The sequence below is a fragment of the Bacillus paralicheniformis genome, from assembly GCF_002993925.1.
GTDB lineage: Bacteria > Bacillota > Bacilli > Bacillales > Bacillaceae > Bacillus > Bacillus paralicheniformis.
On the sequence record NZ_CP023665.1, the window covers coordinates 2,966,074 to 3,081,416 of the forward strand.

The 115,343-nt window shown below is 46.7% G+C and carries 116 protein-coding genes, 1 tRNA gene, 1 riboswitch and 3 other annotated features (2 of these 121 only partly in view); of the genes, 19 read left to right on the forward strand and 98 right to left on the reverse strand.

What is annotated here, in order from left to right; all coding sequences use genetic code 11:
• Positions 1-352: the end of an N-acetylmuramoyl-L-alanine amidase family protein gene (locus CP943_RS15110; RefSeq protein WP_199792111.1), read on the forward strand. Its footprint begins 1,220 nt before the window's first position; only the last 352 of its 1,572 coding nucleotides appear in the window; the start codon falls outside the window, past its left edge; it ends in the stop codon at positions 350-352.
• A 27-nt stretch (positions 353-379) separates the two neighbouring features.
• Here the strand turns inward: CP943_RS15110 and dtd are convergent, their stop codons facing one another.
• From dtd to CP943_RS15145, 7 genes are all read right to left on the reverse strand, one after another.
• Entirely contained in the window at positions 380-823 is a 444-nt protein-coding gene (gene dtd, locus CP943_RS15115; protein WP_020452409.1) for a D-aminoacyl-tRNA deacylase, read from the reverse strand.
• 13 nt (positions 824-836) lie between these two features.
• Complete coding sequence (locus CP943_RS15120; RefSeq protein ID WP_023855390.1) at positions 837-3,038, reverse strand: RelA/SpoT family protein; 2,202 nt, start codon at positions 3,036-3,038, stop codon at positions 837-839.
• 169 nt (positions 3,039-3,207) lie between these two features.
• Positions 3,208-3,720, reverse strand: coding sequence for an adenine phosphoribosyltransferase (locus tag CP943_RS15125; RefSeq protein ID WP_023855391.1), 513 nt, complete (start codon positions 3,718-3,720; stop codon positions 3,208-3,210).
• Between the two features lie 17 nt (positions 3,721-3,737).
• Entirely contained in the window at positions 3,738-6,086 is a 2,349-nt protein-coding gene (gene recJ, locus CP943_RS15130) for a single-stranded-DNA-specific exonuclease RecJ (protein ID WP_105981116.1), read from the reverse strand.
• A gap of 71 nt (positions 6,087-6,157) precedes the next feature.
• Entirely contained in the window at positions 6,158-6,451 is a 294-nt protein-coding gene (locus tag CP943_RS15135) for a LapA family protein (RefSeq protein ID WP_023855393.1), read from the reverse strand.
• Positions 6,452-6,602: 151 nt separating this feature from the next.
• Entirely contained in the window at positions 6,603-8,828 is a 2,226-nt protein-coding gene (gene secDF, locus CP943_RS15140; RefSeq protein ID WP_026579145.1) for a protein translocase subunit SecDF, read from the reverse strand.
• Between the two features lie 36 nt (positions 8,829-8,864).
• Positions 8,865-9,161, reverse strand: a complete 297-nt coding sequence (locus tag CP943_RS15145; protein WP_023855396.1) for a post-transcriptional regulator — start codon at positions 9,159-9,161, stop codon at positions 8,865-8,867.
• Positions 9,162-9,278: 117 nt separating this feature from the next.
• Between CP943_RS15145 and spoVB the strand changes: the two genes are divergently transcribed.
• Positions 9,279-10,832 (forward strand): stage V sporulation protein B, encoded by a 1,554-nt coding sequence (spoVB, locus tag CP943_RS15150; protein ID WP_023855397.1) that lies wholly within the window; start codon positions 9,279-9,281, stop codon positions 10,830-10,832.
• Positions 10,833-10,841: 9 nt separating this feature from the next.
• On the opposite strand, the gene CP943_RS15155 is transcribed toward spoVB, so the two are convergent.
• Positions 10,842-11,492 (reverse strand): DUF421 domain-containing protein, encoded by a 651-nt coding sequence (locus CP943_RS15155; protein WP_020452417.1) that lies wholly within the window; start codon positions 11,490-11,492, stop codon positions 10,842-10,844.
• A gap of 155 nt (positions 11,493-11,647) precedes the next feature.
• Here CP943_RS15155 and CP943_RS15160 point away from each other — a divergent pair, with 155 nt between their 5' ends.
• Positions 11,648-12,031 (forward strand): TIGR04086 family membrane protein, encoded by a 384-nt coding sequence (locus CP943_RS15160; protein WP_020452418.1) that lies wholly within the window; start codon positions 11,648-11,650, stop codon positions 12,029-12,031.
• 175 nt (positions 12,032-12,206) lie between these two features.
• Here the strand turns inward: CP943_RS15160 and yajC are convergent, their stop codons facing one another.
• The 7 genes from yajC to CP943_RS15195 all read right to left on the reverse strand — a co-directional run bounded on the left by yajC (position 12,207) and on the right by CP943_RS15195 (position 17,217).
• Positions 12,207-12,470 carry a preprotein translocase subunit YajC gene (gene yajC / locus CP943_RS15165; RefSeq protein WP_085959518.1) on the reverse strand — a complete coding sequence of 88 codons (264 nt, stop codon included), beginning with the start codon at positions 12,468-12,470 and terminating at the stop codon, positions 12,207-12,209.
• A 46-nt stretch (positions 12,471-12,516) separates the two neighbouring features.
• Entirely contained in the window at positions 12,517-13,662 is a 1,146-nt protein-coding gene (tgt, locus tag CP943_RS15170) for a tRNA guanosine(34) transglycosylase Tgt (protein WP_020452419.1), read from the reverse strand.
• Between the two features lie 28 nt (positions 13,663-13,690).
• Positions 13,691-14,719: a tRNA preQ1(34) S-adenosylmethionine ribosyltransferase-isomerase QueA gene (gene queA / locus CP943_RS15175; RefSeq protein WP_026579143.1), complete on the reverse strand. Its 1,029-nt coding sequence runs from the start codon at positions 14,717-14,719 to the stop codon at positions 13,691-13,693.
• A 40-nt stretch (positions 14,720-14,759) separates the two neighbouring features.
• On the reverse strand, positions 14,760-14,960 hold the full coding sequence (locus CP943_RS15180) for a DUF2905 domain-containing protein (protein ID WP_003183984.1): 201 nt from the start codon (positions 14,958-14,960) through the stop codon (positions 14,760-14,762).
• A complete protein-coding gene (ruvB, locus tag CP943_RS15185) occupies positions 14,953-15,957 on the reverse strand; it encodes a Holliday junction branch migration DNA helicase RuvB (protein ID WP_023855398.1) in 1,005 nt (334 codons plus the stop codon). Before ruvB ends, CP943_RS15180 begins: the two co-directional genes overlap by 8 nt.
• Positions 15,958-15,966: 9 nt before the next feature.
• On the reverse strand, positions 15,967-16,572 hold the full coding sequence (gene ruvA, locus CP943_RS15190) for a Holliday junction branch migration protein RuvA (protein WP_023855399.1): 606 nt from the start codon (positions 16,570-16,572) through the stop codon (positions 15,967-15,969).
• Between the two features lie 123 nt (positions 16,573-16,695).
• A complete protein-coding gene (locus tag CP943_RS15195) occupies positions 16,696-17,217 on the reverse strand; it encodes an intercompartmental signaling factor BofC (RefSeq protein ID WP_023855400.1) in 522 nt (173 codons plus the stop codon).
• Between the two features lie 231 nt (positions 17,218-17,448).
• Here CP943_RS15195 and CP943_RS15200 point away from each other — a divergent pair, with 231 nt between their 5' ends.
• Together CP943_RS15200 and CP943_RS22845 are read left to right on the forward strand one after the other, a co-directional pair.
• Positions 17,449-18,096: a protein kinase family protein gene (locus tag CP943_RS15200; RefSeq protein ID WP_105981117.1), complete on the forward strand. Its 648-nt coding sequence runs from the start codon at positions 17,449-17,451 to the stop codon at positions 18,094-18,096.
• 70 nt (positions 18,097-18,166) lie between these two features.
• Complete coding sequence (locus tag CP943_RS22845; protein ID WP_261379695.1) at positions 18,167-18,289, forward strand: hypothetical protein; 123 nt, start codon at positions 18,167-18,169, stop codon at positions 18,287-18,289.
• A gap of 80 nt (positions 18,290-18,369) precedes the next feature.
• On the opposite strand, the gene CP943_RS15205 is transcribed toward CP943_RS22845, so the two are convergent.
• From CP943_RS15205 to CP943_RS15215, 3 genes are all read right to left on the reverse strand, one after another.
• On the reverse strand, positions 18,370-18,549 hold the full coding sequence (locus tag CP943_RS15205) for a small acid-soluble spore protein H (RefSeq protein ID WP_023855402.1): 180 nt from the start codon (positions 18,547-18,549) through the stop codon (positions 18,370-18,372).
• Between the two features lie 108 nt (positions 18,550-18,657).
• On the reverse strand, positions 18,658-19,122 hold the full coding sequence (locus CP943_RS15210; RefSeq protein ID WP_026579142.1) for a DinB family protein: 465 nt from the start codon (positions 19,120-19,122) through the stop codon (positions 18,658-18,660).
• A gap of 59 nt (positions 19,123-19,181) precedes the next feature.
• Positions 19,182-19,892, reverse strand: a complete 711-nt coding sequence (locus CP943_RS15215) for a poly-gamma-glutamate hydrolase family protein (RefSeq protein ID WP_023855404.1) — start codon at positions 19,890-19,892, stop codon at positions 19,182-19,184.
• Between the two features lie 394 nt (positions 19,893-20,286).
• Here CP943_RS15215 and CP943_RS15220 point away from each other — a divergent pair, with 394 nt between their 5' ends.
• Positions 20,287-20,466 (forward strand): DUF8096 family protein, encoded by a 180-nt coding sequence (locus CP943_RS15220; protein WP_003183993.1) that lies wholly within the window; start codon positions 20,287-20,289, stop codon positions 20,464-20,466.
• Positions 20,467-20,555: 89 nt separating this feature from the next.
• Here CP943_RS15220 and CP943_RS15225 read toward each other — a convergent pair whose 3' ends face one another.
• The 7 genes from CP943_RS15225 to nadB all read right to left on the reverse strand — a co-directional run bounded on the left by CP943_RS15225 (position 20,556) and on the right by nadB (position 27,369).
• Complete coding sequence (locus CP943_RS15225; protein WP_023855405.1) at positions 20,556-20,882, reverse strand: hypothetical protein; 327 nt, start codon at positions 20,880-20,882, stop codon at positions 20,556-20,558.
• A gap of 138 nt (positions 20,883-21,020) precedes the next feature.
• Entirely contained in the window at positions 21,021-21,743 is a 723-nt protein-coding gene (locus CP943_RS15230) for a YebC/PmpR family DNA-binding transcriptional regulator (RefSeq protein ID WP_023855406.1), read from the reverse strand.
• A gap of 124 nt (positions 21,744-21,867) precedes the next feature.
• On the reverse strand, positions 21,868-22,503 hold the full coding sequence (locus tag CP943_RS15235; protein ID WP_023855407.1) for a YhcN/YlaJ family sporulation lipoprotein: 636 nt from the start codon (positions 22,501-22,503) through the stop codon (positions 21,868-21,870).
• 172 nt (positions 22,504-22,675) lie between these two features.
• Entirely contained in the window at positions 22,676-23,728 is a 1,053-nt protein-coding gene (gene safA, locus CP943_RS15240; RefSeq protein ID WP_026579141.1) for a SafA/ExsA family spore coat assembly protein, read from the reverse strand.
• 115 nt (positions 23,729-23,843) lie between these two features.
• On the reverse strand, positions 23,844-24,953 hold the full coding sequence (gene nadA, locus CP943_RS15245) for a quinolinate synthase NadA (protein ID WP_105981118.1): 1,110 nt from the start codon (positions 24,951-24,953) through the stop codon (positions 23,844-23,846).
• A 21-nt stretch (positions 24,954-24,974) separates the two neighbouring features.
• Complete coding sequence (gene nadC / locus CP943_RS15250) at positions 24,975-25,814, reverse strand: carboxylating nicotinate-nucleotide diphosphorylase (RefSeq protein ID WP_105981119.1); 840 nt, start codon at positions 25,812-25,814, stop codon at positions 24,975-24,977.
• Positions 25,795-27,369: an L-aspartate oxidase gene (gene nadB / locus CP943_RS15255; protein ID WP_105981120.1), complete on the reverse strand. Its 1,575-nt coding sequence runs from the start codon at positions 27,367-27,369 to the stop codon at positions 25,795-25,797. Before nadB ends, nadC begins: the two co-directional genes overlap by 20 nt.
• Before the next feature lie 100 nt (positions 27,370-27,469).
• On the opposite strand from nadB, the gene CP943_RS15260 reads away from it, so the two are divergent.
• Together CP943_RS15260 and CP943_RS15265 are read left to right on the forward strand one after the other, a co-directional pair.
• The gene (locus CP943_RS15260; protein ID WP_105981121.1) at positions 27,470-28,648 is read left to right on the forward strand and encodes an IscS subfamily cysteine desulfurase; all 1,179 of its coding nucleotides are present in this window, start codon (positions 27,470-27,472) and stop codon (positions 28,646-28,648) included.
• Positions 28,617-29,159 carry a transcription repressor NadR gene (locus CP943_RS15265; RefSeq protein ID WP_020452437.1) on the forward strand — a complete coding sequence of 181 codons (543 nt, stop codon included), beginning with the start codon at positions 28,617-28,619 and terminating at the stop codon, positions 29,157-29,159. Before CP943_RS15260 ends, CP943_RS15265 begins: the two co-directional genes overlap by 32 nt.
• A gap of 41 nt (positions 29,160-29,200) precedes the next feature.
• Here the strand turns inward: CP943_RS15265 and pheA are convergent, their stop codons facing one another.
• The 9 genes from pheA to CP943_RS15310 all read right to left on the reverse strand — a co-directional run bounded on the left by pheA (position 29,201) and on the right by CP943_RS15310 (position 35,532).
• Positions 29,201-30,052, reverse strand: coding sequence for a prephenate dehydratase (gene pheA, locus CP943_RS15270; RefSeq protein WP_025811045.1), 852 nt, complete (start codon positions 30,050-30,052; stop codon positions 29,201-29,203).
• Positions 30,053-30,079: 27 nt separating this feature from the next.
• Positions 30,080-30,523, reverse strand: a complete 444-nt coding sequence (locus CP943_RS15275) for an ACT domain-containing protein (protein WP_023855415.1) — start codon at positions 30,521-30,523, stop codon at positions 30,080-30,082.
• 117 nt (positions 30,524-30,640) lie between these two features.
• Complete coding sequence (gene obgE / locus CP943_RS15280) at positions 30,641-31,927, reverse strand: GTPase ObgE (protein WP_020452440.1); 1,287 nt, start codon at positions 31,925-31,927, stop codon at positions 30,641-30,643.
• Positions 31,928-31,959: 32 nt separating this feature from the next.
• Positions 31,960-32,538 carry a sporulation initiation phosphotransferase B gene (locus CP943_RS15285; RefSeq protein ID WP_020452441.1) on the reverse strand — a complete coding sequence of 193 codons (579 nt, stop codon included), beginning with the start codon at positions 32,536-32,538 and terminating at the stop codon, positions 31,960-31,962.
• 226 nt (positions 32,539-32,764) lie between these two features.
• A complete protein-coding gene (rpmA, locus tag CP943_RS15290) occupies positions 32,765-33,046 on the reverse strand; it encodes a 50S ribosomal protein L27 (protein ID WP_003184023.1) in 282 nt (93 codons plus the stop codon).
• A gap of 12 nt (positions 33,047-33,058) precedes the next feature.
• On the reverse strand, positions 33,059-33,400 hold the full coding sequence (locus CP943_RS15295) for a ribosomal-processing cysteine protease Prp (RefSeq protein ID WP_020452442.1): 342 nt from the start codon (positions 33,398-33,400) through the stop codon (positions 33,059-33,061).
• Positions 33,401-33,412: 12 nt separating this feature from the next.
• Entirely contained in the window at positions 33,413-33,721 is a 309-nt protein-coding gene (gene rplU / locus CP943_RS15300; RefSeq protein ID WP_003184027.1) for a 50S ribosomal protein L21, read from the reverse strand.
• A gap of 12 nt (positions 33,722-33,733) precedes the next feature.
• Positions 33,734-33,808, reverse strand: a sequence feature (ribosomal protein L21 leader region).
• 73 nt (positions 33,809-33,881) lie between these two features.
• On the reverse strand, positions 33,882-34,748 hold the full coding sequence (locus CP943_RS15305) for a M50 family metallopeptidase (protein WP_020452443.1): 867 nt from the start codon (positions 34,746-34,748) through the stop codon (positions 33,882-33,884).
• Positions 34,741-35,532 (reverse strand): peptidoglycan DD-metalloendopeptidase family protein, encoded by a 792-nt coding sequence (locus tag CP943_RS15310; RefSeq protein WP_059231343.1) that lies wholly within the window; start codon positions 35,530-35,532, stop codon positions 34,741-34,743. The genes CP943_RS15305 and CP943_RS15310 overlap by 8 nt, the downstream gene beginning before the upstream one ends.
• A gap of 145 nt (positions 35,533-35,677) precedes the next feature.
• Between CP943_RS15310 and CP943_RS15315 the strand changes: the two genes are divergently transcribed.
• Complete coding sequence (locus tag CP943_RS15315) at positions 35,678-36,106, forward strand: SRPBCC family protein (protein WP_103749546.1); 429 nt, start codon at positions 35,678-35,680, stop codon at positions 36,104-36,106.
• A complete protein-coding gene (locus tag CP943_RS15320) occupies positions 36,106-36,429 on the forward strand; it encodes an ArsR/SmtB family transcription factor (protein WP_023855421.1) in 324 nt (107 codons plus the stop codon). Before CP943_RS15315 ends, CP943_RS15320 begins: the two co-directional genes overlap by 1 nt.
• A 45-nt stretch (positions 36,430-36,474) precedes the next feature.
• Here the strand turns inward: CP943_RS15320 and minD are convergent, their stop codons facing one another.
• From minD to CP943_RS15375, 11 genes are all read right to left on the reverse strand, one after another.
• Positions 36,475-37,281, reverse strand: a complete 807-nt coding sequence (gene minD, locus CP943_RS15325) for a septum site-determining protein MinD (RefSeq protein WP_020452447.1) — start codon at positions 37,279-37,281, stop codon at positions 36,475-36,477.
• A gap of 2 nt (positions 37,282-37,283) precedes the next feature.
• Positions 37,284-37,964 (reverse strand): septum site-determining protein MinC, encoded by a 681-nt coding sequence (gene minC, locus CP943_RS15330; RefSeq protein WP_023855422.1) that lies wholly within the window; start codon positions 37,962-37,964, stop codon positions 37,284-37,286.
• A 53-nt stretch (positions 37,965-38,017) separates the two neighbouring features.
• Entirely contained in the window at positions 38,018-38,536 is a 519-nt protein-coding gene (gene mreD / locus CP943_RS15335; RefSeq protein ID WP_020452449.1) for a rod shape-determining protein MreD, read from the reverse strand.
• Positions 38,533-39,441 carry a rod shape-determining protein MreC gene (gene mreC, locus CP943_RS15340; protein WP_020452450.1) on the reverse strand — a complete coding sequence of 303 codons (909 nt, stop codon included), beginning with the start codon at positions 39,439-39,441 and terminating at the stop codon, positions 38,533-38,535. The genes mreD and mreC overlap by 4 nt, the downstream gene beginning before the upstream one ends.
• 30 nt (positions 39,442-39,471) lie before the next feature.
• Positions 39,472-40,482, reverse strand: coding sequence for a rod shape-determining protein (locus CP943_RS15345; RefSeq protein ID WP_003184042.1), 1,011 nt, complete (start codon positions 40,480-40,482; stop codon positions 39,472-39,474).
• 87 nt (positions 40,483-40,569) lie between these two features.
• Entirely contained in the window at positions 40,570-41,244 is a 675-nt protein-coding gene (radC, locus tag CP943_RS15350) for a RadC family protein (RefSeq protein WP_020452451.1), read from the reverse strand.
• 54 nt (positions 41,245-41,298) lie between these two features.
• On the reverse strand, positions 41,299-41,871 hold the full coding sequence (locus CP943_RS15355; protein WP_020452452.1) for a Maf family protein: 573 nt from the start codon (positions 41,869-41,871) through the stop codon (positions 41,299-41,301).
• A gap of 150 nt (positions 41,872-42,021) precedes the next feature.
• Positions 42,022-43,056, reverse strand: a complete 1,035-nt coding sequence (locus CP943_RS15360) for an SPOR domain-containing protein (RefSeq protein ID WP_026579135.1) — start codon at positions 43,054-43,056, stop codon at positions 42,022-42,024.
• A 205-nt stretch (positions 43,057-43,261) separates the two neighbouring features.
• Entirely contained in the window at positions 43,262-44,011 is a 750-nt protein-coding gene (locus tag CP943_RS15365) for a prepilin peptidase (protein WP_105981122.1), read from the reverse strand.
• Between the two features lie 152 nt (positions 44,012-44,163).
• Complete coding sequence (locus CP943_RS15370; protein ID WP_187362334.1) at positions 44,164-45,462, reverse strand: bifunctional folylpolyglutamate synthase/dihydrofolate synthase; 1,299 nt, start codon at positions 45,460-45,462, stop codon at positions 44,164-44,166.
• A gap of 81 nt (positions 45,463-45,543) precedes the next feature.
• Entirely contained in the window at positions 45,544-48,186 is a 2,643-nt protein-coding gene (locus tag CP943_RS15375; protein WP_023855427.1) for a valine--tRNA ligase, read from the reverse strand.
• Positions 48,187-48,246: 60 nt separating this feature from the next.
• Positions 48,247-48,479, reverse strand: a binding site (T-box leader).
• Between the two features lie 166 nt (positions 48,480-48,645).
• Here CP943_RS15375 and CP943_RS15380 point away from each other — a divergent pair.
• On the forward strand, positions 48,646-48,837 hold the full coding sequence (locus CP943_RS15380) for a hypothetical protein (protein ID WP_020452457.1): 192 nt from the start codon (positions 48,646-48,648) through the stop codon (positions 48,835-48,837).
• Between the two features lie 18 nt (positions 48,838-48,855).
• Here CP943_RS15380 and ysxE read toward each other — a convergent pair whose 3' ends face one another.
• The 8 genes from ysxE to hemA all read right to left on the reverse strand — a co-directional run bounded on the left by ysxE (position 48,856) and on the right by hemA (position 57,863).
• Complete coding sequence (gene ysxE, locus CP943_RS15385) at positions 48,856-49,878, reverse strand: spore coat protein YsxE (RefSeq protein WP_105981123.1); 1,023 nt, start codon at positions 49,876-49,878, stop codon at positions 48,856-48,858.
• A gap of 27 nt (positions 49,879-49,905) precedes the next feature.
• The gene (locus CP943_RS15390; protein WP_105981124.1) at positions 49,906-51,456 is read right to left on the reverse strand and encodes a LysM peptidoglycan-binding domain-containing protein; all 1,551 of its coding nucleotides are present in this window, start codon (positions 51,454-51,456) and stop codon (positions 49,906-49,908) included.
• Between the two features lie 148 nt (positions 51,457-51,604).
• Positions 51,605-52,900, reverse strand: a complete 1,296-nt coding sequence (hemL, locus tag CP943_RS15395; RefSeq protein WP_020452460.1) for a glutamate-1-semialdehyde 2,1-aminomutase — start codon at positions 52,898-52,900, stop codon at positions 51,605-51,607.
• A gap of 25 nt (positions 52,901-52,925) precedes the next feature.
• Positions 52,926-53,900, reverse strand: coding sequence for a porphobilinogen synthase (gene hemB, locus CP943_RS15400; RefSeq protein ID WP_020452461.1), 975 nt, complete (start codon positions 53,898-53,900; stop codon positions 52,926-52,928).
• A 3-nt stretch (positions 53,901-53,903) separates the two neighbouring features.
• On the reverse strand, positions 53,904-54,695 hold the full coding sequence (locus CP943_RS15405) for a uroporphyrinogen-III synthase (protein ID WP_035338226.1): 792 nt from the start codon (positions 54,693-54,695) through the stop codon (positions 53,904-53,906).
• Positions 54,685-55,626, reverse strand: a complete 942-nt coding sequence (gene hemC, locus CP943_RS15410) for a hydroxymethylbilane synthase (RefSeq protein ID WP_020452463.1) — start codon at positions 55,624-55,626, stop codon at positions 54,685-54,687. Before hemC ends, CP943_RS15405 begins: the two co-directional genes overlap by 11 nt.
• Before the next feature lie 39 nt (positions 55,627-55,665).
• Positions 55,666-56,496 (reverse strand): cytochrome c biogenesis protein, encoded by an 831-nt coding sequence (locus tag CP943_RS15415; RefSeq protein ID WP_020452464.1) that lies wholly within the window; start codon positions 56,494-56,496, stop codon positions 55,666-55,668.
• A gap of 5 nt (positions 56,497-56,501) precedes the next feature.
• Positions 56,502-57,863 (reverse strand): glutamyl-tRNA reductase, encoded by a 1,362-nt coding sequence (hemA, locus tag CP943_RS15420; RefSeq protein WP_020452465.1) that lies wholly within the window; start codon positions 57,861-57,863, stop codon positions 56,502-56,504.
• Between the two features lie 188 nt (positions 57,864-58,051).
• Between hemA and CP943_RS15425 the strand changes: the two genes are divergently transcribed.
• Complete coding sequence (locus tag CP943_RS15425; RefSeq protein ID WP_035338224.1) at positions 58,052-58,537, forward strand: hypothetical protein; 486 nt, start codon at positions 58,052-58,054, stop codon at positions 58,535-58,537.
• Between the two features lie 48 nt (positions 58,538-58,585).
• On the opposite strand, the gene yihA is transcribed toward CP943_RS15425, so the two are convergent.
• The 14 genes from yihA to ilvE form a co-directional block, all read right to left on the reverse strand.
• Positions 58,586-59,173, reverse strand: coding sequence for a ribosome biogenesis GTP-binding protein YihA/YsxC (yihA, locus tag CP943_RS15430; RefSeq protein WP_025811037.1), 588 nt, complete (start codon positions 59,171-59,173; stop codon positions 58,586-58,588).
• A complete protein-coding gene (lon, locus tag CP943_RS15435; protein ID WP_020452468.1) occupies positions 59,170-61,494 on the reverse strand; it encodes an endopeptidase La in 2,325 nt (774 codons plus the stop codon). Before lon ends, yihA begins: the two co-directional genes overlap by 4 nt.
• Before the next feature lie 216 nt (positions 61,495-61,710).
• Positions 61,711-63,366, reverse strand: coding sequence for an ATP-dependent protease LonB (gene lonB / locus CP943_RS15440; RefSeq protein WP_026579128.1), 1,656 nt, complete (start codon positions 63,364-63,366; stop codon positions 61,711-61,713).
• A 182-nt stretch (positions 63,367-63,548) separates the two neighbouring features.
• Positions 63,549-64,814 carry an ATP-dependent protease ATP-binding subunit ClpX gene (clpX, locus tag CP943_RS15445; protein ID WP_003184083.1) on the reverse strand — a complete coding sequence of 422 codons (1,266 nt, stop codon included), beginning with the start codon at positions 64,812-64,814 and terminating at the stop codon, positions 63,549-63,551.
• 268 nt (positions 64,815-65,082) lie between these two features.
• Positions 65,083-66,357: a trigger factor gene (gene tig / locus CP943_RS15450; protein ID WP_020452470.1), complete on the reverse strand. Its 1,275-nt coding sequence runs from the start codon at positions 66,355-66,357 to the stop codon at positions 65,083-65,085.
• 226 nt (positions 66,358-66,583) lie between these two features.
• The gene (gene ddcA, locus CP943_RS15455) at positions 66,584-67,591 is read right to left on the reverse strand and encodes a DNA damage checkpoint antagonist DdcA (RefSeq protein WP_023855434.1); all 1,008 of its coding nucleotides are present in this window, start codon (positions 67,589-67,591) and stop codon (positions 66,584-66,586) included.
• A 129-nt stretch (positions 67,592-67,720) separates the two neighbouring features.
• Positions 67,721-68,320, reverse strand: coding sequence for a 3-isopropylmalate dehydratase small subunit (gene leuD / locus CP943_RS15460; RefSeq protein ID WP_026579127.1), 600 nt, complete (start codon positions 68,318-68,320; stop codon positions 67,721-67,723).
• A gap of 12 nt (positions 68,321-68,332) precedes the next feature.
• Positions 68,333-69,751, reverse strand: coding sequence for a 3-isopropylmalate dehydratase large subunit (gene leuC, locus CP943_RS15465; RefSeq protein WP_026579126.1), 1,419 nt, complete (start codon positions 69,749-69,751; stop codon positions 68,333-68,335).
• A gap of 33 nt (positions 69,752-69,784) precedes the next feature.
• On the reverse strand, positions 69,785-70,897 hold the full coding sequence (gene leuB / locus CP943_RS15470) for a 3-isopropylmalate dehydrogenase (protein WP_023855435.1): 1,113 nt from the start codon (positions 70,895-70,897) through the stop codon (positions 69,785-69,787).
• A 27-nt stretch (positions 70,898-70,924) separates the two neighbouring features.
• A complete protein-coding gene (locus CP943_RS15475; protein WP_026579125.1) occupies positions 70,925-72,481 on the reverse strand; it encodes a 2-isopropylmalate synthase in 1,557 nt (518 codons plus the stop codon).
• Positions 72,468-73,496, reverse strand: a complete 1,029-nt coding sequence (gene ilvC / locus CP943_RS15480; protein ID WP_020452476.1) for a ketol-acid reductoisomerase — start codon at positions 73,494-73,496, stop codon at positions 72,468-72,470. Before ilvC ends, CP943_RS15475 begins: the two co-directional genes overlap by 14 nt.
• Positions 73,497-73,519: 23 nt before the next feature.
• Positions 73,520-74,038, reverse strand: coding sequence for an acetolactate synthase small subunit (gene ilvN / locus CP943_RS15485; protein WP_020452477.1), 519 nt, complete (start codon positions 74,036-74,038; stop codon positions 73,520-73,522).
• A complete protein-coding gene (gene ilvB / locus CP943_RS15490) occupies positions 74,035-75,759 on the reverse strand; it encodes an acetolactate synthase large subunit (protein ID WP_079289276.1) in 1,725 nt (574 codons plus the stop codon). The genes ilvN and ilvB overlap by 4 nt, the downstream gene beginning before the upstream one ends.
• 157 nt (positions 75,760-75,916) lie before the next feature.
• Positions 75,917-76,178, reverse strand: a binding site (T-box leader).
• Between the two features lie 4 nt (positions 76,179-76,182).
• Complete coding sequence (gene ilvE, locus CP943_RS15495; protein WP_023855438.1) at positions 76,183-77,097, reverse strand: branched-chain-amino-acid transaminase; 915 nt, start codon at positions 77,095-77,097, stop codon at positions 76,183-76,185.
• A 455-nt stretch (positions 77,098-77,552) separates the two neighbouring features.
• Between ilvE and CP943_RS15500 the strand changes: the two genes are divergently transcribed.
• A complete protein-coding gene (locus CP943_RS15500; protein ID WP_228119622.1) occupies positions 77,553-77,780 on the forward strand; it encodes a hypothetical protein in 228 nt (75 codons plus the stop codon).
• A 44-nt stretch (positions 77,781-77,824) separates the two neighbouring features.
• Here the strand turns inward: CP943_RS15500 and gdhA are convergent, their stop codons facing one another.
• A complete protein-coding gene (gene gdhA / locus CP943_RS15505) occupies positions 77,825-79,207 on the reverse strand; it encodes an NADP-specific glutamate dehydrogenase (RefSeq protein WP_105981125.1) in 1,383 nt (460 codons plus the stop codon).
• Positions 79,208-79,605: 398 nt separating this feature from the next.
• On the opposite strand from gdhA, the gene CP943_RS15510 reads away from it, so the two are divergent.
• The gene (locus CP943_RS15510; RefSeq protein WP_020452482.1) at positions 79,606-79,860 is read left to right on the forward strand and encodes a hypothetical protein; all 255 of its coding nucleotides are present in this window, start codon (positions 79,606-79,608) and stop codon (positions 79,858-79,860) included.
• A 44-nt stretch (positions 79,861-79,904) separates the two neighbouring features.
• On the opposite strand, the gene CP943_RS15515 is transcribed toward CP943_RS15510, so the two are convergent.
• From CP943_RS15515 to CP943_RS15580, 14 genes are all read right to left on the reverse strand, one after another.
• Positions 79,905-80,396, reverse strand: coding sequence for a hypothetical protein (locus tag CP943_RS15515; protein WP_031304790.1), 492 nt, complete (start codon positions 80,394-80,396; stop codon positions 79,905-79,907).
• Positions 80,397-80,753: 357 nt separating this feature from the next.
• Positions 80,754-80,827: transfer RNA gene (locus CP943_RS15520), tRNA-Arg, on the reverse strand.
• A 119-nt stretch (positions 80,828-80,946) separates the two neighbouring features.
• A complete protein-coding gene (locus CP943_RS15525; protein WP_020452484.1) occupies positions 80,947-81,468 on the reverse strand; it encodes a YfcE family phosphodiesterase in 522 nt (173 codons plus the stop codon).
• A gap of 16 nt (positions 81,469-81,484) precedes the next feature.
• Positions 81,485-82,075 carry an XTP/dITP diphosphatase gene (locus CP943_RS15530; RefSeq protein ID WP_020452485.1) on the reverse strand — a complete coding sequence of 197 codons (591 nt, stop codon included), beginning with the start codon at positions 82,073-82,075 and terminating at the stop codon, positions 81,485-81,487.
• 22 nt (positions 82,076-82,097) lie between these two features.
• Positions 82,098-82,838: a ribonuclease PH gene (rph, locus tag CP943_RS15535; protein ID WP_020452486.1), complete on the reverse strand. Its 741-nt coding sequence runs from the start codon at positions 82,836-82,838 to the stop codon at positions 82,098-82,100.
• 125 nt (positions 82,839-82,963) lie between these two features.
• Positions 82,964-84,073: a GerMN domain-containing protein gene (locus CP943_RS15540; RefSeq protein ID WP_023855442.1), complete on the reverse strand. Its 1,110-nt coding sequence runs from the start codon at positions 84,071-84,073 to the stop codon at positions 82,964-82,966.
• Positions 84,074-84,225: 152 nt separating this feature from the next.
• The gene (racE, locus tag CP943_RS15545) at positions 84,226-85,044 is read right to left on the reverse strand and encodes a glutamate racemase (RefSeq protein ID WP_020452488.1); all 819 of its coding nucleotides are present in this window, start codon (positions 85,042-85,044) and stop codon (positions 84,226-84,228) included.
• Between the two features lie 7 nt (positions 85,045-85,051).
• Positions 85,052-85,495 (reverse strand): MarR family winged helix-turn-helix transcriptional regulator, encoded by a 444-nt coding sequence (locus CP943_RS15550; protein WP_003184148.1) that lies wholly within the window; start codon positions 85,493-85,495, stop codon positions 85,052-85,054.
• 161 nt (positions 85,496-85,656) lie between these two features.
• Complete coding sequence (gene gerE, locus CP943_RS15555; protein ID WP_003184172.1) at positions 85,657-85,881, reverse strand: spore germination transcription factor GerE; 225 nt, start codon at positions 85,879-85,881, stop codon at positions 85,657-85,659.
• A 175-nt stretch (positions 85,882-86,056) separates the two neighbouring features.
• Positions 86,057-86,755: an SDR family NAD(P)-dependent oxidoreductase gene (locus tag CP943_RS15560; protein WP_105981126.1), complete on the reverse strand. Its 699-nt coding sequence runs from the start codon at positions 86,753-86,755 to the stop codon at positions 86,057-86,059.
• A 17-nt stretch (positions 86,756-86,772) separates the two neighbouring features.
• On the reverse strand, positions 86,773-87,243 hold the full coding sequence (locus tag CP943_RS15565) for an acyl-CoA thioesterase (RefSeq protein WP_105981127.1): 471 nt from the start codon (positions 87,241-87,243) through the stop codon (positions 86,773-86,775).
• Between the two features lie 63 nt (positions 87,244-87,306).
• On the reverse strand, positions 87,307-88,071 hold the full coding sequence (sdhB, locus tag CP943_RS15570) for a succinate dehydrogenase iron-sulfur subunit (protein WP_020452491.1): 765 nt from the start codon (positions 88,069-88,071) through the stop codon (positions 87,307-87,309).
• Entirely contained in the window at positions 88,068-89,831 is a 1,764-nt protein-coding gene (sdhA, locus tag CP943_RS15575; protein WP_020452492.1) for a succinate dehydrogenase flavoprotein subunit, read from the reverse strand. Before sdhA ends, sdhB begins: the two co-directional genes overlap by 4 nt.
• 33 nt (positions 89,832-89,864) lie before the next feature.
• A complete protein-coding gene (locus tag CP943_RS15580) occupies positions 89,865-90,473 on the reverse strand; it encodes a succinate dehydrogenase cytochrome b558 subunit (RefSeq protein ID WP_026579115.1) in 609 nt (202 codons plus the stop codon).
• Between the two features lie 301 nt (positions 90,474-90,774).
• Between CP943_RS15580 and CP943_RS15585 the strand changes: the two genes are divergently transcribed.
• On the forward strand, positions 90,775-91,218 hold the full coding sequence (locus tag CP943_RS15585) for a YslB family protein (RefSeq protein ID WP_105981370.1): 444 nt from the start codon (positions 90,775-90,777) through the stop codon (positions 91,216-91,218).
• Between the two features lie 161 nt (positions 91,219-91,379).
• On the opposite strand, the gene CP943_RS15590 is transcribed toward CP943_RS15585, so the two are convergent.
• Positions 91,380-93,953 carry an FtsX-like permease family protein gene (locus CP943_RS15590; RefSeq protein WP_105981128.1) on the reverse strand — a complete coding sequence of 858 codons (2,574 nt, stop codon included), beginning with the start codon at positions 93,951-93,953 and terminating at the stop codon, positions 91,380-91,382.
• The gene (locus CP943_RS15595) at positions 93,950-94,699 is read right to left on the reverse strand and encodes an ABC transporter ATP-binding protein (RefSeq protein WP_105981129.1); all 750 of its coding nucleotides are present in this window, start codon (positions 94,697-94,699) and stop codon (positions 93,950-93,952) included. Before CP943_RS15595 ends, CP943_RS15590 begins: the two co-directional genes overlap by 4 nt.
• 164 nt (positions 94,700-94,863) lie before the next feature.
• Here CP943_RS15595 and CP943_RS15600 point away from each other — a divergent pair, with 164 nt between their 5' ends.
• The gene (locus tag CP943_RS15600; RefSeq protein ID WP_105980114.1) at positions 94,864-95,538 is read left to right on the forward strand and encodes a response regulator transcription factor; all 675 of its coding nucleotides are present in this window, start codon (positions 94,864-94,866) and stop codon (positions 95,536-95,538) included.
• A gap of 2 nt (positions 95,539-95,540) precedes the next feature.
• On the forward strand, positions 95,541-96,962 hold the full coding sequence (locus CP943_RS15605) for a sensor histidine kinase (RefSeq protein WP_105981130.1): 1,422 nt from the start codon (positions 95,541-95,543) through the stop codon (positions 96,960-96,962).
• Positions 96,963-97,524: 562 nt separating this feature from the next.
• Here the strand turns inward: CP943_RS15605 and CP943_RS15610 are convergent.
• From CP943_RS15610 to zapA, 13 genes are all read right to left on the reverse strand, one after another.
• Positions 97,525-98,757 carry an aspartate kinase gene (locus CP943_RS15610; RefSeq protein WP_105981371.1) on the reverse strand — a complete coding sequence of 411 codons (1,233 nt, stop codon included), beginning with the start codon at positions 98,755-98,757 and terminating at the stop codon, positions 97,525-97,527.
• A 147-nt stretch (positions 98,758-98,904) separates the two neighbouring features.
• Positions 98,905-99,085: riboswitch (Lysine riboswitch) on the reverse strand.
• Between the two features lie 64 nt (positions 99,086-99,149).
• Positions 99,150-100,922 carry an excinuclease ABC subunit UvrC gene (gene uvrC / locus CP943_RS15615; protein ID WP_023855450.1) on the reverse strand — a complete coding sequence of 591 codons (1,773 nt, stop codon included), beginning with the start codon at positions 100,920-100,922 and terminating at the stop codon, positions 99,150-99,152.
• Between the two features lie 145 nt (positions 100,923-101,067).
• The gene (trxA, locus tag CP943_RS15620) at positions 101,068-101,382 is read right to left on the reverse strand and encodes a thioredoxin (RefSeq protein ID WP_020452497.1); all 315 of its coding nucleotides are present in this window, start codon (positions 101,380-101,382) and stop codon (positions 101,068-101,070) included.
• Between the two features lie 212 nt (positions 101,383-101,594).
• Positions 101,595-102,572 carry an electron transfer flavoprotein subunit alpha/FixB family protein gene (locus CP943_RS15630; protein WP_105981131.1) on the reverse strand — a complete coding sequence of 326 codons (978 nt, stop codon included), beginning with the start codon at positions 102,570-102,572 and terminating at the stop codon, positions 101,595-101,597.
• A 49-nt stretch (positions 102,573-102,621) separates the two neighbouring features.
• Positions 102,622-103,395 (reverse strand): electron transfer flavoprotein subunit beta/FixA family protein, encoded by a 774-nt coding sequence (locus CP943_RS15635; protein ID WP_020452499.1) that lies wholly within the window; start codon positions 103,393-103,395, stop codon positions 102,622-102,624.
• 31 nt (positions 103,396-103,426) lie between these two features.
• Positions 103,427-104,203 (reverse strand): enoyl-CoA hydratase, encoded by a 777-nt coding sequence (locus tag CP943_RS15640; RefSeq protein WP_105981132.1) that lies wholly within the window; start codon positions 104,201-104,203, stop codon positions 103,427-103,429.
• 1 nt (position 104,204) lies between these two features.
• Positions 104,205-104,807 carry a fatty acid metabolism transcriptional regulator FadR gene (locus CP943_RS15645; RefSeq protein WP_020452501.1) on the reverse strand — a complete coding sequence of 201 codons (603 nt, stop codon included), beginning with the start codon at positions 104,805-104,807 and terminating at the stop codon, positions 104,205-104,207.
• A 141-nt stretch (positions 104,808-104,948) separates the two neighbouring features.
• Complete coding sequence (locus CP943_RS15650) at positions 104,949-106,628, reverse strand: AMP-binding protein (protein WP_023855453.1); 1,680 nt, start codon at positions 106,626-106,628, stop codon at positions 104,949-104,951.
• Between the two features lie 207 nt (positions 106,629-106,835).
• Positions 106,836-107,240, reverse strand: coding sequence for a DUF350 domain-containing protein (locus CP943_RS15655; protein WP_026579111.1), 405 nt, complete (start codon positions 107,238-107,240; stop codon positions 106,836-106,838).
• Positions 107,241-107,258: 18 nt separating this feature from the next.
• Positions 107,259-109,616: an endonuclease MutS2 gene (locus CP943_RS15660; protein WP_023855454.1), complete on the reverse strand. Its 2,358-nt coding sequence runs from the start codon at positions 109,614-109,616 to the stop codon at positions 107,259-107,261.
• Between the two features lie 16 nt (positions 109,617-109,632).
• The gene (polX, locus tag CP943_RS15665; protein WP_020452504.1) at positions 109,633-111,348 is read right to left on the reverse strand and encodes a DNA polymerase/3'-5' exonuclease PolX; all 1,716 of its coding nucleotides are present in this window, start codon (positions 111,346-111,348) and stop codon (positions 109,633-109,635) included.
• Between the two features lie 143 nt (positions 111,349-111,491).
• A complete protein-coding gene (locus CP943_RS15670) occupies positions 111,492-112,028 on the reverse strand; it encodes a CvpA family protein (protein WP_023855455.1) in 537 nt (178 codons plus the stop codon).
• An 8-nt stretch (positions 112,029-112,036) separates the two neighbouring features.
• Positions 112,037-112,294, reverse strand: coding sequence for a cell division protein ZapA (gene zapA, locus CP943_RS15675; protein ID WP_020452506.1), 258 nt, complete (start codon positions 112,292-112,294; stop codon positions 112,037-112,039).
• 151 nt (positions 112,295-112,445) lie between these two features.
• Between zapA and rnhC the strand changes: the two genes are divergently transcribed.
• Positions 112,446-113,387 (forward strand): ribonuclease HIII, encoded by a 942-nt coding sequence (rnhC, locus tag CP943_RS15680; protein WP_020452507.1) that lies wholly within the window; start codon positions 112,446-112,448, stop codon positions 113,385-113,387.
• A gap of 537 nt (positions 113,388-113,924) precedes the next feature.
• Here the strand turns inward: rnhC and CP943_RS15685 are convergent.
• On the reverse strand, positions 113,925-114,152 hold the full coding sequence (locus CP943_RS15685) for a hypothetical protein (protein ID WP_020452508.1): 228 nt from the start codon (positions 114,150-114,152) through the stop codon (positions 113,925-113,927).
• 498 nt (positions 114,153-114,650) lie between these two features.
• Between CP943_RS15685 and CP943_RS15690 the strand changes: the two genes are divergently transcribed.
• Positions 114,651-115,343: the 5' portion of a zinc-dependent metalloprotease gene (locus tag CP943_RS15690; RefSeq protein WP_039072906.1), read on the forward strand. It continues 108 nt past the right edge of the window; the window shows 693 of its 801 coding nt (coding positions 1-693); it begins with the start codon at positions 114,651-114,653; the stop codon falls past the right edge of the window.

The following is a 115,343-nucleotide window of genomic DNA, read 5'->3' on the forward strand; positions in this document are numbered from 1 at the left end:
GTCGCGGGTCGCGACCTCTCATTATCGAAACGCCGACGCTTTTATCAGCATTCATTATGATAGTTTTCCAAACGCGTCCGTAAGGGGAAATACCGCCTATTACTACAGCCCGTCAAAAGACCGGAAGCTCGCAGCAGACGTGCAGTCCGAGATCGAAAAGCACTCGCCTCTGCCAAGCCGCGGCGTATTATTCGGGGACTACTTCGTATTAAGAGAAAATAAACAGGCCGCCGCATTGTTTGAACTCGGCTACTTGAGCCATCCTCAAGAAGAAGCGGTTGTCAGCACGAACGCTTATAGAGAAAGAGTGACAGACGGCATTAGAAGCGGCTTAGAAAACTATTTTAACTAATAAAAAAGCTCCCAAATGGGAGCTTTTTTATGCTTTCGAATCCATAATAAAGGTGACGGGACCCGAATTTGTCAGCTTGACATCCATCATTTCGCCAAATCTTCCCGTTTCGACAGCAACGCCTTTTGCGCGAAGCATGCTGTTCCACTCCTCGTATAATTGAAGCGCCTGATCGGGCTTTGCCGCTTTTGTAAAATTCGGCCGTCTTCCTTTTTTCGTGTCGCCGTACAAGGTAAACTGAGAAACCGATAAAACGGAGCCTCCGACATCTAAAAGCGACAGGTTCATCTTTTCGCCTTCATCTTCAAAAATCCGCAGATTGACTAGCTTTTCCGCCAAATATGCGGCATCTTCGCTCGTATCCTCATGCGTCACGCCGACAAGCACCATCAAGCCGAGGCCGATTTGACCGACAGTCTCGCCTCCTACCGAAACGCTTGCATCTGTGACGCGCTGAACAACTAATCTCATGACGCTTTTCCTCCTAATTCATCACCCTGCGCACGGAGTAGATATCTTTGATCTGTTTGATCCGTTCAACCACTTTATGCAAATGATTAATATTTTGAATGAAGATGGCCATATGGATCGTCGCCACTTTATTGCGGTCCGATTTACCTGACACAGATGAAATATTTGTTTTTGTCTCATTAACGGCCTGAAGAACTTCATTAAGAAGGCCGCGGCGGTCATAGCCGAGAATTTCGATTTCGACGTTATATTCTTTTCTCCGCTGCGTCTGCGGCTCATGCTCCCATTCTACTTGAATCAGCCGGTCGAGCGCTTCATTTGTTAAAACATTCGGGCAGTCCTCGCGATGGACGGATACACCACGGCCTTTTGTAATGAATCCGACGATCGGATCTCCCGGAACGGGGTTGCAGCATTTTGACAGTCTGATCAGAAGGTTGTCAACGCCTTTGACGCGAACACCCGCTTCGCGTTTTTTCCCTTGGTAAGGTTTCGGTTCAGGTGTTACATCTTGAACGCTTTTCACCTGTTCTTCCTGATCTCTGATTTTCCGTTCTTTTTCCGTCAGACGGTTTGCAACTTGAGCAGCTGTAATGCCGTTATAGCCGACTGCGGCATACATGTCTTCTTCATTGGCAAAATTGAACTTGTCGGCGACTTTCTGCAGATTCTCGACTGTTAAGACGTCCTTCACTTCAAAGTCCAGGTTTTTAATTTCTTTTTCAACCAGTTCTCTGCCTTTTTCGACATTTTCCTCTCTGCGCTGCTTTTTAAAGAACTGGCGGATTTTATGCTTAGCCTGAGATGTCTGCGCAAGGTTGATCCAGTCCTGGCTCGGACCGTACGAATGCTTGGATGTCAGAATTTCTACGATATCCCCTGTGCGCAGCTTGTAATCAAGCGTGACCATTTTTCCGTTTACTTTCGCCCCGATCGTTTTATTGCCTATTTCTGAATGGATCCGGTACGAAAAGTCGATCGGCACAGAGCCTGACGGCAATTCAATGACGTCCCCTTTCGGCGTAAAAACGAACACCATGTCGGAAAACAAATCGATTTTTAGAGATTCCATAAATTCTTCGGCATCGCTCGACTCATTTTGAAATTCCAAAATTTCGCGGAACCAGGAAAGCTTTTTATCAAAGCTTGAATCTTCATTGACATTTTTGCCTTCTTTGTAAGCCCAGTGGGCCGCGATTCCGTATTCCGCAATTTCGTGCATTTCAAACGTCCTGATCTGGACTTCCAGCGGATCCCCCTTCGGCCCGATGACGGTGGTGTGGAGGGACTGGTACATGTTCGGCTTCGGCATTGCGATATAGTCTTTAAATCTGCCCGGCATCGGCTTCCAGCATGTATGAATGATGCCTAGAACCGCGTAGCAGTCCTTGATGCTGTTGACGAGGATCCGGACTGCGAGCAAGTCGTAAATTTCATTGAATTGCTTGTTTTGCATCGCCATCTTTCTGTAGATGCTGTAAATATGCTTCGGCCGGCCGGAAAAGTCCGCTTTAATATTGACCTCTTCGACGCGGCTTTTCACTTCGTTTACGACCTCTTCGACGTACAATTCCCTTTCGGCCCGCTTTTTCTTCATCAAATTGACGATCCGGTAATATTGCTGTGGATTTAAATAGCGTAAAGCGGTATCCTCAAGCTCCCACTTTATTTTTGAAATCCCAAGGCGATGAGCCAGCGGAGCAAATATTTCAAGCGTCTCATTTGAAATTCTGCGCTGCTTTTCCTGCGGCAGGTGCTTCAAGGTTCTCATGTTGTGAAGACGGTCCGCCAGCTTGATCAAAATGACGCGGATGTCCTGAGCCATAGCCACAAACATTTTCCGATGATTTTCTGCCTGCTGTTCTTCCTGTGATTTATATTTAATTTTCCCAAGCTTCGTGACGCCGTCGACAAGCATCGCAACTTCTTCGTTGAATGCTTCCTTTAAATCTTCAAGCGTTACGCTCGTATCTTCCACCACATCATGGAGAAATCCTCCCGCTATTGTGGCGGGGTCCATTTCCAAATCGACGAGGATACCCGCGACCTGGATCGGATGGATAATATAAGGCTCGCCCGATTTGCGGTATTGTTCGCGATGTGCGTCTTCCGCGTACTGATAAGCCTTTTTTATAAAAGCAACATGTTCATCGGAAAGGTAACTTTTCGCCTTCTCAATGACTTGCTCAGCGGTTAATACTTGTTCGTTCGCCATGGAATCACCTTTTTTATAATTGAAAACTGTATTGTAATTATTATCAAGAAAAATGTCACAGATGTAAAGAGAAGAAATTCAAAAGGACTTTTGCCGGCCCCGGAATACTATATGAATAGGAAAAAAAGCACCCGCTTTTTATGAGTGCTTTTTATAGTATAAAATTTGTTTAGTATTGCATCAAGGTTAAAATATCATATCCGTCCAGTTTATTTCTTCCTTCAAGATATGTCAGTTCGATCAGGAAAGCGATTCCGGCTACGACGCCGCCGAGCTCTTCAACCAGCTTGATCGTTGCTTCGATCGTCCCGCCGGTTGCAAGCAGGTCGTCAGTGATCAAGACGCGCTGCCCCGGTTTAATGGCATCTTTATGGATGGTCAGGACATCTTTTCCATATTCCAATCCGTAGTCGACTTTGATGACTTCACGCGGCAGTTTGCCTTCTTTGCGGACAGGCGCAAATCCTACCCCAAGCGAATATGCGACAGGGCAGCCGATGATAAATCCTCTCGCTTCAGGTCCCACGACAAGATCGATCTCTTTTTCTTTCGCATACGTTACAATTTGATCTGTCGCGTAGCGATAGACGTCGCCTTTGTCCATCAATGTTGTAATATCTTTAAATTGTACGCCTTCCTTCGGGTAGTCCGGCACAATTGTCACATACTTCTTCAAATCCATCTGTCTTCATGTCCTCCTCATACTTTATAAGCGACGGCGTTTTCCGCCATCCACTTATCCAGCCACTGTTTAAGCTCATCCGCCGAAGAATAAATGAGCTTTTGCTCCAATTCAATCAGGCGCTGTTTTTCCCGGTAGGTTTCAGAATCTGTCAGATCGCGCTTTTCGGCATGATAAACAACAGATAAAACACCATTCTCTATTGTAACAAAACCGAGCTCAAAAAACACCTTTGTCATAAAATCAATTGTGTCTTTTGTCCAGCCTTTATGTCTGGCAAGCTCCCCGCCGTATTTCGGCAAGTCAAAAGAACCTCTTTTCAGGAGGAAAGCATAGTACCATTTAAAATATTCCCTAGTTGGAAATGTTGAGAAAAAATGTTCGTCTGATTGATAAAAAATCAGATAAATGCGCTCCAGTTTTTTGCCTTTTATCACTTGGTCAAAGATGTCGAGCGACGGCGGAATATCTATAAATACCGCATAGCGGCTCTCAAGGACGAGACGCTCTGCATCTTCAGAACCGCTGATGACGGTCAGCTCTTCTTCAAGGCCTGTCCCCGCAAGCTTCGCTTTGGTTTCCTCACGGAAGCAGATGCACGCCCGTTTCGCAGGATCCAGCTGCAATATTTTTTCTTCCCATGACCGTTTTCCCCGCAGATCAAACAGCTGCCATTCATTGACGGCCGCATCTTTGATCATCAGCTGCGGTTTTTTTCTGTTATTCCACTCGTTAATCGACAGTTCCCCGACAATCGAGATCTTTGCTCCAGGAACGATTCCGTCTTCGATGGCGCCTTTATAAAATCCGATGCAATCAAGCTTGTTCTCGCCGTCTGCCAGCACAAGCTTCAAGTGATTCTTGTTGGCGCCGATTTTCCTGGAATCATCAATTTTAACGTCGCTGACAAGGACGAAGGGCTTCGGATTTCCCGTGCCGAACGGCGCCAGCATGTTCATTTCGGCAATGCTGTCAACCGTGATATCTTCGAGCCGGCAGCACAAATCGACGTCTTGAACGGGAATAAAATCTTCCTCGGTCAGAACCGCTTCAGCCTGACGGTTGATTCTCTCCCTTAGTGCCGAAACATCTTCCAGGTTGAGCGTCATTCCGGCTGCCATCGGGTGCCCGCCGAAGTGCGGGAGAATATCCCGGCACTCCGAGAGATTTTGAAATAAATCAAATCCTTTGATGCTGCGCGCAGATCCTTTGGCAATGCCTTTTTCTTCATCGATACCGAGAACGATGGCGGGCCTGTAATACCGCTCGACAAGCTTTGAAGCCACGATTCCGACGACACCGGGATTCCAGCCCGGCCGCGCCGCGACGATCACCGGCCGGTCAAGCCCTTCCTCCTCGATCATCTGAACGGCTTCCTCTGTCATCTGATTGACGATTTTTTGGCGCTCCTTGTTCAAGGCGTTGATATCTTCGGCCAGCTCTTCCGCTTCTGTTTCGTCTTTTGTGTTCAGGAGGTAAACGGCCGGGTCAGCCTGTTCAATTCTGCCGACCGCGTTTAAGCGGGGCGCAATTTGAAAACCGATGGTCTCTTCATCCGCACTATGTATCTCCGCTCCGGCAATTTTGGTCAGCGCCTTTAATCCGGGGCGCTTCGTTCTCCTGAACTGTTCCATGCCGCGCTTGGCAATCTGCCTGTTTTCATCATGAAGCGGCACAAGGTCGGCAATCGTGCCGATCGCACAAAGGTCGAGCAAATCTTCCGGGAGCTCTCCGTTCAAAGCGTGGGCTAGCTTAAATGCGACACCGACGCCGGCAAGCTCTTTAAATGGATAGCCGCAGCCCGGCTGCTTCGGATGAATGATCGCATAGGCATCCGGCAAAACGGGTCCCGGCTCATGGTGATCCGTAATGATCAAATCGACGCCAAGCTCTTTAGCGACTTCAGCTTCATGAACGGCGGCAATGCCTGTATCAACTGTGATGATCAATGAATAGCCTGATTCTTTGATCCCGCGAAAGGCCGCTTCGTTCGGGCCGTACCCTTCTTTAAAGCGGTCAGGTATATAAAAATCGGCTTGTGCTGAACATTTTTTCAACATTTGCAAAAGGACAGTCGTGCTTGTCACACCGTCCGCATCATAATCGCCGTAAATCATAATCTTTTCTTGATCTGAAATTGCCTGTTTGATTCGCTGTACAGCTTTTTCCATATCTTTCAGCAGATAAGGATCGTGAAAAACTGCATCCTTGCCATTTAAAAATGAAGATGCTTTGTCGGCTGTATCGTAACCTCTCATGACAAGCAATGAGGCGGCAAGGGGAGTAATGCCTAATCTTCCGGCGAGCTGCTCCACCTTTTCTTTGTCGGGCGTTTGCACGTCCCAACGCATTTTTGACGCTAACATAAATTCACCCCTCAACCACACTATTATACTAGAGCAGCATGAGGGGATTCAATTTATTTCGTGCAATCTTTCTAGTCTTTCTGATTTTCAGGGGCCGCCGATTCGGCTTCAAGTTCAGGATACTTTACCCGTTCTTCTCTCTTGAGCGCCTTCAGCTCTTTTTTCAGCCGCATGATCTGGAAAGCGCCGGCCGAGCCGATAATGAGCGCCCCCATCAATACCGATACCAAAATGACCAGGATCAAAGGCCATTCTGCCGTTCCAAAAAGAAAATCAACCTTCACCGGTTCGACATTAATGACCGCGAAAACTGCAACAATTAATGTAAAAATAAGTGCAGAGATTAACGTCCATTGTTTGTTCATGAGATACTCTCTCCATTCGCGTCGTTTTCTAGCGTTATTTTCCCGCTCTGCTCCCATTTTAAACAAAAAGAAGATCGATAGAAAGCCGCCAAAACAACTTTTTTCTTTCAAACCAAAAAAGGACCACCCGGCAGTACGGGCAGTCCTCGATTTATTCTCCTGCAGGCTTGCGCTTCGGCTTTTTCAGGTCGCGCCCTTTCCAGACAAGCCATACTTGAGCTGCGATGTAGAGCGATGAATACACTCCACTCAACAGCCCGATTAACAGCGCGACAGAGAAGTTCGTAATCGATGCTGCGCCAAAAATGAGGAGCGCAATGACCACAATGACGACGGTCAGCACCGTATTAATTGAACGAGTGAACGTTTGCTGCAAGCTCAGATTCACAATATGTGATAAATCGCTGAAGCTCTTCGGCTTGCGCTTTTTCACCTGTTCCCTGATTCTGTCAAACGTTACGATCGTATCGTTGATCGAATAACCGATAATCGTCAGCACGGCTGCGATAAACGTAATATCCACCTCGAGCCTTGTAATGCTGAAGACCGCGATGATGAAGAATGCATCGTACAGCAAGGAAGCGATCGCCGCAATTGCCATCTTATATTCAAAGCGGATCGAAACATACAAGATGATCCCGAGAGCCGCGACGGCCACCGCATAGAGGGCGTTTCTCGCCAGCTCTTTTCCGACGGTCGGTGATACTGTGCTGACGTTCGGCTCCGAGCCGTATTTATCTTTAAAATAATCCTTCACTTCGGCAATTTTTTTCTGATCCGGAACGCCGACAAATCTGGCGACGCCGTGTTTTTGATCATCACCCGAAAGAACGATTGAATCGGCTGTCAACCCGACCTCTTCAAAGTCTTTTTTCAGCTCTTCGCTCGTCAGCTTGTGGTCGCTTTGCACTTCGATCCTTGATCCGCTGGAGAAATCGATGCCAAGGTTCAGCCTGAAAACAAGCAGAATGACAATTCCCGCAGCCAAAATAATCCCGGAAAATACGAAGAACCATTTACGCTTACCGACGAAATCCCATTTGGTAAACGGAGTCGGAGGCTCAGTATTTTCGTCTGTCTTGCTGATGTCCAGGATGTCTTTTTTGCGCACTCCAAACCAGCCTTTTTTCCGGTCAAGCCAGCGGCTTTCGACCAGCAGGCCGAGCAGGAAGCGCGACAGGAAGACAGCTGTAATAAAGCTTGTCAAAATGGATAGGATCAGCATGGTCGCGAAGCCTTTGACAGAGCTCGTACCAAATATGAAAAGCACGATTCCGGCAAGCATCGTCGTAATATTGGCATCAAAGATCGTTGCAAATGATCTTCTGTTTCCTGCTTTAAAAGCTGAGCGTACCGATTTGCCGAGCTTCAGCTCTTCTTTTATGCGTTCGTACGTAATGATGTTGGCGTCAACCGCCATCCCGACACCCAAAATAAGAGCCGCGATCCCCGGAAGGGTCAGAACCGCATTCATCCAGTCAAAGATCTGCAGTGTAATGTAGATATAGACAGAAAGCGTAATGACCGCGACAAAACCAGGCAAGCGATAATAAAGAAGCATAAATAAGAAAATAATAGCAATACCGACGATTCCCGCAAACACGGTATCATTCAAAGCCTGCTCCCCAAACTGCGCGCCGACGGATGTCGAATACTTTTCAACGAGTTTGACAGGAAGAGCGCCCGCATTTAAAATGCTCGCCATATCTTTTGCTTCCTGAATCGTAAAGTTTCCTTCAATCATTACGTCTGACGTGTTCAGCACCTGGCTGACATTCGGAGCGGAGATGTATTTATGATCCGCTTTTTGCGATTCTTTTTTAAAGGAGTCGCCTTTTTTGTAATCAAGCCAGATGACGAGCTGGTTGTTCGGCTTCATATCGAGCACTTTCTTTGTCACTTCGCCGAATTTATCGGCATCCTTCAGCTTGATCGTCACGATCGGCTCATTTGTGTCCTGCTTGAACGACTGTTTAGCACCGTTTTCGACAAGATCTGAACCGTTCAAAAGCTCTTTGTCATTCGTATCCCTGAACGTAAGCTGAGCCTGTGTGGATAAGATTTCCCGCGCCCTGTTCTGGTTGTCGACGCCGGCAAGCTGAACCCTGATCCGGTTGTTTCCTTCGATTTGAATGTTCGGTTCGCTGACGCCCAACACATTCGCCCGGCGGTTCAGTGCTTCAACCGTACTGATGAGGGCGTCCCTGTCAATTTTGTCGCCCTGTTTGGCAGGCTGGACTTCATACAGAACCTCAAAACCGCCCTGAAGGTCAAGGCCGAGGCTGATGCTGTCTGCAGCCGGCTTCGTGAACATTCCCAGTCCCGTACCGATCAAGAGAACGGTAAGGAAAAACGCAATCAAGCGTCCTTTTTTCATTATGTATTTCCTCCTTAAATCAACCAAAATCTACGGCTACCTCAGCAGCTCATCGAGCATATTCTGCCCTTCTTTGCTGTCGAGTAAATTAGACGTTTTAAACGATTCTACGGTTGCATAGTTCATAAATTCGCCAATTTTCACAGATAAAATATCACCGGCGAGCTGATGAATTTGAACATCCTTCTTTTTCTTCCATTTCTTATTCAATAAGTATGACCACAATTCCTCTATTTCAATATCGTCATAACCGAGTATCCTGAACTCTTCCGTCTTGCTGTGAAGAAAGGGTTTTAAATGATCCTTGTACAGATCAGCCGGATGTTTGCCCATGCCAAAGCCACGCTCCTTTCACATTTTTTCAGAGAGACTTGTCATGCTTGGACGATGTATGCGCATATCTTATTGTATATGATTAAAGGTTGTTTGAGAAGGCAGGGGACTCTAGAAATGACGAAGCAGACGTTTTTAAAAGGAACGCTCATTTTAATAGCGGCAGGTTTGATTACGAGAATGCTCGGCTTTATCAACCGGATTGTCATCGCAAGGTTCATCGGAGGTGAAGGTGTCGGGCTTTATATGATGGCGGCTCCGACTTTTTTTCTGGCGGTCACCCTCACCCAGTTCGGCCTACCTGTCGCCATCAGCAAGTTGGTCGCTGAAGCGGAAGCGCGCGGAGACTACAGAAAGACAAAGCAGATTTTAGTGATGTCTCTTGCAATTACCGGGACGCTCAGCGCCGTCATTACTCCGGTGTTTCTCATCTACGCCCCGCTGATGGCCGACACGCTGCTCACAGACAAAAGAACGCTTTATCCGCTTTTGGCGGTTACACCGGTCGTTCCGATCATTGCTGTTTCCAGCGTGCTGAGGGGCTATTTTCAAGGAAAGCAAAATATGAGGCCGCTTGCCGTGTCCCAGGTTCTCGAACAAATTGTCCGGATATCGCTTGTCGCCGTATGCACGACGGCATTCCTTCCGCTCGGCATCGAATATGCGGCTGCGGGCGCGATGCTGTCATCCGTGTTTGGCGAGTTGGCTTCACTCCTTTATTTGTTCGTCGCCTTTAAATACAAAAAGAAAATCCGCATCAGAAAACGTTTTTTCCAATCGCTGAAATCTGGACGAACCACGTTTTTCGAGCTGATGAGCGTCTCGCTCCCAACAACGGGCAGCCGTTTTATCGGCAACCTGTCATGGTTTTTTGAACCGATTGTCGTAGCGCAAAGCCTTGCAATAGCAGGGGTCGCCGCTTCCGCCGCAACGAGCCAGTACGGAGAGTTGACCGGCTTTGCCCTGACGCTTCTCACCCTCCCGAGCTTTATCACATATTCTCTGTCTACGGCGCTCGTTCCAGCCATCAGCGAAGGAATCGAACAGAAAAAAATGCAAGTCGTGGAATACAGGCTTGAGCAGGCGATGAGGCTTTGCCTTTTAAGCGGCGGAATATCGGCGGTCATTTTGTTTTCGTACGCGGATGAGCTGGTCAGCGTGATGTACGGGTCGTCAAATGCTGCGATTTATGTGAAAATCATGGCTCCATTCTTTTTATTTTACTATTTCCAAGGTCCGCTGCAGGCCGTCCTGCAGGCTTTAAACCTGGCCGGCGCGGCAATGATGAACAGCCTGGTCGGCGCCGTTGTGAAAACAGGTCTCATTTTTGTTCTCGCTTCACGGCCTTCGCTTGGCATTATGGGGGCTGCGCTGGCGATTTTGACGGGGATCATCCTCGTCACCCTGCTGCACGCCGCAACCGTCAGCAAAGTGCTTCCCATCAGCATTAACCTGAAAGAATATATCGTATCCTTCGGCGTCATTTTGATATCAGGGTGGGGAAGCCTTCTGATGAAAGAACACCTTTTTTTAGACCAGTCCGAGCCGATGCGCCTGCTTTTGTGTGTCGCGGTTACAAGCTTTCTTTACGTCTTCCTTCTGGTCGCCTTCAAGCTGGTCAAAAAAGAAGAAATCCAGCGGTTTCCGCTGTTCGGCCGCTGGATTTCGTAAGCTCTCGCTTTAAGGTTTAAATTCATCCTTTATGTCAATAAAAAAAGAACCTTTATTATATGTGCAATAAGAAATTTTGGAAAGATCGCGGTGTCCTCTTTTTTCAAGCTTTTGCTCAAGCCACTCCCGGTCTTTCCCGATCTTTTCCAATTGTTCTTTTTGAACCATTCCGTCAACAATCAACGGCAGTTCGATCATTTTGTTTGGCCCGTCTTTTGTAAACACTGAAAGCTTCCCGGTCGGCTCCAAAATCGCATATGAAACATCCCCGATTCGTTCCACATTCTTATCTCTCAGCTGTGTCATCAAATCATCGTAATTATAGCGCTGTGTCCTCATGGCGTGTTCATCAATTTTTCCGCGGTCTATGATAATCGTCGGTTTCCCATCGAGAAGCCGGCGGATTTTTTGATTTTTCAATGACAGATATGCAAATATAACCTGGATCAGCGTCAAAACGAGAATTGGAATGATCGTATGGAGAAGGTGGTCATCGAGATTTTCAATGGCCAAAACCGCGATTTCGGCCATCATAATAAAAACGACAAGATCCAATATGCTCAGCTCGCCTATTTCCCTCTTTCCCATCAAGCGAAACAAAATAAAGATGATGAAATACAAAACGACCGTCCGAAACGTAAGAGCTAAAATTTCATCCATTACCGCCCGCCTCCTTCCGCCTATCATGATCATAAACATAGCCTTTGTAAAATTGAGGCTTTTATGTATAAAAGGTCGGGGGAGCTAGTCTATTTGCCAAACGTGCAGAATACATTTAAAAAGACGAGCCCGTCTATATTGAAAGGAGGATCGTGATGAACGAACCAAAACAAGTCGGCAAAGGGATTTTATACAGCTTGGCGGTTATTTTCGCTTTGATGTTTGCGGGAAGCCTGGTCATTTCGCTGCTCCTCACCTTCACATCATTAACCGAAAGTTCATTCAGCTGGTTTATTACCGCCATTTCTTTTATTACCTTGTTCATCGGCGGTTTTATTGCGGGAGGCAAATCGAAGGAAAAAGGGTGGCTGAGCGGAGGGTTGACAGCGCTTTGCTTCTCTCTTACGGTGCTTTTGTTTCAATATCTCGGCTTTGGCGAAGCCTTCAATTTGAAGCAGCTGCTCTATCATTCCGGTTTTTTGGGAGTCAGCATGCTGGGCGGGATTTTCGGGGTCAATCTGCAGGGGAGCCGTGCATAAAGACAGCAAAAAGGGAGCGGATGACCGCTCCCTTTTCTCATGCCCATCAGGCTTCTTTTATGCCATGTCACATCAGGAACAACTGCGGCTTCATCAAGACATAAGGAACGGCGCTAGCGCCGTTTTCACGTCCTGCGACAGTCTGATTTCCGATGCTTATGTATCAGCCTTTCGGCTATTCTGCTGACGCCTCTCTGATCGCGCGGCGGTCGAATGTCAGACGGGTATTGTCGCCTGTTTTGATGACAACCTTGCTTTCGTCAATTGAATCAACGATGCCGTGCAGGCCGCCGATCGTTACGACCTTATCTCCTTTTTTCAGCTCCTCCTGCATCTGGCGGACAGCCTTCTGCTGCTTTTGCTGCGGACGGATCAAAAGGAAATAAAGAACCGCAAACATTAAAATAATCGGAAGTAATGTTCCAAGCATCTCCATTATTTTTTCACCCCTTTCAAATGGCTTTATCGCTTTCTTCGTTTATGTGTCAGAAACTTTTAGCATTTGGTTTATTAAAACCGTAGCGCTCAAAAAACTCTTCCCGGAAATCACCTAAACGATCTTCACGAATGGCATCTCTGACTTGCCCCATTAATTTTAACAGAAAATAAAGATTATGATAAGAAGTTAAACGAATTCCAAACGTTTCGTTACAGCGGATTAAATGTCTGATATAAGCGCGCGAGTAATTGCGGCACGTATAGCAGTCGCACTGCTCGTCGATCGGTCTGAAATCTCTTTCATATTTGGCATTTTTCACGACGAGACGCCCTTCGCTCGTCATGAGCGTACCGTTTCTCGCTATCCTTGTCGGCAGCACGCAATCGAACATATCCACTCCGCGGATGGCTCCGTCAATCAGAGAGTCCGGTGAGCCGACCCCCATTAAATAGCGCGGTTTATCCGCAGGAAGCAGCGGAGTTGTAAACTCCAGCACACGGTTCATCACGTCTTTCGGCTCTCCGACGGATAGTCCACCTATAGCATATCCCGGAAAATCCAGTGAAATCAAGTCTTTCGCACTTTGTTTTCTCAAGTTTTCGTACTCTCCGCCTTGAACGATTCCGAAAAGCCCTTGCTCGTCAGGGCGTTTGTGAGCTTTCAGGCACCTTTCCGCCCAGCGGCTCGTCCGTTCAACAGACCTCTTCATATAATCGTACTCTGCCGGGTACGGCGGGCATTCGTCAAACGCCATCATAATATCTGATCCGAGGGCGTTTTGGATGTCCATCGCTTTTTCAGGAGATAAAAACAGCTTGTCTCCGTTTAAATGATTGCGGAAATGAACGCCTTCCTCTTCGATTTTGCGGAACTCGCTCAGGGAAAACACCTGAAAGCCGCCTGAATCCGTCAAAATGGCGCGGTCCCAATTCATAAACTGATGAAGGCCCCCCGCCTCTTTGACGATGTCATGGCCCGGTCTCAGCCAAAGGTGGTACGTATTGCTTAAAATAATGCCTGCACCCATTTCTTTCAGCTCTTCCGGCGCCATCGTTTTAACGGTGGCGAGCGTTCCTACGGGCATAAACACCGGCGTTTCAAATGAGCCGTGCGGGGTGTGCACTCTCCCCAGCCTTGCTCCTGTTTGTTTACATGCTTTTATGAACTCATAGCGTATCGGTTGCTGCGACAAATTATGAGCCCTCCAATCTTTTTGAATTTTATTTGATCAACATGGCATCTCCGAAGCTGAAGAAGCGGTATTCGTGTTCCACTGCGGCGCGGTAGGCAGAAAGCACATGCTCTCTGCCTGCGAGCGCGCTGACAAGCATAATGAGGGACGATTTCGGAAGATGAAAATTGGTAATCATCCCGTCAATCGCCCGGAATGTGTAGCCTGGATAAATAAAAATCGATGTCCAGCCTCTCGCTTCCCGGAAGCGGCCGTCATGTTCGGAAGCGATGGTCTCAAGCGTCCTCGTCGATGTCGTGCCGACGGAAATGATTTTTCCGCCTTCCTGTCTGACGCGGTTTAACAATGCTGCCGTTTCTTCCGACATTTCATAAAACTCGGCATGCATATCGTGTTCCTCTACATTTTCCGCACTGACAGGCCGGAATGTCCCGAGCCCGACGTGAAGGGTAATAAACGCAATATGCACGCCTTTTTTCCTGAGCGCATCCAGAATCTCTTCCGTAAAATGCAGCCCGGCCGTCGGCGCAGCCGCCGATCCTTGTTTCTTTGAGTAAACCGTCTGATAGCGCTCTCTGTCATCGAGCTGTTCTTTAATATAAGGAGGCAGAGGCATTTCGCCGAGCGATTCGAGCACCTCGTAAAAAATTCCTTCATAGCGGAATTCAATTTTTCTTCCGCCGTGCTCGAGCTCTTCTGTGCAGACCGCCGTTAGACGGCCGTCTCCAAACGAAAGAACGGTTCCGCGCTTGACCCGCTTTGCGGGCTTGACAAGCGTTTCCCATACGTCCCCTTCCTCCTGTTTTAACAGAAGAACTTCAACCTTTGCGCCCGTCTCTTCCTTGACTCCGTACAAGCGGGCCGGTAGCACCCTCGTATCATTCAACACGATGCAATCGCCCGCGTTCAGAAAATCAATCACGTGCTTAAACGTGCTGTGAGTGATTTCTCCTGTTTTTTTATCCAGCACCATCAGCCTGGACGCATCCCGCTCTTTTAAAGGAACCTGTGCGATAAGGCGTTCAGGCAAGTCAAAATCGAATAATTCTACTTTCATCTTTTTTCACCTTACTCTATCTATAGACTTGAATGTCGCGTCATTTCATTCGTCCGAAAAACGAAAACACCACGGACAGAATGATGCTGATGACAATGCATGTAACAACCGGAAAGAAAAATGTCACGTTTCCCTTTTTTACAAAAATATCGCCGGGGAGCCTGCCGATGACTTGCATGAATAAACCGATGCCAAAAATGACGGCGCCCAGCACCATTAAAATCTTTGGAAATTCAGTCACGGTTCGGAACCTCCATTTTAAAGTGGCTGTATACATCAGGGGTTACGATGCGCCCCCGCGGCGTTCTTTGAATAAAACCGATTTGAAGAAGATACGGCTCATACACATCCTCGATCGTGTGAGACTCCTCACCGATGGTAGCCGAAATCGTATCGATGCCGACTGGACCGCCGCCAAATTTTTCGATCATGCCCATTAAAAGCTTGCGGTCGATATGATCAAGCCCGAGTTTATCAACCTGGAGGCGTTCAAGCGCATCCACCGCCACTTCCTCCGTGATGGAGCTGTTTCCAAGCACCTGGGCAAAATCTCTGACCCTCCTCAAAAGCCTGTTGGCAATCCGCGGCGTCCCTCTTGACCGTCTCGCGATTTCGAGAGCCGAGAGCGAATCGATGTCAACCTCAAACAGCTCCGCCGTTCTGATCACGATGTCTGAAAGCTCGTCACGCGTGTAATACTCAAGCCTTGACAGAACGCCGAACCTGTCCCTGAGAGGCGCGGTTAAAAGCCCGACCCTTGTGGTCGCGCCGACAAGGGTAAAAGGAGGAAGATCGAGCCTCACAGAACGCGCCGACGGCCCTTTGCCGATCACGATATCAAGGCAGAAATCTTCCATCGCAGGATACAGCACCTCTTCGATCGAACGGTGCAGACGGTGGATCTCGTCAATAAATAAAACGTCACCTGGCTCCAGAGCCGTTAATATCGCCGCCAAATCGCCGGGGCGCTCGATCGCCGGACCTGACGTCGTTCTGAGATTGACTCCCATTTCGTTGGCGATGATCGCAGCGAGCGTCGTTTTTCCCAATCCCGGCGGCCCGTACAACAAGACATGGTCAAGCGTTTCTTCCCGCATTTTCGCAGCTTCAATGAATACCTTGAGGTTGTCTTTCACTTTTTCCTGGCCGATATACTGAGCCAGTCTTTGCGGACGCAGACTTTGCTCGATCGCTGATTCATGGTTGTCTAGTTCACTTGATACAAGCCGCTCATCCATGATATCACCTTACTTTAACAATTTTTGCAATGCTTTTTTAACGTATTGATCCGTCGAAAGCGCCTCTTCCTTTTTCAAATGAGGCTGGACTTTTTTAATTTCCCGGTCGGAATAGCCGAGCGCTCTTAATGCTTCAAGCGCCTCCTCAAGAGCCGTTTCCGCTTCATGAATTTGCTCCCGCTCTTCATGGTTAAACAGATCGGCCGCGATTTCAGGAACGGCGTCCGCAAGCTTCCCTTTCAGATCAAGGATGATCTGCCTTGCCGTTTTTTTGCCTACGCCGGGGAACTTGACGAGAAACGCTTCATCCTCATTCTCGATCGCTTCAATCACCGCTCCCGGATCGCCGGAAGCGAGGATCGCAAGCGCTCCTTTCGGGCCGATTCCCGTAACATTCAGCATTTTCGTAAACAGCATTTTTTCTTCCCTTGTCGAAAAGCCGTACAGCGCATTCGTATCTTCTCTTACATAATGGTATGTATAGATTGTTTCGTTGCTGTTTTTCTTATAAATAAACGGATTTGGCGTAAAGATCTGATAGCCGATCCCGCCGTTTTCAATGACAATATATTGGGGCGATACATAATCAATCGTCCCTTTTACGAATTCGATCAACGTTCATTCACCTCTTTGACTGCTCTTCATTGTAACACAAAACAGGCAAAGCTAGAATGAAAAAGTTAACATATGTTCGCTAAAAATGGCTTCTGTCTGCAGCTGAAAAAAGACATAACAGCGTCATGTCTTCATATCTTTTACATGATGTTGGCTTCCGGATGATTTTACGGCTTCAATGACATGTTCAAATTCCTTTTTCGTGCGGTATGGGATCCCTTTGCGCAAATCATCCGCCATCCGGCTTTCCAGGCGCTTTATATCAATCTGAAAAAACGATTGAATCGGCTCTGATAATATGCCCGGGCGGCCGTGAAAAGTCGAAATCACGCCGTCTTCCGTCACTCCGATATAACCGTTTGTTTTGCTGAGGGGAGAAATATCGTCCACCTGTTTGCGAAACAGAATAAACCCCTTTTTCTGATCGATGAGCTGCCACCCTTTATAAGCAGCTTTAAAGTCTTCCAGTGTTCGAGCGGCCTCTACTTTATTTTCGATTCCAACGTCCCCGTCCAGATAAACCTTTTCAAGCTGGATTTGAACTTTAGCCGGCTTTTCCGCCAGGGCCTCCAGGTGAAAGCTGAGCGCGGCCAGCAGACTTCCAATAAGCAATAAACCGATTTTGAACTTGCTTTGGCTGTTCATCAATATCACCTTCTTTTTTGCCTTAACGATCATATCCATAGTTTGACCAACGCTTTTAAAAATTAATCTAAAAAAGCAATTAGATGACAACCGGTTTACGAATGTTACATTTTTAAACCAATATGAAGAACTCAAAAGCATTTAAGGTGCAAAACCCCTCGTTCTCATGTATAAACAACATTATAGAGAGTTTTTCGTTTGACCAGCCCTTAAAAAGAAGGTGAGTTCGGCGTGAAAAAGGCGCAAACCTATGCAGAGGCCGTAAAGTATAATACGAAAAAAAAGTTCAATAAACTTATCCAAAAACCCGATGACTTAGAGTTGATCGGGAAAGGCAGGAGCGCATACGTTTTTAAGCTGACTGAAGAGGGCAGGGAAATGGCTCTTAAAGTCTTTTTTCCCGAATTTAAGAACATTGCCGCAAGGGAAGCGGAGATTTACAAAAAGCTTTCTGATTCGAATTATTATCCTGATATATATGAAACAGGGCCATCATATATTTTAATGGAGTATATTAAAGGATACACTTTTTATGAGTGTTTAAACAAAGGCATTCCGATCGATGATGACATGATCTGCGAGGTCGACCGCGCATTGAACGATGCGAAGCGGAAAGGGTTGAATCCATCCGATATCCACCTCAGAAACCTGATACTGACGCCGGCTGGGACAATCAAAGTCATCGATGTGGCCAGGTTTTTGCAGACGAAAGAATGCAGACAGTGGGATGACTTAAAAACAGCCTATCAAACCATTTATAAAAAAAGCCGTTTCCCGCAAAGGCTTCCTAAGCTGTGGATGGAATTGATCGCTTATCTTTATAAAAAAAACTGGCTTCAGAAACAATGGGCCGACAGAAAAAACAAATTTCACCCGTAATTTGAAACTTAAAGAAGGCGCGTCCGTATATGAAATAACCCCATTAAAGTCAGGAAGGGAGAAACAGCTGTTGAAGAAAAAGAAGAAACAAAATGATAATAAATGGGATTATCTTTATCTCGTTGATTTGCTTGAGCCGTTGTTTTATGTGCTGAGGCTGGCAGTAAGAGGACTTGCAAAAATCATAAATTAAACACTCGGGCTTTCGGGTGTTTTTTTGATGGCCGAGTGATAAGACAAATACAAAACCCCTTCATTTGAAGGGGTTGCTTTTTAATGCTCTTTCAAATTTGCGAGCGGTACTTCCTGCTCGTTCTCCGGCTGGCCGAGCGGAAAAATTCTTGCGGTTTCATTTTGTTCGTTGACATGCTGAATATAAATCGGCCTGCCGTTATAAGTAACATCAACCATGTCGGGTGATTCGACGATTTCCTGGGCACGATGCGTATTCATGCTGACACCCTCCTTTTGCTTTTACTCATAATGTGTACACCCGGCTGCTTTCGTATTCCTTTTGAGCCGGTTTTCTTTCAAGGAGGGGTGATCTTCAGGCTCCCGTAATCAATGAATTTTTACGTACAAAGGCAGATCCGTGTGTCCCATTTCACGCACATAAACAAACAGATTGCCTTTGTGATGAATTTCGTGTCCGATCGCTAGCTGCAGCAGCTGTTCGCCGGCTACTTTCCGTCCGAAGACGCCGGTCAAATCGACCTCACGATCCAATTCTTCATCCGTAAAAGATTCAAGCAGCTTTTTTGTTTTTTCTGTATACGTTTTGGCGAGCTCGCTCAGGCTTGACCCTGTTTCTTCCGGCTTCTTTTTAAAAGACTCTCCGTTTCCTTCTTTTGCCGCCGAAGCAAAGGCATAGAAAGATTGCAGCATATGCGTGACAAGTTCCTTCGCTGGCATCGACGTTTCAGTCGGTTTGTAATCGAGATGTTTTTCATCAATCTTTTGAATTAGTTCTTCTGTCACCAGGCGGTGGGACATAAATTCCTGAACGATGCGGTCTTTTCGTTCCATTTTTTATTCCTCCTTCGTGTTTTAGCAGTTCATACACAGAATAACACGAGTTTCCATTTTCAGCATCTGTCCTGCAGCACCCTTCGGACCGCCTTGACATATTTGCGGAATGTTCTCGTTTTTGTTTCCTCCCTCTCTTTATAGGAAAAGTCTTCGAAAAACTCTTTCCTTTGAGCCGTGCTGATTTCAAGCTGCACGCTCATTCCTGACTGGCTTTCATTATTGATGTTTTCCTCGGCAGTTCCGGCAAATTTCCCGTCCACTTTGACCAATTCTGCGGAAAAGTCAGACTTTTTCAGAGATTTGACGATGGCTTTTGCCAGCTTTCTGTCCGTTCCTCCCACAAGCGTGTGCGGGCGGTCGCCGGAATAGCCGTGGAATGCGATGGTATAGCGGTGTTCTTTTATTTTCTGCAATGCCAGAGGCTCGTCAAAGTTTGTGCTTGTAATATGAAGATCCGAGTTGTTCTCATCCTTTTTTCCTTCGAATAAATAAGTTGAATAATCATCTTTGAAAGCTCTGACAAGCTCGCTTACTCCGCCTTCTATTCTTCCTCCATGAGGCGAAAAAATTAAACAGTCGCTTCCCGCTTTTTCGTGGTACTCAATGTCATAACCGCTTTTTTCGTGTTCCTGCAATTCCTTGAAATTCATGTATCTGTCCCCGGCCTGGATCTGAAAGTTCTCCCGGGTTGTTTTTTCGAACCACCTGTATGCGCCATTTATCATCACTGCTGCGATCACCAAGTAGATGAGTACTTTTTTCTTCATTGATTATTCCCCTTTTACACTACCTTTCGATTTCTAAGCATGTCCTCCAAGCCTCATTGTATATTTGGCTTTTTTGTGACACAGTTATTTTACGCTTTAGACATGACGCGTTCAATTATGAATAAGTTTGATAAAAAATAAAAATTTAAATAAAATGATGCTTTTTCATTAGTTTAAAAGATCGATAAATTTTAAGAAAAAAATCTCATAAGAATAGGCGTCTCTTGTTGCACGACTTTCCCTACAGCCTATCCCGCTTGAGAATAAGGCATTCTATCAGAAACGGGGTATACGGTTTGATAAAAGTAACATCTGCGGGGTGCTGATGTTATATTTTCTTTTCATCCCCGTTCTGTTATCCTATTACCGACAATAAAAATGCAGGTGATAAAACATGGAAACAGAATATGAAACAAAAGGCTACGACCTGACAAAAGTTTATGATTACAATCAATATCCGGATGTCCGCCACGGACGGTGCGACAATTGCGATTACACCCTTTTTAAAAGCTCTGTAAAAAACGGGCAGTTTTTGCGTGAATGCCGGCGCTGCGGCATGAAAAAAAGCATTTAGCGTTACAGTACATTCTCATATGTATAAAAAAACTTGCCGACAAGGCTGAATGGAGCTTTGCCGGCAATACACGTCATGCTGTCAAATGCTTAAACATCTTTTTGATCTTTGTTTGTGACGATGCCGTTGATCGATTCACCGATCTTTCCGCTAAGATCAGCATTCAGGCTGTTGATATTTTGAATGTATTCGCTGATGATATTTTGGACCGCTTGATTCATCTCTGCATTTTCACTTTTTGTGAGGTCGGCCTCTCTCAGATCGATGCCGCTGTTTTTCTGAACCAGCTCATTGATGGATTGACCAAATCCCGTGATAAAGCTGTTGATTTTTTCGATGACTTGAGCGGTTTCCTGATCTTGCGCACCCGCGTCTATAGCCGTGAAAGGCTTCTCATTTTCGCGCTGTTCAGCCATTTATAGAACCTCCTCTCATGATGACAGATTCCTTCACAATATATGATGAAAAATCAAATCTTGATTCCGCAGCAGCTTGATAGGGCTGCTAAATGGTTGAATGCATAAAAAGACGCCGCGAACCTGGTGCGGCGTCCTTTAATGAACGTTCGTATACACTTCCTGCACATCGTCATCATCTTCAAGTGCGTCAATGAGTTTTTCGACTTTTTCCTGAAGTGTTTCATCGACCTCTGCATAGGTTTGCGGAACCATTGTCATTTCGGCTGTCGCCGTTTCGTAGCCGCGCTCCTCCAAGTTTTTCTTTACTTCTTCAAACTGTTCGGGCTCTGTATAAATCTCGAACAGCTCTTCGCTCGTTTCGAGCTCCTCGGCACCGGCATCAATGACCTCAAGCATAAACTCCTCTTCATCTATCTCAAGATCTTCACGCTCGATTGCAATATATCCTTTCCGGTCGAACATATAAGAAACACATCCTGTTTCCCCCAAGCTGCCGCCGTTTTTGCTGAAAGCGGTTCTGACGTTTGTCGCCGTCCGGTTTTTATTATCTGTCAAACATTTGACCATGACAGCCACACCGCTTGGGCCGTAGCCCTCATACGTAATTTCCTCGTAGCTTTTTCCATCCTGGCTGCCGGAAGCTTTTTTGATGGCGCGGTCGATGTTGTCGTTTGGCATGTTTGCATTTTTGGCTTTATCGATGACGAGACGCAGACTTGCGTTAGATTCGGGATCTGGTCCCCCTTCTTTTGCGGCTACATATATTTCTTTGGCAAGCTTCATGAAAATTTTGCCGCGTTTAGCATCTTGGGCATTTTTTCTTCTCTGAATATTTTTCCATTTAGAATGGCCAGCCATATCTTTCTACCTCCAAAAAAATTCTCGTCTCTATGTACACTTTATACGGTTTTCCCCGTTTTTGTAAAGAAATCGGCCGAACGCTTACAAAAAAATTGCCGGGGAATCCCCGGCAATTCCCTGCTTATTGGTTGCGCAAGCGGTTCAAATTGTTATTCGTCGTGTCTCCGCGATCCCTAATGTTCTGAGGGTCGTCGTTCATTTCGCGCAGCCTTGTAAATGCGCCGTCGTCCTCGACAACTTGAACGGTCCGGTCTCCAGCAAACGTTTTGGCTGCCTTTCTAATTTGAGTTCTCTCATTATTTGTCAGCTGTTTATCTGACCGTACCGCGATGATGACCGTTTCATTCGTTACGACGGCCTGACTCTCGTCAACATAATTCAACTTGTTGACGCGTCCAGTGATATTCCTGGAGATTTTACGGTTTTCCGGTCTGTTATAGCCTGTGTCCGCCGTGTTCACCAAATGATTGTGATAATTCATGTCTCCCCGGCTGAAAGTTCCATCGCCTGTTGGAACGGGATTGCCGTTGCCCGCTCGATTGTTCACGTTCGTTGCACCGTTTCTCCCGTTCATGTTTTCAAGCATTTCTGTAACAGGACCGTCATTATCAAGACCGTTATTACGATCTGCATCATTTGAATAATATCCGATCGGACGCGTATTGTTTCCATTATCTATAGCGTCGTTCGTTCCGCAGGCAGATAGACCAGCTGTCAAAAGCAAAATACCCGAAAACACTTTCAGCTTGCTGTCCAATGGTAATACCCCCCGTGAAAACCGCTGAATTTGAGCATTGCGCTCTTTTTTAGGATGTGCGAGATGTGAAGAGTTACCCTTGACAGTTATAGACAGTCCAGTGAAAAAGCATGAAAGTGTTTATAGCGGCCCACAATAAAAAAGGAACGATAGATCATCGTCCCATTCCGAATCAGTCTTCTTCATCTTCCGGTCTGTTAAACATCTGTCCGCCTGCGGGCTGCTGTCCGTATCCGCCCATACCGTACGGAGCTCCCATTTGCGGCATCTGTCCATATGGCGCTGCACCCGGAAAACCTCCCGGGAATTGGCCTGGCCCGCACCCGCAGTCATCTTCTTTGCCGTGTGCCATATTGGGATCGTGTCCGACGTTTGGTGATGCATATCCCGGAAACGGCTGATAAGGCGCATATGCCGGAGCAGTCATCGGCTGATGATGATATCCGTGATGACCGGCATTGTCATGCCCCATGTTGTCATCACCGTCATATTCAGCAGGAGATACATAGCTAGGCTGAGGCATGTAAGGCATTTGAGCAGGATATGGATACCAAGGGTGGCATAAGCCCGATCCAGGCAGCACCGGTGAAACAGGAATCCAGCAGCCTCCAGGATAGAACGGATAAGGATGCGGATGGTGATGGTGATGATATCCGGCAGCAGCTACATTTGGCATGCCGTGAAACTGCTTATTTTCATCACCTGCTGCACCGACATTCGGCGGCTGCGGAACATTCGGATAATTGACATTTTCCATATGATTCTCCTCCTCATTTGTCCATGGATTATACATGTTAGGGCCTTTCTCTTGATGTTCATAAGGTTTTGGAGGTGCGTACGGCTGATGAAGCTGATTGACGCTTTGATACAAATTTGAAATGTCGCCTTCAGGCAAACTTGACTGCCCGATGTTCGGGACAGGCGGAACATAAGGAACCGAAGGCTTTTCTTTCGGTTTTATATCTTCAACATCAAGCTTGCTTTTCGGCTTTTCTTTTGCAAATGGATGTTCCTGCTGTTTTTTCGGTAACTCTTTTCTCATATTGAGCTGTTCTTCTTTTTTGACCGGCACTCCCCCTGACGGTACTTTGATTTTCATGCCCGGCATGATCAAATCTGGATTGCTCAGCTGCGAATTCAGCTTTTTCAGTTCTTCAAAGTCCACTTCATATCTTTCCGCGATTTTTTCCAGAGAATCGCCCTTTTGGACAATATGAATTTTCAACGTTTTCCCCTCCTATGCAAAAACGTGAACGAACAGATGAGAATAACAAATATGCTTCTCCACAAATTTATGCGCATAGCGGAGGGGTTATGATAAAAACTTGTTCTCCAAACATTTAACGGATCGTTAACATCCGATTCAGCGCAAGAATGGCATCTTTTGCGATATCTTGATCAACTTTGATCACGCCTGTCAGTTCACCTTTGTCAATCTGCTCCAGCGACCACAGCAAATGCGGCATGTCGATTCTGTTCATTGTCAAACAAGGGCACATATCTGGATTAAGGGATTCGATTTGTTTATCAGGATGTTCTTGAATGATGCGCGAAACAAGGTTCATCTCTGTTCCAATCGCCCATTTGCTCCCCGGTTTTGCTTCATTAATCGTATCGATGATTTTTTTTGTAGACCCGCTGAAATCGCTGAGTGCGACGACTTCATGGGTGCATTCCGGATGAACGATAACATTAATGTCCGAATCCCGTTCTTTAACACTTTTGATATTCGCCGCGGTAAATTTTTCGTGAACAGAGCAATGCCCCTTCCACAAAATGATTTTTATGTCTTCATAATCGCCGTTATACTCAAGTTTTTCTGCGATGGGATCCCACACCGCCATTCTGCTGAGGGGAATGCCGAGGTCATATGCCGTGTTTCGTCCCAAGTGCTGATCCGGAAGAAATAAAATTCTCTCCTTTTGCGATAGCGCCCATGTCAACATGCGGGCCGCATTTGAGGATGTCACGGACGCTCCCCCGTTTCTTCCTACAAAAGCTTTGATTTCCGCTGTCGAATTGACATATGTGAGGGGAATGATGGTATCGCCAAACAGCTCTGCAAGCTCTTCCCAGGCGCGATTCGTCTGCTGCATGTTGGCCATATCGGCCATCGAACAGCCTGCGCGCATGTCCGGCAAAACGACAATCTGTTCGTCGGAAGTAAGCATATCGGCTGTTTCTGCCATAAAATGTACGCCACAGAACACGATATATTCCGCTTTTTTATTTTTTTGGGCGACTTGCGCCAGCTGAAGCGAATCTCCCGTCGCGTCCGCAAATTGGATCACTTCGTCTTTTTGGTAGTGATGCCCCGGGATAAACAGCCTTTCTCCGAATTTCTTTTTGATATTCAAAATCCTTCCGGCCATTTCTTCTTCGGTCAATTCTTTATACAGCTCCGGCATCATGCCGGCGTTCCTGTCCTGAATCAAGTTTAAAATAGACATCTGTCACCTCTCCAATCCCGCTTATTTTTTTAGAGCGACATTCATGCTGATATCAAGGCTTTTCGCCGAATGGGTCAAGTAGCCCAATGAAATACAGTGCACCCCTGTTCCCCTGTATGCGTGGAGATTTTCAAATGAAATTCCGCCTGAAGCTTCCGTCATAATGCCTGCGGGTGTCATTTCCGCAAATGCTTTCACCTTGTCAGGAGGACAATTGTCAAACATAATGATATCGGCTTCAGCCTCAATCGCTTCTTGAAGCTCTTGTTCAGACTCGATCTCCACCTCGATTTTGACCATATGGCCGCACGCTGCCCGTGCTTTTTCAACCGCTTTTGAAATCGAGCCGCAGGCGGCAATGTGGTTGTCTTTAATCATGATGCCGCCGTCCAAACCAAAGCGGTGATTGCAGCCCCCGCCGGTTTTGACCGCGTATTTTTCAAGAATGCGCAGGCCCGGCGTCGTCTTTCTCGTATCGCAAATCGCGATATTCGGATCATTCAGCCTGATAACGGACTGCTTTGTTAAAGTGGCGATCCCCGACATTCTTTGAATGAGATTCAGCACGACCCGTTCGCCGGTCATGAGAGAAGCTGCACGGCCTTTGAGCCGCGCGATCGTTTCTCCTTTATGGACCGCTTCGCCATCTGTTTTCAGCATTTGCACGGCGATCGTTTCATCGAGCAGCCGAAAGCCTTCGAAAATCACTAATTCTCCTGCAAACAATCCGTCATCCTTCGCTGTGATGACCGCTTCGCATTGAAGATTGGCATCGAAAACGGCTTCAGAAGTGAAATCCCCCCAGCCGATATCTTCCTTGAAAAATTCTTTAAGCATGTTCCTAAGTATGAGCCGCTGCATATTTCACAATCCCTTCGTTTTGTCTTATCTTGATCCCGCCTTTTGTGTGAACGATTTGCTTGCCATGCCAGTTTTTATCATCAGGCGCCGGGCGATCCGAACGGTAATGGCCGCCTCTGCTTTCTGTACGAAGCAATGCCGAGGCCGTCATCTGCTTGGCGGTCTGCCATAAATGAGCTAATTCAAGCTGTTCTTTTGTGATTTCTTTCACATTCATGATTTGAAAAGGCACTCGCTCAAGCCATTCTTTCGCCTTCGTCAATTCATCCTCCGTTCGCACGATCGCCACATGATCTGTCATGTGTTTTTGAATATCCTTCACATCTGTCAGGGGAACAGAATATGTCACATCCTCAGGCTGAGGAGATTGTCCTCTGACAGGCTCAGGTTTTTGATAAGCTTGTATCCGTTCCGCCGCTCTCCTTCCGAAGACGATGCATTCCAAGAGAGAATTGCTTGCCAGACGGTTGGCACCGTGAAAGCCGGTGCATGCAGCTTCCCCAATCACATAAAGGTGTGGAACCGCCGTTTCCCCCCATCTGTTCACAGAAACGCCCCCCATTAAAAAATGCATGCCCGGTGAAACCGGAAGCCGGCCTTCTTCAATGGAAATTCCGGCTTTTTCGCAAAGAGAGGAAATCGTAGGGAAGCGGCTTTTAAAGTCTGATATGCGGGTAATATCCAAAAATACGCTGCTTCCGCAGGCAAGCTTTTCGTGAATCGCACGAGATACGATGTCCCGCGGCGCTAAATCCTGCATGGGGTGAATCCCTTCCATCACCCGCTGGCCGTTTTCATCAACCAAGACAGCTCCTTCTCCGCGCACAGCTTCTGAAACAAGCCCGTGTGCGCGCCCGTCTTTGACGAGCAATGTAGGATGAAATTGAACGAATTCCAAATCTGCGAGCTCGGCTCCTGCCCGATATGCCAAAGAAATCGCATCGCTTGTCACAGAACGGTTATTCGTGTTGATTTGAAATAGATTTCCGCAGCCTCCTGCCGCCAGCACAACAAAATCGGCTTTCCTGAGAAAAGTCTTTCCCTGTCGGTCTTTCGTCCAGACGCCCGCACAGCGTCCGTCTTCCATCCATAAATCCGCCGCCGTTTCGTATTCTTTCAGTATGACGTGAGGACCGAGCCTTCCGATTAAGTGCCGGATCAGCGCCTGCCCCGTAGCGTCTCCCCCGGCATGCAAAATTCTGTTCATCGAATGTGCGCCTTCTTTGCCGAGGCTGAGCTTTCCGGATTCGTCAGTATCAAAAGGGAAATGCTGAAGAATCAGCTCATCAACAAGGCGCTGGCCGTCTTTAATGGCATCTTGAACCGCTTCGATTTGATTGTGGCCGCATCCGGCATATAATGTGTCGTCCGCATGAGCTGACCAGGAATCGCGAGGCAATACAGCCGAGGCAATTCCTCCCTGAGCGAGGGTTGAATTGCTGTCTTTTACAGATGCTTTTGTCATCACAATCACTTCATAAGACGGCGGAATGGCTGCAGCAAAAGACAGCGCAGCGGCACCTGCCCCGACAACAATTATCGTCTGATGAGACATGTCGACTCCTCCTGTAAATTTACATGTGTCTTGACACCTATATTTACATATCGATAAAATAAACTCAAGTATTTTTTATAAAGAATGGGAGACGAGAGCCGTGATTTATCTTGATTATGCAGCGACGACACCGGCGGCAAAAGAAGCCTTGGACGCGTTTCAAAAACTGAGCACAGACGTGTACGGAAATTCGAGTAGTCTGCATGATGCAGGAGGGAAAGCCGAAAGTATTCTGCGCTACTGCCGCCAAAAGATGGCGGAACTTTTATCCGGGGAAGAAGAAGGCGTTTATTTTACGAGCGGCGGCACCGAAGCCAATTTTTTGGCGATTCACTCCATCTTAAATGGACTCCCCGCCGGAAAGCAGCGCTTTTTAATGACCGAAATGGAACATCTGTCGATCCACATTTTGAAGCGGCATCTTGAGATACTGGGCTTTGAAGTCGACTTGATGAAACCGAATGCTTCAGGCATCATCACAACAGAGATACTGGAACGGCACCTCCGTCCTGATACAGGTCTCGTCTCAATTCAGCATGCCAACTCAGAAACAGGCGTCATCCAGCCCCTGGCAAAGCTTTCGGCTTACTTGCATAAGCGGGACGTGCTCCTGCACAGCGACTGCGTACAGACCTTTGCCAAGATTCCGGTCGGCATTGATGAGCTCGGCGCTGATGCCTTATCTGTTTCAAGCCATAAAGTATACGGACCAAAAGGAGTTGGAGCGGTCTATATTCGGCCTGGTGTGAACTGGAAACCCGTCTACCCGGGCACTTTACATGAAAACGGATTGAAGAGCGGCACCGTCAATGTCCCTGGAATCGGCGCTTTCATTACCGCTGCCGAGTTGACAATAAAGCGTATGGATGCTGCGTATCTTAAACATCAGGAGCTGCGCGCCCGTTTTCTGGAAAAGGCAAAAGCCCGGAAGCTTCCCGTCTCCCTCGCTGTGCCCGATTCGGCAAATTCGCATGTTCTGCCGCATATTATAGGTTGTTTTTTTCATTCCTTTGAAGGACAATATACTATGCTGGAATGTAATCGGAGAGGAATTTGCATTTCTACCGGAAGCGCGTGTTCAGCCGGCTATCATGAGCCGTCGAATACGATGAAAGCCCTTTTAGTCCCAAGGGAGCTCGCGCTTCAATTCGTCCGAATTTCGTTCGGATGCGATACGACAAGCGAACATGTTGATCAGCTGTTGGACGTTTTTGAAGATATGATGCATGAGAAAGGAGACCATCGGATTGACAGACGGATTAAAACTTACGGGCGCTGAGCGGCGCCAGCAGCTTCTGGCCTGGCTGAAGGAGTCTGAGGCTCCGCTGACAGGAAGCGAACTGGCGAAAAGAGCATCTGTTTCACGGCAGGTCATCGTACAGGACATTTCTTTATTAAAAGCAAAAAACGAACCGATCATCGCAACAAGCCAAGGATACGTGTATTTGCAGTCAGTTCTCGGCAAAAAACAGCCGGTTCAGCGGCTCATCGCTTGCGACCATGAGCCGGAAAAAACGGAAGAAGAGCTGAATCTGATCGTCGACTTTGGCGTAACGGTGAAAGATGTAACGATTGAACATCCTGTCTACGGCGACTTAACAGCTTCGATCAGAGTCAGCACAAGAAAAGAAGTCTCGGACTTCGTCAAAAAAATCTCTTCGACAAACGCCGCTTATCTGTCTCAACTGACAAACGGCACCCATCTGCACACATTGGAGGCAGATGACGAAGAGAAGATCGAACAAGCTTGCGACGCCCTGCAAAAAGCGGGCATCCTCATTCCCGAATAAAGAAAAGGTCCTTTGCCGTCATCAATGCAAAGGACCTTTCTTTATAATGTATACGCATTGTAGGCTCCGAGCATTTTCACCTTGCAGCCCAAAGCTTCAAGCTCAGCTATCGCACCTGGAATCAGCACATCGTCCAGTGCCATTTCAATATCAATAATGAAAAAATAATTGCCGAGACCGGTTTTTGTCGGCCGCGATTCAATTTTAGAAAGATTCAAATTTCTCCAGGCGAAAGCCGACAGCACCTGGTGGAGAGCCCCTGATCTGTCCGAAGGAAGGGTTACCAGCAAAGTCGTTTTCGGCCTTCCCGTCAAGTGCGGATTGACCGGCGGAGATGCCTCGTGATCCGGATGAAGCATCACAAATCTCGTGTGATTGTATTCATAGTCATGCACATCTCTTTTGACGATGTCTAATCCATACGTAGCGGCTGCCATTTCATTGGCAATCACGCCGATGTTCTCGTCCGGATGTTCACTCACGTATTTTGCAGCTGCACCGGTGGATGTCGCATATTCAAACGGAATGGAGCGGAACCGGCTGTGCAAAAATTTATGACATTGTGCGATCGCATGGGAATGGGAATAAACTTTCTGAATGTCTTCCCAAGCCTCTTTTCTTGCAGGATGCACAAGTAAATGCTGACGGATGGGAGCGGTGATTTCTCCGACAATATAAAGGGGCTGTTCGTGGATTAAGTAGTCTATTGTCAGATTCACCGATCCTTCAATTGCATTTTCAAGCGGGACGACAGCCAGATCAATCTCGCCGTTCATCGCCGCATCCATACAGGCGGGTATTGTGTTAAATGCTTGCTGGTCTGCATCTGAAAAGCAGGAGCAGACGGCAAGGTGCGTAAATGTTGCTTCTGGACCTAAATAACCTACTCTCATACTCATGATATATGACATTCTCTCCCTTTAAGCGCCCGAACCTAGTATTTCGACCTTTTCTACGAATTCCAGCTTTCTTAATTTGTTCATCAGCAAATCGATATTTCCATCCATTCCTCTCGTACTGACGGACAGCGTGACATTCGCTCTTCCTTGAAGAGGGATGGTCTGGTGGATCGACAGCACGTTGCAGCCCGATTCAGCCACCACTTGGAGCAGATGGGACAGCGTTCCCGAGCGGTCCTCCAAATGAAAAAAAAGCGTGATAATCTGTTCCTTGACCATCGTATAAAAAGGAAAAACCGCATCTCTGTACTTGTAAAAAGCGCTTCGGCTCAAATCTACCTTTTGGACGGCTTCAGCTACAGATTCCGCTTTTTTCCGCTCAATCAGCTTTTTGACCTCAAGTGTTTTCCGCATTGCCTCCGGCAGCACGTCTTCCCTGACAAGATAAAAGGTCTCCTCTTTCACAGACTTTTCTCTCCTTTTAAAAACCCTGATTCCTTTACATTGATCCAGCAAGCGAAAGGAAAGGCGTTCCTTTCAGCTAAAAGTCGGAGAGCTTGCCTGGCAAACTCTCCGGTATGATCAGTCGATAAATTCAAATTCAAATTCGAGAAGACGGATCGTATCTCCGTCTTTTGCACCGCGGGCCCGAAGCGCGTCATCAACGCCCATTCCGCGAAGCTGTCTGGCGAAACGCTTAACAGACTCGTCTCTTGAAAAATCCGTCATTTTAAATAAGCGTTCAAGCTTGGCTCCGCTGAGCACAAAGGTGCCATCAGGATCACGGCTGATCTCAAACGGCGCTTCCTCATCCTCAAGCTTATACATGACTCTGTTTTCAGTCATGTCTTCTTCGTCGTAGAGCGGGAATTCCGGCGTCGTTTCCAAACGGTCGGCAATCTCAAACAGCAGATCCCTCAATCCTTGTCTGGTCAACGCGCTGATTGGAAAAACAGGATAATCATCTGTAAGCTTTTCTTTGAATGCCTTCAGATTTTCTTCCGCATCCGGCATATCCATTTTATTGGCGACAATAATTTGAGGACGTTCTGTCAGCCTCAGATTATACTGTTCAAGCTCTTTATTGATGGTCACATAATCTTCATACGGGTCGCGCCCTTCAAGACCCGACATGTCGATCACGTGCACGATGACGCGCGTTCTTTCGATATGTCTGAGGAATTGGTGTCCGAGGCCAACCCCTTCGTGCGCCCCCTCAATCAGTCCCGGAAGATCCGCCATTACAAAGCTGCGTCCGTCTTCCGTTTCGACCATTCCGAGATTCGGATTCAGCGTTGTAAAATGGTAATCGGCAATTTTCGGCTTGGCCGAAGACACGACAGACAGGAGTGTTGATTTTCCAACGCTTGGGAAACCGACAAGACCGACATCGGCCAAAACTTTCAGCTCGAGAACGATATAGCGCTCCTTGCCGGGTTCGCCGTTTTCAGAAAGCTGCGGCGCCGGGTTGGCAGGCGTCGCGAAACGGGTATTGCCTCGTCCGCCGCGTCCTCCTTTTGCGATGACGGCTTCCTGTCCGTGCTCCGTTAGATCAGCGATGACCTGCTTTGTATCATCGTCAATGACAACCGTGCCGGGCGGGACTTTTACAACCATGTCTTCTGCATTTCGGCCGTGCTGGTTTTTAGACATGCCGTGTTCTCCGCGCGTCGCCTTAAAATGTCTTTGATATCTAAAATCCATCAGCGTGCTGAGGCCTTCGTCAACTTTGAAAACGACGTCTCCGCCTTTTCCGCCGTCACCTCCGGCAGGACCTCCTTTTGGCACATATTTTTCGCGGCGGAAAGCAACCATTCCGTTGCCTCCGTCTCCGCCTTTTACGTATATTTTTACCTGATCAACAAACATAATGTCCTCCGTTCTATTCCTAAAAAACCGCTTTACTTGATATGAATTTCAGCGATGCACTCACGGTCTGTTACATCAAGCCGCTTGATTTCATAAAAATCAGCCAGTGAATGATGAAAGTCTTTGATACCGGTCAGCTTTGTGAATACGCCGTGGAAATCCAGAAAGATGACGAGCCGGTCGTCCGGACCGTCCGTCTGCAGCGTGATCGTCAGATGATTGTCGCCGCCTTTCAAAACGGCATCCTCAAAAGTCCCAAACAGCTTTCTGACGAAAACGACGAGCTTCTCTTCATAAGCTGACAAATCTCTGACCTGACCGATCACCTCATATTCAAGCGTCAGCGAATGGGCCATCCAGTTAAATGTAAGCAGCTCATACGCCGCACGCGGGATTTTAAGGTTTGAAAGCTTTGATTCATGCTGAGCTTCGATGACCACTTCATCAATAATTTCAAATACGCGGTCATACTTTTTTAATGTTAAGTTTCCTTTAATCAATTGCAGTTTATTCATCCAGTCGTGCCTTGAATGGCTGAGCAGATGAATAAGCTCATGGGTCAAAGCCTTATCGTCCATCGTCTTTTCTTGTTTTTTCGAAGTTTCTTCCATTTTTGCACTCCCAATCGTTTGTTCTCTATTTTAGGAGTCTGATTCAGTTTGTACTTTGAATTATAACAGAGAAGGCAGTATAAATGAAACACGTTTATATACTTTAAAGAAGCAGAATCAGAGCGGAAACCCGGCCTTGTCCAGGGGGCGGGAAGGTGTTTTTCAGCAAGTCACGGTGCTGTATGTAAAAAACTCCGGTCAGAACGACCGGAGTTTCGTTTAAAGGTTAGGCTACAGGATATACGCTCACTTTTTTGCGGTTACGGCCGAAACGTTCGAATTTAACAGTTCCGTCGACTTTTGCATATAGAGTGTCATCTCCGCCGCGCCCAACGTTTTCACCTGGATAGATTTTTGTTCCGCGCTGACGATAAAGGATGGAACCGCCAGATACGAATTGACCGTCTGCACGTTTAGCACCTAGGCGCTTCGCCTCAGAGTCACGTCCGTTCTTCGTTGAACCTACTCCTTTTTTAGATGCAAAAAACTGAAGATCTAATCTTAGCATGTAGCTCACCTCCTATATTTTGTTCGTCGTTACTTTTAAGTAACCTTTGTAGTCTCGTTCGATCGTTTCAAGGGAGACGATCATGCCTTCGAGAAGGAGCTGCGCCTTTTCAAAAGCCTCCCGATCCGTACCGTCCGGGAATCCGAAAGATAAAAATCCGCCGTCTTCCCCGAGGTCAATGACCGGCTCAATGCCCGTCAGCTTCATGACTGCATTGACAGCTCCAAAGGCGACCGCCGATGCCCCTGCACAAACGAGATCCTGACCATGTTCAGCAAAATTCGCATGTCCCGACATTTCAAAGCCTAAGATGTCTTTGTTCGATCGGGCTCTGGTAACCTTTGCATGAATCATATCATACACGCCTTAAGCGTTGATTTTTTCGATTACAACTTTAGTGTAAGGTTGACGATGACCTTGTTTTTTATGTTGGTTTTTCTTCGGCTTGTACTTGAATACGGTAATTTTTTTCGCACGGCCTTGTTTTTCAACTTTGCCTGTTACCGTAGCGCCTTCAACCGTAGGGCTGCCAACTTTAACATTTTCACCGCCGACAAACAATACGTTGTCAAAAGTAACTGTTTCGCCGGCTTCAGCAGCAAGCTTTTCGACGTATACAGTTTGGCCTTCTTCAACTTTGATTTGTTTCCCGCCTGTTTGAATAATTGCGTACATCTCTGCACCTCCTAATAAACTAAGACTCGCCAATCACAGGGGGCTAAGAAAGCACTTAACACCTGTGCTGAGCGGTTGTAGCACGGGTGCTACATCCATAACATTAAAAAATATACCAGAAAAGAGCCCGAGTGTCAATGTCTTTTAGAAGGATGGACGGTCAATAAACCAAAAGCAGATCTTCCATTGAGGAAGTCGTGCGCTTGTCTGTAAAATAAGCGTGGAGAACTTCGTTTTCATCAAGCTGGCTCAGTTTTTGTCCGTCCTTCTCAATAATGATCGGGTGTTTGCAGCCTCGTTTAAACAGGAGCATGACCTCATAAATCTGCTGTTCAGCGCACACCGTGATCGGGGCGAGGCGTCGCACTTCCCTCTCCTTTCCGTAATAGCGCTCAAGCAAAAAACGGATATGGACGTAATGGCGATTGCGATATTCCTGGTAAAGAGATGCAGCCAAAAATACGAGGAGCACCCAAGCGCTCAGCTGTGACGGGGAAACCAACAGAATTGCCGCGATTAAAACAGTACAGCAAAAGCACGACACAGCCAGCATCACCCGCTGTGCTTTCTGATACGGAAGGTGTTTTGAAAACAGCAAAAACAGCAGCTTCCCGCCGTCAAGCGGCCAAACCGGAAACAGATTAATCAAGAGGATGGTCAGATTGTAAAAGGTAAACGTTTCAAATATATGAGGGCTGACGAGCGAATTGACCGCCAAAAGCCATGCAGCAAATTGAAGCCAGATATGCTGAACAGGCCCCGCGGCGATGACGGCCAGCTCTTCCTTTAACGGTCTGTTGCCATGTTCATCGACTTCAAGCGTTCCCCCAAAAGGCAGCAGGAAAATGCCTTTAATTCTCCATGAAAAATAAACGGCAGCAGCAGCGTGGCCAAGCTCGTGGATCAAAATAACGATCATTAAACAAAACAGCGCTTTAATATGTCCTGTCATGATACCGATCGCCATGACAAGCCACAGCAGCGGGTGAATGTGAAGCTTGGTGAAGAGCTCCGTCCATTTATTCAAATGTGATCACCTGTATCGGATCAACAAATTCCTCTCCTTGTTTGATCGCAAAGTAATAGACGCCTTTTTGATTTTTATCCTGCTTAATCGTTCCGAGCTTCGTTCCTTTATCTATAAAATCGTATAAAGCGACATCCGCTTTTTTCAGCTGGCCGTAGTAGGTATAGCTGTTGTCCGCATGCTGCAAAACCACCGTCAGGCCCGTTTCCGGATTTTTGTCCACTTCAATGACATAGCCTTCCTTCATGCTGCGGATCGCTTCGTCTTCTGTTTCTACCTTAATGCCCTGGCCTGAGAATTTCTCCTGAACCTTTCCCATGGCAGGAACAGCGAGATCTTGATTCACCTCGACCTGACCGGATGGTTTGTCACCTTTCGGTTGAAAGAATGCGAGGGGATCGCCAAACTTGGATTCATACCAATTCTGGAGAGCCGCAAATTGGAACTCTTCAGTAAACACCTGGCTGATGACCGGTTTGATTTGGTTTGCGGGTTCAAACTGGCCTTTGTAGGCAATAGCGGACACAAGGACAAGACATGCCGACAGAAGACATTTCATGATGAGCGCATCCGCTTTGACAAGAGGGTGCTTCCCATTTATCAGCAGGGAGCTTCCCTCAGGCGGAGGGAAGTCTCCGGCCTTTTCATCTTCCGAAAAGGCTGTCCATGCAGGCGGCTTGACCGGCAGCTTTTTGCCGCCTGACGAAAAGGGCTGTTTATCCGGCGCCTTCCGCTTTCTTTTCCTGGCCATTCTTTTTCGAATCTCATCTGCTCTATGACTCATAACCCTCATCCTTTACATTCAGGTTCGTTTGTTCAATGATATGTCTTGTCCCAGGCGTTTATGACGGTATATTGACATAAAACCAAAAGGTTTCATATAATAGATAGGAAACCTTTTGGTTTTACTTTTTTCTAGGAGGTCTATTATGAGCAATCAACAAGTGCCTGATATACATAAACAGGCTGTTTTTCACGCATCGATAGAAAAAGTGTGGGAGGCCGTCGCCACCAGTGAAGGCATCTCCGCCTGGTTTATGCCAAATGATTTCCGTCCGGAGATCGGCTGTGAATTCACCTTGCAGTCTCCGTTCGGCCCCTCCCCTTGCAGAGTGATCGAGCTTGAAGCGCCGCATCGACTCGCTTTCAGCTGGGATACGTCGGGATGGATCGTCACATTTGAATTGAAAGAGCTGTCTGCAGAAAAAACCGAATTTACCCTGATTCATTCAGGATGGGGCGCGCCGGAAGAAACGGTTGCAAAAGCGGGAGAAAAACAAGCGGATGTCCGCAATCGGATGAATGGCGGCTGGGAAGCGATCGTCAATCAAAAGCTGCGTCAGGCAGTTGAAGGCTAGTGACATCATCGGCCGTAAAACATGATGTGTTCCAAGCCGTTTCCGATCCCTCACGGCGAAAGATGCTGAAGCTCCTCGCCGGCAGGGAATTGCCTGTAACAGATATCAGCACTCATTTCCCGATGAGCCGAACGGCTGTTTCAAAGCATCTGAGAATTTTGTCAGAAGCCGGACTTGTCAGCGGAAGAAAAGCGGGCAGAGAAAAACTGTACAGGCTTCATCCCGAACCTCTCGCGGAGCTGCAGCAGTGGCTCGCCTACTTCGACATGTATTGGGACAATAAGCTTTCCTTGTTAAAGCACAAAGTCGAAAACGATCAATGAAACTGCAAAAAAGCAATCTCGTTTTGGAGATTGCTTTTTTGCAAGTTAAGCGCGTACGCCGAAAAATGATTTAATCTTTGCGAAAACGCCTTTATTTTCTTCTTCAAACGACTGTAAAGGCACAGATTCGCCCAGCACGCGGCGGGCGATGTTCCGGTATGCGATTGAAGCTTTATTGTTCGGATCCATGACGACAGGCTCCCCGTTATTGGAAGCTTTAATCACTTCGTCATCATCCGCAACAATACCGATCAGTTCGATCGACAAGTGCTGAATGACTTCATCAACATCCAGCGTATCGCCGTTTTTCATTAAGTGGTTGCGGATCCGGTTGACGACAAGTCTCGGCGGCTCAATATTTTCTTCTTTTTCAAGCAGGCCGATGATCCGGTCGGCGTCACGAACAGCGGAGATTTCCGGTGTCGTCACGACAATCGCTTTGTCAGCGCCCGAGACCGCATTTTTATAACCTTGCTCAATCCCTGCAGGGCAGTCGATGACAATGTAGTCGAAGTCTTGTTTGAGCTGCTGGACAAGCTTGACCATCTGCTCGGGAAGAACAGCCGACTTATCGCTTGTCTGGGCGGCCGGGAGCAAATAAAGCAAATCATCGAAGCGTTTATCTTTCACAAGCGCCTGATGGATTTTGCATCGCTCCTCAACGACATCTACCAAATCATATATGATTCTATTTTCAAGGCCCATGACGACATCAAGATTGCGCAGGCCGATATCCGTGTCAACGAGACATACCCGTTTTCCCAAAATGGCCAAGGCGGTGCCAAGATTTGCGGATGTCGTCGTTTTGCCTACTCCGCCTTTCCCCGAGGTTATTACGATAGCTTCACCCAATTTTACATTCCTCCCTCAAGCCTTGTTAAACTAGGTCTTAAATGAGCTAATTGCTGAAGGCGGTCAATGACCATATTCTCATTTTCATCTAAATAAGCACATTCCATGTCGTTCCCTTCTTGGATGTGGTCTGGGGAGCGATTGAGCACATGATTGATACGCAATTGAGTCGGTCTCATATCCGAAGCCGCAATAACAGCTCGTTTATTTCCATTAAAACCGGCGTGGGCAATCCCTCTTAATGAGCCGAGGATGAAAATATTCCCTCCGGCCTTCACCATTCCTCCCGGATTCACATCCCCAATCAGAAGCAAATCACCCTCCGTTTCGAGGACTTGCCCTGAACGGACAATTTTAGCGACAGAAATAATTTCGCTTTCCGCTTTTAAACGGTTTGCTTCATCTTTGGTCATGACTTCACTTTCAATGGAGTGGATGAACAGATTTTGTTTCTCAGTGATCACATCGGTCAAGATCTGTTCTTGCTCCTCGGTCACATAACGGTGGCCGAGCTTAACGAGCACACTGATTTTCTGGCCTTTTCCATCCATATAATGTTCGAGTGACAGCATATCCTGAAGACCGTACAATAATTCTTCAAAAGAGCATGTGTCATCAAGATGAAGCGTCAATCCATTTTTCGTTCCTTTAATTGTTACGTATTGCTGCTTTTGGGTCTTCACGGTGTTCACCTCAACATCATACTCTTTTCGACATCGGCTCATAAAATCCTCTTTTACTCATTCCTCAGCTCTTTCTTAAGACTGGTAAAAAACCATTTGAACGGGTAAATGAGCAAAAGGCCGCCAACGGCGTTCAGCCCAAGCGTAGGCAGGAGCCTGCCGAGCACAAATTGATGGAACGGCATGATTTCCGGACGTATCAGCATCTGCACGCCATATTGGTAAAATTCAAGAACACAGACGGCGAGCAGCGAAATAAAAATGACGACCAGCGCGTTTGTCTGCAATACTTTGAATGCTTTTGACGATAAATAGCAAATACCGGCAAAACCGAACATATATACACCTAAAAGGTCGGTGTAATTAATATCATATAACAGTCCGAAAATAAATCCATATGTAATGGCAAAAGGCTGATTGACATAAGCCGTCATAAAAACTAAGACAAGCAGCAGAAAACGCGGGATGAGCTGCTGTTCTTCCGTCACAAAAGGCAGGTTGACAAAATCCGCGTAGACGCTGTCAGATACTAAAACAAACATCATCACGACGGGAAGAAGGAAGCGTTTCACGAACCTTCCTCCTCATCGTCCATCTTGTTGACATCCACCGTATCAAGCGTTCTGTCGACGACGATCACGTTATCAAGGTTATACATATCGGCCGCCGGCTCTACATAAGCGATTTTTGTCAAGCCGTAGGAATCGGGTTCAACCTCTGTCACTTTTCCGATTGTCAGGCCTTTCGGAAAAACGCCGCCCGCACCGGAAGTTTCGACGAGGTCTCCTTTTTTCACTTCCCTGTCTTCATCAGGCTCAATGATTTCCATTGACAGCGCCTTTTTCTCAGAGTCGTAGCCGTTGATGATTCCGTTGACCGTTTTCTTGCCTTTATTTGCAGCGATAACCGTAGAAATTCTGTTGTTTCTGTCTGTTGCGCTTAAAAGCTGGACGGTGGAAGTGAAATTGTTCACTTTAGTGCTTTTGATTTTCCCGATCAAGTTGCCGTTTTCATCTGTGACCGCCATATCCTTTTCGACGCCGTGCTTAGAACCTTTGTTAATCGTGATCAGGTTCCACCACTCATACTTATCGGGATTTCTGGCGATTACAGTCGCCAGAATCGGCGTGTAGTCTTTAATTGATTTCAAATGGCCGAGCTCTTTTCTTAAAGACTTATTTTCATTTTCAAGCTCTTGCAGCTTTGCCTCGTATTGCGTCTGGCCGTCGAGCTTTTTCCGCAGGCGCTCATTTTCGCTGTACGTATTTTTTAAGTCTTCGATATTTTCAAAGAAGCCCGCAAAAAATTGAGCGGGCGTATGAAAAATCGTCTGGAATACACCAGTTGTATCGCCAATAAATTTTTCGGGCCAAGTTGCATTCCGGTCATTCTTTAACGAAAATCCAATCATTGCCACTAAAATGATGATACAAAGGAGTAAAAGCATCAACCGTTTATTCGTAAAAAACTGCGGCATGATTATACACCTCTTCTATTCCCTGTGTCCTTAATTTTTGCCTTTAAATAGATGAATTTGCTCGAGAGCTTTACCTGTTCCGATCGCTACACAGTCAAGAGGGTCTTCCGCAATTAAAACCGGCATTTTCGTTTCTTCGCTGATGACTTTGTCCAAGTGGCGCAGCAGCGCACCGCCTCCTGTCAGGACGATTCCGCGGTCCATAATATCAGCCGCGAGTTCAGGCGGAGTTTTTTCAAGCGTATTTTTTACGGCATCGACAATTGCAGTCACAGTGTCGCGAAGCGCCGCTGTAATTTCTTTTTCAGTGATTTCAATCGTTTTCGGCAGACCTGTTAAAAGATCGCGGCCGCGGATTTCCATGCTTTCTCCGTTTTCAGAAGCTTCGGCAGAACCGATTTCAAGTTTGATCGCTTCCGCAGTACGGTCACCGATCATCAAGTTATATGTTTTCCTAATATAAGTAATGATTGCTTCATCCATTTCATCACCGGCAACGCGAATAGACTGGGATGTGACGATGCCGCCGAGGGAAATAATCGCGACTTCGGTCGTTCCGCCGCCGATGTCGACCACCATGCTTCCAGTCGGTTCCCAAACAGGAAGATTGGCTCCAATCGCCGCTGCAAACGGTTCTTCAATCGGATATGCATCTCTCGCCCCGGCCTGGCGCGTAGCGTCGATTACCGCACGCTGCTCAACCGCCGTAATTCCCGACGGGACACAAACCATGACATAAGGCTTTCTCGCAAATAAGCCTTTGTTTTTAACAGCTTTGCTAATATAATGTTTCATCATTGTCGCTGTTGTTTCATAATCAGCGATTACGCCATCTTTCATCGGGCGGAGGGCGACGACATTGCCGGGCGTACGTCCGATCATGTTTTTCGCATCGTTTCCGACTGCAACGATCTGCTTTGTATCTGTTTGCAGCGCAACGACGGAAGGCTCCCTGACGACAATTCCTTTACCTTTCACAAAAACAAGCGTATTCGCCGTTCCTAAATCTATTCCAAGGTCTCTCGCACCAATTCCAAACATTTGTATGTATCTTCCTTTCTTAAAACAATATTCCTAAGCAAAAACCCATAAATTCTATTATAGCTTAATTTAATGAAAAAAAAAGTGTTACAAATATCCTTTTTCTTTTAAGCTCACAAATTTTTGATCACCGATGATGATATGATCGAGCAATTCGATTCCAAGCAGCTGTCCGGACTCGTGAAGGCGCTGTGTAACTTCTATGTCTTCGCGGCTTGGAGCCGGATCTCCGGACGGATGATTGTGGACGCAGATGAATGAGGCTGCGGAGCGCTTTAAAGCTTCCTTAAACACTTCCCTCGGATGGACGATTGAAGAGTTCAAGCTTCCTATAAAAATTGTTCGCTTGTGGATCACCTGGTTTTTCGTGTTCAGATACAGGCATACGAAGTGCTCCTGAGACAGAAAGCGCATATCCCCCATTAAAAAATTGGCCGCATCTTCGGGAAAACGGATCACATAACGGTCTTTGCAGGCAAGGCTGTGAATGCGCCGGCCAAGTTCGAGCGCCGCCAAAATCTGCACGGCTTTGGCGCGGCCGATCCCGGAAATGCTTGAAAGCTCCTCAGCGGATGCTTCTTTTAACAAACGGAGGCCGTCAAACGTTTGAAGCAGCCGGCTTGAAAGCTGAAGAACCGATTCTTTTTTCGTCCCGGTTCTGAGCAGTATCGCGAGCAGTTCATGGTTTGACAAACTTTCGGCGCCTGTGTTGAGAAGGCGCTCCCGCGGCCTTTCTTCATCAGGAAAATCCTTTAATTTCAACGGCAGATCGCTTATGATAAACCCTCCCTTTTGATTCCCTTCTCGTTCGGTTTATCAAAAGGAGTGAAGATCGAACGTTTTCAGCATTCTCATCGTTTTGGAAATCGGAAGACCCACAACTGTATAGTAGTCTCCCTTTATCTGTTTGACAAAAAGCGCGCCTTTTCCTTGTATTCCGTATGAACCGGCTTTATCAAACGGCTCTCCTGTAGCGATGTAAGCGCTGATTTCCTTTTCTTCAAGAGGCCAAAAAAAGACTTCGGTTTCTTCAAAAAATGTTTCGCATCTCTCGCCGTCCTTAATGCAGACGCCGGTAAGCACTGAATGGGTCTGTCCCGAAAGCATGCTCAGCATCCTTTTTGCATCTTCGGCATCTTTGGGCTTGCCCAAATAAGCCCCGTCATAAAGAACAATGGTGTCGGCGCCAAGCACGACGGCATCAGGATATTGTTCGGCTACTGCACGCACTTTTTGTTCCGCCAACCATTTGACGTTTTCTGCTGGTGAAAAGTTTCGAATTAATTTTTCTTCCGCGTTGCTCGTAACGATGCTGTACGGAATCTGAAGAAGATCGAGGAGTTCCTTTCTGCGGGGTGATTGTGAAGCCAATATGAGCTGTCGGGTCATAAGAAGACATCCTTTCAAAGGTTTTTGCATAGGAAAAAAAGATACCTGTTTTATCCTACCAAAAGAACGCCGCCGCCACAATTTCAGAAAAGTAACTTTTTAATAACAAAAATCGTGAAAATAAAAAAACCAGCGCCTCTGCTGGTTTTTTTATTTTATTTGGCTCAGCAATAACTGCTGGCTTTTCCAGCCGTTGGCTGCGGTCGGTTTCTCAAGCAGGTTGACGGCTTCCAGTATGCTCTTCTTTACCTCTTCAGATTCTCCTTTTGATTTGGCGCCGTCAAGTTCAGCTTTGACATCAGCTATGTTTTGAGATGTAACCTCCGCGCCGAGAATCGCTTTTGCCGACAGCTCGGCCGCTTCTTTAAAAGGCTCTAGCAAACCGGGCTCGAGTGCAACCGGAAGCTCTTTTCCGCCCCACGCTTCAAAATCGTTTTCGATTAATATTTTGCCAATTTCAGATGTCATCTGTTTTTCCCCTGTTATTCCGGCGATCACATAAAATCCGTCGTCTTTGGCAATCGAAACGGCGGCATACCCCTTGTCTGCGATTTGAGAGGCCAGCGTCTCCGCTCCTTCTTTAGATGAAAACTTGCCGGCCTGAACGGCAAAGCTGTGAAAAGATTCTCCCGCTTGTCCGCTATTTTTTTGTCCGCTCTTTTTCTCTTCGGCACCTGAGTCACCGGCTTTTACCGCCTGTCCGTTTTCCGCATCCGCACCCAGGCTGCCGGATGCCGGCACTCCTTCTTTATGGGTTGCGAGATTCAGCGCGAACAGCCCGAGTCCCGTGCCGAGCAACACAGCAAAGATAATGGTTGCAGCAAAGCGCTTCAAAGGAAACGTAAGGGACATTTTCGCTTTTCGGTTGTTTTTAGCCTCGTTTTTCTTTTGATAAGGCGCCACCACTTTGGGATCGTCTTTGTACACGGTTTCTTCTTCGTCTGGAGGCGTCCATGTAAATTCATCTGTTTCAGGTGCGCCGTCCTCTTTTGAAGCCGATATTTCCCGTTCCGCCTTTCTCTTTTCTTCCCAGTTTGAAAAGGTGAACTTCTTTTCTTCATTTCTGTTGGAAAACTCTTTTTCATTTCCGTAGATGGTCTCTTCTCTGCCATTGATCATCACTTTAAGCGGGTCTTCCTGGGGCACTTTTTTAGCTGAGTTTTTCTTGCTCTTCCGTTTTTTCATGTGGCTTCCCTCGCTTTCCGTTTATTGTTTTATATTGAGATTAGGCGGCAGATTGGCCGCTCTCTATACGATCGGCAGAGGGAAGCCAGAAGGAAGGAGGAGTTCTCCCAAAGGCTGTCCCTCTTATTGTCCACACTTTATCACAGCCTCAAAAAAAAAGAACAAGACTTTTGTCGTCTTGCCCAAAAAGGTTTCGTCAAATTTTTTACCACCGTGCCATTTGAAGATACCACTCGATCATTGGATTGCCATAGAAACAGCTTATCAGCGTCCCGATCAGAATCGCGGGAGCAAACGGCATAGGTTCATTTTTCTTTAGCTTTCCTGCCAGCAATGCAATCAGACCAAGCACCGTTCCTGCGGCTGCCGAAAGGAAAAAAGCGAGAATGAGGAGGCGGCTGCCGAGCGCCATGCCGAGCACCGCAAACAGCTTTACGTCCCCCCAGCCGATCCCTCCTTTCGTCAAAAGCAGCGTCAAGAGCGGAAGCATGCCGCCGGCAAACGCACCGCTTAAACCGGAATGCCACGGCTCGAGGGGAACAAGAATCCGTCCGACAGCAAAGACAATCAGGAAAAAACAAAGCACAGCATCCGGAATGACCATATGTGTCACATCAGATACAAAGACGATCAAAAGCAGGGAAATAAGAGCAAGCACAATCACCAGCTCCCCCTGATGCCCAACCTGCATACCGGCAAACGCAAACAGGATGGCGGCGGAGAGCTCAACTGCCGGATACACGATCGATATCGGGGTTTGACACCCCTTGCACCTCCCCCGCTGCATCAAATAGGACAAAACAGGTATCAGCTCCGCGAGGCCCAGCTTTCTTTTGCAAGCCCGGCAGAGGGAACGCGGAGCAATCAATGATATCTTTTCAGGGATGCGTCGCCCGGCTGAACTAAAAAAGGAACCGAGCACTAACCCCGCCGTAAAAAGGTAAAAGATGAACATCACTATCAGCCTCGCACAATCAAATTTAACCGCTTCATGGGAAAAAACGGCTTCCTGAGGCTGTTATTTTAGCAAATATGAAGCGCCTCCGCTTTTCATAAAACATAAAAATGCGCAGTCAGCCGATGGCCAAAAGCGCATTTTTATGTTTTTTATTCAGTTAAAACTGCCCTGACAGCGGAAATAAAGTAAAGCGACCCGGTAACAATGACCACCGCTTTTTCATCTTCAGCTTGTTCTTCGATATAGCGGAAAACAGAGCCGATGTCTTCATCACATGTTTTATGATCAGCGGTACTTTGCTCAAACAGCTTTTGAGCGGATTCCGCTCTCGGAAAATCAAAAGATGTGAAGTGAATCGATGACGCAAACGACTCGATTTTGCGGATCATGTCTCTGTACGGCTTATCTTTGAGAGCACTGAAGCATACGTGAATATTTCGCCCGTCGAAGTGGGACGTGATCGTCTCGGCCAGCCGCTCTACCCCTTCTTTGTTATGAGCGCCGTCGATATAAACGAGAGGCCTGTTCAATACCTTCTCAAACCGGCCGGGCCATCCCGCCTTATGAATGCCGCGTTTCAGCTCTTCTTCGCTGATGGCCGCATGTTTTTCGGCTGTCAGCCATTCGGCCGCAAGTATGGCCAGAGACGCGTTTTGCCGCTGATGGGTGCCGATCAGGCTTGTTTCAATTCTTTCATAACGATGTAACGGTGTTTTCAGTGAAAACTGCTCTCCATCGGGCAGTGAACGCTCTCCGGACAGCTCGCAATCCTCATGAAGGGATATAAAAGCAGATTCTGTCTCCATCGCCTTTCGCTTTATCACTTCAGCTGCTTCACGCTGATGAACGGCTGTGATAACAGGAACGCCGTGTTTGATGATTCCCGCCTTTTCTGCGGCAATCTCTTTCAGCGTGCCGCCTAATATTGCCATATGATCATGGCCGATCGAAGTGATGACCGTTAACATCGGCTTCACGACGTTTGTCGAATCCAAACGGCCGCCTAATCCCGTTTCAAAAATAACAAAATCGGTGCGCCGGTATTTAGCAAAATATAAAAATGCGCATGCCGTAATAATTTCAAATTCGGTGGCTGCTCCGAATTCGGTTTTTTCAAGCTCAAGGACGAGAGGCCCGACCTCATTAAAGAGCGCCGTCCATTCGTCGTCCGAGATCGGTGCGCCGTCAACGCTGATCCGTTCGTTAAAGGTAATGATATACGGTGATGTGAAGGTGCCTGCTGTATAACCGGCTTCATTTAATACCGTACGGAGAAAAGCGATCGTTGAACCTTTTCCGTTTGTTCCGGCGACATGAATCGCATTAAGCTTTTTCTCGGGGTGCCCGAGCTTTCTCAGAAGCCATTCCATTCGTTCCAAACCCGGCTTCACGCCGAATTTAAGCCTTCCGTTAATCCAGCTGAGTGCTTCATCAAACGTTTTGAACAAGCGAATTCCTTCCCTTCAATTGATGAAGGTGTTTTCCAGCATCTTTAGAAAGACCTGGAAAACACCTCCTTTTTTCGTTGATTAATTTTTCAATTCGGCAATTCTTTTTTCTACAGCTTCACGTTTTGCCGTATAATCGGCTTCTTTCGCCCGCTCTTCTTCAATGACATGTGCAGGCGCCTTTTTCATAAATCCTTCGTTGCTTAATTTCTTTTGAACCCGTTCAACTTCCTTCGTCAGCTTATCGAGTTCTTTTTGCAGGCGGCTGATTTCTTCCTCAATGTTAATCAGACCTTCGAGCGGCAAAATCAGCTCGGCGCCGGATACGACAGCGGTCATCGCTTTATCGACCGCCTGAATATCCGTTCCGATTTGAAGAAGGCTCGGATTCGTAAAGCGTTCTACGTACGAACGGTTTTCTTCAAGTCGTTCGGCGATTTCCGGCGTGCTTGTTTTAATATAAAGCTCAATCTGCTTGCTAAGCGGCGTGTTGACTTCGCTCCGGATGTTCCGTACAGCGCGGATGACTTCAACGAGAAGCTTCATATCCGCCGCTGCTTCGGTGTCCGTATATTCTTTAACAGCTTCAGGCCACTTGGCGACTGTAATGGATTCCCCTTCGTGAGGAAGATGCTGCCAGATCTCCTCCGTCAGGAAAGGCATAAACGGATGCAACAGGCGCATCGTTTGATCCAGCACATACGCTAAAATAGAGCGGGTCGTCTTTTTCGCCGCTTCATCTTCACCGTAAAGCGGAAGTTTAGCCATTTCGATGTACCAGTCGCAGAAATCATCCCAGATAAAATTGTAGAGATGGCGGCCAACCTCGCCGAATTCGTACTTGTCAGCCAGCTGTGTCACAGTTTCAATCGTTTCGTTCAACCTTGTTAAAATCCACTTATCGGCAACTGATTTTTCTCCTGACAGATCAAGCTCTTCGTATGTCATGCCGTCCATGTTCATCAGGGCGAACCTTGATGCGTTCCAAATCTTGTTCGCAAAATTCCATGTTGACTCCACTTTTTCAAAGCTGAAGCGTAAATCCTGCCCTGGAGAGCTTCCCGTCGCAAGGAAGTAGCGCAGCGAATCCGCTCCGTACTTATCGATCACATCCATCGGATCGACGCCGTTTCCGAGCGATTTGCTCATTTTGCGGCCCTGGTCATCGCGGATAAGCCCGTGGATCAAAACATCTTTAAACGGACGTTCTCCGGTAAATTCGATACCTTGGAAGATCATTCTGGATACCCAGAAGAAAATGATATCGTATCCTGTGACAAGGACGTTCGTCGGATAGTAACGCTTGAAATCTTCCTCATCGATATCCGGCCAGCCCATCGTTGAAAACGGCCAAAGAGCGGAACTGAACCATGTGTCAAGAACGTCTTTGTCCTGCTCCCAGTTTTCGGCATCTTCAGGAGCTTCAGCGCCCACATAGATTTCCCCCGTTTCTTTATGGTACCACGCAGGAATACGGTGGCCCCACCAAAGCTGGCGGGAAATGCACCAGTCGCGGATATTTTCCATCCAGTGCAGATACGTTTTTTCAAAACGGTCAGGGACGAAGTTGACTTTTCCTTCGCTTTTTTGCAATTCGATGGCGGCATCGGCAAGCGGCTGCATTTGCACGAACCACTGCGTTGACAAATACGGCTCAACGACTGCTCCGCTGCGTTCGCTGTGGCCGACCGAATGCGTATGTTCTTCAATCTTGAACAGCACGCCCTCTTCCTGAAGATCTTTCACGATCTGCTTGCGGCATTCAAAACGGTCCATGCCTTTATATTGAAGCGCCTTGTCATTCATTGTGCCGTCTTCATTCATAACGAGAATGCGTTCAAGGTTGTGGCGGTTTCCGATTTCAAAGTCGTTCGGATCATGGGCAGGTGTAATTTTGACGGCACCTGAGCCGAATTCCATATCGACGTAGTCGTCTCCGACAATCGGAATTTCCCTTCCTGTGATCGGCAGAATAACCGTTTTTCCGATTAGGTGTTTGTACCGCTCGTCTTCCGGATGTACCGCAACCGCTGTATCGCCGAGCATCGTTTCCGGACGGGTCGTCGCAATTTCAATCGAGCCTGAACCGTCTTTCAGCGGATAGCGCATATGATAGAACGCGCCTTGTACGTCTTTATAGATGACTTCGATGTCAGACAGAGCCGTTTTAGTGGCCGGGTCCCAGTTAATGATATATTCTCCGCGGTAAATCAGCCCTTTTTCATATAGCTTCACAAATACTTCGCGAACCGCTTTAGAAAGCCCTTCATCAAGGGTGAAACGCTCCCTTGAATAGTCAAGGCCAAGCCCGATTTTCGCCCATTGGCTGCGAATAAAATCGGCATATTCCTCTTTCCATTTCCATGTTTCTTCAAGGAATTTTTCGCGGCCGAGATCATAGCGCGTTTTTCCTTCTTCGCGAAGCTTCGCTTCTACTTTTGCCTGAGTTGCAATACCGGCGTGATCCATACCCGGCAGCCAGAGCACGTCATAGCCCTGCATCCGTTTCATTCTTGTCACGATATCCTGCAAGGTGGAATCCCAAGCATGCCCCAAGTGCAGCTTACCCGTCACATTCGGCGGGGGAATGACAACGGTGTACGGTTCTTTTTCAGGGTCGTTTTTCGCTTCAAAAAATTTGCCGTTCACCCAATAGTCGTATCTGTCTTTTTCAACTGCAGACGGATCGTATTTTGTCGGCATCGTCAGTTCTTGATTATCCATTTTCAAACCTCCAACAGTATTAAACGGCTGAACAATAAAAAAGAGCCCTCTCGATCCTGTTAAAAGGACGAAGAGAACTCTCTCGCGGTACCACCTTTTTTCATGAATGCGAAAAAAACGCATTCACGCACTTAAATGGGATAACGGGACTTTCCCGAATTTCTCTACTTTTTGTTCGAGAAATTGCGCTCCTGGGCGACCTTCCAAAAAAGACTGACTGGGAGCCTTTCAGCGAACCGGCTTCCCTCTCTGCAAGCGTCTGTTTTTGTACTCTTCCCATTCAAAGCGGGTGATCATTGACTTTTCAGCACGTACTTTTTCTTTTTCTTATATTACTAAATCTTTTTCATTTTCGTCAATCATCTTTTCCGTTTTTCTCTTGTTTTATACGATACTGGGCCATGCACACAAGCTCCTTTTCCTCATATGATGCTGTAACGATAAGAGAGGAGGCATAAGATGCGAAAAAAATTCAACACACATTCATTCCAGCCGTGGCTGAAGCAAGTCAGGCTTGTTGCTGTTCAAGTCGTCCTCCCGATCACGATCTTCCAGGGCATACGCACGATCATCTTTCCGACCACATTTGATGTCCTCCTTTTGGGCATTCTCATATTCCTTGCGTGCGCCTTTCACCTTGACTGGATATAAGCACGAAAAAAGTCCGCATCATGATGATGGGGACTCTGTTTCTTCCTGCAGTTTTCTGTTTTCTTCCGTCTCGTGAATGCTCATCACAAGCGGTTCGGCGTTTTTCATTTGCCAGTACGCCTTCAAAAGCATTGTACAGGCTTCTTTTTCTCCGGGCCCCTTCTCAAGGTCGTAGCGGTTCAGCACACCGTATACAGGCCCGGGGTAAGCCATATAGCTGAGGAATAAGCTGATTTCTTCCTCCCGCAAAGGATAGACATTGTGATACGTATAAAACCAGTTTACACATTCCGTGCACATCACGGGATTCGTCTTAAACATTCTTGTGAAAAATACGATGAGATCGTTCGCTGGGGGCCCGTGTCCCGCTTTCTCAAAGTTCGTAAAGTAACCCGTTCCGGTATCGTTATAGAGAAAATGCCGGACGGACAGCTGCCCGTGGTTTAAAACCATTCTCGAAGACTCTTTGTCTTTCATGGTCTCATACCACTCTTCAAGGCGGGCAAGCGCAAAGTCTGCAGCTGATATCGTCTCTTTGAAATACATGGCTGCCTGAAGCTGGAACGGGGACATATACCATTCGTTTTCCGCTCTTGAGATGAATTCTTCATATTTCTGTTTTTGCTGTTCCCATTTCCGTTTTGTCCGTTCATAGTGCCCGAGTATTTCTTCCCGCCTCACACCGAGCTCTTTTTCCGTTCGCTGGTGAAGAAGAGCGATTTCTTTAAACATATATTCGTGTTTTTGGTCACGCTCTTCCTCTCTTTCAAGGGTAAGCCAAGGCATGAGATAACAGACATCTTCTCCGGCTTGCGTTAAAAATTCGCCCGTGCGGTTTCGATAGACGGGGACAAACTGCCTGTAGCCTTTTTCCTCCAGCATGATCATCTGTTCTGTGAAGCGGGCGTTTCTTGAAGCCGCCAATTTTTTCAGGGCGAATACACCGTGATCCGTATACACTTTCCATACCTTTGGACTGACCGATTCCATATATTCAGGCGTAAGACCGTACTCATTTAAAACAGACTGGATGCCTTCCATCGGCTTCACCACATTTTTATCAATGCATTAGGCATGGCTGTTTTGATAATCCGGTATATAAAGGATCTGTCCCTCTTTTAATTCCTCGTCAAGGGAAAGGGAATTCATCCGGATGAGCTGCTGGACATTAATATCATAGCGCTCGCACAAAAGATCAATGGTATCGTTTTGCTGAACGATGCACATCCTCATTCGAGTAAACTCCTCCTCTCCCTGTTTTGTAAACAGCTTTGTCAAATAGAGAGCATTGTCATTCTCCTTAGCTGACACTTCCTGGTCGTCTGCTGCCGGCATCTCATCTCTTTCTTCTTCAGGCTCCGTCTGCTCATGAAACGAATATTCCGGGATTTCAATGGTATGTCCGGCTTCCTCTTCTTCATCAATCGCTTCTGCTTTCTGTGTCACTTCAACTTCAAACGTCTCAGGCTCCCTGTCATTCTGGTCTTCCTCCAAAAGAGGCGGAACACCGTAGAACGGGGTTTCTTTCGGTTCATCATGAGTTTGATAAGCCCTTTGGAGCGGCTCCGGCTCTGCTTCCGCTTCTTCCCTTTTTAACTCGTATTCTTCCGGCTTTGCTTCTTTCTCCTCTTTCAGCTCATATTCTTCCGGCTTTGCTTCTACTTTCTCCCTTTTCAGCTCATATTCTTCCGGTTTTGCTTCTACTTTCTCCTCTTTCAGCTCATATTCTTCCGGTTTTGCTTCTACTTTCTCCCTTTTCAGCTCATATTCTTCCGGTTTTGCTTCTACTTTCTCCCTTTTCAGCTCATATTCCTCCGGCTTTGCTTCTACTTTCTCCCTTTTCAGCTCATATTCTTCTTCCGGATGTTCAAGAGCGGCGTCTTTTGGATTTTCCATTTCGCGCTTCGTCCGCTCTGCCGCAGACAAAGACGCTGTAAAAAACGGCTTTGTTTCCTCTGTATCGTCTCCGAGAAACGACTGGTAAATCGGAACCGCTTCCGCATCGGTATCAGTTTCTTCTGCTTCTTCATACGGCTGTTCTTCGTCCTGCTCTTCATAAGATCTGTCAAGCTGAATCAAAAATTCTTCCTCTTTACCCTGTTCTTCGTCGTTTGAAGGTGATCTGAAGGCAGGCTCAAGCTCCTCTTCCGGCTGGACGGCCGCAGGCATAGTACGCGGTTCTTCTTCTCCGGCTTCACCGCTTACATTCAAGAGGCCTTCAATCGCCAAATCAGCTTGAATCGTCAGCATTCTCGCATCTGTCAGCTGATAATCGAAAGCGTCAATAAAAACAAATACGTCGTTTAAATGATTGACCTTGTCTTTCGGGATGGTGATATCCACTGGGAAACAATGCGTCAGCTCTGCGCTGCCGTCCCCTTTCAGCTTTACATCTTCCACAAATCGGCTTGTCGCAGGCAGCTCTGCATATTCCCGGGTTTGATCTATGTTGTATTCGCCTGTCAGCTCTAATGACCCTCGTATGGATACATAATCATTTACTTCCTGAACGGTAATGTCAGGATCCAATGAAATCGATAATAATTCGGATACTTCCTGTCCTTTTTGAAAACAGATTGACTCTTCCACAGAAAATTGCAAACGATTGTTTTGCGGCAAACTGATATCCTCCCTTCACCTAATTTTTAAAATTAGATGTCAGTAAAGATGTATGAGAAAAGCAGGGAGAATATGAACAGAAAAATCATAAGCCGTTACCGGCACCATGCAAAAAAGAGCCGCCGGCAATGTCCGGCAGCCCTTTTCTTTATCTGGAGCGGCTGATTCTTTCGAATACGCGTTCAGCAGCTTGAATCGTATGCTCAATGTCGTCATCCGTATGAGCGGTTGACAAGAACAGCCCTTCAAACTGTGAAGGCGGGAGAAACACGCCTTCATCGGCCATCCCTTTATAATATTCGGCAAACAGTCCGAGATCAGACTGTTTCGCTGTATCATAATTGATGACCGGTTCATTTGTGAAGAAAAAGCCGATCATAGACCCCGCTCGATTAAATGTACACGGAATGCCATTTTTCCCGGCAGCTTCAGAAATTCCTTTTTCCAAACGGTCTGCTTTGCGGGAGAATTCCTGGTAGGATTCAGGAGTCAGCTGTTTCAATGTTTCGAGTCCGGCTGTCATGGCAAGCGGGTTGCCGGACAGCGTGCCGGCCTGATAGATCGGACCGCTCGGCGCAATTTTCTCCATGATTTCCGCCTTTCCTCCATAAGCGCCGACAGGAAGACCGCCGCCGATCACTTTTCCGAGGCAAGTCAAATCAGGCGTCACTCCGAAATAGCCTTGCGCACAGTTGTAGCCCACCCTGAAGCCTGTCATTACTTCATCAAAAATCAGCAGAGCGCCATGCGTCTCAGTCAGCTCGCGAAGCCCTTCGAGGAACCCTTTAACCGGAGGTACAACACCCATATTGCCCGCGACAGGTTCAACGATAACGCCGGCAATGTCCTCTCCGAATTCCTGAAAGACAAGCTTCATGCTTTCCAGATCATTGTAAGGAACGGTAATCGTGTTTTTTGCAATGCTTTCCGGAACTCCGGGACTGTCAGGGAGGCCGAGCGTTGCTACTCCAGAGCCCGCTTTAATCAGCAGGGAATCACCGTGTCCATGGTAGCAGCCTTCAAATTTCACGATTTTGTTACGGCCTGTGTAACCGCGCGCCAGCCGCAAGGCGCTCATCGTCGCCTCCGTACCGGAGCTTACCATCCGAACGATTTCTATGGAAGGAACGCGGTCGATGACAAGCTCGGCAAGCTCGGTTTCCAGTTCTGTCGGTGCACCGAAGCTTGTCCCGTGTTCTGCCGTGTTTTGAATTTCTTTCACCACTTTTTCATTGCTGTGTCCTAAAATAAGCGGTCCCCATGACAAGACATAATCGATGTATTCGTTTCCGTCAATATCATAGATTTTTGATCCTTTTCCCCGTTCCATAAAAATCGGGTCCATGTTCACTGATTTAAAGGCTCTGACCGGGCTGTTCACCCCGCCAGGCATGACTCGTTGCGCCTCTTCGAATGCCGCTTTAGACTTCTCATAGCTCCGCATCCTCTAAAACCCCCAGTTCAAATTCTTATTCCGAAATCCATTTTGCCGCATCTTTTGCAAAGTACGTAATGATCAAATCAGCGCCCGCCCGTTTCATGCTTGTCAGCATTTCGAGAACAAGAGCTTTTTCTTCAATCCAGCCGTTTTGTGCCGCGGCTTTGACCATCGCATACTCCCCGCTTACATTGTATCCGACAACAGGCAGGTTAAATTCGTTTTTCACTTCTCTGACGATATCAAGATATGAAAGCGTCGGCTTGACGATCAGGAAATCGGCGCCTTCTTCCACATCGGATTTTGCCTCCCGGAGAGCCTCCCTGCGGTTGGCATAATCCATTTGGTACGTCTTGCGGTCGCCGAACTGCGGACTGCTTCCCGCGGCATCGCGGAACGGGCCGTAAAACGCGCTCGCATATTTTACAGCGTACGACATGATCGGCACATTTGTAAATCCTTCCTGATCAAGCGCATCCCTGATGGCGGCAACGAAACCGTCCATCATGTTTGAAGGCGCAATAATGTCAGCGCCTGCACGGGCTTGGCTGACAGCGGTTTTTGCCAAAAGAACGAGCGATTCGTCATTTAGTATTTCACCGTTTTCCACAAGGCCGCAGTGACCGTGGTCCGTGTACTCGCATAGGCATGTATCTGCGATAACGACAAGCTCAGGAAAGTCTTGTTTAATTTGTGCAATCGCTTTTTGAACGATGCCGTGGTTGTGATAGGCTCCGCTTCCCACATCATCTTTGTGTTCAGGCACGCCGAAGACGATCACAGATTGAATGCCGAGGCCTGCGACTTCCTCCATTTCCTCTTTCAGCCGGTCCAAAGACAGCTGGTATACGCCCGGCATGGACGGAACTTCGCTTTTAACGTTCTCTTCCTCGGTTACAAATATCGGATAAATAAAGTCAGATGCTCTTAACTCGGTTTCTCTTACCAATTTTCGCATACCTGCTGTCGTCCGCAGGCGGCGGTGTCTTTGAAATGATGCTTCCATTTGTCATTCTCCCTTTCTTGAAATGCGGCATATTTCACGCAGCATTCCGTCGATTGTATAGACGTCCGGCATATATGAAGGAATTCCGTAGTCCGACAGCGCCTTCTTTGTCATAGGCCCGATCGTAATAAAAGCCGTACCGTTCTTTTCGGCCCACGTTCTGCTCTCCTCTTTCAAAATGGACATGAATGTATGTACCGTCGAGGAGCTGGTAAATGTCACAAAATCAAAAGACGCGTGTTTTGCTGCTTCCTTAAGCTCCAGAATTCCCTTTTCATCACGAACGGTTTCATACAAAATCCATTCCGAAACTTGAATTCCGAGCGGAGTGAGGGTTTTCTTGATGACGTCCCGGGATAAATTCCCTTTTAAAACGGCCACTTTATCATGACGGCCGACATTTCGCTTCAGTGCCTCCGCCAAATGTTCAGCCACGTATAACTCAGGCATCAGATCGACAGAAAGACCCCTGTCGCGCAAATACCTGGCCGTTTTTTCACCGACAGCGGCAACCTTGGCCTTTGATGCGAAAGGAACGCTGAACCCGGCGTTCTTCAAATAAGAAAAAAAGAATTTTGCCCCGTTCACGCTTGTAAAAACAAGCCAGTCCGCGCTTTCAAGATCTGCTCGAAAGCGCTGGGCCTGTTCTCGCGGGAGGGCGGGCCGAAACGAAATCAATGACGTTAAAACAGCTTCTCCGCCCAAAGCCTCCACCTTTTCCCTGAAGGATTGGGCTTGGGCTTTATTGCGGGTGACGAGCACTTTCTTTCCCTGTAAAGGAAGATCATGCTTCATTGTCTTCCAGCTCCTGTTTCACACGGTCAATCAGTGCCTTTGCTCCTTTTTCCGACATGACCGCCGCGCATTCTCTGCCGACAGCCTCCGGATCTTTTCCTTTTACTGTTTCTCTGTATGCGGTTTTTCCGTCAGGCGATGCCACAAGACCGGTCAGTTCGATGACGCCGTCTTCGTCCATCGTCGCAAATCCGGCGATTGGCACTTGGCAGCCGCCTTCCATCGCATGAAGAAAAGCGCGCTCGGCCGTGACGGTCAGCTGTGTGTAGCGGTCGTTCAGGCGCGAAAAGAGGGACAGCAGCTCCTCATCCGAGCCTCTGCACTCGATCGCCAACGCGCCTTGCCCAACGGCGGGAAGGCAGCTCTCTGGATCAAGAAATTCGGTGACGACATCGTCCTTCCAGCCCATTCTTGACAGGCCTGCCGCTGCTAAAATAATCGCGTCGTAATCTTCAGTTTCAAGTTTTTTCAGCCTTGTATCGATATTTCCCCTGATCCACTTGATCTCAAGGTCGGGGCGCATTTGCAAAAGCTGCGCGCTTCTTCTGAGGCTGCTCGTGCCGATAACCGCACCTTGTTTCAGGTCGGCCAGCTTTTGACGGCTTTTTGAAATGAGAACGTCCCTGGCATCTTCCCGTTTTGGAATGCAGCCGACCACCAGCCCTTCGGGAAGCGCCGACGGCATGTCCTTCATGCTGTGAACGGCCATATCAATTTCCCCGGAAAGCATCGCCTGTTCGATTTCTTTGACGAACAGGCCTTTCCCGCCGACCTTTGACAGGGTAACATCCAAGATCCGGTCGCCTTTTGTAACGATTTCCTTTATTTCAAACGTGAAATCCGGATTTAATTCCTCCAGCTTTTTGATCACCCATTTTGTCTGGGTCATCGCCAATTTGCTTCTTCTTGAGCCTACAATGATGTTTCTCATGTTTTCTTCCTCCCAATCCGTCACGGGCAACCGTTTTAACTAACTAAACCAATGAAATTGCGAAAAGCTGCCGAGCAAAAAGAAATTGATTAAAAGAACAAGAAAAGACGCGGTATTCCACATGGCCGCGATCCTTCCCTGCAGCTCTTTGACAATCCTGATAAATAAATAGTATCCGTATAAAAAAAGCAGCACGATCGATCCGAGCACTTTCGGATCCGCCCAGTACAGGGTTTCAAGCGATACATACGACCAGATAATCCCCAGAATCAGACTCAGCAAAAGCATGGGAACGCCGATGAGATTAAGGACATAAGCCATATGATCAAGTTTTGGCAAATCTTCGATTCGTAAGAGCCATTTCCCCCACTTTTTCTTTTTCAATAAACGGTACTGAAAAAGATACAGCACGGAAAAGACAAACGACAATGAAAACGCTCCATACGAAAGAATCGCCATTGTAATGTGGATGATCAAGAGCTCGGACACGAGCCTTCCCGAAAGCTCCGCCGACTGCTGGGCCGTCGGTGTAAACGTGTGGATCGCCGCCATTGAAAAGCCGATGAGATTGGTGAAAAAAACGAGAAATTCCACTTTCAAAAGCTTCGTCAAAACGAGAGACAGCGTGACAAGCACCCACGCGTAAAAATAAAGCCCCTGTGCATTATTCAAAACAGGAAACTGATCTGTGTACTGCATGAAATAAAAAAGGTATACCGTCTGCAGAATCCAGACAATAGAAAGCAACCAGAAGGCCGCTTTTCCCGCCTTCCGGTTGTGCTGTAAAAAGTCTATAAAATAAAAGAGGACGGTGAGCGCGTACAACACGATTGTAACTTCGTTAAGCCTTGCTAACAATGTGTCTGTCATGTCTGTCACTCGCTCGCGATAGAAGTCAAACCCTGCTGGTTTTGCCGCTTAAACGCATGAACCGGCTGGCGTTCGTCTTGATTCTCTCCGTCAGGAAAAGCCGCTTCTTCAATATCAAAAATCTGCGTAAACAGTGCAAGCTTTTCTTCGGCATCAGCTTCTGACGCAAACTCCTTCACTTTTAAAATCGGGTCGCGCAAGAGCTGGTTGATAATGCTTTTCGTATGCTTGTTTAAAAGTTTTTTCTCTCTTGTGCTCAAGTGAGGGAGCTTCCGTTCGATGCTCTGCATCGTTTCCGCCTGGATTGTCAAAGCTTTTTCCCTGAGAGCAGAGATGACCGGCACGACGCCGAGCGTATTCAGCCATTGTTTAAAAGCGACGATCTCAGCTTCAATAATCAGCTCCACTTCTTCAGCAACGGCCTGACGCTCCTTCAGATTTTCTTCCACGATCCCTTCAAGATCGTCAATATCGTACAGAAAGACGCCTTCCACATCGCTGAGAGCCGGGTCAAGATCCCGCGGCACGGCAATATCCACCATAAAAAGCGGACATCCTTTGCGAAGCTTATTGACATGTTCGATCATCTCTTTTGTGACGACATAGCCGCTTGCGCCCGTTGAACTGATGAGAATGTCGGCTTCCATTAAAGCGCATTGCAGCTCATTTAAGCTTTTCGCCGCGCCTGAAAAACGGCCGGCAAGCTCCTTCGCTTTTGAAAATGTTCTGTTGATCACGGTAACCTGTCCGATTCCGTGGCCGTGCAGGTTTTGAACCGCAAGCTCTCCCATTTTGCCCGCGCCGAGAATCAGCACGTGTTTATCGGAAAGGTCGCCGAAGATTTTCCTGGCAAGCTCGACGGCTGCATAGCTTACGGATACAGCATTTGAAGCAATGTCCGTTTCGGCATGGCAGCGCTTGGCAACGGTGACAGCCTGCTTAAACAAATAGTTGAAAACGGTACCAATTGTCTTCTCTTCCTGAGCCAGCTTAAAACTTGTACGCACTTGGCCTAAAATCTGCGTTTCTCCAATAACCATCGAATCCAATCCGCACGATACGCGGAACAAATGTTCAACGGCTCCGTCGTTTTCATAAAACTTCAAGTAAGGCGAAATGTCCTCTTTGCTTAGTCCGAACCAGTTCGCCAAAAACATTTTCATATAATAACGTCCGGTGTGCAGCTGATCAACGACTGCATACAGCTCTGTCCGGTTGCATGTCGACACGATGATATTCTCAAGTATGCTTTTTTCTTCTTTCAATTGCGACATCGCCTGCCCCAGCTCATCCGGCTGAAAGGTTAACTTTTCACGTATATCAACAGGGGCTGATTTGTAATCCAATCCCACGACAAGTATATGCATAACTCTTGCTTGCACCCCCAACATCTATCTAAATTAGAATGATTATAATATAGAATTTATTATTCAAAACGATTATAACATATATTCACTATTTTCTCTTCCCAAAATGTGAACAGATTTTAAAAAATTGATGTGATATAGTAGAAAATGTGTTTCTATTTCTTTCACTACATCAAGAAGGTGATACTTTGAAAAAGAAATCTGTTTTGCTTCCATTGCTGTTGATAGCCGTGGCTGTCTACGCCTTTCTGCGGTCGGGCCGGATCAACCTGTTTGACGGACAGGAAGAATGGTCTGTACTTGCGGGGCTCATCGGGCTGGCTCTTTTTTATCAGGGACAGAAGGAAGCCGATTCCGCCCATTCCTTTGCAGGGCTCTTCATGACAGCGATCGGTGTTTATTTCACATTTAAAGAGGACTATTTCAGCCGCGCGGATGATTTTGCGGTCATCGTGCTGATCCTCGGTGCGGCGCTTCTTGTCAAATCGTTTAAGACGAAAGAATATCAATATGAGAGTCTGCTGATGATCGCAGTCGCCCTCTATCTTTATTTTTTCCGGCAGATTGCCGCCTGGCTGAAGACGGCGAATATCGAGACGGCATATGTAGAAGCTTATTGGCCGGCCGCTTTTATCGCGGTTAGTCTGCTTTTATTATTCTTAAAAAGAAAATAGTTTATTCAAGAAAAAGCACTTGCATCAATCCCGCAAGTGCTTTTTCTTTTATCTCGCGATCATTTGCTCGATCGCCGACCACGCTTCTTGTTTACCCTTTTTCGTCTCGGAGGAAAACAAGATGAGCTGGTCTTCTTTTTCTATATTGAGCGTCTCTTTGACGACTTTGGCATGCTTTTCCCATTTACCTTTAGGGATTTTATCCGCTTTTGTCGCAATCACGATCACAGGAATTTCATAATGCTTTAAAAAGTCGTACATGATGACATCATCCTGTGAAGGAGCATGCCTGAGGTCGACGATTTGGACGACCGCTTTCAGTTCTTCGCGGGATGTCAAATACGTCTCTATCATACGGCCCCAAGCCTCGCGCTCCGTTTTGGAGACTTTCGCAAATCCGTAACCGGGCACATCGACAAAGTGAAGAACATCGTTAATGATATAAAAGTTTAATGTCTGTGTTTTGCCCGGCTTTGATGATGTCCTCGCTAAGTTTTTACGGTTGATCATTGTATTGATAAATGACGATTTTCCGACATTAGATCTCCCGGCAAGGGCGATTTCCGGCAGCCCCCCTTCAGGGTACTGCTCGGGTTTCACCGCACTGATGACAATCTCTGATTTCGTTACTTTCATTTCTCTTCTCCTACTAGCGCATGCTTTAGAACTTCGTCCAGGTGAGCGACAGGAATGAAGGTTAAGCCTTCCCGCACGCTGTTTGGAATGTCCTCAATGTCTTTTTCATTATCTTTCGGCATAATGACAGTCTTTAAGCCGGCACGGTGTGCGCCGAGCGCCTTTTCCTTCAAGCCGCCGATCGGAAGGACGCGGCCTCTTAACGTGATTTCGCCGGTCATGCCGACATTTCGTGAAACAGGTCGGCCCGTCAGCGCCGAAACAAGAGCTGTCGCCATTGTGATCCCCGCGGATGGCCCGTCCTTCGGAACGGCCCCTTCCGGCACGTGAATGTGAATATCGTGTTTTTCATGAAAATCAGGGTTGATGTTTAACTCTTCCGCTTTTGAACGGACATAGCTGAATGCGGCTTGTGCCGACTCTCTCATGACATCGCCGAGCTTTCCGGTTAAAATGAGCTTGCCTTTCCCGGGGGAAAGAGACACTTCGATGGACAGCGTATCTCCGCCGACCGTCGTGTAGGCAAGACCTGTGACAACGCCGATCTGATCGTCGAGCTCAGCCTGTCCGTACCTGAACATTCTTTTTCCTAAATAGTCTTCAAGGTTTTTGTCCGTGACCGTAATTCTTTTTCTTTCCCCTGATACGATCAGCTTCGCCGCTTTTCTGCATATCGCTGCGATTTGGCGTTCAAGACTTCTGACGCCGGCTTCCCTCGTATAATAGCGAATAACATCAAGGACAGCCTGCTCCCGTATTTGCAGATTGGATTTTTTCAGACCGTGTTCTTTCAGCTGTTTTGGAAGCAGATGGTCTTTGACGATTTCGACCTTTTCCACTTCCGTATAGCCCGCGATCGTGATGATCTCCATACGGTCTCTGAGCGGACCCGGGATTGTGGCCAGGTTGTTCGCGGTCGCAATAAACAAAACCTTTGATAAATCAAACGTCTCTTCAATATAATGGTCGCTGAACGTATGGTTTTGTTCAGGATCGAGCACTTCCAGCATCGCTGAAGCAGGATCTCCCCTGAAATCCGAAGCCATTTTATCAATCTCGTCCAAAAGGAACACGGGATTGTTCTTGCCTGCTTTTTTCATCCCCTGAATAATGCGGCCCGGCATGGCGCCTACATATGTGCGGCGGTGGCCACGGATTTCGGATTCATCCCTCACGCCGCCAAGGGAAATGCGGACAAATTTGCGTCCGAGCGATTTGGCGATCGATTTGGCCAGCGAGGTTTTTCCGACACCCGGAGGTCCGGCCAAGCATAAGATCGGTCCTTTTAACGAGCGGGTCAGCTTTTGGACTGCCAAATATTCGAGAACCCGTTCTTTCACTTTTTCAAGTCCGTGATGTTCTTCATCAAGAATTTGACTGGCGAGATTTAAATCAAGCCTGTCTTCTGTTGCATCATTCCATGGGAGGGAAATAAGCCATTCAATATAATTGCGGATGACAGAACTTTCAGCTGAGCTTGACGGAATTTTTTCGTACCGGTTTAGCTCTTTAAACGCGGTTTCTTTCACATTGTCAGGCATGCCGGCCTGTTCGATTTTCTCAGTCAGCTTTTGGACCTCGCCCGTTTTTCCTTCTTTATCGCCAAGCTCTTTTTGGATGGCTTTCATCTGCTCGCGCAGGTAATACTCCTTTTGCGTTCTTTCCATTGAACGCTTGACGCGCTGCCCGATCTTCTTTTCAATCTCAAGGACTTCTTTTTCGTTGTGAATCAGGTCGATCACTTTGTTTAATCTGGCTTTGACATCGATCGTTTCCAGCACTTCCTGCTTGTCTTTCAACTTAAGCGGCAGGTGGGAGGCGACGATATCGGCCATTCTTCCCGGCTCTTCAATATCTGTCACAGCGGCAAATGTTTCAGCCGATATTTTTTTCGAAATCTTTATGTATTGATCGAAGTGGTCAAGCAATGTGCGCATGAGTGCTTCATCTTCAACATCTTTTTCAGTCTCTTCATCGATTCGTTCGATTTTTACAGACGTATATTCATCTAAATCATGGTACTCAAGAATGCGGGCGCGCTGCAGCCCCTCCACCAAAACGCGGATCGTTCCGTTCGGCAGCTTGAGCATCTGCTTGATTTTTGTATAGGTTCCGAATGTAAAAATCTCGTCTTCATCCGGTTCGTCTATGGATATGTCCTTTTGTGTTGCCAAAAAGATCATATGGTCATTCATCATCGCCTGTTCAAGCGCCTGAACCGACTTTTCACGCCCGACGTCAAGGTGCAAAACCATCGTCGGATAGACGAGTAAACCTCTTAAAGGGAGGAGCGGGATGTTTCGTTTCGTTTCATCTGCCATTTTGACTGACACCTCCGTAACTTTAGTATGAACCATTATAATATACTTTTTTTATCCCTGTACAATTGTAAGCCCGGCGAAATAAAAAGGGTCTCCTGTAGTATACCCTTTCTTTCAGTTCTGAAAAAGGAAAAGATGTCCTCCGCTAAGAAAACATGCCGGCGCCTGTCGGAGAAAACCGGCCCGAAAAAAATCCCCATCTGAAATGATGGGGATTTATACGGATTCTCTTTTCATCTGAGCGCCGTCAGGCATTTCTGAAGGAGGGTTGACCAATGCAAGGTCCAGCACTTCCTGCAAGGTTTTGACGGGAATGATATGTACGCCTTCTATCCGCTTTAAAATCGACTGGACATTTTCGTGCGGAATAATAACAGTTTTTGCCCCCGCATGCTTGGCCGCTTTGATTTTCGGAATCACGCCGCCGATCGGCTTTACCCGGCCGTTCAGGCTGATTTCCCCCGTCATGGCGACAGTATGGTCTATCGGAACCTTATGAATGGCGGAGAAAATGCCCGCCGCCATGGCAATTCCTGCAGATGGTCCGTCAACCGGGATACCGCCGGGGAAATTCACGTGAATATCATAATCCGAAGCTTTTACTCCCATTGTCCGCAATACAGTCATGACATTTTCGACCGACCCTTTCGCCATGCTTTTCCGTCGGATCGATTTTGACTGGTTGCCGATATTCTCTTCTTCTGCGATGCCTGTGATATTAATCGATCCCTTATCAGCAGCCTTGTTGACTGTGACTTCAATTTCGAGCAGCGAACCGCTGTTAGGGCCGTGGACGGCAAGTCCGTTGACGATGCCGACCTGCGGTTTGGAGGCGATTTTTTGTTCGTATTTCGGTGTCAGCTGGCTCGAATGGATCACCCATTCGATATCTTCAACCGTCACCTCGTCGCGCTCTTCAGTCAAAGCCATTCCGGCGGCGATTTGCATCATATTGACGACTTCGCGGCCATTTCTCGCATACCGCGTCAACAGGTCAAGTCCTTCCTCTGCGACTTTCTTCTGAATCTTATCAGCCGCTTTTTTGGCGACCGTTTTTAATTCTTGCTTTTCAAGGTCGCGGAAGAACACTTCCAGACATCTCGACCGAATCGCTGGCGGGATTTCGTCAGGCATCCTCGTCGTCGCGCCGATCAGTCTGAAATCCGCCGGCAGCCCGTTTTGAAAAATGTCGTGGATGTGTTTGGGGATTTGCGTGTTTTCTTCACTGTAATAGGCGCTTTCCAAAAACACTTTCCGATCTTCAAGCACCTTCAGCATTTTATTCATTTGAATCGGATGAAGCTCTCCGATTTCGTCGATGAATAATACCCCGCCGTGCGCATGCGTAACGGCTCCCTGCTTTGGCTGAGGAATTCCGGCCTGCCCCATCGCTCCGGCACCCTGATAAATCGGATCGTGGACCGATCCGATCAACGGGTCGGCGATTCCCCGCTCGTCGAAGCGGGCCGTTGTCGCGTCAAGCTCGACAAAGACGGAATGTTCCTGGAACGGTGAGCGCTTGTTCTTTTTCGCTTCTTCGAGGACAAGCCTTGCAGCTGCGGTTTTCCCTACACCTGGAGGGCCGTAAATAATGACATGCTGCGGATTTGGTCCGCAAAGGGCGGCTTTCAGCGCTTTAATGCCGTCCTCTTGGCCGACGATGTCTTTAAAAGATGTCGGCCTCACCTTTTCTGATAACGGTTCTGATAAATGGATTGATCTCATTTTCCGGAGCTGTTCCATCTCTTTTTTGGACTCTCTGTCTATCGTAACCTTTTGGGTTCTTTGATTCTTGAGCAGATTCCAAAAATATAATCCGATGATGATCCCGAAAAATAGTTGTACAAAAAGTGCAATGCTCGTCCAGCTCAACTGATGGTCCCTCCTGAAATGGTTTCGTATCTTTAAGTATGTCAGATAGTATTTCCTGATCAGGGAGGGAATAAACGTACAGAAAGGGATAATTTTGCTTTTGGAAACCGTCACTTTTTTCTGTATGGCGACGGTTTCCAAATGCAAAAAAAGAACCTCCTTTGGCTAGGAGGTTCTCTGCATTATGCTGAAGTTTTTTTGTCTTTATTGACGACCGTGCCGTCTTTCATAATGAGACGCGGCGGTTCGCCGTCAGTGACGGTTTTGCCTGTAATCACGCATTTTTCAATATCCTCGCGTGACGGCAGATCGAACATCACGTCGAGCATGATTCCTTCGATAATGGAACGAAGTCCGCGTGCTCCTGTTTTACGTTCAATTGCTTTTTTAGCGATTTCTGTGAGCGCTTCGTCTTCAAATACAAGCTCCACATCATCCAGCTCAAGCATTTTTCTATATTGTTTAACAAGTGCGTTTTTCGGTTTTGTTAAAATTTCAACCAGCGCTTTTTCATCGAGTGGTTCAAGGCTTGCGATGATCGGGAGACGGCCGATGAATTCAGGGATCAGACCGAAGCGAAGCAAGTCTTCCGGAAGAACTTTGGAAAGAAGCGCTTCTTTTTCAAGATCTTCATGCTTGTTGTCAGAGCCGAAGCCGATGACCTTTTGACCGAGACGGCGCTTGATGATTTGCTCGATTCCGTCAAAAGCTCCGCCGCAAATGAACAGGATGTTCGTTGTGTCAATCTGGATGAACTCTTGATGAGGATGCTTTCTTCCGCCTTGTGGAGGAACGCTTGCAACCGTACCTTCAAGAATTTTAAGCAGAGCCTGCTGAACGCCTTCACCTGATACATCGCGTGTAATTGAAGGGTTCTCGGACTTTCTGGCCACTTTATCGATTTCATCGATGTAGATAATGCCTTTTTCCGCTTTTTCAACATCGTAGTCAGCAGCCTGAATCAGCTTAAGCAAAATGTTCTCCACATCTTCACCGACATAGCCTGCTTCAGTAAGCGAAGTGGCATCTGCAATGGCAAACGGCACATTCAGGATGCGGGCTAGTGTTTGAGCAAGAAGCGTTTTTCCGCTTCCAGTCGGTCCGATCATGGAAATATTACTTTTTGACAGCTCGACATCATCGACTTTGCTGTTCGAATTGATCCGCTTGTAATGATTGTAGACGGCCACGGCAAGGGATTTTTTTGCCTGGTCCTGGCCGATGACGTATTCATCAAGAATCTCGCGGATTTCCTTTGGTTTTGGGACATCTTTGAACTCCACTTCTTCTTCAGAGCCGAGTTCCTCTTCTACAATTTCAGTGCAAAGTTCGATGCACTCGTCACATATATATACGCCTGGTCCGGCGACAAGCTTGCGTACCTGATCTTGTGTTTTTCCGCAAAACGAGCATTTTAATTGTCCTTTTTCCTCGTTGAATTTAAACATTCTTTCACCCCTTATATCCTTGTCATTCCTGTTTCTTCGTTAAAAGAAACATCGCTTGAAAACATTCGTTCCATTATGTATTGCATTTTACCACACTTTCCAAAAAGGCGATAACGTTGTGTTTGCCGTTCGGCATATTCAATATGTATGTTGATCAAAACGACATTATCTATCCTTTCCCAAAGAAAAGATGATAAGTCAAAATTGTATAAAACAAGGCACGAAACATTCGCGCCCTGTTTTATATAAAGTATGATTATGAAACATATTAACGGTTTTCTACAAGAAAATCAATTGCTTTGCGAACTTTTAAGTCCTCTTTCATTCCTTCTGTAGAACCGATTGCTTGTTTGATGTTTTCAACAGGCATGTTGTACGCTTCAGCCATTTTAGAAAGCTCTTCTTCGACTTCTTCGTCAGTGACTTGAAGGTTTTCAGCTTTGGCGATCGCTTCCAGTGTCAGGTTGGATTTCACGCGTTTTTCAGCATCCTCTTTCATTTGCTCTTTCAGCGCGTTTTCATCCTGTCCTGAGAATTGGAAGTAAAGCTCAAGGTTCATGCCTTGCATTTGCAGACGCTGTTCGAATTCTTTCATCATGCGGTCAAGCTCTGTGTCGATCATCGCTTGAGGAATGTCAGCTTCAGCGTTTTCAGCTGCTTTTACGACAAGCTCTTCGCGAAGTTTAGCGTCCGCTTCGTTTTCTTTTGCTTCCTCGAGACGTTTTTTCGTTTTTTCAGTCAGCTCGGCAAGCGTTTCAACTTCCTCATCGACATCTTTCGCAAACTCGTCATTAAGCTCAGGAAGCTCCTTCGCTTTGATTTCGTGGATTTTCACTTTGAATACGGCAGGTTTGCCCGCAAGCTCTTCCGCATGGTATTCCTCAGGGAATGTTACTTCTACGTCTTTTTCAGCACCGGCTTCAAGTCCGACAAGCTGATCTTCAAAACCTGGAATGAAAGAGCCTGAACCGACTTCAAGGGAATAGTTTTCCGCTTTTCCGCCTTCGAACGCTTCGCCGTCTACGAATCCTTCGAAGTCAAGAACAACAGTGTCCCCTTCTTCCACTTTGCCGTCTTCTTTTACAACGAGTTCAGCCTGGCGCTCTTGAAGAGACTTCAGTTCATTTTGAACGTCTTCATCCGTTACGGCAGTATCGTCTTTTTCAATGCCAAGGCCTTTGTATTCGCCAAGTTTCACTTCAGGCTTAACCGTTACCTTCGCAGTGAAGATCAGGTTTTCGCCTTTTTCGATTTTTTCCACATCGATTTCCGGGCGATCAACAGGCTCAATGCCCGCTTCCTCTACCGCTTTCGGATACTCGACAGGAAGCAGGATGTCCAGCGCATCCTGATAAAGCGCCTCAACACCAAAACGCTGTTCAAACAAACCGCGCGGTACTTTCCCTTTGCGGAATCCAGGAATGGATACTTGCTTTACGACTTTTTTAAATGCATCATCAAGGGCTTTATTAAAGGTATCGGCATCTACCTCAACCGTTAAAACGCCTTCGTTTCCTTCTTGCTTTTCCCATTTTACTGACATGTGTTTCCCTCCAAAATCTATTCAGGTTGTGTCGGTTTTCCATTTTAAAACAAACAAACGGCTACGTCCATCGCAAGCTGCCGACTGTGTGCAGCTCATGTGTTTCTGACAGCCATCATTATGTATACAAAGATAAATAATGAACTTTAAGCGGCAAACGGATCAACTTCCGTTTTTCACAAATGCAACCACTATATTATAACACAATGCCCGCTGCTTTCAACATTTACAAATAAGAAATTTCTTCTATGTCTTTGATGAGCGCGCAGGCCTCGTCAAGCTGTCTGTCATTGAATTCATAGAGAATATGAAGCTCCTCTTTATCGATGTCGATCCCGTGCATTTCGTATCCGACTTTATGCAGCGCAGCAGCCCAGAGCTCGCGGTTTGAGTATTTCGGCTGAAACGGATAGAGGACGTAAATATGCCTTCTCCACAGCTCTTCGACCGCTTGGTACAGCGTGGGATTTTCATTCCCCAGCGTGTCATCCAGCACGCTCAGAACATGCTTTAATATCGGCATATCATCCGGCTTGACTGTCTCTGTCGGATTAATTGTCATCGAATCGCCAAATTTTGCGACAAGTGTCGGCTTTTCATGGTCTGACTCGGCCAAAAGCTGGAGAATCATCGTTTTTACGACAGGATGCGCGCTCGGATTTTGCAAAATTGTTTTCAACAAGCCGATATAGCTTGTCAGATTGCGGTCCTTCAGTCCGTGAAGAAGCTTAACCTGCTCTTCCGTGTCATTCAAAAGCCTTTCCTGATCAACCTCCTCCGTCTCGGGAAGGTCTTCGGTGATATCCTCAGGTCCGGGGTCTTCCGTCATCTTGCGGCTGAAATCAAGCAGTTTATAAAACTGTTCCGCGCTTTCAGGAGGCAGCTTATTTTCTTCGAGTACAGCTTCAATCGTTTCTTTTACTTTTTCGTATTGTCTGAGCTGGATTAAAATCGTCATATAGACTTGTAAAACGGTAAAATAATGGCCGTGGCCTTCTTTCAGCATTTTTTCACAGATGCCTTTCGCTTCTTCAAGCTCGCCGATTTCCAGCAGGCAGATGGCCATTCCCAGATAAATATCCGATTCCTCGTCATCATAGCGCTTCGCTTCAGAAAACAGCCTGAGCGCTTCATGGTAATTCTTTTCTTTAAGCGCGGCCATCCCTTTGTGCACTAAACGCTCCTTAACGTTCGGGAACGGGATGATCTTCGAGTTTTTCTTGTCATGCTTCATTTCTAAGTTCCTTTCAGGCACTTATTTTTTAACAAGTGTATCAACCCGGCCCGCTAAACACAAGAAAGAACCGGCGGCAGTATGCTGCCTTCAGCAAAAAAAGCCTCCGATCTACATCGGACAGCTTTTTTATGCTTGCAACCAAGAACTTCTCTGTTTCTCAAATTGTTCGATTTCTTCTTCAAGGAGCAATGTTAAAGAAATTTCATCGTAACCGTTCAGCAGCATCTCTTTCCAATGCGGATCGACCTCAAATGCAATCTGCTGCCCGGCGTGGTCTGTTATCGTCTGTTTTTCAAGATCGACAGTCATCGGCAAAGACTGATGTTCATACTGTTCAGCAAGCACTTTCCACGTCTCGTAAGGAAGGCGGATCGGCAGCATGCCGTTTTTGAAACAGTTCTGGTGAAAGATATCGGCAAAAGACGGCGCGATAATGATTTTAAATCCGTAGTCGTCTAGCGCCCATGGGGCGTGTTCCCTTGAAGAGCCGCAGCCGAAATTTTCGCCGGCGATTAAAATCGAAGCGCCTTTGTATTCCGGCCGGTTCAGCTCAAAATCAGGGTTTGGATCGCCGTTATCCAAATACCTCCAGTCAAAGAAAGCAAAGCGGCCGTATCCCGTTCTTTCGATCCTCTTTAAAAATTGCTTCGGAATGATCTGGTCCGTGTCTACGTTGATTCTGTTTAGCACCGCCGCTATTCCGGTATGGGTCTTTAATGGCTCCATCTTGTCACTCCTCTATACAGCTGTTGTCTCTTGGTAATATTTTCTGACATCGACAAAGCGTCCGTGAATCGCGGCCATCGCGGCCATCGCCGGGCTGACGAGATGCGTCCTGGCCCCTTTGCCCTGTCTGCCTTCAAAATTGCGGTTGGAAGTGGAAGCACAGCGCTCTCCTTCAGGGACAACATCGTTGTTCATGCTCAAACACATGCTGCATCCCGATTCTCTCCATTCAAAACCCGCTTCGATGAAAATCTGGTGAAGCCCTTCATTTTCAGCTTGAATTTTGACGCTTTGCGAGCCGGGAACGACGATCGCTCTGACGCCGTCGGCGACTTTTTGGCCTTTTATCATTTCAGCAGCCTGGCGAAGATCTGTCATGCGCGAGTTGGTGCATGAACCGATAAAGACGTGCTCGATTGTAATGTCCTCGATTTTTTTATATGGTTCAAGACCCATATATTCATATGCGCGCTGCGCTTCTTTTTTATCGTCTTCCTGAGAGAAGGCCTCAGGGCCCGGAATCGCTTCATCAACCGGCAGCACCATGCCAGGGTTGATGCCCCACGTCACCATCGGTGAAATCGCGCTTCCGTCCATCAAGATCGTCCGGTCGTAGACCGCCCCCGGATCGGTTCTCAGATTCTTCCACTCTTCTACAGCTTTCTCAAACTCTTCGCCTTTTGGCGCATATTTTTTCGTTTTGACATATTCAAATGTTGTTTCATCCGGTGCAATCAATCCTGCTCTTGCCCCAGCTTCGATTGACATGTTGCACACCGTCATCCGTTCGTCCATCGACATGTTTCGGAATACTTCGCCGGTATATTCAATGACATAACCCGCACCGAATTTAACCCCGTATTTTCCGATGACCGCCAGAATGACGTCTTTAGCCGTCACTCCTTTTTGCAGTTTGCCGTCAACGCGGATTTCCAGCGTCTTCGGTTTTTGCTGCCAAAGCGTCTGCGTCGACAAGACGTGCTCCACCTCGCTCGTTCCGATTCCGAAAGCGAGCGCACCAAACGCTCCGTGTGTAGATGTATGACTGTCTCCGCAAACGATCGTTTTGCCCGGCAGCGTCAGCCCCAGTTCAGGCCCGATGACATGGACGATCCCCTGGTCGACGCTTGACAAGTCTGCGAGGCGGATGCCGAATTCTTCGCAATTCCGTTCGAGCGCACTGACCTGCCGTTTGGCGACATCATCTTTAATCTCAAACCGATTGACAGTCGGAATGTTGTGGTCCATTGTGGCAAACGTATTTTGAGGCCGTCTGACTTTTCTATTCTTTTGCCTTAGGCCTTCAAAGGCCTGGGGTGACGTTACCTCGTGTATCAGATGCAGATCGATATAGAGAAGGTCAGGCTTCCCTTCACCTTTTTTAATCACGTGTTGATCCCAAATTTTTTCGATGATCGTTCGAGGCATCATCTTTCTTCCTCCCTCTACCAATATCCATTTTCCTTAAACGTAAGCGGTCATGATGTTTGAAATGGCATTGTCGTCTGCCAGCGCAGCTTTTACTTCCCCTGTAATCGATTGAGTCGTGGAATGTTCCGATCCTTTTGCCAGGTCCTTCGTCCGCTTACCTGCCCGGAGAACTTGATCAACTGCGTGTTCAACAGCTTTCGCTTCAGCTTCAAGACCGAATGACGTCCTGAGCATCATAGCCGCGGACAAGATCGCCGCAAGCGGATTGGCAATGTTCTGTCCCGCGATATCAGGGGCCGATCCGTGGACAGGTTCATATAGATGAAGTCCGGAGCTTGATAAGCTTGCCGACGGCAGCATGCCGAGCGACCCGGTCAGCATCGATGCTTCATCGCTTAAAATATCGCCGAACATGTTTTCAGTCACGATAATGTCAAACTGTCCAGGCGCATAAATGAGCTGCATCGCTGCATTGTCGACGAGCATGTGCTCAAGCTTGACGTCAGGAAACTCTTTCGCTACTTCTTCCGCCGTCTTGCGCCATAGTTTGCTTGACTCAAGGACGTTCGCTTTATCAACTGAGGTCACTTTGCCTTTTCGTCTCTGCGCCATTTGGAAGGCCTCCCTGATGACCCTTTCCATTTCCGACTTTTTATAAAACAGCGTGTCAACGGCTTCTTCCTCGCCGTTCTGATTGACGTACTGCTCGCTAGGCTTTCCGAAATACAGGCCGCCCGTCAGCTCGCGAACGATGACAAAGTCAACACCTTCGATATATTCAGCTTTTAACGGAGAAGCTCCCGCAAGGCTTTCAAATACTTTAACAGGCCGCAGATTGGCAAAAAGATCGAGCTGCTTGCGGATGGCGAGCAGCCCTTTTTCAGGCCTCAGCTCAGAAGGATTTTGATCCCATTTCGGCCCGCCTACTGCTCCGAGCAAAATGGCGTCCGCAGCTTTGCAAGCGGCGACAGTTTCCTCGGGAAGCGGCGCTCCCGCCTCATCAATTGCCGCTCCGCCGATCAGGCCGTATTCAAATTCGAATTCATGCTGATAATGTTCAGCAACGCTTTTCAGCACATCAACAGCCGCGTCCAATACTTCGGGACCAATTCCGTCACCGGGCAAAAGTGCGATTCGTTTTTTCAAATTCAACAAACTCCTTCCTTATTACTGTTATGATCCTACAGCCGCCTGTTTTGACAATCCTTCCGTATTCGTCTTCAATACGAGATAGCGGTTCACTGCGTTCAAGTAAGCTTTGGCAGATGCTTCGAGAACATCCTGGGCGACTCCGCGTCCTCCGGATTCTTTTCCGTCGATCATCACCCTGACGTATACTTGCGCAAATGCATCCTGTCCCTTGCGATTGGATTGAATCCGGTAATCAAGGAGCTGGACTTCTTTATCCATACAGCGCTTCAGCGTGTTGTACACCGCTTCAACACTTCCCGCTCCGGTCGCCGCTTCCTGGATGATCTGATCCGTTTCCTGATCTTTAAGGGAAACCGTTGCTGTCGGAACCTGCGAGGTGCCGTAATGAACCTGCAGCGAAATAAATTCATAGCCGATTTTGCGGTCTGCCGTTTTCTCCTCGAGAATCAGCGAGATGAGATCTTCATCCGTAAATTCCTTTTTCTTGCCGGTAAGTTCTTTAAAGATGTTAAAAAATTTATTGATTTCTTCTTCTCCAAACTGGAATCCGAGGTTTTGCAGCTTATCTTTAAATGCGTGGCGCCCTGAATGCTTTCCGAGGACAAGCGCATCCGTTTTTACGCCGACAAGCTCCGGAGAAATAATTTCATATGTTGTTTTTTCTTTTAAGAAGCCGTCCTGGTGAATGCCTGATTCGTGGGCAAAGGCATTATCGCCGACGACCGCTTTGTTCCGCGGCACGGCCATGCCGGTCAGTTTGCTCACTAAATCACTTGTCCGCTTAATCTCATTCAGCTGAATCGTTGATTCCGCCTGGTAGAAATCTTTTCGGAGATAGAGGGCGACGGCGATTTCTTCAAGAGAGGCGTTCCCCGCTCTTTCGCCTATGCCGTTGATGACCGATTCGACTTGATCCGCTCCGTTTTCAATCGCAGCCAAAGAGTTGGCGACAGCCATGCCTAAATCATCGTGGCAATGGGCTGAAAGCGTGACTTTGTCAGCATTGCGGGCATTTTCTTTAATATAGCGGAAGATATTTCCGTATTCGGCGGGCGCTAAATAACCGACCGTATCCGGAAGATTGACGACGTCCGCTCCCGCGGCGATCACTTCGCTGACGATCTCGGCTAAAAACGGAAGGTCGGTCCGGCACGCATCTTCGGCAGACCACTGGACGATCGGGAAGCGTTCTTTGGCGTATTTCACCATTGCGACCGCCTGTTCCAGAACCTGTTCGCGCGTTTTTTTCAGCTTATATTTTAAATGGATGTCAGAAGTGGCGATAAAAATGTGAAGCCTTGGTTCAGCCCCGTCTTTGAGCGCTTCCCACGCCGAATCGATATCTCCTTTGACAGAGCGGGCAAGCCCCGTTACCGAACAGTTTTTAATCGTCCTTGCGATTTCTTTTACTGCGTTGAAATCCCCGGGGGATGAAGCGGGGAAACCCGCTTCCATAATGTTGACCCCGAGTTTTTCAAGCTGCTGGGCGATCGCCAGCTTCTCCTGCGTGTTTAAATTAACGCCCGGCGACTGCTCACCGTCACGGAGTGTCGTATCAAAAAAGTTAATTTTTCGCACCGGCTACCACCGCTTCCTTCTTCTTGCCCTGCTTGACAAACGGCATCATTTCGCGAAGCTTTCTTCCGACCACTTCGATTTCGTGTTCGTTTTCGCTTGTATTGATGGCGTTGAAACGCGGACGGTTGACTTGGTTTTCGACGATCCATTCTTTCGCGAATGTACCGTTTTGGATGTCTTTCAATACTTCTTTCATTGATGCTTTTACCTTCTCATCGACGACGCGCGGGCCTGATACGAAATCTCCCCACTGCGCTGTGTCTGAAATCGAATATCTCATGCCTGCTAAACCTTCTTCATACATCAAGTCGACGATGAGCTTCAGCTCGTGCAGACACTCGAAGTATGCGAGTTCAGGCTGATAGCCCGCTTCTGTCAGCGTTTCGAATCCTGCTTTGACAAGGGAAGTCAATCCTCCGCACAGCACCGCCTGTTCACCGAAAAGATCGGTTTCAGTTTCTTCTTTAAATGTTGTTTCAAGAACACCGGCTCTTGCTCCGCCGATCGCTTTAGCATAAGCAAGGGCTTTGTCTTTCGCTTCCCCTGTGACATCCTGATAGATCGCAAACAGCGCCGGAACCCCTGCACCTTGTTCAAACGTTCTTCTGACTAGATGTCCCGGTCCTTTAGGAGCGACAAGGAATACGTCAACATCTGCCGGAGGCACGATCTGATGGAAATGAACGTTGAATCCGTGGGCGAATACGAGTGAATTGCCCGCTTGAAGTCCGTCTTTAATTTCCGCTTCATACACTTTTTGCTGCTGTTCATCCGGAAGAAGCACCATAACGATGTCGGCCTGTTCTGCCGCTTCTCTTACCGTGAAAACTTGATGGCCGTCTTCCTCTGCTTTAGCAAAGGATTTCCCTTTTCTGACGCCGACAATGACGTCCACTCCGCTTTCTTTCAGGTTCAGTGCGTGCGCATGGCCTTGAGAGCCGTATCCGATTACCGCTACTTTTTTGCCTGCCAATACGTTTTCTTTGATATCACCGTTATAATATACTTTTACCATTTCAATCTCTCCCTTTTTATGTTTTATACAATAGATATTGTTTTAATAGAGGACGGCTTTTGCTGGGTTCCCCTCGCAAAGGCCGTGGTGCCTGTTCTGGCAACCTCTTTAATCCCGTATGGTTTCAACAGTTCGATCAGGGCTTCGATCTTGCTTGATTCCCCCGTCACTTGAATCACGACGCTGTCTTTTGCGACATCGACGACAGTCGCCCGAAACGGTTCAATGACGCCGTTTATTTCCGCCCTGCTCGACGGAGGGGAAACCACCCTGATTAATGCCAGCTCTCTTTGGACGATCGATTGATTTGTAATATCCGTGACTTTCAGTACATCAATCTGTTTGTTTAATTGTTTTGTCAGCTGTTCCGTTTCTTTTTCATCTGCCACATGCACGACAAACGTGATCCTGGAAATCCCCGCTGTTTCGGTGTGGCCGACGGTAATGCTTTCAATGTTGTAATGCCGTTTTGTAAACAACCCTGTAATTCTGTTTAAGACGCCGCTTTGATTCAAAACCGTCAGCGTGATGATTCTTTTCAAGGTTTCACCCCCACCATTTCGTGCAGCCCTTTTCCAGGCGCAACCATTGGAAATACTTTTTCAGCTTGTGCAACCTGAACATCGATGACCACCGGTTCATTCGACGTTAGCGCCGCTTCCAGCTTTTCTTCCGCTTCTTTTTCAGATGTGATTCGGACACCTTTGATGCCGTATGCTTCAGACAGCTTGATAAAATCAGGCTGTGATGCGAACTTGGAGTGTGAATAGCGCTCATCGTAAAAGATCTCCTGCCATTGCCGGACCATTCCGAGGCAGCGGTTGTTTAAGACCACGACTTTGATCGGAAGGTTCAGATCGCGAATGACGGACAGCTCCTGCAGTGTCATCTGGAATCCTCCGTCACCGAGTATCGATACAACTGTCGCATCCTTATCCGCAAGCTGTGCCCCGATTGCCGCCGGAAGTCCGAAGCCCATCGTGCCGAGCCCGCCGGAAGTGACCCACCTGTCGGCTTTTTGGAACTGATAAAATTGCGCGGCCCACATTTGATGCTGTCCGACGTCCGTCGTTAAAATAGCTTCGCCTTTTGTATAGCGGTGGATATATTCGATCAGCTTCTGCGGTTTGAATCCCTCTGCTTCATTCTCTTCATACCAGAGCGGATATTCGTTTTTCCAGTCCGCAAGCTGCTTTTTCCACTCATCGGAAGCGCTCGGTTTGCCGTTTTGCTTGATCAGCTCTGTCAGTACAAGCTTGCTGTCGCCGACAACCGGAATGTGCGTATGAACGATTTTGCCGATTTCAGCCGGATCGATGTCAATGTGAGCGACTTTCGCATATTTTGCAAAATGCTTCAAGTTCCCTGTGACCCGATCATCGAATCTCGCACCGATGCTGATTAACAGATCGCTTTCATACAGAGCCATGTTGGCCGCATACGTTCCGTGCATTCCGGCCATCCCGAGGAAAAGCGGATGGTCGGCTGGAAATCCTCCCAAGCCTAACAGCGTATGCGCCACCGGAATTTGCTGCTGTTCGACATAATTTTTTAATTCTTCTGACGCTTTCCCGTGCAAGACGCCCGCGCCCGCTAAAATTACCGGCTTTTTCGCTGCACTGACCGCTTCCACAAGCTTTCTGATCTGCAGATAATTCGGTTCCTTCGTCGGCTGATAGCCAGGAAGGTGAATCTCATGGTCGTAGCGGAATTCTCCTTCTACAACGGCGATGTCTTTAGGAATATCGATTAAAACGGGGCCCGGTCTTCCTGTTGTTGCGATATGAAATGCTTCTTTAATAATTCTCGGCAGATCTTCTGCATGGCGAACCTGGTAGCTGTGCTTTGTAATCGGCATCGTAATTCCGATGACATCAGCTTCTTGAAATGCGTCAGATCCGATAACCGAGGTCGCAACCTGACCGGTGAATACGACGAGAGGCAATGAATCGATCATCGCGTCGGCCAGACCCGTTACAAGGTTGGTCGCTCCCGGACCGGATGTGGCGATGACGACACCCGGTTTCCCCGAAATCCTCGCATATCCTTCGGCTGCGTGGATAGCGCCTTGTTCATGGCGCGTCAGTACATGAAACATCCCCGATCCGTAGAGTTTGTCATAAATCGACAGGACCGCACCGCCGGGATACCCGTAGATCACTTCGACATTTTCCTTTTTTAAAGCCTCAATCAGCATTGACGCCCCTGCCATTGTTTGTGTACATTGGGCATTTTCAGCATCCAACTGTACATTCGTCCCCATTTTTCTTCCTCCTTATCAAGTGATCATCATCACTGTTCATTCACGTGGTTTTTTTAAAAATAATTCATGTATATATGCCGCAAAGCATGTTTCCAATCTGCTTTTGCAGCTAAAAAAAGCCTTCCCGCCCACTGTTGACGCTGCACACCTTGCAGGCCAAAGGGGCGAAAAGGCTTTTCTTTCCGCGGTACCACCCTTGTTCGCGGCTTTCGAAAGCCGCCTTATGGATAATCGCTTATCCGGTTTAATAACGAGTGAACCTTCGTGACGTTCACCCGGCCAGCCTTACTAAACTTGGAAGTCGTTCAGGCTGACACTCAGAGGGGAGTTCACAAGCGGAGGCCGTCACCGGTTTCCAGCAATCCCGGCTCTCTGCAGGCGGCGTTTCCGCTGTTACTTATCCTCTTCAACGTTTGTCTTTATTCAACTGACACTTAAGCTTTGATCTTCGAGGCTGACTTTTATCCCTTCACGGACGACGCGCTCGCGGAACTTTTCAAGCATCCGGTTTGTGTGGACTCCCGGTTTGCCGTCCCCGATCTTGCGGCCGTCAACTTTAACGACCGCGATGACTTCTGCAGCCGTTCCGGTTAAAAACACTTCGTCGGCTGTGTATACGTCATGGCGGGTAAACGGCTCTTCCTTCACTTCATAGCCGAGCTCCTGCGCTATTTCGATGATGGCATTCCGGGTGATTCCTTCAAGCGCTCCGATATAGCCCGGAGGCGTCAAAAGCTTTCCGCTTTTATAAATAAATACGTTATCCGCAGAACCTTCGGCGACATAGCCTTGATCATTGAGCATGAGCGCTTCTGTCACGCCCGCCATGTGCGCCTCGATCCGGACAAGAATATTGTTTAAATAGTTCAGCGATTTCACTTTAGGGCTCAGCACATCAGGTCTGTTTCTTCTTGTTGGAACCGTAACGATGTCAATTCCCGTTTCATATAAGTGTTTCGGGAATATTGCCAATGGTTCGACAATTATAATGACACTCGGGTGTGAACAATTGTTTGGATCGAGTCCGAGGTCACCTGCTCCTCTTGAAACGACCAAGCGGATGTAAGCGTCTTTAAGCCCGTTTTTTTCGACTGTTTTGAGAACGTGCTGTGTCAGTTCTTCCTGCTGATATGGAATCTCCAGCATGATCGATCTCGCAGAATCGTAGAGGCGGTCCATGTGCTCTTTCATTCTGAAGATGTTGCCGTCGTATACCCTGATCCCTTCAAACACGCCGTCCCCGTATAAAAATCCGTGATCATAGACTGATATTTTAGCGTCTTCTTTTTTAACGAGTTTGTCGTTTAGGAAGATCCACTGGTCTTTCTGGTCCCCCATCCCTCTAGCACACCTTTCTGTTGTAAATGAACGCTTTAAACGGTTAAAAATCGATGATGCGGGAACCCGTTTTCCCGCTGTCATTCCCGGGAAAGATGAAAAGTTTTCAAGTGATTTGTTCTTTTGTTTGAACTCATATTACGCCCCTTTACATGCAGTGTCAACCGTATTTTTTAAAATTATTAGACAATTTCGATTAATCAATCTACTTGTATACGCTTACATGATTGATATAAAAGGAAATGCAAAATTGAAAAACAATTTGAAATTTTTTATGCAATCTATAAAGATTACATAAAAAAACTGGTGTTTTATACAGTTTTGTTAGATTTTATGACTGACAACTTTTTAAAATTTCATCCCGGAAGGTTAGATTTTTTACCACATTTGTGTACAGACTCCATTTTACGATTTTTTACATAAACTGCTGTTAATCCAAATAGAAACGGGTGAATATGATGTACCGCACCTTTCCTCCATACTCTGATCCCCGCGTGCGCCAATACCCGGGATACTTCGGTTATCCGACTACTTATGTCTATAATCCTTCAGCACACGGGCCCTATACCTATTATCCGTACGGCGGAGTGTTCACAACTCCGACTCTCGGATTCGGCATCAGCTATCCGGGAATTTCCGTTCCCGCTGTGCACGGCTTTACCGGTGGATTCAGAGAAGATTAACAAAGCACAAAAAAGAGAGAGCATTTTGCTCTCTCTTTTTACGGTTAAACGACTCCCTGAGCGATCATCGCATCCGCCACTTTAATAAATCCGGCTATATTGCAGCCGTCAAGCAGATTGCCGGGACGTCCGTATTCTGAAGCCGCTTCAACGCTTCTCTTGTAAATATCGGTCATGATCGTTCTAAGCTTCTCATCCGTTTCTTCCGCCGTCCAGTGGAGCCGTGCGCTGTTCTGCGCCATTTCGAGCGCTGAAACGGCCACACCGCCGGCATTTGCAGCCTTAGCCGGCCCGAAAAGAACCCCCGCATCCAAAAAGCGTTTGACGGCGCCCTCTTCAGACGGCATATTCGCCCCTTCTCCGACGGCTTTGACCCCATTTGAAATGAGCACTCCGGCCGCTTCTTCGTCAATTTCGTTCTGAGTCGCGCACGGAAGCGCGATATCGCACGGAATAGACCAAATGCCGGAGCATCCTTCGAAATAGTGTGCTTCCGGATGCTCGCTGACATACTCGCGAATCCTTCCGTTCCCGCTTTCTTTAAGCCGCTTCACCGTCTCAAGGCTGATGCCTTTTTCATCATAGACATAGCCATCAGAATCACTGCAGGCCACTACTTTTGCGCCGAATTGAGCGGCTTTTTCCATCGCATACAGCGCCACATTGCCTGAACCGGAGACGACAACGGTGCTGTTTTCAAAACGCAGCCCCTGATCCTTCAGCATTTCTTCTACGAAATAAACCAGACCGTACCCTGTCGCTTCTTTCCTCGTCAAACTGCCCCCGTATTCAAGGCCTTTGCCTGTTAACACACCTGCATCATAGCGGCCCCGAATTTTTTTATACTGTCCGAACATAAACCCGACTTCCCTAGCTCCGACACCAATATCACCGGCAGGGATATCTGTGTCCGGTCCAATATGTCTGTACAGTTCATTCATGAAGCTTTGCGTAAAACTCATGATCTCCCTGTCAGACTTGCCCTTCGGATCAAAATCAGCCCCGCCTTTTCCGCCGCCGATCGGTTGGCCGGTCAAAGAATTTTTAAAAATTTGTTCGAAGCCTAAAAATTTAATAATGCTCGCATTTACAGAAGGATGAAAACGGATGCCGCCTTTATACGGACCAATTGCGCTGCTAAATTGAACCCGGTACCCCCTGTTAACCTGGATATTGCCTTCATCATCGACCCACGGCACCCTGAAGGTGATCATCCGTTCAGGCTCTGCAATCCTTTCAAGAATGCGGTGTTCGATATACTTTGGATGTCTTGCCAATACAGGGACGAGGGAATCGAAAATTTCTTTTACAGCTTGAAGAAATTCGCTTTCGTGAAGATTTCGCTGCCGCACTGTCTCGTATGCTTTTGTCACATAATCTCTCGCCATCTGAACATTTGTTTGCTCCATTTTTTCTAGCGTATGCATCTTTCTTCAGCTCCCTTTCTAAAATAAAAGCAGAACGAACGTTGTAAGATTTTCTACATGGTAAATTTTACAACCAATGCCCCATTTACATCAATCTGGAAAACAGATTAAACCATTGCTGAATTGAGATGTATAACAAAAAGCGAGAATAGACGGGTATTAAGATAGAAGAACCGTTCTTAAATGCTGAGGAGAAAAGAACCAATAAACCATAAAATACCATAACATCCGAAAGGTTTTTTCTGTGCTTTTCGTTGCGATCGGCGCATTTGCCCGTTGTACTCTCGGCAGAAAATGAGCATCTTCTCCCGTTCTTAAAATGAATCCTACTGCACAAAACGAAAACACATAGCTCTTCTTTTTCATGGCAACAATAAAACTAAAACAGGGGTGATCTGATGGACGACAAAAAAGAACTGTCAAACGTTGAAACACAAAGAAACTTTTTAACGGCAGAAGAATTTCCTGAAGGAGCGTATGGAGCTGCCCAGGGCAAAGACAAGCCTGTTGAAAACAAAAACACGCCATGGAAGGAAGGTCAGCAGTACTACAGCAATTTCACATATGAATTCCGCAACCTCCACCAAGGAATGCCGCGACAGTACCCCGGGGCGCATCCAACTCATGACGAAAAGGATCAAAACGAGGAATGACCGATATAAAAAAGAGCCGTGCTAAACGGCTCTTTTAAGCTTTTTTATTGGAGGGGCTGCTGGAAATTTTGATTGTGCTGCTGGTTTTGTTGGTTTTGCTGACCCTGTTGACCTTGCTGTCCTTGCTGGTTAAATGACTGCTGCGCCTGCTGAAGTGCCTGGCTCATTTGGTTCATGGCCTGGTTTGTCTGGATCCCTTGAAGAGCCTGATTCAGCTGCTGAACAGCCTGCTGAATGCTTTGCTGAATTTGCTGATCCGTCTGCTGCATCTGCTGCTGAGATTGGGAGCTGAACTGCTGAATTTGCTGCTTCAGCTGATTGATTCCCTGGCTCAATTGAGAGCTCTGCTGGCCGCTTTGGCCCTGCTGCTGTGACCCCATTTGATTAACAGTTTGCTCCAGCTGGGCAAGCTGCTGCTGGATATTTCCGAATTCCTGAGCAAGTTCGGTATCCGTGATGTTCACTCCGAGCAGCTGCTCATGCTTTTGTTTTTGTTGCTTTTGTTTTTGCTGCTGGTTTTGCTGTTGTTTTGTCATGACAACATCCTCCTTAAAATTGATCACACCCTTTATCTTTTTCATTTTGTTCGAAATGATGAAAGGGAATTTTTAGGATGTTGTTGCTTGAAGAAAAAGGCCATTCAGAGAACTACTCTCACCTCAAGATACAAATGGAGATGTTCTTGGAAGAAGTATAGAAAGAGGATTAGGTACCTCAGAAGTTGTTATAAATGAAAAAATGGAGTGTATATTTTAATAGGATATCCAATAAATAATGGAGTTTTAAATCCGCTCCCAAAACATATTTTCAAACCAAAAATAGAGCAGAAGTCCCATTAAATAAAAAAGCCTGAAACCCTTGTATACCAAGAAGTTTGAGGCTTTTTTCAGAGACGTCCCAGGAGAGATTCGAACTCCCGACCGACGGCTTAGAAGGCCGTTGCTCTATCCTGCTGAGCTACTGGGACATGATGTTGTTTTGTTTCGCTTTAACTATCAGCGACAAGATTTATTATATGCGGATCGGGACATAAAGTCAACAACTTTTTAGAATTTTTTTCTTCACGAGGAAGAAAAAAATTCTTCCTCATGAATGTGCTGGCAGTTGGATATGGTTCGTCAGGCTTTCGACTTCCCGGCCGTCCAAGTCGTAAAAGCGGACCGTTGCATTGTCTTTGTCAATGTTCAGTATAGCATAAGTTTTTTCTTTCCGCACCCGCGGAAGGCGGATGCTGCCGGGGTTGATCAGCAGTTTTCCGTCCATCAGTTCGCTTCCCGCGATGTGGGAATGGCCGAAACAGATGATGTCGGCGCCGAGTTCTTCAGCGCGGTAGTATACATTTAAAAGCGACTGTTTAATGCCGTATAAATGCCCGTGTGTGAAAAAAAGCTTTTTTGATCCGACGGGAACGACAATTTCGTCTTTAAACTCCCCGTAAAAATCGCAGTTTCCTTTTACCGTTAAGTAAGAGGAAAGCGCGGGATGGGAAGGATCCAATTCGGAATCCCCGCAATGGATCATGAGATCTGTTTCCTTCCCGTGCCGCTCAGCGATCATTTCCAGTTCGTCTTCAAGGCCGTGGCTGTCACTGACAATCAGAACCTTCATGATCGGCCCTCCTCCTTTACGCTTGGTCCAATAGAGCGGACAGTTTTTTCAGTGCTTCCGCTCTGTGGCTGATTTTGTTCTTTTCGCCGCTTGAGAGCTCGGCCATCGTTTGATCTTTGTCTTTGACGAGAAAAACCGGGTCGTAGCCGAAGCCGTTTGTGCCGCGCGGTTCTTCGGTAATGTATCCTTCCACAGAACCTTCGACCGTTTTCGTTTCCTGTCCTGGAATGCATAATGCGAGCGCGCATCTGAACCTCGCGGAGCGGTCTTCTTTTTCCACCCCTTCAAGCTCTTTCAATAGCTTTTTCAGGTTGGCGAGATCGTTTTTCTCTTCTCCTGCATAGCGGGCCGAGTATACGCCGGGACTGCCGCCGAGGTAGTCGACAGACAGGCCTGAGTCATCGGCAATTACGATTTTGCCGGTTTCTTTCGAAATCGTTTCCGCTTTAATCACCGCGTTTTCTTCAAACGTCTGCCCGGTTTCTTCGATTTCGGGCGTATAGCCGATGTCCAGTAGAGATTTGACATCGTAGCCTCTCGGTTCGAGCATCGCTTTGAATTCCCTGACTTTTCCTTCGTTTTTCGTGGCAATGATGACTTCTTTCATCGTGTATCAAGCCTTTCTCATGTTATTGTTGAATGGCTGATGCAACGTCGCCGAGCACTTCTTTCTGCTTTTCGATGAGTTCGGCGATCCCTTTTTCAGCCAGTTCTAAAAGCCCGTCCAATTCACTTCTTGAGAATGTCGCTTCCTCCCCTGTTCCCTGAAGTTCGACAAAGCGGCCTTCACCTGTCATGACGACGTTCATATCCACCTCTGCCGCAGAATCTTCCTGGTAGTTCAAATCAAGGATTAATCCTTTTTCCTTATCGATTCCCACTGAAGTGGCAGCCAAAAAGTCAGTGATCGGCATCGCCTTCAGCGTGCCTTTTTCGACAAGTCTTCCGACGGCAAGCGCCATGGCCGTAAATGCTCCGGTGATCGACGCGGTTCTCGTGCCTCCGTCAGCCTGAATGACGTCGCAGTCGATCCAGATCGTCCGCTCACCGAGCTTTTCCAAATCAACGACCGCCCGCAAAGCTCGTCCGATCAGCCGTTGAATTTCCATCGTCCGCCCGGAGATTTTCCCTTTTGACGATTCCCTGATCGTCCTTTGGTTCGTGGCCCGCGGCAGCATGCTGTATTCCGCGGTGATCCAGCCCTTCCCTTCTCCTCTCAAAAAGGGCGGTACGCGGTCTTCCACAGACGCGTTGCATATCACCTTTGTCCCGCCGACTGTGATCAGGACCGATCCCTCGGGATGCGTAATGAAGTCGAGGTCCATTGTGACAGGGCGCAGTTCATTGTTTTCTCTTCCATCGTATCTCATTTTTTACCTCCGATTGTATGTACATAAACCTTTCACAATCATTCTGCTCTTCCAAAAAGCTGAATAAAGAAAGAGGCAGCTTTAATCGCTTACCTCTTTTTTTATAGTATATCAAAAATCTCTACTTAAAAACTACCTGTGTTCACCTTGCTCGGTCTTGAAACCGGCTTGGAAAGCTTTTCTCCTTTTTCATTGACGAGCTCGGATTTTCCGTTCACAGTAACCGACACACTTTTCACATCAGGCAGTTCGGTTAATGTCAGCACAATACTATTTAACACTTCATCCGATATCACTTTCTTCTCGCCGTCGGCGCTCCCGTAGATCGCTTCGTTAAAGTCGAGAGTCACATGGCCGTCTTCAATCTTCGGCTCGTTTTCAAGCTTGACATCGCCCTGGAAATCGGAAAGTAGGCCGCTTTTATTGCCCGGTCCTTCCGTCAGCTCTTTAATCGCCGCCGTCACCTGGTCTTTTTCTTTTGCAGACGTCCGTTTCGTTACAGGAACATAGTATGTGCCTTTGTCCGATTCAGCCAAATAATAGACGGTGACCGGCTGTGTCGCCGTTATATCGGTCACACCCGCCGTATCGAGGTTGATGCCGTCCTCGCGGCTGAGTTCTTCTGAAATCGGCGTGCCGTTAACAGGCATTTCTTTCAAATCATGGCCGTTCATGCGGATCTTCACTTTATCAATCGAGTTAAACTGTGTTAACGTCCATGTAATCGCCTGTACGATTTTTTGCTCGTCTTCAGCTTTATAGTTTTTAAATTCATTTGAAAAGTCAGCGATCGCTGTTCCGTCTTCTTTAATATCAACATTGACCGCTGTATCCGCCGGCAGCACGGCTCTGAATCCGTTTGGCATGATGTTTGAAACAGGGCCGCCTTCAACGAGGTATTCAAGCGCTTGTTTAGCCGTACCTTCCTGCTTTGGCAGCGGCAGCGTCTGCGCTGTCACATAGCCGTTCTTATCAATGAGATAAAGCTCTCTCATGACCGTATCGCTCGTTTGAGCCGCTTTATCGTCGCTTGTCGTTTTGCTGCCTTTGTCTTCTGTTTTATCTTTGGTTTTGTCTGTTTTGTCTTGCTCCTTCTCCTCTTTTACATATGTGATGTCCTGCGGCGGATCTATCTCCTCTGAGGCTTGATCTGACTGAAATATTCCGCACCCGGAAAGAAGCAGCGCGGAGGCCGTAACCGAAACCGCGATTCCTTTCATTCCTTTTTTCAGCATACTTTTCCCTCCTAAGGCAGTTTGTACTATTATGTATACGAGCCCGTTTTTGAATTAGACCGCTTTTTAAAAAAATCCCTCTGAATACAAAAAACCTTTTCTTTTAAAGAAAAGGCTCATGAAAAAAGCTGCCGTTTGCTTGTGCGGCAGCTTTATTTTATAGCGGTTTCCTGAAGAGAAATGCTTTCCACATTTTTCACTTCGTATCCAAACCAATCATTTGCAATTTTTGTGAAGCGGGCGCGCTCCCCGGTTGTTAAAAACAAGTGTTCCGGCGGTTCACCCGTTTTGCTTAATAAACCGTTGTATGACAAGATCGTGCTGACTTCCCTGGCCGTTTCATCTCCGGAGGAAATGATGTTGACGCGCTCTCCCATATAGCGCTGAATCGGCTCTTTTAAAATCGGATAATGCGTGCATCCGAGAATCAGTGTATCGATTGATGAATCCCTGAGCGGGTGCAGTGACGACCTGACGATTTCATCAGCCGTCTCATCCAAAAATTTACCGCTTTCCACAAACGGGACAAACATCGGGCAAGCCAGATTTTCTACCGTTAAATCTCCGTTCAGCGAAAGAAGCGCTTCTTCATATGCGCCGCTTTTGATCGTGTTTTCTGTTCCGATCACGCCGATCCGCTGGTTCTCCGTCACTTTAATCGCGGTTCTGGCTCCGGGCTGCACAACGCCGATGACCGGGATCGCTACTTCTCTGCTGATTTCTTCAAGTGCGATGGCCGTCGCTGTATTGCAGGCGATCACGAGCATTTTAATATGGTGGCGGGATAACAAATAATTTGTCATTTCCCATGTATATGACAGGACTTCTTTTCTGTCCCGGGGTCCGTACGGACACCTTTTCGTATCTCCAAGATATATAATTTTTTCTTTCGGCAGCTGCCTCATGATTTCTTTTGCAACGGTTAAACCGCCGACTCCCGAATCGATGACTCCTATCGGTTGATCCAACAAAATCGCCTCATTTTCTGTTCATTTCCTGCTGAAGTTTAATTAATAATTTTTCAAATGCGGCTGTTTCTTCCTCGGAAAACGCCTCTAACATGTCTTCCAAATAGTCCTGCCTTTTTTGAATGACCTCCTGGATGATCCGCTCTCCTTCCGAGAGAAGATGAATGCGGACTACGCGCCTGTCGGACGGATCTTTCACCCGTTCAACGAGGTTGTTTTTCTCCATTCGGTCAATTAAATCCGTCGTGGTGCTGCACGCCAGGTACATCTTTTGTGATAACTCGCCGATCGTCATATCCCCGTATTCATACAGCCATTGAAGACCGACAAACTGGGGAGGGGTAATCGTATATTGGGTGAGAATTTCTCTTCCTTTTTGTTTGATGATGCCCGCAATATGGCGGAGTGATTTTTCAATATCCGCTATGTGATTCAAAGAAGCATTCGAATTCATTTTCTCTACCTCGCTCGACTCGTTGTTTTGTTTTCAAAACACTTGAGTCTATTTTCCTTCTTTTCTACACAAATTGCAAGACTTCAACATGAATATACAAATTGCACCTCAAAACAAATAACCGGTTCCCTTCTTGTTACAAGAAGGAACACCGGCTCAATTTAGAGCTCTAGCTCACCCATTCGAAGAAGTTCAACAACAGCTTGCGAACGGCCTTTCACTCCCAATTTTTGCATCGCATTGGAAATGTGATTACGTACAGTCTTTTCACTTATAAAGAGCTCGCTTGCGATTTCCTTTGTTGTCTTGTCTTGAACGAGCAATTCGAACACTTCTCTTTCTCTTTTTGTTAGCAGCGGCTTTGATTGAAACTCTTTCTCCTTCAAGTATTGTAACCCTCCTTGCTAAGGTGAGAGCTGATCTGAAACGAATGGGTTTCGATATAGTCGTGATATCATATGAAACATACGCAAGGTCGGTGACGTTTCTGACGGAGAAAAGGGTTCCCTCAAACACCTATTTTTCAGATCATGACACAGGCATCGTTTCAGGGCTGAACTTCTAAGGAAGACATTTTAAAATCCAGGCGATCAGCCGCCATCTTTTCGTAATATATGCGTGCGTTTTCTTTTTCTGCACAGCACTGATGATTTGTGCAGCCGCTTTTTCGGGCGAAGCCGTCCAAAACAGGTGATCACCTTTTGCAAGAGCCGTGTCCACAAAGCCCGGCTGAATTTCGGTGACCACGATTTCATCATACCCAAGTTTTTTCACTTTTTGACGGAGCCCATTTAAGTAATTAGAAACGAATGCTTTTGAAGCGGCGTAGGTGACGGCCCCTCCGTTTCCTCTCAGCGCGGCAATGGATGAAATGCCGACTAAATGCCCTTTCCCATTTTTGATAAAATGCTCCATCAACACGTTCGAGCAGGACACAAATCCTGTCATATTGACATCGATCGTTTCCTTTTCTTTGCTCCAATCCATTTCGCTTTCCAAATATCCAACACCTGAACAGATGAAGACTGCATCTGCCCAATTCATCTCATCAAGCAGTTCTTTCAACAGTATAGGCGAGCGTTCGCTGTCGGCTGTATCGATCTTTTTAATGTATGAAGGTCCAGGGAGGTCGTCGCGCAATTTGGCTAGCAGTTCATACCTTCTTGCAGCAAGACCGACCTCAACTCCTGCGGCTGACAGCTGCTTGGCAAGCGCCTTGCCAATTCCGGAACTCGCGCCGATGATCATCGCTTTTTTCATTTTCCTCTACCTCTCAATTATTTCTCAGGAAATGAGTGATTGCCAAGCAGTTTTGCTTTTTGTTCATCTGTCCATTTCACCGGTTTACCCGTATCTTTCGCAATTTGCACCATAACCGCCACCCCTGTAAAGCAAAGGTCACCTTCCCCATTTTTCGCCGCATAGTGGAGGGTGAGGGAAGCGTTGCCGACAGATGCTGTTTTGACGCCGATTTTCAAATGTTCATGAAGGATGACCTGCTGAAAATAATCGCATTGCTGGCTCGCCACGACGGGAATGGACGCGCTCTTCCCGTCTGAAAGGCGGCCCATGACGCCCAGGTGCTTGAAATAGGAAATCCTCGCTTCCTCGAAATAGACAAACGGTGTGACATTGTTCATATGACCGAACATGTCCGTTTCTGAAAAACGGACGGATACTTCATCAAAAAAAGAAAATGACTGACACCATGTGTCAAACGGTTCTTCAATATATCCCGGCAGCTTCATTGTTTTTCATCCCCTTTGGTCATAAAAACACCTCTTCGGCTTGAAGAGGTGCGTTTTTTCGTGTTATTCCGTGTTGTCGCTTCCGAAGAAGTTTTTAAACGCCTGAACGGTTGTATCCCTGTTTAATGCAGCGATTGAGGTTGTGAGCGGGATGCCTTTCGGACATGACTGCACGCAGTTTTGTGAATTTCCGCATTCGGCCAGTCCGCCGTCTCCCATAATCGCTTCAAGTCGTTCCGATTTGTTCATCGCGCCTGTCGGATGGCTATTGAATAAGCGGACTTGCGAGAGCGGTGCAGGTCCCATAAAGTTTGTTTTATCGTTCACGTTTGGACAAGCTTCAAGACATACGCCGCAAGTCATGCATTTTGACAGCTCATACGCCCACTGCCGTCTTCTTTCCGGCATTCTCGGTCCCGGTCCGAGGTCATATGTGCCGTCGATCGGTACCCATGCTTTGACTTTCTTCAATGAATCAAACATGCGGCTCCGGTCCACTTGAAGGTCGCGGACAACCGGGAATGTTTTCATCGGTTCAAGGCGGATCGGCTGCTCAAGCTGGTCGATCAGGGCTGTACAGGACTGTCTCGGCTTGCCGTTGATCACCATCGAGCAAGCGCCGCACACTTCCTCGAGACAGTTCATATCCCAAGCAATCGGCGACGTTTTTTCCCCTTTCGTATTAACCGGGTTCCTTCTGATTTCCATCAAAGCGGAAATGACGTTCATATTCGGACGGTATGGAATTTCAAACTCTTCCTGGTAAGGACTAGAATCCGATGTATCCTGACGAGTGATGATAAACTTGATTGTCTTATTTTCACTCATGATTTCGCCACCTTTTTCTTCGAGTAATCCCGTTTACGCGGTGCGATTAATGAAACATCGACATCCTCATAATGGAATTTCGGGGCTTCAAAATCGCCTGCATGTTTCGCCATTGTTGTTTTCAGCCATTCCTCGTCATTACGTTCAGGGAAATCCGGTTTATAATGGGCGCCGCGGCTCTCATTCCGGTTGTATGCACCGAGCGTGATCACCCGTGCCAATTGCAGCATGTTGTGCAGCTGGCGTGTGAATACGGCGCCCTGGTTGCTCCATTTTGCCGTATCGTTGATATTGATGTTTTGGTAGCGCTCGGCAAGCTCTTGGATTTTTTCATCCGTTTTCAGCAGCTTGTCATTGTGGCGCACAACCGTCACGTTATCTGTCATCCATTCGCCGAGCTCTTTATGAAGGACATATGCATTTTCATTGCCGTCCATTTTCATAATGTCAGCCCACTTTTCTTCTTCCTTTTTGACGCAGCTGTCGAAAACGGAAGAAGACAGATCTTCTGCGGATGTTTCAAGACCTTGAATATATTCAACGGCTTTCGGACCTGCCACCATGCCGCCGTAAATGGCTGACAAGAGCGAGTTCGCGCCCAGGCGGTTTCCGCCGTGCATTGAATAATCGCATTCCCCTGCGGCAAACAGTCCTGGAATGTTGGTCATCTGATTGTAGTCGACCCAGAGTCCGCCCATTGAGTAGTGGACTGCAGGGAAAATCTTCATCGGCAGCTTGCGCGGATCGTCACCCATGAATTTTTCATAGATTTCAATGATTCCGCCCAACTTGATGTCCAATTCCTTCGGATCTTTGTGGGAAAGATCGAGATATACCATGTTTTCGCCGTTGATGCCGAGCTTTTGTCTGACGCATACATCAAATATTTCACGCGTCGCAATATCCCGCGGCACAAGGTTTCCGTATGCCGGATATTTCTCTTCGAGGAAATACCAAGGCTTGCCGTCTTTATACGTCCAGACTCGTCCGCCTTCACCGCGCGCCGATTCGCTCATTAGACGGAGCTTGTCGTCTCCCGGAATGGCGGTCGGGTGGATCTGGATGAATTCTCCGTTCGCATAGTAAGCGCCCTGCTGGTAAACGATCGAAGCGGCTGATCCGGTATTGATCATCGAGTTCGTCGATTTTCCAAAGATGATGCCCGGTCCCCCGGTCGCCATGATGACTGCGTCTGAACGGAACGACTCGATTTCCATCGTCGTCAGATTTTGGGCGACGATGCCCCGGCACGCATTGTCATCATCAAGCACGGCTCCGAGAAACTCCCAGCCTTCATATTTCGAAACAAGCCCTTCTACTTCAAAGCGGCGAACCTGCTCATCCAGCGCGTACAAGAGCTGCTGTCCGGTCGTCGCCCCCGCATATGCCGTTCTGTGATGCTGGGTTCCCCCGAAGCGCCGGAAGTCAAGCAGCCCTTCAGGTGTTCTGTTAAACATGACGCCCATGCGGTCAAGCAAATGAATAATCGACGGCGCCGCATCACACATCGCTTTGACCGGCGGCTGGTTGGCCAGAAAGTCGCCTCCGTAAACGGTATCGTCAAAATGCTCCCAAGGGGAGTCGCCTTCACCTTTTGTATTGACCGCTCCGTTGATTCCGCCCTGCGCACATACGGAATGTGAGCGCTTAACGGGAACGATCGAAAATAGTTTTACATTTGTTCCTGCTTCCGCAGCTTTAATGGTCGCCATCAGACCCGCAAGTCCTCCGCCGACAACGATGATGCTTGAATTGCTCATGCCTGCCCCACTCCCTCTAGTAATCTAGTTCTTTTACACAAATGCCAAAATCGCTCTCAGCCCTACATAGGACAACACAACAAAGACTCCCATTGTCACAAACGTGGCGATTCGCTGTGAGCGAGGAGAAACGGTGATTCCCCAAGTGACAGCAAACGACCATAAACCGTTTGAAAAGTGGAAGATTGTTGAGAGGACACCTACAATGTAAAAGCCGAGCATGATCGGGGAGCTCAAAATATCAGCCATCATGTCAAAGTTTACTTCTGCCCCCATTTGGGCGGCAATCCGTGTTTGCCACACGTGCCAGCTGACAAAAATCAAGGTAACGATTCCTGTAATCCGCTGCAGAACGAACATCCAGTTTCTAAAAAAGCCGAATCTGTTCGCATTATTTTTTGCTGTAAAAACTATGTATACTCCATAAACAGCATGATAAATCAGCGGAAGGAAAATCACGAAGATTTCCAAGACGTACCTGAACGGCAGGTTTTCCATAAAGTGAGCGGCGTTATTAAACGCCTCTGCTCCGCTTGCCGCAAAATGGTTGACAACCAAATGCTGGATTAAAAATATGCCTACCGGTATGACGCCAAGCAAAGAATGCAGTCTTCGATAAACAAACTCTCTGTTCCCGGCCATTGCTTTACCCCCTAGTTGAAAAGTGCAGTAAAAATGAAAGGTCTCCTATCCCCCGTCCTGTTTCAAATATCGCACTTTGTTAAGTTTTTATGACAATTTCATTTTACTCCTATGAGAAATAGGCGTCAAGAAAACGCGTACATAAATTGAAATTTTCTAAAATTTAATCATATTTTAGAAAATTTTATTTTATCAAAATATAAATATATCAGATTTTTTTCTTCCTAATTGCATGTCCCCGCTGTAATCTTTCACCCCATTTAAGCTATAATAAACGGAGAAAAGAGGGGAGACATTGGATATGAACAAATATGAAGCAAACTTAGCGCAATTAAAAGAGCTGGAAGTCTCCGCATATGGCTATGAGTTGATCAGGGAAGTGCTGCTTCCCGATATGCTGGGACAAGACTACGCAGATATGATGTACTGGGCGGGAAAAAAGCTCGCCCGCAAGTTCCCGCTTGAATCCAGGGAGGATCTTCCCGCTTTCTTTCTGGATGCAGGCTGGGGAACGCTTACGATCGCCCATTCAAAAAAACAGGAGCTTGAGTTTGAGCTCGAAGGCCCGCTGGTCTCAAACCGCCTCAAATATCAAAAGGAACCCTGCTTTCAGCTAGAAGCCGGATTTATCGCCGAGCAAATCCAGCTGATGAACGAACAAATTGCCGAATCGTATGAACAAGTGAAAAAAAGAGCCGGAAAAGTTGTATTGACCGTCAAATGGGATATGAAAGATCCGGCATGATGCTCGAAAGGCTGCTGTTGATTTTCAGCAGCCTTTTTACAATAAAACCCAAATAGACATACATTCTTAAACCTTCTGCTGAGAATATCGGCAAATCACACATCCACTGCTTATTTTTATCGTCAATGATCACTTAAGTTAGAAACGGTTATGCTTAAAAATTAATCTTCAAACACCGATCTTACTAAGTTACTTTTTGAAAGCCACAGTGCAGAAGGAAGGGCAGATAGAATACCCAGTAACGGACTTATTAATAATATGATGAAAATTATCACATAAGGCATTTCGAGATTCTTTACATCTAAAGCTGATAATAGATTATACCCCAGTATAACGCTTGAAATTAAACCCATTATACAGCCAGCTAATGAAATAACAATTCCTTCATATAAAGCGAGTCGAACGATTTGCCACGGCTTTCCACCTATGGCTCTCATCATCGCAAACTCTTTTTTACTTTCCCTTAAATTGCTTGCCATACTATTCATTAAGCCAACAAGTGCAATTAAGGTGATGATTAACACGCTGCTTCCCAATAATACAATACGCTGTTTGTACTGTTGATAAAATTTATCCATTTCTTCTTTTCTATCATACAAAATAGCATCTTGATATTGTGGATTTTCCATCAGTTTCTCAATTTTGGCCTTTATATGGCCTTTTTCACTTTGGTCCTTAATATTAAAAAATATTTGTTCTGTTTTTTGAAGATGAAACAACCCTTTTAACGTAGTCTCATTAGTAAAGAATCTTAAATCTTCATCAGGTAAAATAGGCACTTCGTCAACCACACCGACAATGCGTAATGTAAATGGCTTCTTGCCAGAAACTTCACTTAATTCATCTGGTTCCAATGTGACTGTATCTCCGACTCGAAACCCGATGTCCTCAGAGAATTGTTTCGTAATCACGGCCTCATCATCTTTAAGGTGATCAATTCGGCCTTTCACAATTTCAAAAGGGGCAGTGTTGCGTACTTTTTCCAAATCCAGGCCGCCCACACTCGTTAAAACTTCTTTTTTTCCGTTTACGGTCATAAATTGCCCGTTCCAGTTTGAATCTACTTTTTTTATATCTAAATCCAAAGTATGTGTTAATATACTTGTTTGAACCGGGATTGTTTCAACTTCGTTCATATGATCAATTTGTTTTATAATTGAAGAAGAGAAACCTGGTTCATACGAGGCTTCTGTAGCCTGTATGACATAATCAAGCGGATATTGTTTTGATATTGTTTTTTCTGTTTGACTGACAACAGCTTGCAAAATCATATATCCAACGAATCCAACAATGACTGCTAACGTTAATACCCTGGCAATTTGCTGACTTCTTCTCATTCTTTTCAGAGCATTTCTTCCGGCAATCATGCTTTCCATTTGATAAAACGGCCTTAAGAGAAAAGTTAGTGCCGTTACAATGATCCTCAATACTGCAGGAGTCATCACAAACATAATGAGTACAAATGATACCCCTAACAGAATACTGAAGCTGCCGCTTCCTCCGCTTTTATGCACTGCAAATGTCATAGCTGCCAGCAATAGCAAAATCATGGTCAGGCCGATAATGGTTCCTTTTGATTCCGCTTTACTTTTACTAATTTTTTGGCTGTATGCAGCGATAGGAGAAAGCCTGCTAGTCGATAAAGCTGGTATTGTTGCTGCTAAGACAGTCAAAAGAATGCTTCCAAAAAACGAAATGATTATACTTTTTGCCGGGATTGATATTGATTGGATGGAATAGCCTATAAATTGTTCAGCAATATTTGTCAGGGCATAACATAGTACAGTACCTGTAACCGTTCCTATTAATGCAGCCATAGTCCCTATCAGAAAAGCTTCCCAGATGACCATATAAAACAATTGGGCAGGCTTTCCGCCTAAAAGTCTTAATGTTGCTAATTCCTTTTGTCTTTCTTGAACCGACATTTGCAAAGTGCTGACTACGATTAAAAGGCTTCCTAACAAGACTGTAATTGATAAACCGTTGACAATCGGTTTTAACCCGCCCAGTTGTTCTTTCTCTGTCGTCATCGCCTTTCGTTGATCAATGGATATGTCTGCAAAATGTTCCTTTAAATCCTCTATTACTTTTTGTTTATCAGCTGATTGATTTAATTTCAGCATGACTGCCGTTGCTTTATTTTCATTATGAGTTTGTGCTGCGAGCCAATCATAATCAAAAATGACGATATTATTTAATTGCTCGCTTTCATTTAAAATACCAGATACTCGTACCTTTACGTCGTCCCCTGGAGGAAAAGGGAAACTAATTTCAGAATCAATATCCAAGCCCTTAGCTTTTGCGTATCGAGCAGGGATTACCACTTCCTGAGCTTTCGGAAATCCACCTTTACCGATGGAAACCAGAGGGTGCTCCATAGCCAATTGGTGATGTTTAAAGCCTATATAAACAGGCTGAGATGCAACAGCAGCCGGCATATCTTCGCTTGCATACGGAAATAACATCGGGGTTATTTGATCTACATCTGGAAATCCCTCTATCTTTTGCAAATCTTTCGCACTCAATTTTTTGGTTGATCCGTTATAACCTGAAACCAGATCAAAATCTCCATATTTTCCCAACACAGATTTTTCGTTTGATTGTTCTAAAGTTGTCATCATGATTTGCGAAATAATGAGCAGCATAACCCCAAGACTAATACCGATCACAGCAAATATAGACCTGGCTCTTCTTGCTTTCAAAAATCGCCAAGCCAATTGAGCAGTTAATTTCATGCGTATACATCCTCTAATCTTTTAGTGATATGGCTTAAATTTACTTTAGGAGTCGCAGTAAGCTGAATATCTCCCGCCAATTCACCGTCCTTCATAAATACAATCCGATGTGCATGTGAAGCCACATTTGCATCATGCGTCACCATGATAAGCGATTGTTTTTTCGTATCGCAAAAGTGGCGGAGAATTGTCAAAATGGCATCACCAGCTTTAGTATCAAGACTTCCGGTTGGTTCATCTGCTAATACGATACTGGGTTCCATAATAAGCGCTCTTGCAATTGCAACCCGCTGCTGCTGTCCCCCTGACATCTGGGACGGATAAGAAGAAGCGAGTCTTCCAATCCCTAATAATTGCAGCAAATCATTTGCCTTTTTATTTACCGATTTATCTTTCTTTCCAGCTAGGAGTATAGGAAGCGTTATATTCTCCTCCGCCGTTAGAACAGGAATCAAATTAAACATTTGGAAAATAAAACCGATATTATCTCTTCTGAGTTGTGTAATTTGAGCCTCATTGCAATGAGATAAATGAATACCGTCTAGTGTGACTTCTCCTGAAGTTGGTTTATCTAGCCCTGACAGCATATTTAATAACGTAGACTTTCCCGAGCCGCTAGGACCCATAATGGCTGTAAATTCACCTTTTTTTATATCCAAATCAATATTTCTCAATGCAAAAAATTGATGTGCTCCCTCTCCATATGACTTTGATAACTTTTTAGTTTGCAGGACTGAAGCTCTCATGTTTTTCACCTCTTTTTATAGTTCAGTTTCATTTTAAATAGCTAAACTCAATAGGGCGTTAATAAAATATCAATAAAATATCAAGATTTATTCACACATATTCCGCAATTACCAAAAAAACGTCATAATGTTATTCAGAAGCAAAACAGAAAGGAATGGCGATAATGAAAGAAACCATTTTAGTCGTCGATGATGATGCAGAAATTATTGAACTGATGAAAGACTTTCTGGAGATCGAGAATTACAATGTTCTAACAGCATTTAATGGAGAACAAGCCCTCTCCATTGTCAACAAACAAGAGGTCGACTGTATCTTGCTAGATGTAATGATGCCGGGGGAATCAGGCTTTTCGATATGCAAGAAGCTGAGAGACATAAAGGATGTCCCTATCTTATTTTTAAGCGCCAAAGAGGATCCAACCGATAAAATTAGGGGATTAAGTGTCGGGGGTGATGATTATATTGTAAAAACGGCAACACCAGGTGAGATTGTAGCCAGAATCAAAGCAGTGAGACGGCGCTCCGGACAGCAAAAACCCGGACACTCATTCAACGGCCTTACAATTGATTACTTATCCCGAGAAGTACATATACACGGAAGAAAAGTTTCCCTCACCTCAAAGGAATTTGACTTATTATCTCTACTTAGCAGACATCCCCATCAAGTATTTACACACGATCAAATTATCCAATTTATATGGGGGGAGCATTATAGTGATCCGCATACAGTAAGGGTATTCGTCGCGAGAATCAGGGAAAAAATTGAAGAAACCCCCTCTCGGCCGCGCTGGATCCTAACTGTCTGGGGAGTCGGATACAAATTTGTGGAGGGGGCATAAACATGTTAAAGGGGCATAAAAAAAGACTGACAATAAAAAAATGGCTGTTTCTCTTTATGATTGCATTTATTTTGCTCCCCATTCTTACTACAAAAATGGCCGTCCATTTTTATAATGAATCAAAAACAAATTCTATTGAAATAGAAGATATAATGCCTTGGCTGGAACAAAACATTCTAAATCAGCCGGAAAATTGGAACAAAAAAGAGTGGCAAAAACAAATACATCATAAAACTGATGAGCTTCATATAGGGATACGCTTGCTAAACAAAGATCAAAAAGTCTTATTTTCAACAGTAGAAAAACCAGATAATCATCAGATTACAAAAATAGAGCAAACAGCAGATTACTCAGTTGGGAATACAAACTATCTTCTTGAAGAATATTATGTATATCAGAACAAAAAACTCGCAGGCATTTTATATGTTCAAGATAAAAGGCCTGCACTCCATGCTTTCAATGGTCCAGAAAACAGTTTTCTAGAACAGTATGGAGGCTTATTCATCGCATTATTTGTTTTCCTAATGCTTTTGGCGACAGCTGCATGGTTTATGAATAAACAAGTATTAATTCCGTTGACTGCACTGGAGAAAACATCACAGCTCATTTCAAAGCAGGATTTCAATTTTTCTCTTCCTTCTTCACGTGTTACAGAAATTCATGAAGTATCAAACGGATTTAAGTCCATGCAGCTGCAGCTAAAGAAATCATTAGCCAAACAACAATCACTTGAAAACGAAAGAAAACTGTTTATTGCTTCTATCGTGCATGATTTACGAACACCAATATTTACAATCCGGGGATATCTAGAAATTATAGAAAAGCAATTACACCAAGCCCCTGAAAAAGTAAAGAAATATATTGTGACATGCAGAAATAAAGCGGATATGCTGAATCATTTAGTGTCAGACCTATTCTCGTACACGAAGCTAGAACTTTACAAAGAAAAACCAAGTGTAGAGTTTGTAAACCTAAACCGCTTACTTGACGATTACCTGAACGATTACTCAGCAATATTAGAAGAAAAGGGAATTCATCTCATAAAATCAATTCCTGAAGGTGATACATATGTTTATGCAGATCCCGAGCTTTTTTCCAGAGCTTTTTACAACATAATAGACAATGCCATAAGATTTTCTTTTAAAAACAGCGACATCTACGTTTCACTGTTCGAAGAGAAAAAATACGCTGTTATTGCCATTCGGGATAAAGGAAAGGGACTGCACGAGTCCGAGTTAGACCAGATATTTACGCCGCTTTACAGAGGAGAAACCTCTCGCAATCGAAAAACAGGAGGAGCCGGATTGGGCTTAGCCATAAGCAAGGAGATTTTAGAAGTGCATGGAGGTAAAATCACTGCAGAAAACCATAACAAACAAGGTGCCGTTTTTAAATTATATTTGCCATTACCTAATGGATCATGATTAATCATCATACTTTTTTTGATCGCTTGTTTTAGATGATATAGAAAAAGCAATAAAGAAATCGCTCATCATACAATAAAAGCACATAGCTTGAATATGAAAAAAGGACCCATACATCAAGTAGAAACCAAAACAGCCAACCAATAGCTGAAAAGTAACATTTTATTTTTCGGCCTATTATTTATATCAAAAAGGAATAAAATTTGGCCTCTGGCTGATTCGGTATTACAAACATCGCAACCGTATTGGGCTATGTTTAATCAAATTTATTTCGCACAAAGTGTCATAGGCGGGGACCGCGGATATATTTTATGAAGAAAAAGGATGCAGCACCGTAAAATCGCTCTGTGTTATTATCAATCGTCTCCCGACTACTGGAGCCATTCCACAACAAACAATGGATAAAAGCTTATCAGAGCGGAAAACAGCGATATGATTGAGCTCCCTAAGGAAAAATATTCATCTTCATTTTCGCGGATTTCCCGCCTTATTCGACTTTGCATTAGCCCTTACTAACTCTGATTACATACCATTCTCCTCCTGCTAGCAAATTGCAGGATGTTTAATTCGCAGCTATGCTTATTTTCGACAGTTCAAAAGCATCATGCAGCGCTTCGACGGCTTTCACCATATCGCCTTCGCTAACGACAGTCGAAACTTTGATTTCGGATGTGCTGACCATTTTGACCTGGATGTTTTTTTCCGCCAGCACAGCGAACATTTCTGCTGCTACTCCCGGGTTGGAGATCATGCCTGAACCGACGATCGAGACTTTGGCCAGCCTGTTTTCCGTTTCAATCTGTTCATAGTCGAGCGCGTCTTTGTATTCTTCGAGAACTTCGACCGTCCGTTTTAAGTCTTCCGTTTTCACGGAGAAAGAAATCGACGTTTGGCTTGTGCTTGTCACTGATTGAATGATGATGTCAACGTTGATGTTCTGTTTAGCGAGCGTTGTAAAAATCGTTGACAGCGTCGTCAAGCCGCTCGCCAGGCCGCATACGGTCACGCGTGTGATCTGATCTTCAAATGCAATGCCTCTTACAATTAAATTTTGTTCCATTGATGATTCCTCCTCGATTAATGTGCCGGCTTCTTTTTCTGTGCTTGAACGGACTTCCAAAGGCACCTGATAGTTTTTCGCAAATTCAACAGCTCTCGGATGCAGGACGCCTGCTCCAAGATTGGCAAGCTCAAGCATTTCATCGTAGGAGATTCCGGCCAGCTTCCGCGCTGTTTTCACATAGCGGGGATCGGTTGTGAAAACCCCCGGTACATCGGTGTAAATGTCGCATTTATCGGCTTTCAGGGCAGCTGCGAGGGCAACAGCTGTCGTATCTGATCCGCCTCTGCCGAGCGTTGTGATTTCACCTTCCGCTGTCGTCCCCTGGAATCCGGCGACAACGGCGATTTTCCCTTCATTCAGACGCTCTTTCAGCTTGCCTGTATCAATGTTCGTAATTCTTGCGTTGCCGTGAATATTTTCGGTTTCGATGCCGGCCTGCCAGCCTGTATAGGAAACCGCATCATACCCCTTGTTCTGCAAAGCCATTGTCAACAGCGAAATTGTTACCTGTTCTCCTGTTGTCAGCAGCATATCCATTTCCCTGCTGCTCGGCTGTTCGGTAATTTCCTTAGCAAGCGCGACGAGGGAATCCGTCGATTTGCCCATCGCTGAAACGACGACGACAACATCATGACCGCGCTGTTTTTCTTCGATGACGCGGTTTGCGACATTCAATATTTTTTCCACTGATCCTACTGAAGTTCCGCCAAATTTTTGGACGATGAGACCCATCAAATACCACCCTTTTTGTTTTCGTTCGTGCTTGTTTATGTATGAAGAGGAAAACTTGACCGGCGGGCTGTACGTTTTTTCGTACAAAAAAAGCAATGAGAGAAATTCCCTCATTGCTTTAACCAACAAAAATGCCGATGATTTTAACAACGAGATAGCCCTCCAAGAAATGATTTCTTGACAGCCTTACATTTATTCAATGTAAAGCCAGCAGGAAAAACGAATGGATTTTTTCCCCGCTTCGGCGACGCTCCCCTTTCGGCTTTTTTCATCGGAATCCATCTTCCTCATCAAGCCTACTCTTGAAGTTCGCACCTCTATCTTCACCATATCACACGATCTTATTATGAAATTAGTACAAATTCTATCAGATTCTTTTTAAAAGTTCAACATTATTTTTTCAAAGCCTCTTCAATCAGCTGCGCCGTCTTCAGGGGGATGCCGAGCTTGCGGATATCTTCGGCGCTCGCTTCCTTCATTTTCTTAACGGAACCGAAATGTTTTAACAGCAGTTTTTTCCGCTGTTCGCCGACGCCCGGTATGCCGTCGAGCACCGATTGAAATGCGCTTTTTCCTCTGAGCTGCCTGTGGAAGCTGATCGCAAACCTGTGCACTTCATCCTGAATGCGCTGAAGCAGGTAAAATTCCTGGCTGTTCCGCTCAAGCTGGACGATCTCAAGGGGGTCGCCGATCAAAAGGTTGGAAGTTCTGTGTTTATCATCTTTCACCAGACCGGCAACAGGGACATCGAGCCCCAATTCATTTTCCAAAACGTCAAGGGCGGCAGACACCTGGCCTTTTCCGCCGTCGATCAATACTAAATCAGGCAGCGGCAGATTCTCTTTCAGCACCCTTGTATATCTTCTTCTGATGACTTCGCGCATTGACCCGTAGTCGTCAGGGCCTTCAACCGTCTTAATCTTATATTTGCGGTACTCTTTTTTATGCGGTTTTCCGTCGAGAAAGACGACCATCGCCGAAACGGGGTCCGTTCCTTGAATATTTGAATTATCAAACGCTTCAATTCGGTACGGCGTGTAGATGCCCAGTGCTTTGCCGAGCTTTTCAATCGCGCCGATCGTCCGCTCTTCGTCCCGTTCAATGAGCGAAAACTTCTCTTTCAAAGCGAGCTTTGCATTTTTATGGGCAAGGAGCAGCAGGTCTTTCTTCGCTCCCCTTTTCGGCTGGCGCACGTTCACGTCCAAAAGCTCCTCAATCATGTCCTTATCGACGCTGTCTGGAACCAAAATTTCCCTTGGGAGGAAGTGGTTGTTTTTTGAGTAAAATTGCCCGATGAACGTCAAAAACTCCTCGTCTGCTTCCCTGTATAAAGGAAACATGCTGACATCTCTTTCAATCAATTTGCCCTGCCTGATAAAGAAGACCTGGACGCACATCCAGCCCTTGTCATACGAATAGGCAAATACATCGCGGTCAACCATGTCATTCAGCATCATTTTCTGTTTTTCCATCGTTGACTCGATATGGGCCATTTGATCGCGGAATTCTTTCGCCCGTTCGAACTGCAGGTTTTCCGAGGCTTCGAGCATTTTTGCTTCAAGTTCTTTCTTGACTTCATTGTATCCGCCCTTTAAAAAGCGGGTGATTTCTTCTGTGAGCTGTCGGTTTGTCTCCTCAGACACATCATATACGCATGGCGCCAGACATTGTCCGAGATGATAGTACAAACAGACGCGGTCCGGCAGTTTGGCGCACTTTCTGAGCGGATAGAGGCGGTCCAGCAGCTTTTTTGTTTCCCTCGCAGCCTGGACATTGGGATACGGCCCGAAATAGCGGCCTTTGTCTTTTTTGACCTTCCTCGTGACAATCAGCTTCGGATGCCGCTCGTTCGTGATTTTAATAAACGGGTAGCTTTTATCATCTTTCAGCATCACGTTATATTTCGGGTCGTACTTTTTGATTAAATTCATTTCAAGAATGAGCGCTTCGATGTTCGAGGAGGTGACAATGTATTCAAAATCTTCAATTTCACTGACAAGACGCTGTGTTTTGGCATCATGGGACCCGCTGAAATAGGAGCGAACCCTGTTTTTTAAGATTTTCGCTTTCCCGACGTAGATGACGGTATCCTGCCTGTCTTTCATCAAGTAGCAGCCAGGCTGATCCGGGAGAAGGGCCAGCTTTTCTTTGATTTTTTTGTTCATCAAAAATCCTTCCTTGTTTCGGCGTTTTTTCTTCATTTCAGTTTACCATGACCGACCGTACGTTCGCTACAATTGGAGAAGGAAGATGGCGCGTTGTAAGAAAAAAGCGATCCCTTTGGAATCGCCTTTTTCACAGGTTTCTATTTTACAAATGTTTGTTGACCAGTTCTTCAAGGGCTTCTTTCGGTTTAAAGCCGACAGATGTTTCAACCACTTCGCCGTCTTTTAGTATGAGGAGAGTCGGGATGCTCATCACGCCGTATTTGCCGGCAGTTTCTTGGTTTTCGTCAACATCGATTTTTACGATTTTCAGTTTGTCTCCCATTTCTTGATCAAGCTCTTCAAGTACCGGCGCGATCATTTTGCAAGGTCCGCACCAAGGAGCCCAGAAGTCGGCAAGAACTACGCCTTCACTTGTTTCAGATGAGAATGTTTGATCAGTTGCTTTTACGATAGCCATTCTTTCATTCCTCCAATTGTGAAATTATGCTTTTTAGTATAGCATCTCCCTTTGGTTCACGCTAACATAATGCTTGATTATACATTTCCCTATCTGCGCAGTTTTACACATCGGGATTTTAGCCTTTCTAAAAATGTCCTTATTCCATGTTATTTTGCAAAAGGCGGAAATGTGCCTATGTAAAAAGCCGGCCATTTCAGGCCGGCTTTTGATCAAGTACTGACGCTCAGCTTTTTAAATTCCTCCGTGAGCAGCGGAACGATTTCAAATAAGTCGCCGACGATCCCGTAGTCGGCAATTTTAAAGATGTCGGCTTCCGGATCTTTGTTGATGGCAACGATGATTTTGCTGTTTGACATCCCTGCGAGGTGCTGAATCGCTCCTGAAATGCCGCAGGCGATATATAAGTCTGGAGTTACGACTTTGCCGGTCTGGCCGATTTGAAGCGAATAGTCGCAGTAGTCTGCGTCACAGGCTCCCCTTGAAGCGCCGACCGCGCCGCCCATTACGTCGGCAAGCTCCTGCAGCGGTTTAAAGCCTTCCTCGCTTTTGACGCCGCGGCCGCCGGCTACGATGATTTTCGCTTCAGACAAATCGACGCCTTCGGACGTTTTTTTGACAATGTCCTTGATAACCGTTCTGATGTCCCGAATATCCGCTTCGATGCTTTCGACCGCTCCCGTTCGCGTCTCATCTTTGTCGAGCGGGGCAATATTATTCGGTCTAATCGTTGCAAAAATCGTTTCATCTTCGGAAATGATCCGCTCAAACGCTTTGCCTGAGTAGATCGGTCTTGTAAACACGATGTTGCCGCCGGCTACTTCGACGTTGACGGCATCTGATATCAGCCCTGTTCCCATACGGGCTGCAAGCTTCGGCGACAAGTCTTTGCCCATTGACGTATGGCCGAAAATTATCACGTCCGGACTTTCGCGCTCAATGATCGGCATAAAGGCTTGAACATAGCCGTCAGACGTATAGTTTTTCAAGAGCGGGTTTTCGGCTGTAAGCACTCTGTCAGCGCCGTAATGGATCAGTTGTGCCGCATCGCTTGAAACGCTTTCACCGAAGAGAACACCGATCACCTCTCCCCCTTCGGCAACCGTTTTTCCTGCGGCTATCGCTTCGAATGTCACATTTCTCAACGAACCGTCCCTGAACTCTCCCAATACGATAACTTTTTTGCTCATGTCCATTTCCCCCTGTATTTTAATGACCGTGTTTTTGCTCCCTTCGGCTTCAAACGACCTTTGCTTCGCTTCTCAGCAGTGATACAAGGTCTGCCGCCTGCTGTTCCGGCTCCCCTTCAAGGATTTTCCCGGCTTCTTTTTTCGGAGGCAGGAACCGTTCGATCGTTTTTGTTTTGGCGGCCACGTCTTCCTCGTCGATGTCCAGATCATCAAGTTCAAGCTCCTCAAGAGGCTTTTTCTTCGCCTTCATGATTCCCGGAAGTGACGGATAACGCGGTTCGTTCAACCCCTGCTGTGCAGTCGCTACGATTGGAAGCGACGTTTGGATCACTTCAAGGTCACCCTCGGCGTCGCGTTCCGCTTCAACATCTCCGCCGTTTACCGTCAGCTTTGTAATCGTCGTGATACAAGGGATGCCGAGCAGCTCGGCCAAACGAGGCGCCACCTGTCCCGATCCCCCGTCGATCGCCACATTCCCGCCGAGTATCATGTCATACTCGCGGTCTTTCAAATAGTTGTATAGGATGGCTGACGCCGTATATTGGTCCGCTTCTTCCAGATCGTCTTCAATGTTGATCAAAACGGCTTTGTCGCACCCCATCGCCAGAGCCGTCCTGAGTTCTTTTTCAGCTTCTTCCTCGCCGACTGTGACAACCGTAATCTCACCGCCGTGCTTCTCCTTCAGCTGAAGCGCTTCTTCAATGGCGTACTCATCGTACGGGTTGATGATGAATTCCGCTCCATCCGTGCTGATTTCCCCTTGTTCAATCTGAATTTTCTCCTCTGTATCAAACGTGCGCTTCATTAAGACATAAATGTTCATGTTCTATTCATCCCCTTTGTTTTCACGTTTGTTATTTCCCTTTAAAATGCGGCTTCCGCTTTTCAAGAAATGCCTGAATCCCTTCCTTCGCATCCTCCGATTGGAACACTTCGCCGAAGTATTTTCCTTCCAGCTTGAGGCCGCCTTCATACGAATACACTTTGCTCGAATTCAGGAGTTCAATGACATAAGCCATCGTCTGCGGACTTTTTTCAGCGAATTTTCGCGCGAGCTCTTGTGCCTTTTGCAGCACTTCTTCTTCATTCGCCGCCAAAATCGTGACAAGGCCGTATTCAAAAGCTTCCTTGCCGGATATCGGCTCTGATGTCCCGATCATTTCAAGCGCTTTGGCGGTGCCCACATACTTCGGAAGGCGCTGCGTTCCCGCAAAGCCGGGAATGATTCCGAGATTCAGTTCGGGAAGGCCGAGCTTAGCGCTCTCCTCGGCAATCCGGATGTGGCATGCCATCGCAAGCTCCAGACCTCCTCCAAGAGCAGCTCCGTGAATCGCGGCGATCACGGGCTTTGGAAAAGATTCTACTTTTTCGAAAATCTGCTGGCCTTTATCAGCCAAATTTGCATAATCAGACCCGTCCATCAATGATGTAAACTCTTTAATGTCAGCGCCTGCCGAGAAAAATCTTCCTTCCCCGTGAATCACGACGCTTCTGACATCCTGACGTTCTGAAAGCTCCTCAAGACATGCGGAAAGGTCTTCAAGCACTTGCGTCGATAGCGAATTTGCCGGCGGGTGCTGAATCGTAATGGTTGCGATATAGTCGTCTACGGCGTATGTTAATGCTGCCATTTTATTTCTCCTCCTTCGTCTTTTGGCTGCCGAACCCATGGATCAGCAATTCATGAATGCTGTCTGCCAGCTTTGGCAGATCGTATTTTTGATCATTCATCACCCAGGTTGTAACCGTCTCATCCACCGTACCGAAAATCATCTGCTTCGCCAGGCGGACATCAAGCGTGCTCTTAAATTCTCCCGCTTCTTTTCCTTCGGTGATGATGTCTTCCAGGATCGTCAAGTACCCTTTGAGAATCTCATTGATTTTCAGCCTCAGCTCAAGATTCGACTGCCTCAGCTCAAGCTGGGTGACAATCGCGAGGTGGCGATCGCTGCTGAGCAGTTCAAAGTGCTTTTTGATGAACAGCGTGAGCTTTTCTGTCGCCGAATTTGTCACTTCCATTTCTTCGTTCATCTGCTCGATAAACTGTCCCATTTTCTCTTTGAATAGCGAGATGAGAATATCTTCTTTGTTTTTAAAATAAAGATAAATGGTGCCGTCCGCCACTCCGGCCTGCTTGGCGATTTTCGAAACCTGCGCCTGATGGTATCCGTTTTCTGCAATCACAATGACAGCTGCGTCGATAATCTGCATATACTTTGGTCTCTTTTGTTTCAATTGGCTTCGTTCCTTTCAAATTAATGAATGAATACTCATTCATGAGTTTATCGTAAATAAAAATGGACGCTTTGTCAAGAAGCTAAACTCAAATCGCACCACAAAAGCATGCCGTCAAAATCGACGGCAGACTTCGCTTTTTCAGACGCCGGTTTTTTCTTCTTGAACGAGCGCTCTTCTTAAAATCTTCCCGACTGCCGTTTTCGGCAGTTCGTCCCTGAACTCGTATACTTTCGGCACTTTATAAGGAGCCAGACGCGATCTGGCATATTCGTCCAATTCCTTCTCCGTTATTGTAACATGATCTTTCAGCACTATAAAAGCCTTAACCGTTTCTCCTCTGTATTCATCAGGGATGCCGGCAACAACCGCCTCCTGAACGGCTTCGTGCTCATAGAGCACCTCTTCGATTTCACGCGGGTAAATGTTGTATCCCCCGGCAATGATCACGTCTTTTTTGCGGTCGACAATATAAAAGAAGCCGTCTTTATCCATGTAGCCGATGTCCCCTGTAAAAAACCAGCCGTCCCTTAGACTTTGAGCGGTTTCTTCATCATTGTTCCAGTAGCCCTTCATCACCTGCGGTCCTTTGACGACGATTTCTCCATGCTCATAAGGTCCGAGAAAACCGCCGGTTTCTTCCGAATAGATAGCCGCGTCTGTACCAGGCCAAGGACAGCCGATACTGCCCGCTTTATTCAAATCCCAAATAAAATTGGCGTGAGTGACGGGCGAGGTTTCAGACATTCCGTAACCTTCGACAAGCCTTCCGCCCGTTACCTTTTCAAACTGCTGTTTGACTTCAACAGGAAGCGCTGCAGATCCGCTCAAACAGCTCTTAATTGACGACAGATCAAATTGGTGAAGATCAGGATGGTTCAACAGGGCAATATATATCGTCGGTGCCCCCGGAAATATCGTCGGCTTTTCTTTATCGATCGTTTTCAGCGCTGCGCGCGCGTCAAATCTCGGCAGCAGAATCATTTCATATCCCTGCCTGATCGTGAAATTCAAGACGGCCGTCATTCCGTAGACGTGAAAAAACGGGACGATCCCCAGCACCTTCTCCTCCCCTTTATTCAATTGATAAAACCAGGCATCGCACATCTCCATATTGGCTAGTATGTTGCGGTGGCTGAGCATGACGCCTTTTGGCGTGCCTGTCGTGCCTCCGGTATACTGCAGGACGGCAATGTCGTGGGCCGGATCGATTTCAATCCCCGGCGGACCGCTTGGAACGGGGCGTTTCATGATGGTTCGGAAGAGGTGTGTCGTCTCATTTTCATTGATCTCAACCGACATTTGATTCTCTTTTTTTTGCACGATTGGGTACAGCAGATTTTTAGGGAAAGGCAGGTAATCTTTTATGCTTGTCGCAATGATGTGCCGAATATTTGACAGCGCTTTCATTTTATATGCTGCCGGGTACAGCATGTCAAGCGTAATGATGATGGTTGCCCCGCTGTCATGAAGCAGATGTTCAAGCTCCCTTTCCGTATACAGCGGATTTGTCTGGACGACGATGCCGCCGGAGAAAAGAACGCCGTAATACGCGATAACCGCCTGCGGGCAGTTCGGCAGCATGATCGAGACTCTGTCTCCTTTTTGAATGCCGAGTGACAGCAGGTAATCTGCCATTTTTAAAGCGTCCTCATAAACTTGCCGGTACGAACATTTTTTTCCGAGAAAATGAATCGCTGTTTTTTCAGAAAACTGTTGGGCGGATTGTTGCAGGATGGAATGGAGTGTTTGATCTTCAAATTGCAGCTCGTGAGGAATTTGTTCGGGATAATGACGCAGCCACGGTTTTTCAGTCGGCATAAGCTCCCCCCTTTTAAACAATATATTCTTGATTTCAGTATATCAAAACAATATTCAGAAAGTAATGATATTTTTTCTTTTTAAAAAGGCGCCCTTTTAAAGGACACCTTTTTCAAGCATAAAAGATCATATAAATCAGGCCGATAACCACAAATACCCCAGCTGTGAAAAACAGGACTTTCGCTAATTTCTCCATGTTGATCCCCTTTAGATACCCGAAGCCACGACAAATGACAGGCCGACTGAAATGACGAATGAAATGAAGCCGACTGCGCGGTTGTCGTTTTCAATCTCCTTGTCAATTTTAAAGCGCGGCGTCAGAAATTCAAAAATGAAGTAGCCGATCAAAAGCAGGATAAAACCGAACAGCCCCCACCCCATCATTTGCAGCAGGGAATTATGCTGGCTTATCGATTTTTGCAGCACGTTGGCGATGCCTAAAATTTTTCCGCCTGTTGCCATCGCGACCGCCATGTTTCCTTTTTGAATCTCCTCCCAATTTTTATAGGTGGTGACGAGTTCAAACACAGATAAAAATATCACAAGACACAAAACGGAAACGCTGTAGTACGCGGCAATTTCCACAAGGTCGTTCTCCCAAAACTCTTTCATCCTTCTAGACTCCCTTTTTTATTTTAATTCGACAATGGTGACGCCTGATCCTCCCTCTCCCGCTTCGCCGAACCGGGAGTTTTTCACATTGCGGTGGGATTTCAAGAGGTCCTGAACGCCTTTTCGGAGGGCGCCGGTTCCTTTTCCGTGGATGATCGAGACTCTTGGATAGCCCGCAAGCACCGCATCATCCAAGTATTTTTCAACCCGGTGAAGCGCATTTTCATACCGCTCCCCTCTAAGGTCGAGTTCGAGCGAGACGTGATAATCTTTTCCTTTGACGGCGGCGATCGTTTTTTGTTTTTCGGGTTCAGGTGCCGATTTCAGGAATTCCAGATCCTTTTCCTTAACCTTCATTTTCAGAATGCCGATTTGAACATTCCATTCGGCCGCACCCGTTTTTTCGAGCAGCGTCCCTTTTTGACCAAAGGTTAAAACCTTGACTTCATCGCCCGGTTTTAATTCGCGCTTGTCCGTTTTTTTCTGAGCCGGCTTTTTCGCTTTTTCAAACGAAGGCACCGCTTCTTCAAGGCGTTTTTTCGCCTCGATCAGCTCATGGTCTTTAAATGCTTTATGGTCTTCCTTGATCATGCGGAGCGACTGGATGATCTCGTCTGCTTCTTTCATCGCTTCTTTGACTTTTTCAGCGGCTTTTTGCTCCGCTTCTTCATAGAGCCTTTCTTTTTTCTCCTGCCATTCGCTGATCTGCTGCTGGAGGTCGCGGTGAAGGGCTTCAGCCTCGGCGCGGATGGCTTCTGTCTCGTTCAGCTCCGCCTCGGCGCGCTTTTTGCTGTCTTCCAGCGATGCGATCATCGTATCAACTTCATTATGCTCGGCCGTCATCTCCGCTTTTGCGCGGCCGATCAGGTAATCAGGCAGCCCGAGTCGCTTCGAAATTTCGAACGCATTGCTTCGGCCGGGCACTCCGATTAACAGCTTGTAGGTCGGCGACAGTGTATCGATATCAAATTCGACGCTTGCATTAATGACATTTTCGCGATTGTAGCCGTATGCCTTCAGCTCAGGGTAATGAGTCGTGGCAATGACGCGCGCGCCAGTCTGGCACACCTCGTCAAGGATGCTGATCGCAAGGGCCGCGCCTTCCTGCGGGTCTGTCCCGGCGCCGAGCTCGTCAAAAAGCACAAGGCTGTTTTCCGTCATGTCTTTCAAAATATCGACGATGTTGACCATATGTGACGAGAACGTACTTAAGCTTTGTTCGATTGACTGTTCATCGCCGATATCGGCAAATACTTGATCAAATATGGCGGTTTCTGATCCTTCTTCCGCTGGTACGTGCAATCCCGACTGCGCCATAATGGTCAAAAGCCCGAGCGTTTTAAGCGTCACCGTTTTACCGCCCGTGTTCGGGCCCGTGATGACAATTGTCGTATACTCTCCGCCGAGCTCAATATCATTCGGAACGACTTCATCCAGGGGCAAAAGCGGGTGGCGGGCTTGAATCAGGCGGACATAGCCGTCAGCATTGACAGCCGGTTTAACCGCTTTTGTCGCTTTGGCGTATTTTGCTTTTGCAAAAATAAAGTCCAGCGTCTGAAGCACTTTGACATCGTGAAAGAGTTCATTTGTGTGCTCTGCCGTCTTTTCTGTCAGGACGCGCAAAATCCGTTCAATCTCCTGTTTTTCGTTTACTTTCGCCTGGCGAAGCGCATTGTTCATATCGACAATCGCCTGAGGCTCGATAAACAATGTCGCGCCGGAAGACGACTGATCGTGCACGATTCCTCCGTAGCTTGATCTGTACTCCTGTTTGACAGGGATAACGAAGCGGTCGTTACGAATTGTGATGATCGTATCCGACAGCATTTTTTGCGCAGATGAAGAACGCAACATTGATTCCAGCCGGTCCCTGATTCTTGATTCAAGCGTCCGCAGTTGCGTCCTGATTCCCCTTAACGTCTCAGATGCATGGTCTAGCACTTCTCCATGATCATCGATGCACGAATTGATGTCTCTTTCCAATTCGGAAAGCGGAATGAGCTTTTCTGCATATTGGTGAAGACAAGGAATCTCAACCCCGTCTTCGAACAGGCCTTCGAGAAAATGCTTCATCTGTTTTGCTGCGTATAGCAGACCCGATATTTCGGTCAATTCCGCCGGGCTTAAAATGCTGCCGATTTCCGCCCTTCTTAACGCTTTTCTAATGTCGGTAAGGCCTCCGAAAGGGGCGTTTCCTTTTAAACGCAGGACGGTTCCTGCTTCATCGACTTCTTCCTGCAGCTTTTTGACTTCTTCGAGCGAACGGGAAGGTTTGAGTTCCAAAAGCATTTCCTTCCCTAAAGAAGATGCCGCATGCTCTGTGAGCTGTTCTTTTACTTTATGAAATTCAAGTGCTGATAGCGCTTTTTGCTGCAACGTCCATTAAACCTCCTTAAGATCGATGGCGCGACAAAAATGCCTGGACTTCTTCAAAGGAGCGGGTATTTAATACATTGGCCTTTGGCGTCCATCCTTTTCTCGCTGCCGTAACGCCCGTTTTCATATCGTCAAGCATCGCTGTGTTGTGGGCATCCGTATTAATAACGAGTGTCACTCCGGCAGCATTCGCTTTCATCAAGTGTTCCATCCTGAGATCGAGCCGCGCTGGATTTGCGTTCAGTTCCAAGGCGGTATTCGTTTTCTTCGCAAGCTCGATCAGCTGGTCAATATCGACTTCATAACCCGCCCTTCTTCCGATCAGACGGCCGGTCGGATGAGCGATAATGTCAACGTGCTGATTCATCAGTGCGGTTTCAAGCCGCTTCATTATGACATGCTGCGGCTGTGAAAAGCTTGAATGGATCGAAGCAATGACAAGGTCCATTTCCGCCAGCAGCTCATCGTCATAATCTAGCGTTCCGTCAGGCAGGATGTCCATTTCCACGCCTTTAAAAATATGAAAATCGGTCAATTCCTTATTCAGTTCATCAATTTCCTTCGCCTGCATGCGCAGGCGCTCAGGCGTCAAACCGCCTGCCACTTTTAAATACTGGGAATGGTCTGTGATCGCCATATAGCGGTACCCTTTTGCCATGCAGGCTTCCGCCATTTCCCTGATCGAAAAAGCACCGTCGCTCCAAGCCGAGTGCATATGAAGGTCTCCTTGAATATCCTCGGCGGAAACGAGTCCGATGTCATCGCGGTAGTCCTCGACTTCTCTTCCTGTCTCCCGCAGTTCGGGCGGAATAAACGGAAGCCCGAAATGGGCGAAAAACTCTTGTTCGCTTGAGAAGGTTTTAATTTCTCCAGTTTCAACGGTTTCGACGCCGTATTCACTGATTCTTTCGCCTTTTTCTTTGGCAAGCTGGCGCATTTTGATATTGTGGTCTTTTGATCCGGTAAAATGATGGAGCGTCGTTGGGAACTGTTCCTCCGTCACCAGCCGGAAATCCGCACTGATTTCGTATTCAAAGGCAAATGTGAGAGACACTTTCGTATCTCCTGCGGCAATGACCTCCTTGATGTTCGAAAGCTTCAGGAGTCCTTCCCTGACAAGTTCCGGATCAGTGACAGCCATAATGTAATCGAGGTCTTTCACCGTTTCTTTGGCACGGCGCAGGCTTCCGGCCCGCGAAAACTTGATGAGGCCCTGGAGCCCTTCAAGCTGTTCTTCGATGATGTCAGCGACAGCCAAAGCGACCGCGATCGGGTACCGTTCAGGGCGTTTCCCCGCTTCACCTAAAGCCTGCAGGATTTTTTCTTCCGTTTTTTTGCCGAATCCGGCAAGCCCCTGAACCTTTTGCTGTTCACATGCCTCTTTTAAAGACGCCGCATCACAGACACCGAGCTCCTGATACAGCTTGGCGATTTTTTTGCCGCCGAGGCCCGGCAGCTTCAAAAGCGGGACAAGTCCTTCCGGAACCTCTTCCTTTAATCGTTCCAGCGTACCGGACGCTCCCGTGTCCATATATTCCTTGATGACGGCATACGTGCCTTTGCCGATCCCGGACAGGGACATCATATCATCGATTTCCGAGAGGCTCCGGTCGTCTTGTTCAAGAGCTGCCGCAGCCTTTCTGAAAGCGGAGATCTTAAATGGGTTATCCCCTTTTAGTTCCATATATATCGCAATCGTTTCAAGCAATTTGATGATATCTTTTTTATGCATGCTGTTCACCTCTTGTTTCCCCTCGTTCATCCTGCTTCAATCATACAAATTTTTGGCTGATCCTACAACAAACAGGCCTATTCGACAGTTTTCGGGGTTCTCAAGAGCCCCGAAAAAAAACTTCCCTACAAACAGAGAAGTTTTTACAAAGATCCGTACTGATGCAGCAGATTGTTTAACATGTTTGATAAAAACGGTGTTTTATGAATGATCAAGTCAGCCATCACCGAACCGGCCATCATGTTTTGCAGAACATCGATCGGCAGAAGCGTTCCGATGAACAGAACGACAAACACGAACAGATAGATCTCCGCAAAACCGAGCACGGCTCCAAGTACTTGGTTGATCTGTTTGAGAACCGGTATGCTTGCAACGGCATCCAGAAACGATGCGGCAATTCTCAAAAGGATAATCGTCAGGAAAAAGAGAATCAAAAACGCAATCATATTGTAATAAGCGCCTTCAAGGCTTCCGTTTACAAACGCCAGCGCAGACTGGCCGCCCGTAAAGTCGGGAGACGGAATCCAGCCGAGCTTAGGTGCAAGGTCGCCGTAATAGGTTGCGGCCACAGCGATCGCTGCGATAAACGTAACCAAACGGATAAACTGGCGGATAAATCCTCTTTTGAGTCCAATAAACAAACCGGACAAAAGCAAAATGATAATGATGATATCTAGCATCGTGATGTTCAATCCTTTTCTTTAATTTGTCCTTTTAATCTCTCAAGCTCTTCCTTCAGCTTCAAATAATCGTGAACCACGTTTACAGCCGTCAAAACGGCCAGTTTATTTATATCAAGATACGGATTTTTTTCGTTGATTTCTCTCATTTTATCATCCACAATCGAGGCAACGTGCCTCATATGGCTCTTGCTCTCATCGCCGATAATTGTGAATTGCTGACCGTAGATGTCAACTGTTGTTTTCGTTTTTTGACCATCAGACAACGTTTCTCCTCCATTCCAATTATGCGAGAATCCTAGTCTATATCATAACATGTTTAGAGATTGAATGGAAAGACGAGCCCTCCGCTGTTATGATACACTTATAAAAACAATGATTTAGCCTGTTTAAGCAGCTAATAAAGGAGATTAGAACGTGTCACATTCTGTTTTAAAAGTTCCCCCGTCTGTTATTGAACGGATGCAAAGCCACTACGGGCCTCACATGACTTCCCTTTCCGTACAGGGCGCGGTTTTCCAGGCCAAACCACAGGGCTGCACCATTACAGCATACCGGTCGGGGAAGGTGCTGTTCCAAGGAAAAAACGCGGAAAAGGAAGCGGAGCGCTGGACGGCGGATGCTGAAACACCGGCTGCCAAAAAGCCCGCATCCAAAAAAAGCATCCCGTCCGTCTATCAGCCGCCTGAAGGCATCGGTTCCATGTCTGTGATCGGCTCCGATGAAGTCGGGACAGGCGATTATTTCGGTCCGATCACCGTCGCGTGCGTATACGCTGACAAGGTAAAGCTGCCGCTGTTAAAGGAACTCGGTGTTAAAGATTCAAAAAACTTAAAAGATCCGCAAATCGTTCAGATCGCGCGCGACTTAATCAAGACAGTTCCTTACAGCCTGCTCGTCTTGAGAAATGAAAAGTATAATGAAATGCAGGAAAAAGGGATGAGCCAGGGAAAAATGAAGGCCCTTCTCCACAACCAGGCGATCGGCAACCTTCTCAAAAAATTGGACGGAACCCGGCCTGAAGCGATTTTAATTGACCAGTTCGCAGAACCTGCCGTCTATTTTAAACACCTGGCCGGCAAAAACGCCATCAAAGAACGTACATATTTCAGCACAAAAGCGGAAGGCATCCATCTTTCAGTTGCAGCGGCTTCGATCATCGCACGCTATTCATTTTTAATGGAGATGGATAAGCTTTCGAAAGAAGCCGGGATGACGCTCCCGAAAGGAGCGGGTCCGCTCGTCGATGAAGCGGCGGCAAAGCTGATCAAGAAACATGGCGAAGCAGCGCTCGGTCATTTCACGAAACGCCATTTTGCGAACACACAGAAAGCGGTGCGCCTGGCGTCGAAAAACTGAATACACCAAAAAGCGGGAACTCCTGACTATCAGGGTTCCCAGCTGTTTTAGCAGGAAGCTCGAGAGACCAATTCACGGAGTTCCAAGGAGTATTTCCGCTTGTGGCTATATCCCGCATTCATCCCGGCTCTTCGCAATGAAACTTACGAATTCTTTCTTCGATCCATTCACAGTAAATATTTGAAACGGAATCGTGTATTGTCTTGACAGGACGTAATGAACTTCATGCTCTTACCATCATTCATTTTATCTCCTGATTAATATAATGAGATGAGGCTTTTCTTAATCATGATATGTTCTTAGTTATATTAGAATCACGGAAATCTTCCACATATATATGGATGCGCTTATCCTACGGGAAAGGGCCTATGAGCCCGACAAGATTAGGGAGGAAGATGAAGAGGCTGCAAACATTGCGTGCTGAGATTATGGCCTATTGGCATCCCGGCATTATAATCAAGTAAAAAGCAGACCCGTCGGCCTGCTTTTTTATGTATACTGTTCTGCCTCGGATTCTCATTATCGATTGGAATGAATTTAATATCCGGCAGAAGCCATTCCTAATACAACACCAAATAAACCACAAGCGATAGCTGCGATCATCATGATTGTCCCGTGTTGGACTTTCCCATTACTTCTTACTAGATATCCAAAAATAACTCCTCCTGCACCAAATAAAATTGGAAAAAGCAGTAGTGATATACCGGTACATATCCAGCCTAAAATGATAAATGTTTGAGTACTGTTGCTTGGGTTTTTTGTCATAGTACCAATCCTTTCTGAATGGTTATTTTGAACTATTAATGATTTTATACTAAAAAAAAGAAATATGAAATAGTTTTTTCCAGCGGGCCAGAGGAATGTGACTTGGTTAACATTTATTGAGAGAAGAAATTAGGTACAAAATAAGGTTATAGAGGCGGACGGCTTGTCTATTTATGCGAAACAGCCAAGCAGTGCCTTTCTCTTGCTTCTATTCCCGCAGGCAATTCAAAGCTCAGCAATCTTTGCTGAATTTCGATCATTTTCGCTAGAGAATATTACGATTTATCAGAATATTAGCAAACAAAAGGCCTATAGTTCTGTTTAAAATCACTATCAAATGGCAGATTTCTTGTCTGATTTTAACGAACTTTGTAGTTACATTGAAAGGTTTGTCATAAGAACCTATGTATATTTTCCTCTTTTTGGATAGAAAGAAGGGATTTCTAGTTAACTAGACGAATCTTTAGTCTGTTAAAAACTAAGGAGGAAATTTTTCAAATGAAAAAACGGTCTTTATTCTTTACTTTATTGCTTTCTGCAAGTTTAATACCCGGGGCGGACGGAGTCGCGGAAACGGGCGGTCATGAGCATACTCATGAAGCAAAAGGGATTTATAAGGAAGCATTGCCTAAACCTAAGGAAGGTTATAAAGATTTAACAGGCAAAGTTCACATTGAAAAAACAACGAAAACAAAAGTGCTGGATGAGAAAGGAAATGAAACGAGTACGATCACATTTAAAAAGAATGTAAACAACGGTAAATTTTCGACTCAGGCAAGCACGGGCAAGCAAAAGATAAGTGTCCTCGCGGTGGCTGATAAGCAGTACCGGCAGAAACACAAAGACTGGAAAACGAGAATCGTCAACATCGTTGAAGAGGCGGACGAAATGTTTAACCGCGACCACGATATTGATTTTGTCGTGGAAGCTGTTGCCCCATGGAGTTCTTCCGGAAGCAATGCCTCTGACATTCTTGACAACCTGGCGGACAAATTCGAAGGACGGCCTTATAAATTCGTAGCCGGCTTTACAGCCAACGACAATTTTGAAGCGGGCGGCATCGCTTTTCAATACCCTGTTAAACCGGACGGTCCTGCTTTCAGCGTCACGTTCGACCTGGGAACGGAAAATACGGCAAAAGCACAAAGACACGAATTTTCCCATAATTTCGGGGTGGAGCATGATCCGCAA

What these genes read in the sequence shown, in the direction of transcription:
- dtd (WP_020452409.1), bottom strand. Translation starts at nt 823, where the DNA reads ATGAGATTAGTTGTTCAGCGCGTCACAGATGCAAGCGTTTCGGTAGGA.
- CP943_RS15120 (WP_023855390.1), bottom strand. Translation starts at nt 3,038, where the DNA reads ATGGCGAACGAACAAGTATTAACCGCTGAGCAAGTCATTGAGAAGGCG.
- CP943_RS15125 (WP_023855391.1), bottom strand. Translation starts at nt 3,720, where the DNA reads ATGGATTTGAAGAAGTATGTGACAATTGTGCCGGACTACCCGAAGGAA.
- recJ (WP_105981116.1), bottom strand. Translation starts at nt 6,086, where the DNA reads ATGTTAGCGTCAAAAATGCGTTGGGACGTGCAAACGCCCGACAAAGAA.
- CP943_RS15135 (WP_023855393.1), bottom strand. Translation starts at nt 6,451, where the DNA reads ATGAACAAACAATGGACGTTAATCTCTGCACTTATTTTTACATTAATT.
- secDF (WP_026579145.1), bottom strand. Translation starts at nt 8,828, where the DNA reads ATGAAAAAAGGACGCTTGATTGCGTTTTTCCTTACCGTTCTCTTGATC.
- CP943_RS15145 (WP_023855396.1), bottom strand. Translation starts at nt 9,161, where the DNA reads ATGGGCAAACATCCGGCTGATCTGTACAAGGATCATTTAAAACCCTTT.
- spoVB (WP_023855397.1), top strand. Translation starts at nt 9,279, where the DNA reads ATGACGAAGCAGACGTTTTTAAAAGGAACGCTCATTTTAATAGCGGCA.
- CP943_RS15155 (WP_020452417.1), bottom strand. Translation starts at nt 11,492, where the DNA reads ATGGATGAAATTTTAGCTCTTACGTTTCGGACGGTCGTTTTGTATTTC.
- CP943_RS15160 (WP_020452418.1), top strand. Translation starts at nt 11,648, where the DNA reads ATGAACGAACCAAAACAAGTCGGCAAAGGGATTTTATACAGCTTGGCG.
- queA (WP_026579143.1), bottom strand. Translation starts at nt 14,719, where the DNA reads ATGAAAGTAGAATTATTCGATTTTGACTTGCCTGAACGCCTTATCGCA.
- ruvB (WP_023855398.1), bottom strand. Translation starts at nt 15,957, where the DNA reads ATGGATGAGCGGCTTGTATCAAGTGAACTAGACAACCATGAATCAGCG.
- CP943_RS15195 (WP_023855400.1), bottom strand. Translation starts at nt 17,217, where the DNA reads ATGAACAGCCAAAGCAAGTTCAAAATCGGTTTATTGCTTATTGGAAGT.
- CP943_RS15205 (WP_023855402.1), bottom strand. Translation starts at nt 18,549, where the DNA reads ATGAATACGCATCGTGCCCAGGAAATCGTCGAATCACCCGACATGGTT.
- CP943_RS15210 (WP_026579142.1), bottom strand. Translation starts at nt 19,122, where the DNA reads ATGGAACGAAAAGACCGCATCGTTCAGGAATTTATGTCCCACCGCCTG.
- CP943_RS15215 (WP_023855404.1), bottom strand. Translation starts at nt 19,892, where the DNA reads ATGAAGAAAAAAGTACTCATCTACTTGGTGATCGCAGCAGTGATGATA.
- CP943_RS15220 (WP_003183993.1), top strand. Translation starts at nt 20,287, where the DNA reads ATGGAAACAGAATATGAAACAAAAGGCTACGACCTGACAAAAGTTTAT.
- CP943_RS15225 (WP_023855405.1), bottom strand. Translation starts at nt 20,882, where the DNA reads ATGGCTGAACAGCGCGAAAATGAGAAGCCTTTCACGGCTATAGACGCG.
- CP943_RS15230 (WP_023855406.1), bottom strand. Translation starts at nt 21,743, where the DNA reads ATGGCTGGCCATTCTAAATGGAAAAATATTCAGAGAAGAAAAAATGCC.
- nadA (WP_105981118.1), bottom strand. Translation starts at nt 24,953, where the DNA reads ATGTCTATTTTAAACTTGATTCAGGACAGGAACGCCGGCATGATGCCG.
- nadC (WP_105981119.1), bottom strand. Translation starts at nt 25,814, where the DNA reads ATGCAGCGGCTCATACTTAGGAACATGCTTAAAGAATTTTTCAAGGAA.
- nadB (WP_105981120.1), bottom strand. Translation starts at nt 27,369, where the DNA reads ATGTCTCATCAGACGATAATTGTTGTCGGGGCAGGTGCCGCTGCGCTG.
- pheA (WP_025811045.1), bottom strand. Translation starts at nt 30,052, where the DNA reads ATGAGAGTAGGTTATTTAGGTCCAGAAGCAACATTTACGCACCTTGCC.
- obgE (WP_020452440.1), bottom strand. Translation starts at nt 31,927, where the DNA reads ATGTTTGTTGATCAGGTAAAAATATACGTAAAAGGCGGAGACGGAGGC.
- CP943_RS15285 (WP_020452441.1), bottom strand. Translation starts at nt 32,538, where the DNA reads ATGGAAGAAACTTCGAAAAAACAAGAAAAGACGATGGACGATAAGGCT.
- rpmA (WP_003184023.1), bottom strand. Translation starts at nt 33,046, where the DNA reads ATGCTAAGATTAGATCTTCAGTTTTTTGCATCTAAAAAAGGAGTAGGT.
- CP943_RS15295 (WP_020452442.1), bottom strand. Translation starts at nt 33,400, where the DNA reads ATGATTCATGCAAAGGTTACCAGAGCCCGATCGAACAAAGACATCTTA.
- rplU (WP_003184027.1), bottom strand. Translation starts at nt 33,721, where the DNA reads ATGTACGCAATTATTCAAACAGGCGGGAAACAAATCAAAGTTGAAGAA.
- CP943_RS15310 (WP_059231343.1), bottom strand. Translation starts at nt 35,532, where the DNA reads ATGAGTCATAGAGCAGATGAGATTCGAAAAAGAATGGCCAGGAAAAGA.
- CP943_RS15315 (WP_103749546.1), top strand. Translation starts at nt 35,678, where the DNA reads ATGAGCAATCAACAAGTGCCTGATATACATAAACAGGCTGTTTTTCAC.
- mreC (WP_020452450.1), bottom strand. Translation starts at nt 39,441, where the DNA reads ATGCCGCAGTTTTTTACGAATAAACGGTTGATGCTTTTACTCCTTTGT.
- CP943_RS15345 (WP_003184042.1), bottom strand. Translation starts at nt 40,482, where the DNA reads ATGTTTGGAATTGGTGCGAGAGACCTTGGAATAGATTTAGGAACGGCG.
- CP943_RS15355 (WP_020452452.1), bottom strand. Translation starts at nt 41,871, where the DNA reads ATGACCCGACAGCTCATATTGGCTTCACAATCACCCCGCAGAAAGGAA.
- CP943_RS15360 (WP_026579135.1), bottom strand. Translation starts at nt 43,056, where the DNA reads ATGAAAAAACGGAAGAGCAAGAAAAACTCAGCTAAAAAAGTGCCCCAG.
- CP943_RS15365 (WP_105981122.1), bottom strand. Translation starts at nt 44,011, where the DNA reads ATGTTCATCTTTTACCTTTTTACGGCGGGGTTAGTGCTCGGTTCCTTT.
- CP943_RS15375 (WP_023855427.1), bottom strand. Translation starts at nt 48,186, where the DNA reads ATGGATAATCAAGAACTGACGATGCCGACAAAATACGATCCGTCTGCA.
- CP943_RS15380 (WP_020452457.1), top strand. Translation starts at nt 48,646, where the DNA reads ATGCGAAAAAAATTCAACACACATTCATTCCAGCCGTGGCTGAAGCAA.
- ysxE (WP_105981123.1), bottom strand. Translation starts at nt 49,878, where the DNA reads ATGGAAGGCATCCAGTCTGTTTTAAATGAGTACGGTCTTACGCCTGAA.
- hemL (WP_020452460.1), bottom strand. Translation starts at nt 52,900, where the DNA reads ATGCGGAGCTATGAGAAGTCTAAAGCGGCATTCGAAGAGGCGCAACGA.
- hemB (WP_020452461.1), bottom strand. Translation starts at nt 53,900, where the DNA reads ATGGAAGCATCATTTCAAAGACACCGCCGCCTGCGGACGACAGCAGGT.
- CP943_RS15405 (WP_035338226.1), bottom strand. Translation starts at nt 54,695, where the DNA reads ATGAAGCATGATCTTCCTTTACAGGGAAAGAAAGTGCTCGTCACCCGC.
- hemC (WP_020452463.1), bottom strand. Translation starts at nt 55,626, where the DNA reads ATGAGAAACATCATTGTAGGCTCAAGAAGAAGCAAATTGGCGATGACC.
- CP943_RS15415 (WP_020452464.1), bottom strand. Translation starts at nt 56,496, where the DNA reads ATGACAGACACATTGTTAGCAAGGCTTAACGAAGTTACAATCGTGTTG.
- hemA (WP_020452465.1), bottom strand. Translation starts at nt 57,863, where the DNA reads ATGCATATACTTGTCGTGGGATTGGATTACAAATCAGCCCCTGTTGAT.
- yihA (WP_025811037.1), bottom strand. Translation starts at nt 59,173, where the DNA reads ATGAAAGTAACGAAATCAGAGATTGTCATCAGTGCGGTGAAACCCGAG.
- lon (WP_020452468.1), bottom strand. Translation starts at nt 61,494, where the DNA reads ATGGCAGATGAAACGAAACGAAACATCCCGCTCCTCCCTTTAAGAGGT.
- clpX (WP_003184083.1), bottom strand. Translation starts at nt 64,814, where the DNA reads ATGTTTAAATTCAACGAGGAAAAAGGACAATTAAAATGCTCGTTTTGC.
- tig (WP_020452470.1), bottom strand. Translation starts at nt 66,357, where the DNA reads ATGTCAGTAAAATGGGAAAAGCAAGAAGGAAACGAAGGCGTTTTAACG.
- ddcA (WP_023855434.1), bottom strand. Translation starts at nt 67,591, where the DNA reads ATGAAGCATGACAAGAAAAACTCGAAGATCATCCCGTTCCCGAACGTT.
- leuD (WP_026579127.1), bottom strand. Translation starts at nt 68,320, where the DNA reads ATGGAGCCATTAAAGACCCATACCGGAATAGCGGCGGTGCTAAACAGA.
- leuC (WP_026579126.1), bottom strand. Translation starts at nt 69,751, where the DNA reads ATGATGCCTCGAACGATCATCGAAAAAATTTGGGATCAACACGTGATT.
- ilvC (WP_020452476.1), bottom strand. Translation starts at nt 73,496, where the DNA reads ATGGTAAAAGTATATTATAACGGTGATATCAAAGAAAACGTATTGGCA.
- ilvB (WP_079289276.1), bottom strand. Translation starts at nt 75,759, where the DNA reads ATGGGGACGAATGTACAGTTGGATGCTGAAAATGCCCAATGTACACAA.
- ilvE (WP_023855438.1), bottom strand. Translation starts at nt 77,097, where the DNA reads ATGGGGGACCAGAAAGACCAGTGGATCTTCCTAAACGACAAACTCGTT.
- CP943_RS15500 (WP_228119622.1), top strand. Translation starts at nt 77,553, where the DNA reads ATGATGTACCGCACCTTTCCTCCATACTCTGATCCCCGCGTGCGCCAA.
- gdhA (WP_105981125.1), bottom strand. Translation starts at nt 79,207, where the DNA reads ATGCATACGCTAGAAAAAATGGAGCAAACAAATGTTCAGATGGCGAGA.
- CP943_RS15510 (WP_020452482.1), top strand. Translation starts at nt 79,606, where the DNA reads ATGGACGACAAAAAAGAACTGTCAAACGTTGAAACACAAAGAAACTTT.
- CP943_RS15515 (WP_031304790.1), bottom strand. Translation starts at nt 80,396, where the DNA reads ATGACAAAACAACAGCAAAACCAGCAGCAAAAACAAAAGCAACAAAAA.
- CP943_RS15525 (WP_020452484.1), bottom strand. Translation starts at nt 81,468, where the DNA reads ATGAAGGTTCTGATTGTCAGTGACAGCCACGGCCTTGAAGACGAACTG.
- CP943_RS15530 (WP_020452485.1), bottom strand. Translation starts at nt 82,075, where the DNA reads ATGAAAGAAGTCATCATTGCCACGAAAAACGAAGGAAAAGTCAGGGAA.
- rph (WP_020452486.1), bottom strand. Translation starts at nt 82,838, where the DNA reads ATGAGATACGATGGAAGAGAAAACAATGAACTGCGCCCTGTCACAATG.
- CP943_RS15540 (WP_023855442.1), bottom strand. Translation starts at nt 84,073, where the DNA reads ATGCTGAAAAAAGGAATGAAAGGAATCGCGGTTTCGGTTACGGCCTCC.
- CP943_RS15550 (WP_003184148.1), bottom strand. Translation starts at nt 85,495, where the DNA reads ATGAATTCGAATGCTTCTTTGAATCACATAGCGGATATTGAAAAATCA.
- CP943_RS15560 (WP_105981126.1), bottom strand. Translation starts at nt 86,755, where the DNA reads ATGAAAAAAGCGATGATCATCGGCGCGAGTTCCGGAATTGGCAAGGCG.
- CP943_RS15565 (WP_105981127.1), bottom strand. Translation starts at nt 87,243, where the DNA reads ATGAAGCTGCCGGGATATATTGAAGAACCGTTTGACACATGGTGTCAG.
- sdhB (WP_020452491.1), bottom strand. Translation starts at nt 88,071, where the DNA reads ATGAGTGAAAATAAGACAATCAAGTTTATCATCACTCGTCAGGATACA.
- sdhA (WP_020452492.1), bottom strand. Translation starts at nt 89,831, where the DNA reads ATGAGCAATTCAAGCATCATCGTTGTCGGCGGAGGACTTGCGGGTCTG.
- CP943_RS15580 (WP_026579115.1), bottom strand. Translation starts at nt 90,473, where the DNA reads ATGGCCGGGAACAGAGAGTTTGTTTATCGAAGACTGCATTCTTTGCTT.
- CP943_RS15585 (WP_105981370.1), top strand. Translation starts at nt 90,775, where the DNA reads ATGAACAAATATGAAGCAAACTTAGCGCAATTAAAAGAGCTGGAAGTC.
- CP943_RS15590 (WP_105981128.1), bottom strand. Translation starts at nt 93,953, where the DNA reads ATGAAATTAACTGCTCAATTGGCTTGGCGATTTTTGAAAGCAAGAAGA.
- CP943_RS15595 (WP_105981129.1), bottom strand. Translation starts at nt 94,699, where the DNA reads ATGAGAGCTTCAGTCCTGCAAACTAAAAAGTTATCAAAGTCATATGGA.
- CP943_RS15600 (WP_105980114.1), top strand. Translation starts at nt 94,864, where the DNA reads ATGAAAGAAACCATTTTAGTCGTCGATGATGATGCAGAAATTATTGAA.
- CP943_RS15605 (WP_105981130.1), top strand. Translation starts at nt 95,541, where the DNA reads ATGTTAAAGGGGCATAAAAAAAGACTGACAATAAAAAAATGGCTGTTT.
- CP943_RS15610 (WP_105981371.1), bottom strand. Translation starts at nt 98,757, where the DNA reads ATGGGTCTCATCGTCCAAAAATTTGGCGGAACTTCAGTAGGATCAGTG.
- uvrC (WP_023855450.1), bottom strand. Translation starts at nt 100,922, where the DNA reads ATGAACAAAAAAATCAAAGAAAAGCTGGCCCTTCTCCCGGATCAGCCT.
- trxA (WP_020452497.1), bottom strand. Translation starts at nt 101,382, where the DNA reads ATGGCTATCGTAAAAGCAACTGATCAAACATTCTCATCTGAAACAAGT.
- CP943_RS15630 (WP_105981131.1), bottom strand. Translation starts at nt 102,572, where the DNA reads ATGAGCAAAAAAGTTATCGTATTGGGAGAGTTCAGGGACGGTTCGTTG.
- CP943_RS15635 (WP_020452499.1), bottom strand. Translation starts at nt 103,395, where the DNA reads ATGAACATTTATGTCTTAATGAAGCGCACGTTTGATACAGAGGAGAAA.
- CP943_RS15640 (WP_105981132.1), bottom strand. Translation starts at nt 104,203, where the DNA reads ATGGCAGCATTAACATACGCCGTAGACGACTATATCGCAACCATTACG.
- CP943_RS15650 (WP_023855453.1), bottom strand. Translation starts at nt 106,628, where the DNA reads ATGCCGACTGAAAAACCGTGGCTGCGTCATTATCCCGAACAAATTCCT.
- CP943_RS15655 (WP_026579111.1), bottom strand. Translation starts at nt 107,240, where the DNA reads ATGAAAGAGTTTTGGGAGAACGACCTTGTGGAAATTGCCGCGTACTAC.
- polX (WP_020452504.1), bottom strand. Translation starts at nt 111,348, where the DNA reads ATGCATAAAAAAGATATCATCAAATTGCTTGAAACGATTGCGATATAT.
- CP943_RS15670 (WP_023855455.1), bottom strand. Translation starts at nt 112,028, where the DNA reads ATGCTAGATATCATCATTATCATTTTGCTTTTGTCCGGTTTGTTTATT.
- CP943_RS15685 (WP_020452508.1), bottom strand. Translation starts at nt 114,152, where the DNA reads ATGACAAAAAACCCAAGCAACAGTACTCAAACATTTATCATTTTAGGC.